The following is a 114,205-nucleotide window of genomic DNA, read 5'->3' on the forward strand; positions in this document are numbered from 1 at the left end:
CTGACAGAATTTTTGCCAGTATCTTCAACGGGGCACCTGATCATTACGGGCTACCTGCTCGAATATACCGGCCCCAAGGCGGAATCGTTTCAGGTCGCCATACAGCTTGGAGCCATTCTGGCCGTCGTGTTTCTTTATAAGGAACGCTTTGCCGCCCTGTTTCGCTTCGGTACCGGTCACGGGCGGTTTTCCGGATTGCGGGGGTGGTACCTGCTTGCTCTTACCTCTGCCCCGGCCAGCGTGCTGGGCCTTTTGACACACAGCTTTATCAAGGAGCATCTTTTCGGGCCGGTCACTGTGGCATGGGCGCTGGCTGCAGGGGCGCTGTACATTCTGGCTGTTGAGCACAAAGGTGAAGGAACCCGTTACGAAACGCTGGATGATGTTTCTCCCGCGCTGGCTCTGGGAATAGGCATGTTCCAGTGCCTTGCTTTGTGGCCGGGGTTCTCACGGTCGGCGGCAACCATCATGGGGGCTCTGCTGCTGGGCAGCCGGCGCCGGCTTGCTGCGGAGTATTCGTTTGTCGCCGCTGTACCCATCATGTTTGCCGCCACAGGGTACGATATGTACAAATCTTATTCTCTCTTCTCTCCTGCGGACGTTCCTTTCTGGGCTGTGGGGATGCTGGTGTCTTTTGCTTCGGCATGGGCGGCGGTCAAAGGCTTTATCCATCTTGTGGGGCGGGTCACATTCCGTCCTTTTGCCTGGTACCGGCTTGCGCTTGCCCCCGTCGTGCTTCTTTTTTGGAGCTGACGTCGAAAAACTGCTTGCAAAGCTTGGTGTTCTTGTATAAACACTGCCTCCGTCGCAGCAATACATACGTGGCGAGGTAGCTCAGTTGGTTAGAGCATGCGGCTCATATCCGCAGTGTCGGGGGTTCAATTCCCTCCCTCGCTACCACGTATCACCCGGTAGAGTCCGTAATACAGCGGGTTAGCGGCGATCAGGCTTTAAAGGGCGAATTTGTCTGCAACAGGCATTGACATTCGACATAAAAAAGGCCACAAACCAACTCCCGCAGGAACAGTCCTGCACACATGGCGAGGTAGCTCAGTTGGTTAGAGCATGCGGCTCATATCCGCAGTGTCGGGGGTTCAATTCCCTCCCTCGCTACCATGTTTATCAAAGCCCCTTTCACGGGGCTTTTTTCTTTTTGTCCGTTCTCAGCTGCCGTCCGCTTCCGCGCCGTCTTGTCCTTACGTTATTTACCCTCAGTTGTTTTATGCCGGAATATCATTTCCGCCCTGCTGTCAGCTATCTATATTGATGGCATGATTGCTCCTGATTTCAAGCCGTTTTTTTTAAAGAAAAGCAGAAATTCCTCAGGCGTGTTCACAGCCTTTCTCACGCTGTTCATTCCTGCGGTGTTTCTGTCTGCTCTGGCCATCGCGCTTTTTCTCTATGCGGATATGCAGCACCGGATCGATCTGGAAAAAAGGCAGGAATCCGCCAGCGTGAGCAGCGCATATGACGGTATTTCCATGGAACTGAATATCGTTTTTCAGAGTATACTGAATGCGCTTAACAGAGGGTCTTTGAAGGAATACGCCGCGGTTCCCTCCTCTGAAAATTTTGCACGTCTGGTCTCTGACATGTACTCCTTTGCACTGGATAACAATCAGTTTGACCAGATTCGTATGCTTGATCCCGCAGGCATGGAACTGCTGCGCATCAACCGGAGTGACAGCGGGCCTGTTCTGGTCCCCGAAGAGAATCTGGCTGATAAATCAAGGCGCTATTATTATAAAGATATTATGGAGCTGGCTCCTGACAATATCTACATATCACGTCTGGACCTTAATATTGAAAACGGTGTGGTTGAAGTCCCCTACAAGCCTATCATCCGTATCGGGACAAAGCTGCTGGACAGAAGCGGCAAACTTCTGGGTATCATGGTTTTTAATTACCTTGCGGATAATATGCTGAACGGCGCCTGGATGCTGCGCAGCTCCGATCAGGGTGTGCTGATGCTGCTGGATCATGAGGGATACTGGTTGCAGTCGGATACCCCTTCGCAGCACTGGGGGTTCATGTTCGGTGATACGCTGGGTATTAATTTTGCCCAGCGGCATCCGGGGGTCTGGCAGCAGATGCTGCAGACGGGCTCCGGGCAGATCGCCACCTCTGACGGGGTGTTTACGTATGCAGCCGTCGCGGCCTCTCCGGCTGGCCACACCATCTATTCCTACAAGCAGATACATGTGCCGGATAAGTATCTGCGCGACTGGTTCATTGTTTCCTACATGCCTTTTCCGTCCATGACGGAGTTTTTGTGGGCGGAAGGACTGCCCTACTCCATGGCATTTTTTCTTGTATGTCTGCTGAGCATGGTCGGGACATTCATGCGGGCTGGTTTTCTGCAGGAGCGCAAAGAGGCGGTGCTTGCTTTGCGGAAAAGCGAAGAACGTTTCAGAGGGATTGTCGAAACTTCGCACGACTGGATATGGGAGATGGATCTGAGCGGGTGGATTACCTATTCAAGCCCGCGCATACGGGAAATACTGGGATACAGTGTGGAAGAGGCATACGGGAAGCGTATTTTTGACCTTATGTCCTACAATGATGCCCGCACCGCATGGGGGCATTTTATGAAAGCAGTGGAAAACGCCGCCGCCGTTGAACACCACGAAAACGCTTTTCAGCATAAGGCCGGCCTGCGGGTGGTGCTGGAATCGAACATGGTGCCCATGGAAGGTGACTCCGGAGAACTGCTGGGCTTCAGGGGCATTGCTCGGGACGTTACGGAAAAGAAGATTGTTCTTTCCCAGCTGGAAACGGCGCGTAAAGAGGCTGAAAATGCCAGCCGGGCCAAAGGAGAGTTTCTGGCCCGTATGAGTCATGAAATCCGCACCCCCATGAATGCCGTCATCGGCATGTGCCATCTGGCGCTGAAAACAGCACTTACGCCTAAGCAATTTGATTATCTTACAAAAATACAGTCTTCCGCCAATTCGTTGCTCGGGGTCATTAATGATGTTCTTGATTTTTCAAAAATCGAGGCCGGCAAACTGGATATGGAGCGCGTGCGGTTTAACCTGGAAACCACTTTGACAAATGTGGCCAGTGTCAATTCCATTGCGGCATCAGATAAAGGTCTGGAGTTTCTGCTTGATATGGGCAAAGACGTCCCCCTTGATCTTGTGGGAGACCCGCTGAGGCTGGGGCAGGTACTGACTAATCTGGTAAGCAATGCCATCAAATTTACATCCAGTGGAGAGGTCATTGTTTCTGTCAAGCTTGTTAAAGGCTCTGGTGAAAAGTCCCGCATCCGTTTTGCCGTCAAAGACAGCGGCATAGGCATCAGCAGCTCTGATCTGGCAAAGCTGTTCAACCCGTTTTCTCAGGCCGATGGCTCGATTACCCGAAAGTACGGCGGAACGGGGCTCGGGCTGAGTATCAGTAACAAGCTTGTCCAGCTGATGGGCGGCGAGATGCATGTTGAAAGTGAACCCGGCCGCGGCAGCATTTTTTCTTTTGAGCTGGAGTTTGAGCGGCACAGAACAGATTCCGCCGCAGAGCACCTTTCATTTACCGGTCTTGAAGGCACTCGGGTGCTTGTGGCCGACGACAACTTTACATCGCGCGCCATTCTTAAAGAGGTTCTGGAGTCCCTCCGCTTTGATGTGACTCTTGCAGAATCAGGTGAAGAGGCGGTCGATCTTGTTCAGAAAACAGCCGAACCCTTCAAGGTAGTGCTGCTTGACTGGCGGATGCCCGGTCTGGACGGTCTGGCGTGTGCACGGCATATCAGGCAGCTTGATCTGCCGGTGCGCCCCACCATTCTTATTATTACCGCTTACGGACGTGAAGAGGTTCTGGGTGAAATTCCGTCAGAGATTATTGACGGGGTGTTGCTCAAGCCTGTTGCCAGATCTCTGCTGTTGAATACCATCCTTGATGCCCTTCCGGAATACAGCAGCCGCCCCGAGCAGGAAAGCCGCATTATCCAGATAGATACGGCTCAGTTACGGCAGGAGCTGGCAGATACCAGCGTGCTGGTTGTTGAGGACAATAAAATCAACAGACAGATCGCCAAGGAACTGCTGGAAGGTGTCGGTGTGCGCGTCACACTGGCGGGTGATGGGCTTGAGGCTTTGGCTCTTGTGGAAAACTATGACTTTGATCTGATTTTTATGGATATCCAGATGCCCAGAATGGACGGGCTTGAAGCCTGCCGGCGTATCAGGCAGTTGCAGCACAAAAAGCAGCCACCGGTCGTAGCCATGACGGCGCATGCTCTGGCCGGCGACAGAGAGACCAGCCTGCGTGCAGGTATGAATGATCATATAACCAAGCCGATAGACCCTGATGAGCTGTATGCTGCGCTGGCAAACTGGATAAAACGGAACCATGCCCCAGAAGGGGCGGACGGCATTGCGTCTTCTGCCGAGATGGAACTGCCGCAGCCTGATGACGCTGGTGATGATGCGGATCAGCCGTATTCTTCAAGATATGCAGATGCTCCCCTGCTCGATTTTGAATCGGGGCTGAAACGGATCAAAGGGAACAGAAAGCTGTACAACGGGCTGTTGCGAGAGTTTGCGGATGAGTTTGCAACATATCCGCAAACCATAAGGCAGTATATCGGGCAGGATATGCCAGATGAGGCAAGACGGGTTAATCATGCCCTGCGCGGTGTTGCCGGTAATATCGGCGCCAAGCGCCTGTACAATATCTCAATTGAAATCAGTGACTGCCTTAAGGAACAGCTGCTTGAGTGCGCGCCTCTGGTGACGGAACTGGGCAGCAGCATGCTTATGACGCTCCGCGAGATAGAGCATTATCTGGAAACACTTGAAGCGGAATATGCCCCTGAATCCGGTCATGTATCTTCAGAGGGGCTTGCGGAACAGGTTGAAAAGCTGCGTGCACTTCTTAAAGTGCATGATACGCGTGCACTTGAATCTGTTGAAGGCTTGAAAAGCGTTCTGCAGGGCAGTCAGCCGGATATATACGATGATCTTGTCCGCGCGCTGAATAAGTTCGACTTTAAGGCTGCGCTGAAGCTTCTTGACCGTATACATCTGCAAACCGAAGAGAACGGGATGGTGCAATGATGAAAAGAACCAACCGGATTCTCATAGTTGATGACAACCATGTGAATATTCTTATCCTTAAGCAGATTCTGGAACAGGAGCATCAGGTGTTTGCTGCTGTAAACGGATACGAGGCTCTTGAACTGGCCTCGGGGCCGATGAAGCCCGACATTATTCTGCTGGATGTGCTGATGCCTGAAATGGACGGGTACGAAGTGTGCCGCAGATTAAAGGAAAATGACGAGACGCGCGATATTCCTGTTCTTTTTGTAACTACACAGGGAGAAGAAGAGGATGAGGCTGCCGGTCTTGCTCTGGGGGCTGTGGATTACATAGTCAAGCCGGTACGCCCTTCCATAGTGCTTGCGCGGGTACGGAATCATCTGCAACTGAAGACGCATCAGGATCAGCTGGAAGATCTGGTGCGGGACAGAACCCGTGAGCTGCAGCTGACTCAGGATGTGACTATTTTTTCATTGGCCTGCCTTGCCGAAATGCGTGACAACGAACTTGGTGGGCATTTTAAGCGGACGCAGAACTATGTCCGCCTGCTTGCTTCCGCCGCCAAGGCCAAAGGTGCCTATAAGGAATATTGGCGTCAGATTTCTGTAAGTATGCTGCACAAGTCTGCCCCCCTGCATGACGTGGGCAAGGTTGGCGTACCCGACAATATTCTGCTGAAGCCGGGCAAGCTTACAGAAGAAGAATTTGCCATCATGAAGCTGCATACGGTGTATGGCAGGGACTCTCTGGAGCGAGCGGAGTCGTTGCTGCAGTACAAGTCTTTTCTGAGCGTTGCCAAAGAAATAGCTTATTCGCATCACGAGCGGTGGGACGGCCGTGGCTACCCTGAAGGACTTGCCGGCGATGCTATTCCCGTTTCGGGCAGGATTATGGCTGTTGCCGATGTGTATGACGCACTTATCAGCAAAAGAGTGTATAAAGATCCCCTTCCCCATTCCACTGCCGTGCAGATAGTGCTGGAGGGCAGCGGCAATCATTTTGATCCTGTGTTGTGTGAACTGTTTGAACGACATCAGGAAGAAATCCGCGCCATAGCCATCGCAGACGCAGATCTGGAAGAAGAGCGTGAGGCATTGAGGAGATGACCGTTCAGGGCGGTGCCATATGATACATACCGCAGAACGCTTTTCCGTGCTTTGTGTGGATGATATGCCGGCCAATCTTGCCGTTCTTGATGGTATCCTGCGCGACGAATACATTGTGCTTACGGCTACCAACGGGCACGATGCACTGGAAATCGCAACGGGAGACTCTCCGCCGGATCTTATCCTGCTGGATGTGGTGATGCCTGGTATGGACGGGTATCAGGTTTGCCGGACGTTAAAAAAAATACCGGCTACTGCGGCCATTCCGGTTATATTCGTGACATCACTGGATGATGAGGGCAATGAGGAAAAAGGGTTCAGCCTGGGGGCTGTGGATTACGTCCAGAAGCCTTTTTCTCAGCTTGTCATCCGTGCACGGGTAAGAGCGCATCTGGTGATATACCGCACTCAGCGCATTCTTGAAAAGACAGTCAGAGAGCGGACAAGAGCTCTGGAACGTGCAAAAGAAAAAGCTGAAGAAGCCAACAGAGCCAAAACCGTTTTTCTGGCTAACGTCAGCCATGAACTGCGCACTCCGCTTAACGGAGTGCTGGGGATGGCACAACTGCTCTCCTCCACTTCCATGAGCGGTGAACAGCGGTACCTTCTTGCCAGCCTGAAGCAGTCGGCGGGCAGGCTGGGGTCGCTGGTTTCCGACATCCTTGAACACTCGAGCCTTGAAGCAGGAATGCTTCGTCCTTCCCAAGATAATTTTGTTCTGAAGGAAGCTCTGGCTCCGCTGATAAGGCACTTTGGTGCTGTGGCGGATAAAAAAAATATTCTGTTCACGCACACAGTGCAGGATGGTGTTCCCCGCACGCTTGCCGGAGACCGCGGGGCTTTGATCCAGATTCTGCACAATCTGCTTGATAACGCATGCAACTACACCTCTGTCGGGACTGTGGATCTGCATGTTGCTCTCTGGACGTGCGAAAATATCTGCACAGCCGACAACCGGAGAGCTGTCTGGTTGCGTTTTGATGTGCGTGATACAGGCAGTGGTATTCCGGAAGCCAAGGGGGGGGATATCTTTGCTCCTTTTTCCATCGCGGAGCATTTTCTTACAAAGCGTTTGGGCGGGGCCGGTCTGGGGCTGGCTGTGGCCAGACAGCTGGCAGAGCGTGATGGCGGGGAAATCAGCTTTGTCAGCAAAGAAGGTGTGGGCAGCACCTTCAGCGTGGTTCTTCCCTTTTTGCTTCCCTGCTGAATGCCTGTTCTGGCATCCATTTTGCTACTTCCCTGCGGAATGCCCTGAGGGGGAAATACATGCAGTGTCGGTCAGGAGGTAGCTTCCGTGCCTATAGATGGCGCTTTTAACCCGTTAGCCAGAATGATGCACATTTCGCACAGCGAAAGGGCGCATTCTGCCGGTGCAGACGATAATGCGCCTCCTGCCCGTCCGGCCGAAAGTCTGGCCCGTCTGACGGACAGAATCAGTCTTTCGGCTGTGGACCCCGCAGTGCGCCGGCAACTGGAGGCCATAGCAGAACAGGGGGGGAGTCTTGCTCCGGTGCTGGAAAACAACATATCTCAGCTGCAGGATGCCTTTATTGATGGGTTGCGCAGTGCTTTGACCAGCGCAGGTCTGAGCGTTGATGAAAAGGTAACTTTGCAGCTGCAGGACGGAGAGCTTGCCGTGCTGGGCGGCCATCCGGACAAGCACAAGCTGGACATGGCTGTTGCCGCCGTTCCGGAACTTAAAGAGTCTTTTACTGAAATCAAGGCGCAGGCCGAACTGGTGCGGGATTTGAACAGCATACAGGCTGCTGTCAACGCCAGCGGCAGACACGAGAGGTATCTTGCTCAGTCATCTCTGGGCGGAAGAGACTTCCGGGTGAGCCTCAGGGGATCCATGTCTCACTTCTATTTTGCCGGTTAACGTTTTCCCCCTTGCCAGCCGCTCTGTTAATGGCTACATGGTGTGTGCAGCCGGACAGAATCCCTTCTGTGGCCGGTAATATTTTGTTTATGAAGGGGGCGCACTGGTTTCGACGGGGATAAAGAAGCCGGAGTGGCAGGTCGAGGCGCCGCTGGCCTCGTTAAAAGCGGCACAAATGTAATTGCCAACAACGATTACGATTACGCAATGGCAGCCTAATTAGGCTTGCCGCACTGATTGGCTGACGTCAGATACGCCGACCAGTGACAAACTTATCCGACTGGCACCCAAAGCCGTCTGTCGCAGCGGGTGTAAGATTTTTTAAGACAGACTTGCCGCCGGTAGCCCGATCAGGGGCATCATCGGATGGCGAGCTTGAATACCTGATCTAAACCTGTAGAAGCTTCGAGTGGACTGTTCTCGGACGCGGGTTCGATTCCCGCCGCCTCCACCATTTCAAAAAGACAGACCCGTCCACTAACCGCGTCCGGTTATGGGGCGGGTTTTGTTTTTCTGCGTATTGTCAGCGACTTACGTCGCTTTCAGGGTGTCGGTACTGCCGCCCTGATCACTCCCTTTTCGGGAAACTTGTCATATCCCGCTTCTCTTTCGCCTCGAAATTCTCCGCATTCTTACCCCCAATCTCCGGACCTCGTCCGGTGTCCTGCATTTTTTCCTGCAACCGCTGTTCGGCGATCTCGTCGGCAAACTGGTTGATACTCTTCATGATTCCGTCAAACAGGTCGTTGATGTCCATGGTCGGTGCTCCTCGTTGTGGTTTATGCCCTTACTTACCGGAGAGACGGAGAAAGTGTCGGGCGTCGGTTGAATTTTTTGGTGATGGCCTTCTCTGGGGACTTACTTACCGGGCGGAGGCGGGATGTGTCGGAAAAGTCCTGCAATTGGCCATATTTCCTGTTTTCTTCTTGTCTTTATGGGTGTCCAGGGTTATCTTTCTTTATCAATTTTTCACTACGAATCTCTTCCGAACGGTGAGGTTATGGATAAAATCGACAAATGGCTGACCATTGATGAACTGGCGGGCTACATCAAGATGAGCCGGACCAAGCTCTACGGCATGGCCCAGCGCGGCGAGGTTCCCGCCTCCAAGATCGGCAACCAGTGGCGTTTCGACCGGGAGGAGATCGATCAGTGGATGAAGGCGCACGCGACCGGCAAAGGGGGTTCGAAGGCATGAGCGCACTGGAAATCAAACGTGACGAAAAGAAGGGCAAAATCTGGAGCCATGTGCGCAGCAAATGGCTGGTAGAAACACCCGAAGAGACGGTGCGCCAGGAATATTTGCTGGTGCTGGTCAACGAGTACGGGTTTTCCCTCGATCAGATCGCCGAGGAGATGGACCTGACTGGCCGGGGTTCCGCTTCCGCCCGCGCCGACTTTGTCCTCTGGCGCACCGCCCAAGACAAGGCCGACGACAACGCCCCTTTCATCATCGTCGAATGTAAATCCGATAACATCACCATCAAACCGCAGGATTACGGCCAGGGTGAAAACTACGCTCGCATCTGCGGCGCACCGTTCTTCGTCACCCACAACTCGCGGGAAACCAAATACTGGCGGGTCAAGAAAGACAAGGTGCCCGGCTACACGGAGGAAATCGAGAACATTCCCCATGGCGATGCCTCGGACAAGGACATCGAGGAACTGCTCTCCAAGCTCCGCGCCTTCAAGGAAAAAGAGTTCGCCGACCTGCTGCACAAGTGCCACAACATCATCCGCAACCGAGAGAAGAAAGACCCGGCAGCCGCCTTCGATGAAATCGCCAAGGTGCTGTTCATTAAGGTCTATGTGGAACGCTCCCTGCTCACCCGGCGCAATAAGACCAACCTCTTTACCGTCGATGTGTTGAAAGGCCAGATCGCTGAAAACCCGCTGGACAACCTGTTTCAGGAGACCAAGCGAGCCTACGCCGCCGACAAGATTTTCGAGGACGACGAGCGCATCAACCTCAAGCCCGCCACCGGCGAGGCCATCGTCAAGGAGCTGGAGAAATACAACCTCTCCGATACCAGCGAGGATGTGAAGGGCGTCGCCTTCGAGCGCTTCCTCGGCCGCACCTTCCGGGGAGAGATCGGCCAGTTTTTCACCCCGCGCACCATCGTCGAATTCATGGTGCACATGGTCGATCCCCAGGAAGGTGAGATTGTCTGTGACCCGGCCAGCGGCTCAGGCGGCTTTCTGATCCGCGTATTCGAGATCGTGCGCGAAAAGATCCTCGCTGACGCCGACCACGAGTATAACGCCTTTAAGGCCAAGGTCGAAAAGGACAAATCGCTTACCGAGGAGCAGCGGGCCAAGAAGCTCCAGGACAAATTCACCGAAGTGCAGACGCTTATAGACCAGAAGCGCGAGGGCTCCCGCCTGTGGCAGCTCTCCAATCGCTGCATCTACGGCACCGACGCCAACGACCGCATGGCCCGTACCAGCAAGATGAACATGATCATGCACGGCGACGGTCACGGCGGCGTCCACCACCACGACGGCTTTCTGAACGTCAACGGTATCTTCGAGGGGCGTTTCGACATCATTCTCACCAATCCGCCCTTCGGAGCCAATGTCGAGCCCACCGACAAAGTGCTGGAGGTGGATATCAAGGTCAATCCGGCCGCCGAAGAGCGCTATCTGAAGGAATACGGCGACCTCTATCGCGAAGCCCAGAACCGAGTGAAGGCGGCGCTCAACAAGCCCATCGCCAGCCTGTTCGACTTGCCCAAAAGCGACAAGGCCAAGATCAAGACCGAAGTGCTCTTTATCGAGCGCTGCCTCGACCTGCTCAAGCCGGGCGGTCGTCTCGGCATCGTGCTGCCGGAAGGCATCTTCAACAATCCATCACTCGCCTACGTGCGCGAGTTCACCGAAAACCGCGCCTTCCTCCGCGCCGTGGTCAGCTTGCCGCAGGAGACCTTCGTCAGCTCCGGGGCCAGCGTGAAATGCTCGTTGCTCTTTTTGCAGAAGTTCACCGAGGAAGAGCAACTGCGGTTTGACGAGACCTATGCCACCGCCAAGGCGGAGATTGAGGCCAAGTATGCGGACGAGATCAAAGCGGAAAGGGAACGGCTGGAAAGCGCAATCGAGGCGGCCAAGCAGGCCAAGGACGCAGAAAAACGCAAGGCCCTGCAAAAGGAACTCAAGGACTACCTGAAGGCGATGAAAGTCCGGCAGATCAGCGAGGCGCGGCAACGGCTCAAGGAGCGTTTCGACTACCCCATCTTCATGTACGAGGCGGAAAAGGTCGGCATCTCCGCCACGGGTGAGGAAGATCAGAACGAGCTCTACCCCAACCCCAACCAGCCCGCCGATTGCGACAAGACCTGCCTGGAGTGGTACCGGGAGTTCCTCGCCGATCCGAGCGCCTTTGCCGTGGCGGGAGTGGCTGAGTGATGACTGAAGTGGCTCAAGCCAGACCGCGAGTCTTTGGCGTCAGCTACCGGGAGCTACAGACGTGGAGCGTTGCCGCCCAATTCGCTGTTAACTGGAACTGGCCGGATGAGGTAATAAAGCCTTTGTCCAGCATCCTCCACCGACGAACGGAAGCTGCACTTGAAACACTAACGCCAGAGTCCTTCGCAACACTATTGACGATTCGTTTTGACGGTTCCATTGAGCCGAGAGAGCCGGTTCAAATCAAGGATGTTAAAGGGAAGTTATTCCGAGTCTTCCCCGGGGATGTCATCTTCTCCAAGATTGATGTGCGAAACGGAGCAATTGGTCTTGCCCCTGATGACATCGATGCCATGTGCGCAACTTCGGAATTTCCCATCTATTCAGTAAATATTGAAAAGGCACATCCTGAATATGTGAAGCTGTTGTTTCGCACAGCAGCATTTAAGAAGCTGCTCAACTCGATGATCAGTGGCGCATCAGGACGGAAGCGCATTCAACCATCGCAGCTAGAGGGTGTAAAAGTCCCCATCCCGCCGCTGCCAATTCAGCAGAAGATTGTGGCTCATTGGGAGGCGGCGCAACTGGAGCAAAGTCAGCTTCTTATGAAAGAGCAGGGCCTTATAAAGGAGAGCCAATCGACTACCCTTGCCCTTCTTGGAATTAAAAAAATCGAGGGCAAACCTGTTGAAAAAATGTTTTGCCTCCCGTGGAAAGATTCTGAGCGATGGAGCTATGAATATAATAAGCGTGTTCTTGCTGGATTATCATCTGTAGTTACAGGAGTTTATCCGGCAATCCCTTTGAACAGTATTTGTACAGGAGTGAGCGGATCCACTCCATCTAAGAAGCGTTCCGAGTATTGGGCAGACGGCACACTGCCTTGGGTTTCCCCAAAAGACATGAAAACTAGGCTAATTACCGATTCTATAGATCACATCTCAGACAATGCAGTTAAAGAACGCCAAGCCCCGGTAGTCCCACCCGGCAGTATTCTTTTTGTCGTACGAAGTGGGATTCTCCAACACACTGTTCCTGTCGCCATGACAGATATTAGTGTTTCAATAAATCAGGATATAAGGGCCTTCACTCCTAATACGGAAAATATTTTAGCGGAGTACCTACTCGCATATTTTGAAGCCAAACAAGACGAATTGTTGCGCTTGGTTAAATGGAGTACGACCGTTCAGAGTATCAACAAGGAAGAGCTTGAATCTTTCCCTATACCCTTTCCACCTGTGGGTAAACAAAAGGAAATCATCTCGACGGTACGTAGCTACCACGTCGAGATAGATTCATTGAGACAAAATCGAAACGCTCGGATTCTAAGCGCTGAAAGGGAAATCGAAAAAATGATCCTCGGCATCTGCCCTGTGGAGGCGCACTGATATGTCCAGAGGTCGCCAATATATCGAGTTCGAGGGGCTATTTTCGGAAAGCGTGCTGGGCATCTTCCGCATCATCCGGGGCTTTGCCGATCTGCGCGACCTGGCGGCCGTCTCCGTGCCTTACAAGATGGAGGATGGCGAGCAGGGGTTTCGGGTGGTCGGCCATCAGCGGGTGGAATCGGCCAAACACGCCGAGGAGATCAAAAACTACCTGGAGCAGAGTGAGAACCGCTTTCTCCCGGAGGTGATCCTTTCCGTTCGTGCGCCGGTCCGTCTGGTGGTCAACCGAGGCGAGATCGACCCGGATGAGCTGGGGTTGGGCGAGACGGTTTTTGGAGTGAAAAGCGACAACGGTGGTCTGGTGGATATCTCCCGCCGCTATTCAAGCCCGACCATGCGCATGCAACGGCTGCGTGTGCGGCGCGGCGATCTGGAGCAGCTCCAGCGGGATAAAATCATCCGCCGCATCGACGGCAATCACCGCCTGCATCTGGCCGAACAGCTCACCGAAGACCCCAACACCCCGACCAAGTATCTCGCCCCTTTCTGCATGGTGCTGCTCGGCCCGACGGATAACGACGCCGACGACTTCGCCGAATCGTTGATCTTCCACACCATCAACAGCACCGCTCTGCCGCTGGAGTCGGAACACGGCCTGCGATTGCTGCTGGGGCAGGATCCGGCGCACGCCATGACTCCGGATACCGAATTCGCCTACAACCCGGCGCTGCACCTCACAAGGCTTTTGGCCGACCGGCTACAAGGACTGCCGCAACCGGCCCGGCAACGCTTCGGCGAACGACCGTTGACGGCGCTGTGGGAGTCGGCCCGCAACCTGATCGCCATGGACGAAACCATCGCTCAGGATCGGCAAACATTGACCACCTTTGCCGACGATCTGTTTGCTGCGCTGGCGGACATCGCCACCCGGCTGACCGTCAATCATCCATCGCTATGCAGAACCTACGGTTTCTTCGAGCTGGCGGCGCGGGTCTGGCGAGAGGCGGTGGGGAACGACCACGAGCAAAAAGTCCGCTGGACGGTGGACTATCTCGACCGCATTGGTCATTGGCTCGGCGGCCAGGGCATCACCAACCTGCTCGATCCGCTCTCTCCGGCGGAGCAACTGCTCAAGACCTTCAAGGCGGCTCAGTCCCGTATACCCACGGGTTTTCCTTGCCCGTTGGTACCCGCCACAGGATGCCCCGAATGACGCACACAACAGAGCCAACTTGCGTCTGCAACAGCTTCGGCAAACTCTGACCAACCTCCAACAGCAACACGGCGTCGGGCTGGAGCTGATCGACATGGGCACGGAAGAAGGCGGCACCTTCCCGATTCATAGCCGGATGTACGAGGCCATCGCCTCCTCGGACATCATAATCTGCGATTTGACCGGCCATCGTCCGAATGTCTACGTTGAGGCGGGCTACGCCCTGAAACACCACGAGAGCAATCGACTTATCTTCTTGTTCGAGCCGAGCGGTGCCGGTGACCAGGTGCCGTTCGACCTGAACACCTTCAAATATGTACCCATCACCCAGGCGGCGGAGATTCCCAACCGCTTGACGCCGGAACTTGAATCGATCTTGCAAAGCGCTGGCGCACTACTCGGGGGAGGAGCGGCATGACGAAATCCACCTACCAGCCGCCCTACACCATCACTCCTGAGATACTGAACCGGGTCGCCGCCATCAGCGAGGCCATCGGTCGGTTGACCGTGCTCACTGATCAGGCGAGAGCTTTGCGGCTGCGGCACATCAACCGTATTCGCACCATTCACGGCTCGCTGGCCATCGAGGGCAATACCCTGAGCGAAGCGCAGATCATCGCGATTCTGGAGGGCAAGCGGGTCATCGCCCCGCCCCGCGAGGTGCAGGAGGTGAAAAACGCCCTGGCCGCCTATGACCGTTTCAACAGCTGGAAACCCTCATTGGAAAAAGATTTGCTGGAGGCGCATCGGATGCTGATGTCCGGCCTGATCGACGAGGCGGGACTGTATCGGCATGGAGGTGTGGGAGTCATGGCGGGAAGCCAAGTGATCCACATGGCCCCGCCCGCCGACCGGGTGCCGCATCTGATGAGTGACCTGTTCACTTGGCTGGCCGCCACCGACGCCCATCCGCTCATCGCCAGTTCGGTTTTTCACTACGAGTTCGAATTCATCCACCCCTTCGCCGACGGCAACGGCCGCATGGGGCGGCTGTGGCAGAGCCTGATCTTGGTTCGCTGGAATCCCCTGTTCGCCGATATCCCGGTGGAAAGCCTGACCTTTGAGCACCAGGCCGAGTATTACCAGGCCCTGCAGGAAAGCACCCAAAGGACCGACTCCGCCCCGTTCATTGCCTTCATACTGCGGATGATCCTGGATACGGTGACCTCCTCCGCCCCCCAAGTCAGCCCTCAAGTTACCCCCCAAGTCGGCGATCTGCTGGCGGCGATCCGGGGCGAGATAGGCCGCGAGGCACTGCAATCCGCCATGGGGCTTTCGGACCGCAAATCCTTCCGCGAGCGCTACCTCAAACCGGCCCTGGCTGAGGGCCTGATTGAGATGACCATTCCCGACAAGCCCAACAGCCGCTTGCAGAAATACCGCTTGACCGACAAGGGCCGCCAGTGGCTGGCGCAGCATGGCGATGGATAAAACCGGGGAGAAGATATGGCACTGGACTACGCCACTTTAGAGCTGCTCCGCCAGAACCACCCTGCGTGGCGTTTGCTGTGCGCAGATCACGCGCCGCTGGTGGCCGGTTTTCTGCACCGGGTGTTCATCGTGCCCAATGTTCGCAATCTGTCTCAGGCTGATCTGGTCGAGGCGTTGGAAGATGAGCTTTTCGCCCTGCGTGAGCAGCTGGGGGTCGAGGCCTTTCCCAGAACCGCGCAAGACTATCTCAACGACTGGGCCGAAAACGACAAGGGGTGGCTGCGCAAATTCTATCCTTCCGGGACGGACGAACCGCACTTTGATCTGACTCCGGCGACGGAGAAGGCCCTGGCCTGGCTGGAGGGGCTAACCGAACGCGCCTTTGTCGGCACGGAATCCCGTCTGCTGACCCTGTTTGAGCTACTACGACAGATGAGCGAAGGGAGCCAGACCGATCCGCAAGTGCGAATCGCAGAACTGCAAAAGCGCCGCAGCGATATCGACGCGGAGATCGCCCGCATTCTGGCGGGTGATATTCCGCTTCTGGACGACACCGGTCAGAAGGATCGCTTTCAACAGTTTTTGCAGCTGGCTCGGGAGCTGCTGACCGACTTTCGCGAGGTGGAGCACAATTTTCGTACGCTTGACCGCCGGGTGCGCGAACGCATTGCCCTTTGGGAGGGAGCAAAAGGGGCGCTGCTCGAAGAGATCATGGGCGAGCGCGATGCCATCGCCGATTCCGATCAAGGGAAGAGCTTTCGCGCCTTCTGGGATTTCCTGATGTCCCAGTCCCGTCAGGAAGAATTGACCCGGCTGTTGGAACAGGTTTTGTCCCTTCCGCCGATCCTCGCCATGCGTCATGAAACTCGTCTGCAACGCGTACATTACGACTGGCTGGAGGCAGGTGAACACACCCAGCGGACGGTGGCGAAGCTTTCCGAGCAGCTGCGGCGGTTTCTCGATGATCAGGCCTGGCTGGAGAATCGCCGCATCATGGACATCCTGCACAGCGTCGAAAACCATGCGCTGGCGTTGCGCGAGGAGTTTCCATCGGGGGATTTCATGCCTTTGGCCGAGACCTCCGCAACGGTTGAACTCCCCCTGGAGCGACCTCTCTATCGGCCGCCGCTCAAGCCCCTCATTGCCGAGATGGCGTTGGACGAAGGGGATGCGGATGTGGATACGGCGGCCCTCTACGCACAGGTGGTGGTTGACCGGGCCGAGTTGACCCGGAATATTCGGCAGGAACTCCAGGGGCGCAGCCAGATCACCCTTGCCGAGGTGGTGACTCGCCATCCGTTGCGTCACGGTTTGGCCGAACTTGTTGCCTATCTGCAGCTGGCCGGAGAATGGCCCAAAACGGCCGTGGACGATGAGGTGCAGGAACAGGTGAGCTGGCAGCTGGAGACTGGCATCATGCGCCAGGCGACCTTGCCGCGCATTATTTTGCTGAGGAACTGATGATGAATGTCGCCGATACCAACCCCAGCCATTCTGCCCGGCCGCCCCACGAACTCTCGTCGGTGGTGGTGCCTCTGCTCAAGGGCGTGCTCTATCAGGAGGACAACCCCGGATTGTGGGGCTCGCTGCTGCATCTGCAAGCGAGCGTTCGGGATTACGTCGCGGTTCTTGGTCTGGACCTGATGCTCGACGAGGCGGAAGGCTACGCTTTTTTGCGTTCCCGGCAGGATGAGGATGAGGACGGTCAGGCGGTCATGCCGCGCCTGGTTGCCCGGCGGCAGCTCTCCTATCCGGTCAGTTTGTTACTCGCTCTCTTGCGGAAAAAACTGGCCGAGTTCGACGCTGGTGGCGGCGATACGCGTCTGATCCTTTCCCGGGATGAAGTGGTGGAATTGATCCGGATTTTTCTACCTGCGGGCAGCAACGAGGTGAAACTCATCGATCAGGTCGATGCCACCTTAAACAAGATTGCCGAGCTCGGCTTTATCCGCCGCTTGCGCGGGCAGGGGCAGATGATTGAGGTGCGGCGCATTATCAAGGCGTTTGTCGATGCGCAGTGGCTCGCCGATTTTGACGAACGATTGGCGGAATATCGACAGCAGCTTGCGCAACCGCTGGAGGGGATGGATGGCTGAAGCGCTTGAATTGGAATTCATGGCAGATGACCGGCTGGCAGGTTTTCGCCTGCAACGACTCGAGGTTTTTAACTGGGGAACCTTTGACGGGAGGGTCTGGACTCTGCGACTGGGCGGAAAAAACGGTCTTCTCACCGGGGATATCGGTTCCGGAAAATCGACCCTGGTCGACGCCGTCACCACCCTGCTGGTGCCGAGTCATCGCGTTGCCTACAACAAGGCGGCCGGGGCCGACAGCCGCGAACGTTCGCTCAAGTCCTATGTGCTCGGGTTTTACAAGTCGGAGCGGCAGGAAACCCTGGGCAGCGCCAAGCCGGTCGCACTGCGCGACTTCAACAGTTATTCGGTGATCCTCGGCGTTTTTCACAACGCAGGCTACAACAAGACCGTCACCCTGGCGCAGGTCTTCTGGATGAAAGAGGCCAATACGCAACCGGCTCGTCTGTATGCGGCCTGTGAACGCGATCTGTCCATTGCGGCAGATTTTTCCGGATTCGGCAGCGAGATGGTCAGCCTTCGCAAACAGCTGCGGTCAAGCGGCGTCGAGTTGTTCGACAGCTTTACGTCCTACGGTTCCTGGTTCCGCCGTCGTTTCGGCATTGATAACGAACAGGCTTTGGATCTATTCCATCAGACCGTGTCGCTCAAGTCGGTCGGGAACCTGACCGACTTCGTGCGCAGCCACATGCTTGAGCCCTTTGATGTCGCACCGCGTATCTCCGCCCTGATCGGCCATTTCGAGGATCTCAACCGTGCTCACGAGGCGGTTCTCAAGGCCAAACGCCAGGTAGAGATGCTTACGCCTCTGGTGGCCGATTGCGAGCGGCATCGGGAGTTGGCGCAGACGGCGGATAATCTGCGAGCTTGCCGCGATGCCCTGCGGCCATGGTTCGCCATCCTGAAACTCGATCTCCTGGAGAAACGACTGGCCTCGCTGAATGAAGAGTTGACCCGACACCAAGTCGCCATCGAGCGGCTGGAGGAGCAGCGTCGTACCCAGCAGGGGCAGGAGCGTGAACTGCGTCGCACCATCGCGGAAAATGGTGGTGACCGTATTGAAAGCATCGGTCAGGAAATCCTCCAAAAACAGGATGAACTGGAACGTAGGAAACTGAAAGCATCCCGCTATGAGGAGCTAGTACGCGCCTTAGGGCAATCCCCCGCCGCGACCGGAGAAGAATTTCTGCGTCAACGGTCTGAAACCGCCAAGTGGCTCGAAACGACAGAAGAAGCCGAAGTCCGTACACAGAACGATCTCAATGAGGCAGGCGTCTTCTTCGCCCAGGGACGGGCTGAATATGATCAGTTGAAAACTGAAATCACGGGATTGAAAGCCCGAGTCAGCAATATCGACGAAAAACAAATTGCCATGCGACGTACCCTCTGTCAGGCGCTGAATCTGGCTGAAGAGGAGATGCCTTTTGCCGGTGAATTGCTGCAGGTGCGCGAGGACGAGCGTGACTGGGAAGGTGCCATCGAAAGGCTGCTTCACGGCTTCGGCTTGTCTCTGCTGGTTCCGGATCGGTATTACGCCAAGGTGGCGCAGTGGGTTGACCAAACTCACCTGCGGGGTCGGCTGGTTTATTTCCGGGTGCGGGAAGGCGTACGCGGCGAATTGCCTTCGCTTAATCCCGACTCCCTGGTGCGTAAGCTGCAAGTCAAGCCCGATTCGCCCTTTTATGACTGGATCGAAAGGGAGGTGGCCCACCGTTTTGATCTGGCCTGCTGTGAGAACCAGGATCAGTTCCGCCGCGAGACCCGTGCCATTACCAAGGCCGGACAGATCAAAGCTCCCGGGGAGCGGCATGAAAAGGATGACCGGCATCGGATAGATGATCGACGGCGTTATGTCCTTGGTTGGAGCAACGTCGAAAAAATCGCGGCGTTGGAAAAAGACGCCAAGCGGCAGGAAACGCACCTTGCCGACCTTGCCGGTCGCATCAGCACGCTGCAGAAGGAACAGTCCGCCCTCAAAGAACGTCTCTCGGTCCTCTCGAAGCTGGGGGAATACTCCGACTTTCGTGATCTCGACTGGAAACCCGTGGCGGTTGTCATCGCCAGGTTGGAAGCCGAGAAACGTGAATTAGAAGCGGCCTCCGATCTGCTCAAGACTCTGACGTCACAATTGACCGCGCTCGAAGGGGAGTTGAAAGAAACGGAGATTCAGCTTGATGAACGGAAGGATAAGCGCTCGAAAACCGAGCAAAAAATCAGCGCCGCGCAAGAGCTGCAGCAACAAGCGCAAGCTCTTTTAGCGGAAATAACAGAAGATATTGTTCAGAGATTTGACCTCCTGGAAGCGATGCGTGAGGAGGCGCTTGGCGGTCAGATGCTGACAGTCGAATCTTGCGACAATCGCGAGCGCGATATGCGTGACTGGCTGCAGGCCAGGATCGACGCCGAAGATTCGAAGATCAAGCGCCTGTCTGAAAAGATCGTCAAGGCCATGACCGAATACAAAGGGAAGTGGGAACTTGAGACCAAAGACGTGGATTCCAACCTGGCTGCCGCCCCTGAATACAGGGCAATGCTGGATCAACTGCAGGCCGATGACTTGCCCCGGTTTGAAGGACGTTTCAAGGATCTCCTGAACGAGAACACCATCCGGGAGGTGGCGAATTTTCAATCCCAGCTGGCACGCGAACGGGAAACCATCAAGGAGCGCATCGCCCAGATCAACGAATCGCTCACCCAGATTGATTACAACCCGGGACGTTATATCAGTCTCGAAGCACAGATGAATCTCGACGCCGACATCCGTGATTTCCAGACCGAATTGCGTACCTGTACCGAAGGTGCGCTCACCGGCTCGGAAGATGCACAGTATTCGGAGGCAAAATTCCTCCAGGTGAAGCGAATCATCGAGCGGTTCCGAGGCCGGGATGAACACTCGGATATGGATCGACGCTGGACGGCCAAGGTGACCGATGTGCGCAACTGGTTCGTATTCGCCGCCAGCGAGCGCTGGCGTGAAGACAACACCGAGCATGAACACTATGCGGATTCCGGCGGAAAGTCAGGCGGCCAGAAGGAAAAGCTCGCCTACACCGTCCTTGCCGCCAGCCTGGCGTATCAATTTGGCCTGGAATGGGGTGCGGTGCGCTCCCGTTCCTTCCGTTTTGTGGTCATCGATGAGGCGTTTGGGCGCGGTTCCGATGAATCGGCCCAGTATGGCTTGCAGTTGTTCGCGCAGCTCAATCTTCAACTGCTGATCGTCACGCCGTTGCAGAAAATCCATATCATCGAGCCTTTTGTCGCTGGTGTCGGGTTTGTGCACAATGAGGATGGCCGCAACTCGGTCCTGCGCAACCTGAGCATCGAGGAATATCGAGCCGAGAAACAAAGGATGCAAGGATGACGTGGACGACCCCGGCTGATCTCAAAAATCAGGTGCAAAAGCTTTGGGATCGCGGTTTGCTGCTCGCCTCAATGACTGGCGGAGAGTCGCTCTTCCCTCGGCGTCTGACCCTCAAAGGCCCTGACTCTCGGGAATTGAGCGAACGGTTCCCCGAGGTACGGGATTGGATCGGCCAATTGTCCGCTGCCGCAGGTCCCTATCGAATTGAATGGCGCAGTGTCAACCACCGTGTTCTTGGAAACAATGAAATCCCGGCGGCAATCTGGATCGACCAGCTTTCGGATGCTCTTGGATTGATTGGCAAGCGCCGGGCAGCGGATCAGTTCGCGGCGCTGGTTGAACTGACCAGAGACAAACAGCCTGAATTACTTCCCTGGCTGACAAAACGGTCGATGCGTGCCTTGGAGTTGGCCGAAGACTGGCCACGACTGCTGGAGATTGTCGGCTGGTTGCTGAAACATCCCCGCCCTGCGATTTATCTGCGTCAGATCGACCTACCGGGTGTCCATACCAAATTGATCGAAGGACATCGTGGCGTGCTGGCGGAACTGCTCGATCTCGTGCTGCCGGAGGATTCTATTGATGGAACTCACACGGGCATCGGCGGGTTCTGTCGTCGATATGGTTTTCTTGACAAACCGTCACGGGTGCGATTTCGGATGCTGGACTCGAATGTCCGTCTGCTACCAGTGGAAGCCGATCAGGATATCATCCTGACACAGTCAGCCTTCGCCTCACTTGATTTGCCGGTATCGAAAGTGTTCATCACTGAAAATGAGATCAACTTTTTGGCTTTTCCGGATGTTTCTGATGCGGTGGTGGTATTCGGAGCGGGATACGGATTTGACAATCTCGCGGCCGCAACCTGGCTGCACGAAAAAGAAATCTACTATTGGGGGGACATCGATACTCACGGCTTTGCTATTCTCAATCAATTGCGCGGGTTCTTGCCTCATGTCGTTTCTTTTCTGATGGATCAACGGACACTCCTTGCCCACAGGGCACTATGGGGAGTTGAAATGCAGCCTGAAACAGGGACTCTTACGCGGTTGAACTCCGAGGAAAGCGCACTTTACGATAAATTGCGCCAAAACCATTGGGGGGAACGTGTTCGTCTGGAGCAGGAAAGGATTGGATTCGACTTTCTGCGAGATGTTCTCCGAGAGCTATGAATCGCAACTGAACTGTCAAAGAATCCTTGACAGTTCAACGGCGTCGTTTCTTGTCTCTATTGCTGCCTTTGGTCTGACTGAAAGGGGCGATTATTTTACGAAGCGGCACGAACCTAAAATAAGGCGAGCCGCTATTTTAGGTTCGCGGCTCCATCTCCAGCAGAAACTGCCAGATCGGCACCACCCGGATGGTGCCGAAGCCCACATGGATGGTTTCATTGGTGCGCCAGGTGACGATGGTCCCCTTCGCCACCGCCAGCTCGACCATGGCTTCGGAGAGGGAGCGGACCTCGCTCTGCTTGACGCGGGGATCGGCCAGCGAGGCGCAAACCTGGACCAGCATGACGGCTCGTTCTTGTCCCGGGCTTGTTGGCAGCAGCGCGACAAGGTCCACCTCCCGGCCCATCTTTGTCTTGTGGTAGAAGATTTCCGGCGTCATCCGGCGCAGCGCGGTGAAGACCAGATTCTCCAGCAGGCTGTCGCGGTTGGTGAGGATGTCGGAGCTGATCGAGGTTACCAGCGCATGTTCGATGCAGTAGGCCTTGCGGGGATTGACGCTGATTCGGGTCGGCGAGCTGGAAAGGATATTCACGCTGAACAGCAGCCCGGCATCCTCGAACGCGACGAGCCAATCGACCACCGAGCTTTTGCGCACCCGGTGGCCGAGGGATTTCAGGTAATCGGTCAGGTGGCTGACGGCGTAAAAGGAGCCGGTATTGTCCACCAGCCAGTGGGCCAGATCGATCACCGCCCGAGGGTGGGAGATGTTGTGGTGGCCGATGATGCTGGCGAGGATGGTGTTCCAGTTGGCCTGATGAGCCTCTATGCTTTGCTGCTGGTCGAGTCGGATCACGCCGGGGAAGCCGCCGACCTGCCAATATTCCTCGAACGCCTTCTGGAGGGTCAGCCGCTGCTTGGTGGATAGGGGGCCGTCGCTCTCGATGCCTTTGCCGTCAAGGAACTCTCGGAACGAAAGCGGGAAAATCTCCCAGGAGACGATCCGGCCGGTCAATGGGCTGGCGGTTTCCTCCTCCGGGGATGGCAGCAAGGAACCGGTCACAGTGACCTCACATTTTTCGTTTCGTATCAAACGGTCGATGAAGAGCTGCCAGTGCGGGAGCGTCTCCGAGGCTTTTGAGGAAGGTGATCCGTGGCAGACCCTTTTCCATATTGCGGCCCAGCGAAAGTCCAATGGGCACTCCGATCTCATCCCATATTGGATCTTCGAGGATGGTTCCGCCCGGGTGGAGCGCCGCGTCCCTCTACTCCCGTACAGCAAGGAGGTTGGGAAGCTCAAACGACTGAAGCAAGGCTTGGCCCTTTATCGGGTGGTTTTTGGTCAACCCCGCCAGGAGGACCTGCTGTTCAGCCTTAGCCAGAACGGTAACCATGAGTCAGCGGATTTAGCCGACTGGCTGATTTCGCTTCAACCCCCGGAAACTGTTTTGAAGGATGAATCGGCCGAGGAAAACACCCTGATCCTGCCTCCGGCAAAGTCCGCTCAGGGCATTAGCAATTGATACGAGGGAGCGCATGAGTTTTTCAAAGGAAATCGTCGAAGATGCATTAGTCGCCTGCGGGCGATCATGCTGCATTTGCCACAAATTCTGTGGGGTCCGAATTGAGACGCACCACCTCAAACCAAAGCACCTTGGCGGTGACGACAGCTTTGAAAACTGCATTCCCCTCTGTTTTGATTGCCATGCGGAAGTCGAACACTACAACAATAACCATCCGCGAGGACGCAAATTTTCGGAGGGAGAACTCAGGAAACATCGGGACAACTGGTACAGCATGGTCCGCGAGCTGAATACACCGCTTCCGCGTCATGAGAATTCCGTCCACGTTATTCAGGCGGTGAATGGCAAAGGAAATATGGTAGCCGGTCGAGACCTGAATATTGTTACCGAGAGAGTGGTCAAAAAGACTGTCGTACAGACTGATCCGGGCGGTAAGCACATTAGCAATACCACAGCGAGAAAAATCCTGGAATTGGTCAATGAATATATCGATATTTACACGGCGGCCGAGAAAGATTCCCAGCGTGCTGCAAAACGGATCTGGAGCTCGCTAAAAAAGGAATTCGATGTTACCACCTACAAGGAAATATCATCTGACGATTCCGATAGAGCCATCCAGTGGTTGCACGCTCAAATTGCCATGGCTCGTCCGAAGATCAGGCGTAAGGCTCCGGAGCGGTGGAAGCAAAGTTTCTATAAGCCGATCTATGCCCGAGCTAATGAGCTTGGGATGTCAAAAGAAGAGCTCTATGCGATTGCGCAAACACGACTTGAATTGAAGAAACCGGTCGGGTCTCTAAAAGACCTGACCCAGAAGAACCTTGAAAAATTACACCATATTATGATTGGCGAGGTTAACAAATCGAAGCGCGGGGATTGATCAGTGGAAACGGCAGATACGCCTTTGGGGCCGAATAAATTGGGTCGGAAACACATCAAGAGCTTTGCCAGCGGCATCGCTCACATGTTTTCCTGTTCGGCCCAGCATTATGCTTGGCTGGCGTATCAGCACCGGTTGCCAACGGTGACAATTGACCTCCTGGATCTGCGAATAGAGCCCTCGGAATTCGACATTGAAAGGAACCGGATTCTTGCCGGGATGTGTCAGAGAACGCTCTTCAGAAACTCCGAGCAATTGGCACCACCTGGAGCTGTAGTCTCGGCCGTTCTCTCTGTCCACTTCGGGATCGATGACTATTCGGAGGACGGCCGTTCTGCCTCGATTGGCAGGTCAGTTTTCACCGCAATCATGACCGATGACCGAGGCAAGGAGTGGCGCGTGGACCATGCTGAGGAGCGGATGTTGATCCAAGCGTAGCCGAAAACGGTTCGATCAACTCATATAAATGGAAACCATGAAATAGGAGGCAACCATGCCAAAGAAACCAGGATCACATCATGTCGTGCCCAACGCTGACGGCGGCTGGGACGTCAAGAAAGACGGCGCGACCCGTAGCAGCGGCCATTTCGACAAGAAGCAGGATGCCGTCGATGCCGGGCGCAAGATCAGCCAGAACCAAGGCACCGAGTTCTACATCCACGGCAAGGACGGGAAGATCCAAAACAAGGACAGCCACGGGAACGACCCATATCCGCCGAAGGGCTGATCCGGCGTATTGAATGAGGACGAAATATGGATGATTTGCAAATGCAGCTTTTGCTTGATCTGCATAGATCAAATGTCAGGCAAGGGCCTGGCGGGGACGCTGAAACAAAACGGGCGATGGAGTTGGCTGGTCTCGCCCGGTCGCGTCCGTTGAAGATCGCGGATGTAGGCTGCGGTACTGGCGCATCCACCATCCTCCTGGCCAAGGAGCTGGATGCCCATATCACCGCTGTGGACTTCCTCCCGGAATTTCTCGACGAGCTTCACACCAGAGCTATCGACCACGGCGTGGCGGACAGGATCACCACGCTGAACTGCTCCATGGATGCCCTGCCTTTTACGGAGGGAGAATTCGACGTGATCTGGTCCGAAGGGGCCGTCTACAACATGGGCTTCGAAGCCGGGGTGTCAGCCTGGAGGCGATTCCTGAAGACCGGTGGAAAGCTCATCGTTTCTGAGATCACCTGGCTCAGTGCCACACGACCGCCGGAGCTCCAGTCCCATTGGGAGACCGAGTACCCCGAGATCGATGTCGCATCAGCAAAGATCGGGCTCCTTGAACGGCATGGCTATAGCCCGGAAGGCTACTTTGTCCTACCGGTGCATTGCTGGCTTGAAAATTACTATCGCCCCATGCAGAGCCGTTTTGATGCGTTTCTGGAGCGGCATGGCCACAGCGACCAGGCCAAGGCTATCGTCGATGCGGAACGGCACGAGATTGCCCTTTATGAAAAATTCCGGGACTACTACAGCTACGGCGTTTACGTGGCGAAAAAGGTGTGAGCCATGACGCCACCTGAGGCAGGATTGTTTGCCCGAGATGCCCAATTCGATTCCCGTTATGGGAACCGAACCGGCGTCCGAAATCCGGATTCGAAGTTGTTGCTGAGAAGCGCCAGGTATCTGGTTTTACTGCAAACCCGTCACCCTCGTCCGGTGCCGGGAAATCAGGGGAGAAAATCGCTTCTCTGGTCGGGTTGTCGGGAAATGGTTGTGCAAGATGACTTCAGCGTTTATTATCAAGGAGTTACGAGGAGCGCGGGCTTTGAGACTGTTTTGCGGTAGGTCGTCGTTCCCTCCACCAGACCCCTATTTCGCTGGGTTTCATGAAGTCTCAAAACTCCATGAAACCCTTTTCTTTTTGATTTCTAGCCCGCATTGCTGCGCGGAATTCTCGTGCTTTTTAAGCAAAAGTGTGTGTTATCATAATGTTGACATGGATTGTGCGTTTCACCATGATGCTGACTATTGCATTTTGATGCAGATTGACAACGCAATGGGTTGAGGTTGTCGGTGATGACAAATAACGGAACGGCCTTAGAGCAGAGTAATCTGGGTCGAAAATATATCAAGAGCTTTGCAAGCGGCATTGCCCATATGTTCGCCTATTCGGCGGAACATTATGCATGGCTGGCCTATAGATATCAGGCTCCGTCTGTGACGATCGATATATGGTCACAGCGTATTGAGCCCGGCTTGTTTGACATAGAGAGAAACCGGATTTTAGCTGGCATGTGCCAGCAGGCGCTTCAGCGTAACGTTACAAGACTGGCGCCGCCTGCTGAGGTGGTTTCGGCAACTGTTTCCGCCCGCTTCGGCATTGAGAACTATCTTAAAGATGGTAACAGCGCCTCAATTGGCCGGTCAGTATTCACTGCTGTGCTGGTTGATGAGTGTGGCAAGCAATGGCAAGCAGGACATGTTGAAGAGCGGATGCTGATAGAAGGTTGAAAAGCGAAGCTCAATGAGCAGAAAGTAAAAACTCAGGGTTTCATGGTGTGTTTGCAGCCATGAAACCCTTTGTTTTTTCTTTCTGGAAGCAACATGGTGATACTTCAGGTAAAAGTCGTGTTCGCGGGAGGTGACAATGAGCTTTTGCAACAGACGTTGTACTGCAACGGCCGGTTAATCAGCGATAATAGTATTGAGGTGCAAAATCCTGCTGGAGCGCTGTGTATCCCGTTGAGAGTGGCTCGCCGAAGCTTACTCCCACTTCGTTTCCCTGTTGCCAGACAACGTGGTACTGAATGTTTTTCATGTATTCCGGAGAGTTTTCGATCAGGCGCATGATGCTTCCGCTGCTGTATTCATAGGAAGGCAACTGGCCGTACTCCATGCCGAATCTTGCACCGCCCTGGCTTATGTCCAGCAGTTTGACTGAATATTGTGCATCTCCGTACTGGATATAACATGGATATTCATAGTCGTACTCATCAAGATACACCCGTTGATATTGCCTTCTTTCTTCCATGATACACCTCCTGCGCAAAATTTGCGTTGAGTGACTTCCGCATACTGCAGAAAGTCGGGTATTAATAGTAAGTACATTACGCATGCAGGTGTTCTTTATCAATCGTCGGACAAAAAAAATAATGTTCAGAAAAAATTAAAGCCTGTCTGAACAGTATGCCTTTATGTAACGTTGTTGAACGACGTTATTGCTGAGATAAAAAAACGCCTCCGAAGAGGCGTTTGTCTTAATGCTTTTCTGAATCCGGATAGACATCTATCGGATCGGATGTTTCTCCCTGCTCCCCTTTTGTACCGGCAGCGCCTTGGGGCAGACTTTTGCGGGAGGCCCCCAGAGCCGTGACTGGGGTTATTTCCGTTGCCTGGCTGCCGCTTTCCAAAGCCTTGATCAGTTTGCCGTCCGCTGTCAGGGCTGTCTTGCCGTCAATGATGGCAATGCCTGTGCGTTCCAGCACTTCACGTCTGAATGCGTATTCTTCCTGCAGCTTTCGTGTCTTATACATAAGAAACAGTTTGGCAAAGTAGCTTGCCAGCCACGCGACAAATACAGCAACTCCCACCCAGACGGCAATCTTCATGGCTGCTGCGCCAAAACTGACTAAGGCCGCCATAATTACGTCCAGTTTGTATATCAGCCCCCCCAGCAGAATAAGGCCGCCCAGCAGGATAAGGCTGGGAAGGCCCTGCGCCATGCTCAGCCAGCGCCTGAGACGTTCGGGGAGATGTTCCTTGACTGCGTCGGAAGAAGATTCACCGCCGATAAGCCGGGAAAAACAGACTCCCACCATCTGGGTAACAAACATGACGGCCACGGGAGCAATGAACAAACCGATTATATAGGCTTTCCAAGGGAATTCATACGTGACGGTTCCGTCAGGCAATTTCTGGATATTGGTGATTCCATGAAGTATGGCTACTACCGTCACCACAAATTCCACCAGAATGATTCCTATGGCAATGTAGGCAAGCAGCGATTTTTTTTCCCTGTCGCTTAACAGGGCGCCGACCATGGAACGCTTTTTTTCAGCTCCCTTATCGGCTGCGTTCTCTTGCATTCATTCCTCCTTGGCGCGGGCCGGAGCCCGGTATGGAATTATTGCCGCGTAACCAACCTGTTGACGGGTCGGCTTCTGCGAGGCGCTGTGGAGACTCTCTACTCTTCTACGATTGAAAACTCAAATCATAAAGCAAGATCAAACAGGATATAATACCCCATGTGAGTGTGACCAGCGTGAAAAAAAGACAGTATGTGCTTTATATCCGGAAAGACAAATAAAAAAGAGCGCCGGAAGCGCTCTTTTTTATTTTGGGGGTGGTTGTGGCTTAGCGCGGCTTGCCGCCGTTGAAAAACTTTTTCGTTTCAGAAGCGATAACCGGCGAAAGCATGATCAGACCGATGAGGTTGGGGAACGCCATCAGCCCGTTAAAGATGTCCGATACGGTCCATACCACATCAAGCTTGAGCACGGCACCCAATCCCACGGATGCCACAAAAAGCCAGCGGTAGGGCTTTACGGCCCAGGTGCCCAGCAGGTACCCGATGGATTTTTCGCCGTAATAGCTCCAGCCCAGAATGGTGGAGTATGCGAAAAGAATAATACCCACAGTAACGATGAGGCCGCCCATGCTTCCGGGCAACCCCAGCGAATAGGCATAGGAAGTCAGTGAGGCGCCGTTTTCACCCGAAGTCCATGCACCGGTGACCAGTATGACAAGGCCGGTCATTGAGCAGACGATGATGGTATCGATAAAAGTCTGCGTCATGGATACAAGGGCCTGCATGACAGGCGAATTGGTCTGCGCTGCGGCTGCTGCGATGGGGGCCGATCCCAGACCTGACTCGTTGGAGAACAGCCCGCGCGCCACACCCATGCGGATGGCAAGCATGACCGCGGCACCGGCAAAGCCGCCGCTGGCTGCAACAGGCGAGAATGCGTATTCAAATACCAGTGACAGAGCACCGGGAATTTTGTCTGCATGAATGACCAGAATGACCAGCGACCCGGCCATGTACAGTACAATCATGAAAGGCACGAGGATGGAAGTGACGCGCCCGATGCTTTTAATGCCGCCGATGATAACGAAGGCGGTGAAAACCATGAGCGTGATCCCCGTGATTTCAGGGGCGATGTTGAAGCTGTGGTTGATGGCGTCGGCTACGGAGTTGGACTGTACCATGCTGCCGATACCGAAAGCCGCGACGGCGGCAAAAAAAGCGAAGAGCGAGCCCAGCCATTTCCAGCCCAGCCCGTTGGAAATATAATACATGGGGCCGCCGCTCATGGTGCCGTCTTCATCCTGAATGCGGTATTTTACAGCCAGCACGGCTTCGCCGTACTTTGTGGCCATGCCCACAAGACCTGTCATCCACATCCAGAAAAGAGCTCCGGGGCCACCGATGAAAATAGCCGTGGCACCCCCTGCAATGTTGCCCGTACCCACCGTGGCTGAGAGAGCCGTCATCAGAGCCTGAAAGTGGGATATGTCCCCTTCTGCGCCGTGTTCTTTACGTTTGATGAAGGCCAGATGGAGCGCGTAGGCCAGTTTGGAAAACTGCACTCCTTTCAGCAGTATGGTCAGCCACACCCCTGTGCCGACCAGAAGCAGCATCAGGGGCCAGCCCCATACATACCCGCTGAGCAAATTGAGAAAATCTTGCATACCGGTGTTCTCCTCCATTTCATAGTACACAGGCCCGCAGTGCACCCCCCGACAGGGCGCAGTGCAGTAACCGGCAGTAAGCGATAACTAAAATGCCGTGTTACTTTATGGGTCATGCACCAATGATGACGTTTTTGCAAGCTATGATTGAGGTATCGTTATGAAAAACAGAAAAAAACACCATTTGCAGCTGCAGATTTGTCAATTATGCAAAATGGCGTTTTTATGAAAAATGCGGGAATGGAGGCATGATAGGAAGCGTGTGGCAAAGAGGCCGGAGCCTGCGTCGTGATACCAGCCGTACGACAGGCGGTTGTCATGCCGCCTGTCGTATGGCTGCTCTTGAAAGCGGGAACACGGTCAGTCGGTCAGCAGAACAAGCAGTTCCTTGGGACCGTGGACACCGAACTGAAGGATCAGCTCTATGTCAGCTGTTTTGGAAGGGCCGGAGACCAGCAGCGCGTTGGTAGGCATCTGCCCTGCCCAGTTTTGTGCGGCCATGGCCTCGGAAAAGGATGAAAAAAGCTGATTTTTATCGACAATCACAATATGCAGCGGCGGCACAAGCGAAAGCAGACGAGGCTCATGCTTGTCCGGCCAGAGTATGATGGCTCCGGTATCCGCAATGCCGCCCAGAGAAGATGTGATGCCCGCCTCTATAGAGAACAGTTCATCCCTGAAGGCCTCGGCACTGCCGGAAACCGCTACGAGTCCGGTGGTGCTTTTGCTCTGCTTCCATGATGCTTCCAGCTGTTTTGCCAGCTTTGAGCCGGCACCGTATGCCAGTCTGGTGATGTTTTTTTCGGCCAGCAGGCGCCGCAGTGTCGTGAAGAGTTCTTTCTTTTTGACGGAAACAACCTCGGCCTTCATGGTTTCAAGCAATCTGACGAAGCGTTCTTCCTTCTCTTTTTCAGTGAATACAGGCGGCTCCCAGTCTGTTGACGGAGCGGGCGCCGCAACGCTGCCGGCAGATTTGTACAGCCGTTCCAGAATGTGCTCACGAGCCTGACTACTCATCGCGTATGCCCTCCTCTTTTGCAAGGTCATGCAGACTTTTGGGTGCGAATTTCGGGGTGGTGCGTACGCTTGTCCACGCCTTCAGGGGGCCGACTTTGGGCAGCCTGTGGCCGAAGCGCCCCAGCATGCGGGTTGTCAGACGATTGAGGTACGGCAACCGGTAGACGGCGGCCCATCCTTTCCAGACAATGGACTCAATGATGTTTTTCTTGAATCCATGTCCCTTGATTATTGTTTCGGCGTGGCTGTCGGCACAATTCCCGTAACTTTCGTCGCGCATGCGCCGGATGATAGCGGGAATGGGTATCATGACGGGGCAGACTTCCTGACATGCATTGCACAGGCTAGAGGCTGTTGCCAGACTGCCTTTCAGGTCCAGCCCGTCAATTTGCGGAGTCAGAATTTTACCTATGGGGCCGGGATAAACAGAACCGTACGCGTGTCCGCCGATGCGGGTGTACACGGGGCAGTGGTTCAGGCATGTGCCGCAGCGAATGCATTGCAGCGTCTGTCTCAGTTGTCTGTCTGCAAGCATTTTTGAACGTCCGTTATCCAGAATGACAAGATGGACTTCCGTGGGACCGTCTTTTTCTCCTTTTTTGCGCGGCGAGGTGATCATATTGACATACGTGGTGATTATCTGCCCTGTTGCAGAGCCGGTCAGCAGGCGCAGCAGCGGCGGCACGTCATCAAGTTTTTCCACCACCTTTTCCAGCCCCATGAGGGCGATATGCACAGGCGGCACCGTTGTGCACATGCGGCCGTTGCCTTCGTTTTCAACCAGCACCAGTGTGCCGGTTTCCGCTACGGCAAAGTTGACACCGGAAAGTCCCACCTGTCCCATCCGGAACTTTTCCCGCAGCGTCTTGCGGGCAATGGCATTCAGCTTTTCCACTTCTTCGACATAGGGCGTGTCTTTCAGCTTTTCGTGGAAAATCTGGGCAACCTGTTTTCTGTTTTTGTGGATGGCGGGCACAATGATGTGCGAAGGCGGCTCATTGTTGAGCTGGATGATGAATTCACCCAGATCTGTTTCCAGCGCTTCGATGTTTCTTTCTTCCAGAAAGCGATTGAGGTGCATCTCTTCGGAAACCATGGACTTGCCTTTGACAAGGCGGGTCGCGTCATGCCGTTTCATGATGTCCAGCACAATATTATTGGCTTCCGCGGTTGTTTCGGCCCAATGCACCACTATGCCGTTTTCAGTACACTTTTTTTCCAGCTTTTCCAGCAGCGCAGGCAGCCGTGAAAGACAGCGCCGCTTGATTGCATTGCCTGTCCTGCGCAGTGCGGCGGTTTCTTCCGGATCCGCAAACACGGCCTTGCGTTTCTGTATCATGGTGCCCATGGCAAACTTAAAGTTGCTTCTGAGCTGACTGTCGTTGAGCGCTTCCTGAATATGCGCGGCAAAATCAAACTTTTTTTTGCTAGCCATGGATACGCTCCCATATGAATTCTGCAAGGTGCTGTGCTCTGACGCCGATCCCCTGTTTTTCCATGGCACCGGCAATGTTCATCATACAGCCGCAGTCGCCGGTTATAACCCGTGATGCTCCTGTTGCCACGATATCGTTGATTTTATCCTGCACCATGGCACCGGACAGTTCGGGTTGCTTTATGGAAAAGGTTCCGCCGAATCCGCAGCACTCATGCTCATGTTCAAGTTCCACCAGCTCCACATTGTCCAGCTGGCGCAACAGCGCTTTTGCATGCTCTGTAACGCGCATTTCCGTTCTGGCGTGGCATGATGAATGCCACGTAACTTTTACAGGCTCCCCTTTGTCTTTGTAGCGGGCCCCCAATGCGTTGAGCAGAAAGTCTCCCAGCTCATAAATTCTGTCAGAAAACGCCTTGATATCATAGTAATCAGGATGGCTGGCAAAAAGTTCGGGATAGTGGGTTTTCATCATGCCGGCGCAGGAACCGGAAGGAACCACGACTGGACAGTCCCGGGCAGAAAAAGCCTGCACCTGCTTGAGGGCCACCGCCATGGCTTCTCTGGGAAAACCGGAATTGTAGGCTGGCTGTCCGCAACAGGACTGCTCCTGCGGAAAGATAACCTGCACCCCCTGCTGCTGAAGCAGCTTTATGCCCGCCATGCCTGCATCGGGATAGGCCATGTCCACAAGGCAGGTGCCGAAATAATACACAGTATCAAGCTTGTCGGGGTATAAACTCATAGCGCTCTCTTTACGTTGTATTACTATAGATTGCCCCCGGGACATGGCAAACATGTCACAGAGGAGTAACAGAATGTTCAGTGTAGCACAGCCCCGGCAGCGTGTCGACTTGATGAAAATTTATCCTTCTTTTCCGGAGGGGTTGCCCCGTATACTAACCCATAGTAAGAAAATCCGCTTGAGGATAGCTCAGTTAAACGACAAGTGCGCACTTACGGAGGCCGCATGAGGAAGATAGCGTTTATTACCGGAGCGACGTCAGGATTCGGCACGGCCTGCGCCAGAAAGTTTCATGGTGCAGGTTGGAATGTGGTTTTGACCGGCCGCAGAGAGGACAGGCTTTCAGCGCTGGCTGAAGAACTGGGAAGCCGCAGGGTGCATACCGCATGCTTTGATGTGCGGGACCGTGAGGCTGTTTTTTCGGCAGTGGAACAGCTGCCCGATGATTTCCGCGAAGTCGATGTGCTGGTAAACAATGCCGGTCTGGCTCTGGGGCTTGAGCCTGCACACAGGTGCGATGATGCAGACTGGGACACCATGGTAGACACCAATATCAAAGGTATTCTGCACTGCACCAGAGCCGTTCTGCCCGGTATGGTCGCCCGTAAAAGCGGCCATGTTATCAATCTGGGGTCCATTGCCGGCAACTGGCCTTACCCCGGCGGCAATGTGTACGGGGCTACCAAAGCATTTGTACAGCAGTTTTCCAGAAACCTGCGCTGCGACCTGCACGGTACCGGAGTCCGCGTCACCAACATTGAGCCGGGGCTGGCAGAAAGCGAATTTTCCGTGGTCCGTTTCGGCGGAGATGCGCAGAAGGCAGCCAAGGTTTATGAAGGAACAACCCCTCTGACGCCTCATGACATTGCCGAAAGCATATGGTGGGTTGCTTCGTTGCCTGCACATGTTAATATCAATGCGCTGGAAATTATGCCGACCTGTCAGTCATGGTCTGCTCTTTCCGTTCACAAAGAGTAACCTTTCAAAGCTTAACTAGGCACAAAAGCTGCGGGTTACCGCAGCTTTTTGCGTTATGGAGTCTTTATGCCGGATGCCGTGAACCTGTTTGTGTCCACTGCCATCAAGTTTTTCTTTCTGCTCACTCCTTTTTTCGGGCTGACCATGTTTCTGGCCATGACGGAACACATGGACAGGAAACAGCAACGGAAAATTGCCGTGCGGTGCATTGTTTCCGTAGTAATCATTTCAATGGTTCTTTTTCATTTCGGTGATATCATTTTTTCTCTGTTCGGCATCACGCTTGATGCTTTCAGAATCGGCGCCGGAGCCCTGCTTTTTCTTTCCGCGGTCAATCTTATCCGTGGTCCCAGCGGGACTGTGGGAGCCAGTGCAGAAGGTGATATCAGCGTTGTGCCCCTTGCCATGCCCATAGTGGTCGGTCCGGCGACCATAGGTACCCTGTTGGTGATGGGAGCAACCATGCACGGCACCACAACGCGTCTTATAGGCAGTTTTGCGCTGGTTACGGCCATTCTGGCACTGGGCATTCTTTTTTTTATGGCTCCGGCTCTTGAACGCATTCTCGGGCGCACCGGACTTTCCATCATGACCAAAATAACCGGACTGATCCTCTCTGCTCTTTCCGCCCAGATAATTTTTACCGGGGTACGGAATTTTCTTATGTAGAGCTTCGGTGTCAACCGGCATAGTCTGCAAACAGAAAGGCCCGCCGGATTGCCGGCGGGCCTTGTTGTCTGTCCGATGATAAGAGGGCTACTGGTCTGAGGGAAGCTTGTCTGCCGTACCTCGTCCGCACAGCATATCAATATCGCCCAGCAGGCCGCGTTCTACGGTTGTTTTCGCTGCTGTCTTGCAGTCGGGCCACGTGGCAGACCGGCCCAGAAGGTAGTCAAGACGTTCAAAGAACAGCGTGTACAGCGCCTGACTGAGAACCATGTCTTCCTGCAGAATGCTGTTGTCGGCCACGGGTTCTGCTCCTGTCTGCGGGCCGAGGACATACGCTTCTTTACCGGTGGCAATGACCTGAACGCGGGTGCCGTTTTCTGCGGGCACGGCATTGACAGTCCAGTAATCAGTACCGGCTGCGGCGGTAACTACAAGATACCGGAAAAACTCACGTGTTCCTGCAATGCCATGCTTTTTGCGGGTAATGCTCATGTCCTGCGGGTCGGCAAGCGTAAGCACAGTTTCGGCTGCCTGCAGCGCCTGATCCGGTGTAACGTTTTCGTACACACGGACAGAGGCTGCCAGTGCTTTTTCACGGTACAGTTCAGCTTCTTCTGCGGGGACAGAGCCTCCCGCAGCACATCCGGAAAGCAAAAGTATGAGCATAAGCAGGGCGGTTCTTCTCATGGGCGACTCCAGTAATTCGTATGAAATGCTTGTGGATCAGAATATCAGCAACAATAGCCCGACGTGACAGCCTTGGCAAAGCTTTCCCGGCGTAAGGAGATCATCCTTCAGGCTGTGTGTGTTGTTCCAGCCCCGCAAGGGGCGACTTGCCAATCTGGTGCTTGATGTACTGTTTTACCAGAACCCCTGCGCGTTGTTCTGCCGTCAGCGATGCACCGTATCCGCCGTTTCTGAGTACCTGCTGAAAGTCATCACGTTTCAGAATGCTGTCTTTGGCGGAAATTTCTTCAAGTCTGGCGCTGTACCGGGCAAGGCTTGCAATCTGTTCTTCTTCCGGTTGCTTTTTCAGCTTTTCGGCATAGGTTGCGATCTCGCCGGCAGGCGGAAGACGCGGTGATTCTATTACCGCCTTGAAGCCTTTCAGAAAACGTTCCGTACCCGACTGGATATGGCTTTTTTTGACAACGTTGAGCCCTGCCCAGCCGGCCTTCAGCCATTTGAACATGGCGTAGCGGGTGCGCGAAGCTGTCTCGTCATCAAAGAAAAAAGTCACGCTGGCGGAGTCGTACATGTAGGTATCCATCCAGCCTATGGCGCGAGCTGTACCGCCTTCGACACCTGTGTAAACATACTCCCAGTCACTGTCGTCGCCCACAATGGCTCCTTTCAGCCCTACGCCGGAAGGTCCGGCCTGACGCGACACACTGATAAACACGCGTTTTCCGTTCCACGGCATGAGTATAAGCAGCCTGTGCAGGTCGTATCCGTAGTAGCACCCGCTGAAGTGGTCGGGGGTGATTTCTTCGTACTCCGTGCCGCGCAGTATATGCATGTCGTTCAGATTTTCCGCCTGCTTCCACAGCGGGGCAGCGGCAAAGATATCACTGCCGGGCTTCCAGTGGCCCAGACGGACGCTGGCAGGAAACAGGGCTGCCGGTGAAATGGCAGGGTCGTAGCAGTATTCCAAAAAGGTCGTCAGCGGGACATTGATGGTATCTCTCAGAAAAATACCGCTCCCCGCCTCATTCTTGGAAGGCTGGGGCAGCGAGTCCGGCGTTGCGTTTTTTCCGACAACAAGTTCAAGCAGCGGTTCAAGGTTTTCCGCTGTCAGAGGGATCGTTTTGTCAGTGACTGCCGCAAGCAGCGTATCAAGGGCGCTGTTGACCTCCTGACTGGTGCGTGGTGTCTGGTCATCAGTTTTTGCTGCCGCATGCTGCACTGTAACAATGCAGCATGAAAGCAGTAATACAAAAAATGCGCTGCACAAAAAGCGGCAACGCCTGAGATTCTGTCCGGTGTTCATGTAAGGTTCCTGCTAAAGCTTGAAAGTATGTGCCTGCTCACCCGAAGGTGTGCTTGTTGTCCGGACGATAATGGGCTATCGTCTGCCGGTCAAGTCGTGCGTTGCGCCTTGTGCATGTAAAAACAGCATATTAGCATTAAAAATAAATAGCCTCCTGTAAAACAATGAGCCTCACTCAGACACAGATATGGCAATCCATACTGGATCTTTCCGGTATTTCGGCTTCTGTTTCCAGTTCCATCCAGCGTACGCTGGGTAAAAAACATCTGGAGATGGATGCTCTGGGGTTGGGTACATCACCTGCGCCAGAGCGTCCTGTCGCGCAGAGGGTGCCGGAATCAGTGGCCGGCAGGCTGCTTTCCACCTCATCATAGCTTCATGTTTTCTCTGTTGCTACTGTTACTCGGCCTGCTGGCCGGACTGGCTCTGCTGGTAGGCATGGCCTCGTATCTGTTGTATTCTTACGAGGTGGCCAGCACCTCGCGCGGGGCTTCCGCGCGCCGCCCCCCCATTCCCCGGGCCATAGTCCGCGGCATTGCCATGAGCATGACCGGACAGATTCTGGTGACACTTACCTATCCGCTCGGATTGTGGGAACGGTTGTGGTTTTCTCCTGCCGGCGGACATTCCGTGACAGATGACAATCCTCCCATGCTGCTTGTGCATGGTCTGTACCACAATGCTTCAGCCTGGATGGCCTACCGCAAATGGTTGCGCGAGGCAGGGTTCACCAACGTTTATGCTTTTTCCTACTCAAGCTGGCGTACTGACTTTGATACGCTTGTGCTCGAACTTGATGACCGCATTGCAAAGCTTGAAAAGGCTTTTCCCGGCACGGCACCGGTGCTTGTGGGACATTCGCTGGGCGGGCTGATCATCAGAGGGTGGATTAAGCGGTTCGGCGGGTGCCGCAGGGTGCGGGCTGTGCTGACATTGGGCACTCCCCATCAGGGCAGCAAACTCGCCCGTCTGGGGTTCGGGCGTCTGTGCCGCAGTCTGGCGTTCAGAGGCCCCCTTGTACGCGCTCTGGAAAAGGACGAACCTGCTGTAAGAGTTCCGGCTGTGGCACTGTATTCCGGAATCGACAACATGGTGCTGCCCGTAGAGGGGCTGAAACCGCGCGCGACGGGATGGCGCCTGCATGAGGTGCATCCGGTGAGCCACATTTTCATGCTCTACAGTAAAAAAACGTTCGATGAATTTCACTGCAGGCTGAAAGAGACTCTTGCGGGAGGCTGTCCGGTTACTCCGCAGACTGGCCGTGCCGGTGATACAGTCTGACATAGTCCTGTGCCATACGCCGCGCAGTAAAGCGGTTCAGCCAGCAGGTTCTTGCAGCCTCTCCCATTTTTTTCAGTCCGGTCCGGTCTGCCGTCAGGTGCATAATCTGTTCTGTCATGGCGGGCCAGTTTCCGGGTTGAACAAGCCTGCCTGTCTTGCGGTCGATCTGTTCCGGTACGCCCCCCTCGGCAAAGGCCACAACAGGGGTACCTGCTGAAAAAGCTTCAAGAACCACCAGAGGATGATTGTCCGCCAGTGTTGGGTACACCAGCAGGTCGGCGGCCGTGAGCACCAGCGACAGGTGCCGGCGGTCAAGATACGGCAGTACCAGCAGACGTTCTTCTGTCCGGCAGCTGTCACCGCCCGCCATTATGCATATGATGTCGCGCCTGCTGCGCACGCTCCGCCATAATCCTTCCCATTGTTCACCCGCCTTGTATGCCGCCTGCTGCCCTCCGTGGGCAAGCATGAGTATGACTCTGGCTGCTGCAGCAATGCCCAGACGTTTCCGGGCTGCATTCTTTCCTTCCGTAAAAAATGTATCTTCAACACCGTTGGGTATCACATGGCAGGGTATGCCCGAAACTGCCTGTCCGGCCATTTTTTTCAGCCACAGGCTGGGAGATACCATCTGAACGGCTGACACGGCACAGAGCTTTTCCAGCGCCTCCCTGAGAGCGGCCTGCCGTGCTGCGGCATACGGGTAGCCGCGCGGGCAAGGGTCAGAACACCCGTCCTTCCAGCCACTGCACGCCAGCGGAAAAGGACAGCCGCCGGTGAGAAGCGATGCGTCGTGCAGCGTGATGACCACCTGCGGGAAGCGCTGGGCATCGCTCAGCAGACGCTGCCAGTCGCAGGTGCTGTGCAGGTGCAGAACGTCACAGGGCTCAGAGAATAAGCTCCGGGCAGGTGCTGTTGTTATGCACTGACATTGCCCCTCTTCAGGCAGGAGCGGGTCACTGTCGTCGTATTCTGTGCTGCGGACAACGCGGTATGGCATTTCCGGTGCACAAAGTTCGTTGTGCAGCAGGGTGGCCACTCGTGCCGCACCGCCGCGCCTGCACAGCATGCTGTGCATCAGAATGCCGGACGAGGCTGTCATACCCGCTCCAGCAAATCCTGTTTCAGGGCCCAGAGAAGCAGGAAACAGGCATCTTCGGCAGTCATGCCGCAATGCTGCACCAGCACGGCTTCAATATTGGCCGCACAGACAGGACTGCGGGCGGCAAAAAGCATCCGGTGCAGAGCATTGCGCGGGATTCTGTCGTCCACCCCGGCATATATGACGGGATGGTCCGCACCTCTGTATACGGCCTGCCCCGCCCTGCTCCACTGCAGCATCAACCCGCCGTGCAGGCGGTCTGTGGGGTGACCCGCAAAAATGGCGGCGTAATCCATCTGTTGCGGATGACGGATTGCGCGGAGCGCCTGTTCATCAACCGCGGTGGCGGCCAGCGAATCCCACAGGGCTATGTGACGCCGTACCACGCTGTGCCATGTGAACTGTTCAAGCACACGCTTACGTCCTGCAGCGCCCATGGTTTTTGCTTTTTCCGGAAACGTGAGCAGCAGGTCGAGAGCCGCGGTCAGCGCAGGAACATCCACCGCTGTCTGCTGAGCCAGCTGCAGGTGGTAGTGATTGTCGTACACCACACGGGCTGCGGTATCAGCGGCACGGGTGTCTGCCGGTCCAAGGGTGGGAACAAGCAGCCCTGTCTTTTCGTGTTCCACCAGGTCGCGGTAGCCGTTCCAGTCCGAAGCGATAACGGGCAGTCCGGCTGCAGCGGCTTCCAGTACCGTCAGTCCGAACGACTCCTGCACATTGTCTGATGGAGACAGAAAAATGTCAGCCGCGCGATACAGCGCATCGCGCACCTGATCATCCGGGCGGTGGAAAAAGCGGAGCTGCAGCCTCATGGCACTTGCCAGTCCGGACAGTACATCCGGTGTGGTGTCGCCCTGCTCTGTCCAGCCTGCAACGATAAGCGTGATCGAGCCGGGGGCGTGCCCCGCGGCAAACAGCCTCTGAAAAGCGCGCAATACCGGCAGCAGGTCCATTTTTGAATAGTGTGACACCCTGCCTGTGATCAGAACTACCCGCGATTCACCATGAAGCCCCAGCTCTTTTCTTGCTGTGTCACGTGTCCCGCAGCTGTCTTTTTTTTCCGGCAGATGTGCGCCAAGCGGAATGAGTGCCACCGCAGGCGCCCTGTAGCGTTCATCAAGACCGTATGCCTGCCGCAGCGAGGCATATATATTTTCCACCGCGCATTTAGCCGCGCGTGATGTGGCAATAACCGCATCACGCGCACAGGTGCCCTGCCACATGTGACCGAGAAATGCCGAAGGATACCATGCATAGCTCAGTGAATGGGTGGGGCCGGTTATGGGGAAAATATTGCAGCCGTGCAGGTTGCGGACTCTGGCAAGACTTGCCGTGTCTTCTATGCAGTCTGAAAGATGAAAACAGTGATAAACCGTTGTTTTTAACGCGTCCGGCAGCTGAGGTCTGGTGGTGACGCGCACGCGGTCCTCCGCGGAAAAATCGGGCAGCGCAAGCTGTATCCACCGGACAAGCTGACGGCACTGGGATTCGTTCTGCAGAAAGAAATGATACTCATCATACGGATTCTGCTGAAAAAGTTCTTTGAGAAACTGCGTGTTGGCCACACTGCGTCCCATGATATCGCCATGCTCGACGAAGGGGTGCAGGCTGCCCCATATGCGCTTGCGGCAAGGTGTACTGTGCATGCTTTTGAAAAGACACAGAACAGGCCGGTTGTCAAACAGAGACAGTATTTTGACGGTACCCTTGTGGGAAAATGAGTTCGTTACTCAACATACTGATTTGCGATATTTTTATTTTCACGGCGCAAAGGTTGCATGCAAGATGGCAAGAAGAATCACCCGATGATATCGGGGGGGAGGATATATACGTGAAGCGTAAGAATCCGCTTGTCATGTGGGGCATAGCTCTTGAAACAGAAGCGGCAGCCTTTCTGGAACAGGCAGCCTGTAGCGGATGCGTGCTGCATAACTGGGATGGGCGTATGCCTGATAACAGTGCGCTGGAATCCGATGAACCGGTTCTGGTCTGGGTTTCACAGCGGGGATGGGATGCTGTGTCTGCTCTGCCGGACGAAGAAATGCAGTTTCTGCATCTTGTTCCCAGAGTTCTGTTGTTGCAGCAGGATGTTTCGCCGGAGTATGTGGAACGGGCGCTTGATGCCGGTTTCACCGACATTCTGAAGGCTCCTTTTTCTGAACCCAGAGTACGCGAAGTTTTTCTGCGTGCGGCGGAAATGCAGAACCTGTACGACGATATCATCCGTATGACCCGCGAGATATGCCTTGAACGTGAGGTGCTCGCACGAAAGAATGATATTCTGGAGTTTATCGTCACCTTTTTGTCCCGTGCCACAGAAAGTCTTGATCCTGTGGAAATTCTGAGCAACGCCCGGGAAGATTTGAGCATGCTGCTGCCGCTGCGCGCGCTGCATGCCGCTTTGTGGCATCCGCAGCAGAAAGACTCCCTTGAAGCGGAAGTGTTTCTGGGGGTGGGCGAGCACACGCAGGCCGGTCTTGAGTGGAGTCAGATGCTGCTTAAGGCGGCGGCAAAGCTGAGCGGCGTGCCTGTTTCGGGCTACACGGTGGAGCAGCTTGGACAGGGAGGGGCGGAAGATGCTCCCGCACCGGGAAAAGTCATTCTGCTGCCTTTGAAAATGAGGGATGAGACGCTGGGCTGTCTTGCTCTGCTTACAGAGGATGACTGCCAGCTTGGCAAAGATCAGGTTCAGGTGCTGCATTCTGCCATGCGCCATCTGGCACTGGCGGTAAAAAACGCCCTGCTTTTCCGTGAAATGCGTTTGCAGGCTGACCACGACGGGCTGACCCAGCTGCACAACAGACGTCATTTCGATACACGGCTGCGTGAGGAACTGGACAGGCACGGTCGCTACAGCATGCCGCTTACCCTGATGATGCTGGATATCGACTATTTTAAGCAGATCAATGACCGTTTTGGCCATCAGGCTGGCGATGCCGTTTTGCGGGAACTTGCCAGTGTGCTGCGTGAAACCATCAGAACCACGGATTACTGCGCACGGTATGGCGGTGAAGAGTTTGTGGCCATATTGCCTCATACCGATGAACAGCAGGCACGCGTGCTGGCGGAACGGTTGAGAAAAAATATAGAAAGCAGAGTGTTCCGTCACCATGGAAAAACAATACAGGCGACAGTGAGCATAGGGCTGACAGGCTTCAAGCCGGGTGCGCTTACTCCGCGTGACGAACTGGTGCGCGAAGCCGACGCGGCGTTGTATCTGGCCAAGGCCAACGGCAGAAATGTTGTGTGCACTTTTGCAGGCAGCTGCAATGAAAAGGTAAAAAAGGCCCAGTAAGCCGCACTTGACCGTCTGCCGGGAATCCGGCATTTCTCCGGATCATATCAGACAGAGCTTTTGCGCTCTGTCTTTTCATTTGCCGGAGGTCATGTTTTGAACGAATTACTTTGGATCGGGTTTGCTTTTCTTGATCTTACGCTGACGCTGCTGCTCTACCGTTTTTTCGGCAGAGCCGGCATCTACGGCGTCATTGTTTTTAACCTGCTGCTCTGCAATATTCAGGTGCTGAAGACCGTTACGCTTTTCGGGCTGACAACCACGCTGGGCAACATTCTGTATGCCGGTGTTTTTCTGGCAACAGACATGCTGAGCGAGTTTTACGGCCGCAAGGAAGCACAGCGGGGGGTTCTGCTGGGATTCACTGTTGTTGTGCTGGCCACGCTGTATATGCAGATAGCGTTACTTTTCTCGCCCGCCGAGGGCGATTTTGCCCAGCCCCATCTTTCAGCCATTTTCGGGCTTCTTCCGCGGCTGGCCATAGCCAGCATCTGCGCGTATCTGATTTCACAGATGCACGATGTGTGGGCCTTTGAATTCTGGAAAAAGAAAACTCAGGGCCGTTTTCTGTGGCTGAGAAACAATGCAAGTACTCTTGTAAGTCAGCTTCTTGATTCCGCCGTTTTCTGCCTTATTGCTTTCTGGGGCGTGTTTCCTGTTCCGGTACTGCTTGAGATCATGTTTACCACATACCTTTTCAAGGGTGTTGTGGCGTTGCTGGACACGCCTTTCATGTATATTGCCCGCAAAGTGCATGCGGGGAACCCCGACTCACGCTGGTAACGGCGCAGCCGGTTTTCCGCATAATAAAAGGCCGGTGTCCGCACCGGCCTTTTTGTTTGTTTTTAAAGCAGCAGAGTTGTGGCCATACCCAGAAAGATAAAGAAACCTGCACCGTCGGTAATGGCTGTCAGAAAAATACTGGATGCCTGCGCGGGGTCTCTGCCCAGTTCCTTGAGAATAAGCGGGATGGATGCCCCTGCCAGTGCCCCGAGAAGCATGTCGAGCAGCAGTGCCACGGCCATGACCTGCGCCAGCAGCAGATTGTGCGTAAGCAGAAAGACCGCCACCAGCACGAGAAATGCCACAATAAGTCCGCTCAGCAGGCCGATTTTTGCTTCGCGCCACACGGCGATCCACGACTTTTTCCGGTCAAAGCGTTCGGTGGCCAGCTGGCGGATCATGACTGCCAGTGCCTGCTGGCCTGTGTTTCCGGCCTGATTGGCCACAATGGGCATAAGCACCGCCAGAATGGCCATGGTGGCGATGGAACCTTCGAACAGGCTGACAACCCATGCGCTGAACGCAGAGTTGACCATGTTGATGATGAGCCACGGCAACCTTTTTTTAACCGACTCCATCCAGGGGGTGTCGACGGTTTCGTCCTGCCCTGCACCCACCATGCCCAGCATGTCTTCGCTGGCCTCATCGTGAATGATGTCGATGATGTCGTCATAGGTTACCACGCCAAGCAGGCGGCCTTCATAGTCCACAACGGGCATGGCCATGAAGTTGTAGTGCGCAAGCTGGTGCGCTACCTCCTCTTTGTCCGCATCAAAGACAACCGAAATGAGGCTCTGGGAGCTCACCTCGTCCTTGAGAAGCGTCCGGGGGCGGCAGAGCAGCAGGTTACGCAGCGAAAGCACGCCCACAAGGCGCTCCTGCTCATCAACGATATATGCGTAGTACGGGATTTCCTTGTCTTCGATCTCCCGCCTGATCTGCATGATGGCCTGATCGGCGGTTACATTGTGATCAATGATGATGATTTCGGTGTTCATGACCCCGCCGGCGGTGTCGGGGTCAAACGCCATGAGCGTTCTCAGTTCTTCTGCGTCATCCGCTTCAAAATAGCGCAGCAGCGCGTCGCGGTGATCTTCGTCCAGTTCGTCCAGCACGTCTGCGGCGTCGTCCGGTGACATTTCCGCCAGAATGCTGGCTGCTTCGTCCCAGTCCAGATTCCGCAGAATGTCCGCACGTGCGTATTCATCCATTTCCGCCAGAGCTTCCGCCGCGTCTTCAGGGGACAGGTGCTGCATAAGGCAGACCTGCTTTTCCAGCGACAGATTTTCCATATGCTCTGCCACGTCCGCAGGGTGTGCGAATTCGGCTTCGGCTTTTTCTTCGCGGCAGAAATGCAGGGCTATTTCACGCCGTTCCATGCTGTCCTGCACGGAATCTGTTTTTGTGCGCTGCTCGTGCACTTGTTCTCTTTTTTCATCAGTCATATGAATTTATCCTATGAAAGCTGTATATTGGCAGCGCTATGTTCCGCTTGAATGTCGGAGATCCGCTTGACGAAAAAATCTCAGAGTCGTAACACCCCAAAGATCAGTCTCCGAAGGCATTGTGCCTCTATCATGTAGCATGTACCTTAACAATCCCATGACAACGAGCACTACCCACTTTTTTTTCGCAGGCGAGGCACTGCGGCACACTGTTGCCGCCATTGATCTGGCGATCACCGAAGATGGTCCCGACCTGACCAGCAACGCGGTTTTCGCCCCTTCTCACCAGCTTGCCGCGCAGATAATCGCAAAGGAAGACTCCCTTGTGTGCGGGCTGGCATACATACCATACATCATGGACCGCGTCATTGCCTGCGACCCGCAGCCGCAGGGATGGGACGACTACACCGTCGACACTCCGTATGCTGACGGTGCGCATGTCACTGCGGGAACCACCGTCGTCCGGCTTCGGGCTTCCGCCCGCCGCCTGCTCAAGGCGGAAAGAATTATTCTGAATTTCATGACCCATCTTTCCGGAATAGCCAATCTGACTGCCCGTTATGTTGACGCACTTTCCGGTACGGGCACCCGCCTTCTTGATACCCGCAAGACATTGCCCGGATTGAGATATCCGGAAAAGTACGCGGTTGTTATCGGCGGCGGGCTCAACCACCGGCGGAACCTGCAAGAAATGCTGATGCTCAAAGACAACCATATTGATCTTGCCGGCAGCATCACCGCCGCAGTGCAGAGACTCAGGGACACGTATTCCCCCTGCCCCCCCGTGGAGGTGGAATGCCGCACGCCGGATGACGTGCGTGAAGCCGTGGCCTGTAACGTGGACAGAATTATGCTGGACAACATGGATGCAGACGGGCTTGCAGCCGCTTTGCCGCTTATTCCGGATCATATTGAGACTGAAGCAAGCGGCGGAGTGACTCTGGAAACCATCCGCGTTCTGGCGCAGGCCTCCTCTCGACGGCTTGATTTTATTTCCGTGGGCAGGCTGACTCATTCCGCCCCTTCCGCAGATTTCAGCATGCGTATAAGCGAGTAGCAAATGAATACACAAAACAGCTATGACACCATTCAGGAGATCAGGTCCCGTATGGGCAGCCGCCTGACCATTATGGGACACCACTACCAGCACGAAACCGTAATCCGGCACACTGAGCTGCGGGGCGACTCGCTGGAACTGGCCCGCAAGACATCTCAGGTTGATGCGGAACATATTGTTTTCTGCGGGGTGTATTTCATGGGAGAATCGTCTGCCCTGCTGGCCCGCCACGGTCAGAAAATTTATCTGCCCGAGCCGGATGCGAACTGTGTCATGTCGCAGATGGCTCCCGCAGAAAGGGTCGACCGGGTACTCACCGCGCTTTCCGGTCGTGGCAGACGCATTGTACCTCTTACTTATGTCAATTCATCGGTGGCTGTGAAAGCCGTGGTGGGCAGACATGGCGGTTCGGTGTGCACGTCGGCCAATGCCCGTACAATGCTTGAATGGGCGTTTGCACAGGGCGATGCGGTGCTTTTTATTCCTGACAAGAATCTGGCGGCAAACACAGCGGATGCTCTGCAGATTCCTTTTGAAAAACGCCATATTCTTAATATCCGCCAAAACGGGGCTGCCATCGACTTTGACGCGGCGGACAGGGCTGACCTGTTGATGTGGCCGGGCTGCTGTGCCATTCATGCCCGCTTTAATCTGCGGCAGATCGCCACAATGCGCGAAGCCCATCCCGGATGCCGCATCGTGGTGCACCCCGAATGCAGCCCCGATGTGGTCAGACAGGCCGATGCCGCAGGGTCAACGTCTTTCATAATCAGATACACCGAAGAGGCGCCCGAAGGTTCCACTGTAGTTGTGGGTACTGAAATCAATCTGGTGGAAAGGCTGGCAGCGCAATATGCCGGCCGCAAGACCGTGCTGCCGCTGCTTGAAAGTGCGTGTTCACACATGAACAGCGTCACTGAAGAAAAGCTGGCGGCAACGCTGACCGCAGTTGAAAACGGCACATGTGCGCCGGTTATGGTTCCCCTAGAAATGCAGGACAACGCCCGTGTTGCCCTGGAGCGCATGCTGCAGGCCTGCGCATAAAAAGAGGCACTTTTATGTCCACTTTCCGTCCCGTCACTCCTGTTCTGGTCATCGGATCCGGTATTGCCGGATGCACTGCGGCTCTTACTCTGGCCGACATGGGTATAGAGGTCACCCTGATAACCAGCGGTGATACGCTTGATAAAGGCAACACTGCGCTGGCACAGGGAGGCATTGTTTTCCGTGCGCACGACGGTGACCCCAAGCAGCTGGAAAAAGATATTCTGGTGGCCGGTCACAGGTACAATTCGACAAAAGCCGTACGCCATGTGAGCGTTGAAGGACCTAAGGCCGTTCAGGACGTTCTTGTGGACAGGCTGTCCATTCCTTTTGCCCGTCAGCAGGACGACAGCAAGACCGGCGCCGACTGCGAGTGGGACATGACCATGGAGGGCGGTCACGCTGCTCAGCGTATTCTGCATTGTGCTGATTACACCGGCCGGGCCATTATGGACGGGCTGATGCGCGAGGTGCAGGCATCACCCAATATACGGGTGCTCACCAACCGCACGGCCATCGACCTGTTGACCAGTCATCACCACGGTACCAGTCTGGAGTTCAAATACCAGCTGGTGAACCAGTGCGCCGGAGCATATGTTTTTAACGAACAGTTACGTTGTGTGGAGACCATTCTGGCAGATTTTACCGTGCTGGCCACGGGAGGAATAGGACAGATTTACCTGCACACAACCAACTCTCCTGTGTGTGTCGGTTCCGGTCTGGCCATGGCATACAGGGCTGGTGCGCGAATTGAAAATGCAGAATTTGTTCAGTTTCATCCCACAGCGCTGTATCACCGCACTGAACGCCGTTTTTTGATTACCGAGGCCATGCGCGGTGAGGGAGCCCGGCTTGTCAATGCGTCCGGCGAACCTTTCATGCACCGCTATGATCCCCGGGCCGATCTTGCGCCGCGTGACATTGTGGCCCGCGCCATTGTGGAAGAAATGCTCTCCACAGGCAGCGACTGTGTTTTTCTGGATGCGGCCAACTATGTCGAGCACAATCTTGAAACGCGGTTTCCTACCATTTTCCAGCGATGCCTGAATCTTGGTATTGATATCCGCAGACAGCCCATTCCCGTTGTGCCCGCAGCACATTATTTCTGCGGAGGGGTGCTGGCCGACCTGAACGGCAGGACTACGCTGGAACGCCTTTACAGTGTGGGCGAATGCAACTGCACCGGGGTACACGGCGCCAACAGACTTGCCAGCACTTCCCTGCTTGAAGCCCTGCTGTGGGGCCGCAACGCGGCATTGAATATTCATGGCAGACTGGGACGCCGGGCAGCGCTGAATAAGAGGCTGCGTGATTCCATTCCTGACTGGAATCCGCTGGGCGATGAAAAAAATGATGACCCGGCCCTGATTGCTCAGGACTGGACAACCCTGCGCAATACCATGTGGAATTACGTGGGCATTACCAGAACATCCAGCCGGCTGCAGCGTGCTCATGACGAGATGCGCGACCTGTGGCGTCATGTGAGTGACTTTTACAAGCGCACTCCCCTCTCCAAGCCGCTTGTGGATCTTTTCCACGGCTGTCAGGCGGGTTACGTGGTTACCATGGCGGCACGCCGCAACAAACAGAGCGTTGGCTGCCATTACCGGATAGACTGATACGCAAATAAAAACGGGACCTTCGGGTCCCGTTTTTATTTGCGTATATGCTTTGTGCTGCTGTTACAGCAGATAATCGCGGATGATGAGAACGCCCGTGTACAACTGAAACAGTATGAGCAGCATGAGCACCAGATTGTTGATGCCGTGGGCCAGCGGGAGCACGGCCCGCTTTTTTTTGTATTTGTCGAGCACATACCCTGTGGCGAACCCCGCGGCGGCAAGAGGAATTATGATGAACCCCGCAATGTAGTGCCAACCGGTTATCAGCATGACTCCCCATCCCATCCACGCAAAAAAGAGCCCGAGCCCCATTCCTGCAATCCACAGGGCGATTGCAATTTTCCCCCATAAAACGTGCCCTTTCCAGTTGAAGGGTACTTTTTTCTTCATGTGCAGCATCATGAATCGTCTGATGCCGAGATAAAAAACATATCCGCCGGCAATGGTGGCGAACAGCTGGAGTGCCGGATGAATCCACATGCTCGGCATGTAATCCTCCTTTCAGGTAATAATACCGGAAGTGACAAGCCGGTCTGCGACCAGCAGAAGCATGACAAAAAGCATGCTGACATTGACGGCATGAAATCCCCTTACAGGCGACGCCAGCAGATAGCCCGAGGCTGCCAGACCGGTGATACCGGCAAGGCACACGGCAATGCGCACCGCTGTTTCGGCTATGAAGGGGAATACGGGCAACAGAAGCAGCGCCACCATGTATGACGCATACCACAGCCGCAGCAGTGCATGATACCTGTGCGACAGCTCGACAGAAGGTAAGGGAAGACCGGCCGCAAGGTACGACTGGCGGTCGCGTTCTGCCCGCAGCCAGAAGTGCGGGACCTGCCACAGATAATACACGATGAAAAGCAACGCTATCTCGGGTGAATAAAGATTACCACCTGCCGCCAGCCAGCCGAACACAGGAGGCAGAGCACCCGGTACTGCCCCGGCAAGCAGCGAAAAAGCCGTATATTTTTTCATCGGGGTGTATACGCCGTTGTATAATGCCAGCACGGTCGCGGACAGCAACACCAGACGGACGCCGCCCGCCGCATGCAGCAGTATCAGTGCGGGTAGCAGTGCCGCCATGCCCACAGCCCGTGCCGCAGTTGTTGGCAGCCTGCCGGAGGCAACAGGCCGGTTGCGGGTGCGGGGCATACGGGCATCCAGATCTTTTTCCTGAATCTGGTTGAACACCGAGCAGGCACATGTCAGCAGAAAGGTGCCGGCTGCGGACGTGACCATGTCCGGCCCCGCTGCGCCTGCTGCCAGCAGATAGCCGAAGACACAGGACAGTGCCACCATGCCCGCCACGCGGAACCTGAACAGGCTGGATGCTGCCCGCAGCACTATTGCGCCTTCCCGTTTTTGTCGGACAGGCTCTTCATATATTCCACAAGAGCGTTCAGCCTCTCTTCGTCCATCTCGTACGGCGGCATAACGGGATCATATCCCTTGGTCAGCTTTTCAGAAGGATTGAGTATGCTTTCAATAAGATAGCTCTCGTCTGCCGTGACAGTCCTTTCTGTACCATCTTCTATGACCAGACGCTGATAGCCGTACAGGTTTTTAACACTGGGGCCCATAATTTCGGAACCGTCCGTAGAGTGACAGGAAATGCAGCCTTCTTCCTGCATCAGCTTGCGGCCTGCACTTATCGCAGACTGGTTGCGGTTAAGCATCCAGCCCACCATCAAGTCTATTTCGCCGGGGGGAACACTGTCCTGATACGAGGGCATCATGGGGTCATAGCCTTCCACCACCTCGGCGTTGGGCTGCAGCAGTGCGCGGCGCAGGTACTGTTCGTCGGCCACCATGGTTGTCTTTGTACCGTCGGGCATAATAATCGGGCGCTCGGCACCGTAGATATCTTTAAGCGTCGGTCCCAGACCGGGGCTGCCGTCCAGCGAGTGGCATGAAATGCAGCCGTGAGTTTCCAGCAGTGCCAGCGCCTTGGCCTCGTCATCGGTCTGTTCGGTGGCATTCAGCCAGTCTTCGAAGTCTTTTTCCGGCATTACGGCCACCGTAGAAAGCATGTTGGCGTGCTTTAACCCGCAGTATTCCGCACACAGGATGTCATATTCTCCTGTCCGTTCCGCCTTGAACCAAGCGTAGGTGTCCATACCCGGAACTGTGTCCATCTTGATGCGGAAGGCAGGTACATAAAAGCTGTGCAAAACATCTGCTGAGGTCATATCAAGCCGTATTGCCTTGTTGACCGGCACATAGAGGGTGTTTGCCCGTTTGCCGTTGGGGTATTCAAAAACCCATGACCACATGCGTGCAGTCACTTTGACTTCCATGGCATTGGCAGGAACAGAGCGAAGTGCCTTGAAGCCTATCCAGCCGTAATAGAACATGCCCATCACAAGCAGGGATGGAATAACGGTCCACAGCACTTCTGCTGTCACGTTGCCGTCGAAGCGCGCCGGTTTGGGGTTGCGCGTGTGGTGATAGCGCCATGCGAACCACAGCATACAGGCGGTTATGCATACCAGAATTGCTATTGAAATGCCGAAGATGACATAGAAAGCCAGATCAACCTGTTGCACAGGGCTGAGTGATTGCGGAAACATAGGCACCTCACCTGTAGGCTACGTCAAAAAATGTGAATCCTATGGCGATGGCAAGAATTGCAAAGGCAATGAAAACCATCAGGCGAATAAGATTGCCCTCATACCGCAGGTGCATGAAATAAAGCGTCACCAGACCGGCTTTGCAGGTGGCTATGCCAAGGGCAACGACGATGTTCAGGAATCCGAAATCAAAGCGGGACGCGGCAACCGTGATGGCAGTGAAAACGAGCAGGACAAGCCAGATGATGGTGTTTTGCCTGAAACTGACAATATGGTGGTGTTCGGCGCTCATGATCTCTCCTACACAATGAGGTAAAAAAGCGGAAAAAGGTAAATCCATACCAGATCAACAAGATGCCAGTACAGGCCGCTGTTTTCGAGAAAGATGAAATTGTCAGCGGTTACCCTGCCCGCGTTGATCAACCGTAATGCATAAAGCAGTACGGCTCCGCCGATGATGACGTGTATGCCATGCAGCCCCGTCATCACATAGTAAAGGCCGAAATAGACAATCTCGCCGGCGGGACGCAGCAAAAGCTGGTCTGAATCGGGGTATATCCCGTGATGAATTTTGGCACTCCACTCAAAGTACTTGATAACCAGAAAGATAAGCGCACACCCTACGGTGGCGGTGAGCAGACGTTTACAAAGCACAACTTTGCCCTGCTGCAATGCGCTGATGGAAAGAGCCACAAAAAAGCTGCTAGTGATAAGCACCACGGTGTTTACCGTGCCCAGCAATACGTCCAGTTCCTTGCTGGCCTTATGGAACTCTGCAGGGTGCTGATGCAGGTAGATGGCATACAGCAGGAACAATCCGCCGAAGAGAAGGACTTCTGTAAACAGGAACAGCCACATGCCTATTTTGGCGCCCAGATAGTCGTTATGGACGTTACTCATCGGAAGTCACCTCCCTGAAGTCGTACGGCCCGTGTGTGACCACAGGTTCTTCAACAAAGTTGTGATGCGGGGGAGGAGAAGGAACCTGCCATTCCAATGTCACGGCGTTCCAAGGATTGTCACCGGCCCGGGGGCCGCTGCGTGCTCCCTTGAACAGATTCCACAGCATGAGCAGAAGCCCTGCGGCCAGAATCCAGGATCCTACTGTGGAAATGAAATGCCCCGTGGTGTACTGCGGCAGATAGTCGTAATATCTGCGCGGCATGCCCTGCAGGCCGATGACGAAAAGCGGAAAGTACAGAACGTTGAAACCGATGAAAGTAACCAGACAGGAGATGTTGGCCACTCTTTTGTTATACATCTTTCCGTATATTTTGGGGAACCAGTAATGCATGGCTCCGAACAGACCAAACCCGAGCCCGCCGAAAATGACATAATGGAAGTGCGCGACAACAAAATATGTATCATGCACATGGATATCAGTTCCGGCCCCGCCCAGCACCAGTCCGGTAAGCCCACCTATGGAAAAGAGAAAGATGAACGCCATGGCGTAGTACATGGGCGGTTCAAGATAGATGGACCCCTTGAACATGGTGGAAACCCAGTTGAACACCTTGATGGCAGAAGGAATGGCGACGACAAATGTGAGAAACGAAAAAACCAGCACTGCGGTATCGCTCATGCCACTGGTGAACATATGATGCGCCCATACCAGTGAACCCGCAAAGGCTATGGCAAGGCTGGAAAAAGCGATCATCTTGTAGCCGAAGATTTTCTTGCGGGAAAATACCGGAATTATTTCGGAAATTACACCCATGGCGGGCAGAATCATTATGTACACGGCCGGGTGTGAATATATCCAGAAAAGGTGCTGATACAGCAGCGGGTCGCCGCCTTTGGTGGCGTCAAACAGCCCCACCCCCATTACCCTTTCAACCACAACCAGCAGCACGGTAATACCAAGCACCGGAGTGGCGAGTACCTGAATCCAGCCGGTGGCATACAGCGACCAGACAAAAAGAGGCAACCGGGTCCATGTCATGCCCTCGGCCCGTAATCTGTGGATGGTGGTGATGAAATTGAGGCCGGTGAGTATGGAAGAAAAACCCAGAACAAATACGGCTGCAAGAGCCACGTTGACGTTTGTGGTGGTCACGTTGCTGAAGGGGACGTAAAACGTCCAGCCCGTGTCCGGCGGACCGTCACCCGTAAAGAGAGAGCTGAGCGCGAGCACGGCACCGGTGACATAAAGCCACCATGAAAAATTGTTCAGGCGGGGAAAGGAGACATCCTCGGCCCCTATCTGAATGGGAAGAAAGATATTGCCGAATGCGGCCGGAATGCTGGGGATGACCACCAGAAAAATCATGACCACGCCATGCAGCGTGAATATGGCATTGTATGTCTGCGCGTCCATGATGGTTTTTCCGGGGGCGATAAGCTCAAGGCGTACAAGAAAGCCAAGAAGCAGCCCCACGAGGAAAAATCCGATTATACCATAGAAATACAGTATGCCGATACGTTTGTGGTCTGTTGAAAAAATCCATGAACCGATGCTGTTTTTTGTGCCCTGCAACGGTCCCCAGAAGCCCCGGGAAGTCTGAACCGCGTCAGCCGTAGCCATAACCACCTCTCACTTGGGACGTTTAGCTTATTGTTGTGCCGCTAAGTCAGTTTCTTTTTTTTCCGCCGCGCAAAAGAAGAAAGAGGAACAAAGCTATGCCGGAAAGAACCACAATTCCTGCAATACGCATAAAGTCGAATACATAGCGTTTTCCTTCCGGGTCGTATGTAAAACAATATGCCAGCACTCGTTTTACAGACAGTCCCACTTTTCCTTCTGCCGCTTCCGTTGCAGCCATGGTGATGTCAAAAGGCAGGAAACCGCTGCCATACAGGTAGCGGACTATTTTCCCCTCAGGCGACACCGCCACAAGAACTACAGGGTGGATGAAGTCTCTGCCCTGTCTTTGAAAGCGGAAACCGATGCTGTCCATAAATGCATCGATGTTATGTTTGTCACCGGTGAGAAACAGCCATGCTTCGGGTGGAAAAGCGTTATCAAGGGCCTGCATGTAATTGGCTTTTTTGCGGGCTGCCAGCTCGGGGGTATCCAGTTCGTCAAAACTGACGCTGAGCACCTTATAATCTTTGCCGGGGGTAAGGGTGACACCGGGCAGTACGCTGGCTATGGAACTCATCAGAATATTGCATACCGTGGGGCAGGAATAATAAACAGGGGCGACAATGGTCGGTTTGTCCATAACGGATCGAATATCGACCACGCGCCCCTGTGAGTCTGTGAAGCTAAGTCCTTCGGGCACATACTGCCCGAGCTTTTCATCCACTTCTGCCGCCTGGGGGGCGGCAGAAGCGGATGGATGAACATGGGCGTCCTCTTTCTGAGGCATCCCCTCCGCTGCCGTATGGGCTTCGTGGCCGGTATCTTCGTGCCCGTGCCCTGTCTCGGCATGTGGCACTGCTGCCGGCCGGGCTTCCGGATTCTGCATGGTATGAGCTGTATGCTCTTCGGCTGCAGCGGGTATGCCGGTAATGGCAAGCAGGCAGAAGACCACAACAGCTGCTATTGACAGCAAGGCAGGCATCTTCATGGGGACCCTCCGAAAGATGACGGATGCTTAGAACTTTGCGATGTGGTCGGCCAGAGTCTTGATCTGCTCGTCGTTGAGGCGCTTCATGATATTGATCATGACACTTTTTTTAGATCCGCCGAAAGAACCGTCGAGGTAGCCTTTCATGTTTTTATACAGCTGTTCGGCGCTCTGCCCCTTGATTGGTTCGCCGACCCCCATGGCCAGTTTGCTGCCGTCGGCGCCGTGGCACCCTGCACACATTCTGTACAGTGAGGCTCCGTCTTCAGCTGCCGTGGCAATGGCTGCTCCGGTTCCGAGAACAAGGCACAGGCTCATGATTGCGATCAGTTTTTTCATTACATCCTCCGTATTTATGGGTATTGGAACATGGGACATGCAGTCCATATTGCAAACAATACTAACAGTGCATGTATAATAAACGCAACGTCTTCATGCATTTATTTTGTTATGCCCAAAAAAAAGAGCGCCCGCAGGCGCTCTCTTGTTTGTCAATGAATGACCGGAAAGGCTCAGGGGGTATCCTGAGCAGGTTCTTCTGCAGGCACATCCACCCCGAGCATGAGCAGGATGGGGCTTGCGACGAAGATGGACGAATAGGTACCTACGCCCACACCTATCAGCATGGCCAGCGCGAAGTCGTGGATAACGCCGCCTCCGAGGAAGTACAGCGTGATGATGACAAGCAGCGTGGTGCCGGATGTCAGGATGGTCCGGCTCAACGTCTGGTTGATGGCCAGGTTGATTACCGAACCGAGCGATTCGTTCTGGTGCGACAGCCGGTATTCGCGGATACGGTCGTAGACAATGATGGTGTCGTTCAGCGAGTACCCGATAATGGTCAGCAGCGCTGCCACGATGGTCAGGTCAAACTCCTTGTCCAGCAAGGAAAAAAGCCCCACCGTAATGGTTACGTCGTGTATGAGCGCCACAAGCGCCCCCAGTGCGAAGTTGAGCTTCAGCTTCCAGCAGAGCGCAAGCGTAAGCAGCAAGGCGGCAAACACCAGACCTGCTTTGCTTATACCCAGCTGGCCCAGCAGATACATGCCGGTGGCAAGGGCCGCGGCCATGATACCCGCGGTGAACCAGCGTTGTTCAAAACGGCCTGAGATGTAAATGGCAATGAGCAGCACGGCGAAGTAAAGAGCTTCAACCGCTTTCGAGCGCAGATCGGCCCCTACTTTCGGGCCTACCATTTCCAGCCGTTTGATTTCATAGCTGGCCCCCGGAAGTTTTCCGGTAAAAGCCTGTGCAATGTCACTGCGCAGATCTTCGGGATTTTCTCCCGCCTGCGAAACGCGCACGAGGTATTCATTGTCTGCGCTGTCTCCGAAACGCTGCACGCTCAGTCCAGGAAGGTTAAGGTCTTCCAGACTGCTCTTGATGGCGGCCGGCTCGACGGAGCGGTCAAACTGCACCTGCACCACCACCCCGCCGGCAAAGTCAATTCCGTAGCTCGGGCCGCCTTTGATGAAAAGCGAAAGCAGCCCGACAAGGAGAACCACTCCGGAAAGGCACAGAGATATTTTGCGCAGACCGACAAAATCAATATTGATATCGGGCTTTATTATGGACAATCCCATGAATTCCTCTCCTTAGATGCTGAGCTTTCGGCCCTGGCGTTTCAGGCTCCAGATATCCATAAGCACGCGCGATACAAAGATAGCGGTGAACATGGAGGCCAGAATGCCGAGACTCAGCGTGACGGCAAAACCGCGTATCGGGCCGGTTCCGAACTGATACAGAATGACAGCCGCTATGATGGTGGTGATGTTGGCATCCACAATGGTCAGAGTGGCCCTGCTGTACCCTTCCTGAATGGCTGCCCGGGGGGTTAGCCCCTTACGCAGTTCTTCCCGGATTCGTTCGAAGATCAGTACGTTGGCGTCTACGGCCATCCCCAGTGTCAGGATGATGCCGGCAATGCCCGGCAGCGTCAGGGTTGCCCCGAATCCGGCAAGGCCAGCAAGGATGAGCACCAGAGTGAAACTGAGTGCCACGTTGGCAACCAGACCGGCGAAACCGTAGTAGACAACCATGAATATGACCACCAGCACACCGCCGGCCAGAGCCGCGGTGACACCCTGGTCAATGGACTGCTGGCCCAGCGAAGGGCCGACAGACCGTTCTTCAAGAATATGTACCGGTGCGGGCAATGCGCCGGCACGCAGCACAAGCGCAAGGTCGTGTGCTTCGGCATCGCTGAAGCGGCCTGTGATGCTGGCCCGCCCGCCTCTGATTTTTTCCTGAATAACAGGCGCGGAGTACACTTTGCCGTCCAGCACAATGGCCATCCGCTTACCTTTGTTTTCACCGGTCACCAGTTCAAACATCCGTGCCCCGCGGTCGTTGAAGGTCATGATGACGTAGGGCTGGTTGAACTGGTCGAAGCTGGCGCGGGCGTCCACAATATTTTCGCCGGTCATTACCGCTTCGCGGTTGACTACAACGGGTATCGAGGCACCCGAGGCGCCCCGTTCCTGCATCTCGCGGATTTCAGTTCCGGGCGGAACAATGCCTCTGGCCACATTGGCGGGATCCACATCGTCGCGCACCATCTTGAACTCAAGGTGGGCGGTTTTGCCGATGATCTGGATGGCCCTTTCCGGATCGTTAAGGCCGGGCAGCTGCACCTGAATGCGGTTGTCCTGCTGCTTGCGTATGTCGGGTTCGGCCACGCCGAACTGGTCAATACGGTTGCGGATGGTTTTAACGGCCTGATCAAGTGCCAGATTAGAAAGATACTTTTTGTACTCAGAGCTGAAGGCCAGAGAATATTTCACCCTGCCGTCGTTCAGCACCTGAGGGGGCGAAACAGTAAGTCTTTCGAACTGTTTTTTCAGCAGGCTATCCAGTTCACCCCGCTGCTCTTTTTTCAGCAGAATGAATTCCAGCCGGTCTCCTGCGACCACGCGGGGCCGCATAAGAAAAATTCCTTCGTCACGCGCGATCTCACGCAGATCATTTCCCGTCTGGGACAATGCGTTTTCCAGCGCTTTGTCCACATCTACACCCAGTGTCAGATGAATACCGCCCATAAGGTCAAGGCCGAGGCTGACTTTGTTGTCGGGCAGGATTTTCTGCAACGGGGAGGATTTGAAGGCGGGAATGCTAGGCAGTGTATAGGCCAGCCCCATCACTGCCACAACGAGTGTGAGCGCGATTCTCCATCGCAGGCCCTCTTTCATTGCAACTCCTCTATTCAGTGGGCTGAAAAACACGCCGTTGTGTACCTGCTGCTGCAGGCAGGCGTGCCTTGTCGCCCGATGCGGGGCATCAGGCTTCTTTACAACAAAAAAGCAAGCATTCAGGCAGAAAAGACCGCGGGAGGCGGTCTTTTCTGTATGCTTGCATAAAAAGACGCCGGAGCGTCGTTATTTCTTGCTGTCCTTGGCGGGTTCTTCTTTTTTGCCGTTTTTGGGATCGGCAAGACCGGAAATGAAACCGCGGCCGACTTTGACGACAGTCTGCCCGAGGTCAACGGACAGCCATTCATCACTCACTTCGACGATACGTCCATACAGGCCGCCGCCGGTGATCACACGGTCACCTTTTTTCAGGTTACCAAGCATTTCGCGATGCTCTTTTGCCTTTTTCTGCTGAGGCCGGATGAGCATGAAGTAGAAAATCGCGAACATCAGAATCAGGGGCACAAAGCTCATGATCGGGTTGCCACCCTGTGCTCCGGCTTCCGCGCCGGCACCCATGGCATAGGCCACACTAGTCGAGAACATATATCCTCCTTGCCAGTCAGGTTTCTTGCGTTGCAGCCCGCAGATGCGGGAAAACGCAATCTACCTACCTGCTTGAACAGAAACTTTCAACGCTTTTCTGGACTAGTTGGTACCCACGTACATGTTACCGTAAGGCCTGTGCGAAAAAGGCTTCACCTTGGCAAAGTCAGCGTCCAGCACCATGGCCGCGTCCATTCCGAATTCGGTGCAGAAGTCGCGGACATGCTTTGTTATGAATGCCGTGTCTTCGGGCGTGAGCGGTTCAAAATGCAGCCCCGGCCCCAACTGGTATCGGGGTACGGTGCCGCGGATGTATATTACGCCGCCGTGCATGCCCGTTCCCAGACTTCTGCCGGTAATGGGGGCTTCGGGCTTGGAAGTATCCATGCCCAGCAGGATGATGGCTCCGCCGGCCATGTATTCTCCCAGAAAGTCTCCTGCCTTACCGCCGGCAACAATCACAGGGGATTTGTCCATATAGGCTTTCATATGAATTCCCACGCGGTATCCCACGTCTGACCGGACAAGTATTCTGCCGCCGCGCATGGCATAGCCCAGAACGTCTCCTGCCATGCCGTTGATAACAATGGTGCCGTCATCCATGGTGTTGCCCACGCCGTCCTGCGCGTTGCCTTCCACCCGTATGGCCGGCCCGCGCATAAAAGCGCCCAGATCCTGTCCCGGCACGCCGTGCAGAATAAAGCGGACATCTCCTTCGACGGCGTTACCGATATACCGCTGTCCACGGATATTGAATATTTCCACCGTGTCGGCACCGTTTTCCAGCGCGGTGTGAATCTGCTCATTAAGTTGCCGGTAGTATACTCCGGCGGCATCTATTTCCACTTTTTTGCCCATGTCACGCCTCCACTTCAACAATGACAGGTTCACCGGCTTTGGGCGCCCATACTCTGTCAAGTTCGGGACACACTTCACGGATGGAGCTTTCTTCGCTGGACATGAACACCATGTCATCTTTTTCCGCCACAATAAGAGGACGGAGCTTTACACGGTCATTCAGGCCCATCATGCTTTTGCCGTCGGTGACCAGAATGGCAAACGGACCGTTGAGCATGGCCGAACCGTACACCATGCGCAAAGCCTCGCACGCCCTGCGCTCGTCTTCGGGCATTCTGTCTATCTCATCCCAGAAAGGCGGGGCGAAAACTCTGCTTGCCATGCGTTTGCTCAGGCCGTGCTTGCGGATAAGAAGATCAAGCAGATACGCAACAACTTCAGTATCTGTCATCAATGTGCACTCATAATCATGCTGACACAGATACCGCTTGTTGATGCCGTATGAAGATATTTCGCCGTTGTGCACAATGGCCCAGTCCAGAATGGTGAACGGGTGCGCGCCGCCCCACCATCCGGGCGTATTGGTCGGAAAACGGTTGTGTCCCGTCCATATATACGCGTTGTATTCGTCCAGCCTGAAAAAATCGGCTATGTCTTCCGGAAAACCAACCCCTTTGAATGCCCCCATATTTTTTCCTGACGAAAAAACAAACGCTCCGGCCACTGTTTTATTGATATGCATGACCACGCTGACCACATAGTCGGCCTCGTCCAGATGTTCCCATCGGGGGCGCACCTGTCTGGGCGTGACAAAAAAACGCCATACAATGGGCGGATTTTTGATGGCCGGAGTTTTTCTGGTGGGAATGGGCTGAGACTCCGCAATGTCGAAGAATTCTTTGATAACCTTTTCCGCCTTGTCCAGAGATGTCTGGTCGTCACACATCAGGTGGAAGGCATACTTGTCGGCGTGGTGAGGATAAATGCCGTAAGCGGCAAAACCACCGCCCAGTCCGTTGCCCCTGTCATGCATGGTGCACATGGCGCTTATGGGCATGGAACCGGAAATGAGATTTTTCTTCCTGTCAATGACACCGAAGACACCACATCCGGAAATGTCTTTATCAAACTGCCAGAATGTATCCGGAGCTTTCATGTCGTTCTCCTGTCGCCGGATTAGTCCGGCCTGACGGCAAAAAGAGCCGCCCGAGCATTTTCGGGCTATCTGCCCGCGTGTTTAACGCCCAGTATGTCCAGTTCCACCTGATTAAGGCCGATGCCGCGCAGCTTGTCGCGGTTGCCCCGCAGGCTTTCAATGGAGTTCAGGCCCATGCCGCCTAGCATTTCCTGTATTTCGTGCCCCCATGCGCGGATAAGATTGGCAAGGCGTCTGGCTGCCACATCGGGATTCTGGCGTTTTTTCAGGCGTGCTTCATTGGTGGCGATACCCCACGGACATTTGCCGGTATAACAGCGGCCGCACAGGGTGCATCCTACAGCCACAAGTGCCGCAGTTCCTATGTAAACAGCGTCCGCACCCAGCGCTATGGCCTTCACAACGTCCGCGCTGCAGCGCATTCCTCCCGAAACCACAAGCGAGGCATGGTTGCGGATACCCTCATCGCGCAGGCGGTTGTCTACCGCGGCAAGGGCCAGTTCGATGGGTATGCCCACGTTGTCGCGGATCATGGTTGGCGCAGCACCTGTGCCACCTCTGAATCCGTCAATCACCACAATGTCGGCACCGGCCCGGACTATGCCCGAGGCAATGGCCGGAGCATTGTGAACGGCTGCAATCTTGACGGAAACGGGAACACGGTATCGGGTGGCTTCCTTGATGGCATAGATAAGCTGCAGCAGATCTTCAATGGAGTAGATGTCGTGGTGCGGAGCCGGAGATATGGCGTCCGAACCGAGAGGTACCATGCGGGTGCGTGACACTTCTTCGTCAATTTTTTCACCCGGCAGGTGTCCGCCGATACCCGGCTTTGCCCCCTGACCAACCTTTATTTCCACTGCCGCACCTGCGTTCAGGTAGTCTTTATGCACCCCGAAACGGCCGGAGGCTACCTGTACAATGGTATTGGCCCCGTAGCCGTACAGTGAAGGATGGAGCCCGCCCTCTCCCGTATTGTAGACTATGCCCAGTTCCGTGGCGGCCTGAGCCATGGCTTTGTGCAGGTTGAAATTGATGGATCCGAACGACATGGCTGCAAACATCAGCGGATACTCCAGCCGGATCTGCGGAGGCATTTCTCCCTTCAGCCTGAATGTGCCGGCTGTTTCTTCAAAAGCCGCGATATCCGGTTTGGCTCCCAGATAGGTGCGCAGCTCCATCGGTTCACGCAGCGGATCAATCGACGGATTGGTGACCTGGCTTGCGTCAAGCTGCAGGTTGTCCCAGTAGACGGGCTTGTCCGCCGGACTGCCTGATCCAGAAAGCAGGATGCCGCCTGTATCGCTCTGCTTGTATATGTGTTTGATGAACGCAGGTGTCCAGAAAGCGTTTTCACGGAATTCCGAAGGATTTCTGCGTATGGTCAGGCAGCTTGTGGGGCACTGCGCCGCGCATCTGTGGCAGCCGGTGCATTTTGAACTGTCGAAGCTGACACGCTGTCTGGTGTCGTCCCAGTAATGTGCCTCATAGGAGCACTGTCGCACACAGACCTCGCAGTTGATACAGCGCGAATCATCGCGGACAATGACAAAGTCTGTGAATTTTTGACTTATCGGCTTGAAAGGCAAAGCGTGCCTCCTTTGCTGGATGGCGCATCTGTGACAAAAATGTTTATTTTGCGCATTGCGCAAATAAGCAGCAGGAAGATGCGCTCTTGATGTTAGGAATTAACGTAAAAGTATAAAAAATGTCAATTCACAGGACGGCGCTATCAGGCAGTTTGATTATTTATTCTTTATTTCTAGTATATTAGTCCATTTTTTATATTTTTGAGAAGAAACCATCCATATGATTTTCTGCAGGATAATTACAATTTTGCAATATTGTCTTTGATGAATCCAGTGACAAGCTGCCCTACTTTGCCGGAGGTTTCTCTGTGTGTGGTAAGCAGATGATGGGCGGTTATCTTCTCAGTAACCGGCAGCAGGTGCATCTGCCTTACCGCAGAGCTGATGGAAGTGATGATCCGCCATGCGTTGCTGGGAGGGGATGTTCTGTCTGTGGGAGCATGGAGGACCATCGCCGGACAGGTGACGTTTCCGAGTATGCGCCCGACACTTCGGCAACCTTCTATAAGGCTCCAAAGCTGCGGCAGCAGATTTACACCGTCATAACCGCGCCACGGCGCAATCTCCTGTGAGGCGGACGAACGCGGTGCTGAAGGCCACACGGGGCGGACAAACCGCAGAAAGCGCACAAGAGGCAGGCGCCAGTCTTTCATTTCCCACGGGATGATCCGGTAAACATGGATGGGAGCGGCAATGCTGACAACAGCCGCAGGTGAATGCCGCGCCGCGATATATAATGATAGAGTGCCGCCCATGGACAACCCAGCCACTGCCGCGTGGTCAACCTCGCGAGAAAAAGTCACAAACTGCTCCTCGGCATAAGATGCCCAGTCGTTGAAAAAAGTTTCGCGGAAGCGGGTCACGCTTGAGTCATGTCCCGGAAGGGTTATGCATTTTGCCGTTCCGCCGGCTCTCTTCACAGCTTCAGCCAGCGGTTGCATCTCGAAAGATGCTCCGCCGAAGCCGTGAATCAGAAGACATCCCCATTTCATTTTTCACTCCTGAGTTGTTAGTTATTGCCTGACAGACGATGTCTTTATACCATATGTGATTACGCCTGTCGCAAAGGAGACCTGAATGAAGCAACATTGTGACCGGATTATCAGAGCCGGTGTTCTTGTCACTCAGGACGAGCAGCGCCGTGTGCTTGGTGATGCGGCTGTGGCCGTGACCGGAGACACCATAGCCGCCGTCGACCATGCTGATGTGATAGTCGCGGAATGGAGCACCGACGCTGTAAGCGACCTTTCGGGCATGCTCGTCATGCCGGGGCTGGTCAATGCCCACACCCATGTGGCGATGACTTTTCTGCGCGGGCTTGCCGACGATTTGCCGCTAATGCAGTGGCTCACCGAGCATGTTTTTCCGGTTGAAAAGCATCTGAGTGCCGAGATAGTCGAAGTCAGCGCTCTGCTGGGCTGCGCCGAAATGGCTGCCACGGGCACTACCACCCTGTGCGACATGTACCTTATCGAAGATGCCACATTCAAGGCCGTTGACCGTGCGGGGCTGCGCATGCAGGGCGGAGAAGGCCTTTTCGCCTTTCCTTCGCCGGCATATGCCTGCATTGAAGATGCCTTTGAACTAGTACGCCGGCAGCATGACAGGTATTCCTCTCACAGCCGCATACGTCATGCGGTCATGCCTCACGCCGTATACACCAGCAACCCTGAAATGCTGGCCCGCTGCGCCGCGCTGGCCGGAGAACTCGGTTGCGGGCTGCATATCCATCTGGCCGAAACCGCAGCCGAAACCGCGCAGTGCCTTGCGAGCTTCGGCAAACGTCCTATCCCTTACTGTCGTGATCTGGGCGTACTTTCGCCGCGTACCACTGTGGCGCATGCGGTGGATGTAACCGATGACGAGCTGGAGATACTGCGCGAATCCGGGATTTGCGTGGCACACAACCCGGTAAGCAATATGAAGCTTGCATCAGGTTCCGCACGTGTTCCGGAAATGCTTGCCGCAGGTATCTGCGTAGGCATTGGTACTGACGGTGCGGCCAGTAACAACGGGCTTAATATGTTTACGGAAATGAAAACATGCGCCCTGCTGCACAAGTTGCGCTATGCCGACCCGACCTGCGTGCCTGCGGCAACGGTGCTGGACATGGCAACCACGGGGGGTGCGAAGTGCGCCGGCTGGCCGGAAACCGGTGCGCTGGTGCCGGGAGCCAAGGCAGATCTCATTGCACTGGATTTGTCAGCCCCGAATCTGCAGCCTCTGTATTCTGCGGTTTCTCATATTGTTTATGCCGCCACAGGGCACGAAGTTACCCACACCATGGTCGGCGGCGAATTTGTATATGAAAACGGACGGCACACCAGATTTGATTATCCGGCCTTGCTGCGGGAAGTGGCCTCTATCCGCAGGTGGGTGCAGAAAAAAATCACGGGATGATCCGGCTTTCTGGCCTGTTGAAACGCTTTTATGTTGACATTTGCCGCAATCCGTATCATGGATTCCTGCTTTCAAGACAACAATACCGCGCAGCCTGCGCGACTGGGAGGTTTATATCATGAGTGATGAAAGAATGCTCGAAGGCGCGGTGAAGACTGCCGAAGGCGTTGAGCTTAACGGCATGGTGATGGCGCCTGTTGTTGAGCAGTGTGACGGTTGCGACCGTGTGCGCTCTTTTGAAGGTGAAAAGTTCTGCAGCAGCTACCCCTTCCCCGCCAAAAAGTGGGCACAGGGCAACTGCAACTTTGCTACCCACGTAGCCAGAGTGACCGCCAGCGGCAAAAAGGTTAACCCCCTTAAAGCATCCAAGCGTGCTGCCCGCGGGTAACTGCTCTCTTGTCGCGAGCTTTCGAAAGGGCTGCCCTCGGCAGCCCTTTCGTTTTTTTTGCACAGGCGTTTTTACTTTACTTTCACCGTGTCAGGCTGCATTCTGCCCCGGCATTACCGCATAACTGTGCCATGCATGTCAGGAGCAAACAATGTTACAGACTCTTTTTGCCTATCTCGACACCCAGCGCGACACCGTGGTGGAACTGCAGCGCGAGCTGACCGCCATTCCTGCGCTGGATCCTCAAAGTGAAGGAATCGGCGAAGAAGCCAAGGCTGAATATATCATCGCCAGACTGCGGGAATTCGGGGTGACGGATATTGAAACCGTCAATGCTCCGGATATCCGTGTTCCGTGCGGATATCGTCCCAACGTCATCGCCCGCATCGCCGGACGCGATACCTCCAGAACTTTCTGGATCATTTCGCACATGGATGTGGTCCCTCCCGGAGATCTGGATCTGTGGGATGCCGACCCCTATACCTTGCGTACCGAGGGTGATGTCCTTATAGGGCGGGGTGTGGAAGATAACCAGCAGGCCATTGTTTCCAGCCTGCTGATGGCCCGGGCATTGTGTCGTCATGATATCACGCCGGAAATAAACATTGGCCTTCTGTTTGTGGCGGACGAGGAAACAGGGAACACGTTCGGGCTTGACCATGTGCTGGCCGTCCGTCCGGAACTTTTCCGCAGTGCAGACCTGATTCTTGTTCCTGACTGCGGCAATGCGGACGGCACCATGCTTGAAGTGGCCGAGAAGAGTGTCCTGTGGGTAAAAGTAACCGTTACCGGCAGGCAGTGCCACGGCTCGCGGCCGGAAGAGGGGATCAATTCGCTGGTGGGTGCGGCTGCCATGATACTGAAAGTTCAGGACCTGCACACCAGTTTTGATCTGCGTAATGATCTTTTTGTTCCGCCGGTTTCCACGTTTGTGCCCACCAAAAAAGAGGCCAACGTGCCCAACGTGAACACTGTACCCGGTAATGACGTATTTTATATCGACTGCCGTGTACTGCCTGAATACGCCCTTGATGATGTCATGCAGCAACTGCAGGCCATGGCCGCAGAGGTGGAGACGCAATACGGAGTGACCATTGCGCTGGAGCCGGTGCAGCGCGAGCAGGCCACAGCGCCTACGGATACGGGTGCCCCTGTGGTTCTTGCTTTGCAGCATGCCGTAAAGTCCGTATACGGAGCAGATGCCCGTCCCATGGGTATAGGTGGCGGCACCGTGGCTGCAGCCTTGCGCCGCAAAGGGCTGCCCGCAGTTGTCTGGAGCAAGATTATCTCCAATGCGCACACGCCCAATGAGCGCTCGCTCATTTCGGCCAATATAGGCGACGCAAAAGTGATGCTTCATGTCGCCCTTGCTCCGGCCCGATAAAAGTCAGCCCGGCGCGTCGAAATGACGCGCCTTTTTTAGCTATGTCAGTAAAAAAAGCTTCTTTTCCCGAACTGTTCGATCTTGTGGTGGTGGGTGCCGGCCATGCCGGATGTGAAGCCGCCATGGCTTCTGCCCGTCTGGGGCTTAAAACGCTGCTGCTGACCATCAACGCGGACAGAATCGGCCATTTGTCATGCAACCCTGCCATAGGCGGGCTGGCAAAAGGGCATATGGTCAAGGAAATTGACGCCCTGGGCGGCATGATGGGACTGTGGGCCGACGAAGCCGGCATTCAGTTTCGTCTGCTGAATACAAGCAAGGGGCCTGCCGTCCATTCCACACGGGCCCAGATAGACCGCGATGCTTACATGAAAGCCGTGCAGCGGGATGTTTTCCGGCAGGATAATTTGTGGGTGTGGCAGGATACCGCGGAAAACGTGCTGGTGGAAAACGGCCGCGCCGCCGGGGTGTCCACTCTGCTCGGTCAGGAGTTCAGGTCGCGGGCGGTCTGCGTCACCGCCGGAACATTCATGAGCGGGCTTATCCACGTGGGGTTGACCCACTTTTCCGGTGGCCGGCTGGGTGACCCTGCCGCACAGGGACTTTCCGCAAGCCTGCGTGCCGTCGGACTGGAACTGGGCCGTCTGAAAACCGGCACCACCCCCCGCCTGCTACGTGACAGCATCAATTTTGATGTCATGGTGGAGCAGCCCGGCGATAATCCGCCGCGCCCTTTCAGCTTCCGGTCTCGGCATGCACGCATGCCGCAGGTGCCGTGCTATCTTACGTGGACCAACGAGGCGACGCATGAGGCTATACGGGCAGGTTTTGACCGCTCCCCTATGTTCACCGGCATCATTTCCGGTACCGGAGCGCGCTACTGCCCTTCCATAGAAGACAAAATCGCGCGTTTTCCCGACAAGGACAGGCATCAGATTTTCATCGAGCCGGAAGGCCTGCACAGTCCGGAAGTTTACCCCGGTGGAATTCCTACCAGCCTGCCGCTGGACGTGCAGAAAGCCATGATAGCCACCATTCCCGGTCTGGAAAAGGCCCAGATTGTGCGGCCCGGCTATGCCATAGAATATGATTATGCCAATCCCACGCAGCTTAAGCCCACACTTGAAACAAAAGTTCTGCCGGGATTGTGGATGGCCGGACAGGTCAACGGCACCTCCGGCTATGAGGAAGCCGCCGCTCAGGGGCTGTGGGCCGCTCTGAACATTTTCTGCGGTCTGCGCGGTCTGCCTGCTTTTATTCCGGGCCGTGATGAGGCGTATATGGCAGTGCTGGTGGATGACCTTGTGACCAAGGGAACGCTGGAGCCGTACCGCATGTTTACGTCGCGCGCAGAGCACAGGCTTCTGCTGCGGGAAAATAATGCCGACAGCAGACTGACACCCGCGGGTCGCAGTCTGGGGTTGGTTGATGACGCCCAATGGCAGCTGTACACCGCCAAAAAAACGGCGCTGGAGCAACTGCTTGCGGAGCTTGACGCAAGACAGGTCAGGCCCGATGCCGCAACCCGGGATATTTTTGTGCATATGAATGAGGCGGTGCCCACCAGATCGGTGAGTCTGGCAGACCTTTTGCGCAGACCGGCACTGGGCATCACGGACCTGCAGGCGTTCGGCCTTGAAACGGACGGTTTTGCCGCGGATGTTCTTGAAGAGGCCCAGACCATTGTAAAATATTCCGGGTATCTGAAGCGGCAGGAAGAGTTGGTGCTGCGTACTGCGCGACATGAAGCTGTGGTCATTCCCGAAGCGGCGGATTATGCCGCTGTTCACGGATTGACTCGGGAAGCTGTTGAAAAACTGAGTAAAGTCCGTCCACGGACCCTTGGTCAGGCTGCGCGTATTTCCGGAATCACACCCGCTGCATTATCGTGCATAGAGGTCTATCTGAAAAAAAACGGCTGGCTGTAACATTATTATGGTGTTTTTTTTGCATTGTTCAGCGGATACTGCCGTTGGTACAATGCCCTTGAAATACACAAGGCTGTTTTCAGCCTTTGGAGCAGCTTTTCAGAATGGATCAGATTGCAATGAACATCCAGACGTCTTCCGCAGCTGTCCGGTTTTCTTCACTGGACCGTACGACCAACTACTTTACGGAAATCGGTAACAGCTTCGGTGCCACATCATTTTCATCCACTGCGTCGCTGACGGTCATAGCCGTACTGTGCGGTGTCATTGTCGTGCTGCTGGGTGTCATTGTCGTTCTGTCATATCTCAAGCGCAAGCACGGCAGTTATGTGCCCGCGGGCTGGATTCTGCGTCCCGCAGAAATTGCACAGCAGCTGCAGACAGCCATTGACCAGCGGGGAAAAGTCGAGCTGCAGTTTCACACACCGGGCGCACGCCGCCACGCCACAACCTGCCTGCCTGTGGCGCTGGAACATGACACTCTACTGCTTGAATGCTCCGGTCTGGAAAAGCTTTCGCCGGGCTGGATAGGCAGAAGTGTGGAATGCTTTTTTTGTCTGAAGTCAGGAACACATCCTGTCTATTACACATTTGTGACCACAATTGCCGGCATACGCATGGAGGGGGAAGGCATCTGCATGATGAACGTGCGCCTGCCCGAAGTGCTGGAACAGCGGCAGAAAAGAGCTTTTCTGCGGGTGGAACCTCCGGAGCAGTATGTTCTGGGTATGGCTCTTTGGGCTGAACCGCTGGATACCACCGGCAGCATGAAAATGAATATCAAGGACTGGGGAAAGCCTGCTTTGGTATTTATTCCTAATAAAACCTCTGATATTGAGCTGGTTAATATCTCTGCAGGCGGCGCCAGACTGAAGGTCCGCCGCGAGCGGGCTAAAAAATGCGGACTTACGTTCACCATTGCCGAACGTTTCATGCTGCTGCTTGATCTCTGGGAACCTGAACTGGGCAAACGGGACAGATATTGGCTGCTCTGCCGCACTCAGACGCCTTTTATCGATTTTGAAACACGTGATGTGGATCTGGGCGTACAGTTTATCGGGTATGCCCGTAACAGGGAAAACAGCACTCACGAGCTGGTCTGGCAGCCCATGAAAGCCGGAGAAGGCATAGAGGTTATCGGCAACTGGGCCATGAAGCGCCATCTGGAGCTTTACCGCGAAAGGGGCCCGGAAGAGTAAGAGTCATTTTTTAGCCGGTAAACCGCTTGCCTTGAAAAGCGGTTATGCTTATTCGAAAAGGAACAGGTATCCGGACCCGCTGCCCAGCAGAATCGGAAGACATTTTAACAGGAGTGAAAACATTGGACGGAGGCTCGGACAGTAGGCTCTGGTCGCTTTTTTCAAGATTCTTTTCCGCAAAGAACGGCGACAGTGTTGAACAGGCCATCATTGAAGCTCAGGATGACGGTGAACTGGATTCTGAAGAAAGCACCATGCTTCTCAGCATCCTGCGGCTGGATGAAATGCAGGTCTATGAGATCATGACTCCCAGAACCGACATTGACTGTGCGGACGACCAAAGCTCTCTCGGGGACATCATCGATCTGATTGTTTCTTCGGGACATTCACGCATTCCCGTTTATCGTGACAACCGCGACAACATCATCGGCGTTGTTTATGCCAAAGACCTGCTCAGTGTCCTTACCGACACCGGTCAGCGCAGTGCGCCGGTGACTGAAACCATGCGTCAGCCCATCTTTGTTCCGGAAACGAAAAAGGTGAGCGAGCTTCTGCAGGAATTCCGGACCCGCAAGAATCATCTTGCCATTGCGCTTGATGAATACGGCGGCACCTCCGGTCTTGTGACCATTGAGGATGTGCTGGAAGTAATTGTGGGCGACATAGAAGACGAGCATGATGCGCCCCGTCAGGAGGATATACGTGCTCTTGACGACGGAACACTTGAAGTTTCAGGCAGGGCTTTCCTTGAAGATTTGTCAGAACGGCTCGGAGTTTTGCTCGAGTCCGATCAGGTGGAAACAATCGGCGGTTATCTTTCTGAAATAGCAGGGCATGTCCCGCAGGCAGGAGAATCTTTTACTGTCGGCGCTCACAGCTATACGGTAATGGAAGCTGACGCCAAGCAGATAAAGACAATCCGTGTTACTCCCTCTGAATAATTCAAGGCGGCTCCGGCCGCCTTTTTCATGATGACACACCGTTATGACCATGCGTGCGAGCTTTGCAGTGAATAACAGGTCAATCGTTCTTATTGTTCTGGTTTCGGCAGGCATGTTTGCCGGGCTGCCAAACCCTTTCTGGCAGAATTCTTTCCTTGTTCTGCTTGTTCCCGCTGCCCTGTACGCAATCGCCTGGCACGTCCGGTCCGCATCCGCTGCCTTTCGTCTCGGCTGGCTGGCTTCCGGCGCAGGTGCTGCTGCCGCTGTGTACTGGGTTGCCTATCCTGTGCATGTCTACGGCATGCTGCCGTGGCCTCTGGCTGTGCCCTGTGCCCTGCTGCTCGGCGCGTGGATAGGTTTGTTCGGTGCAGTATTTTCCTGCATCATGCACTTGCTGGTCAGACCGTACTCGCGCGGTACCCTGCCGCTTTTTTGGCAGAACGCCCTGCTCCTTTGCACGGCGGCAGGCAGCTTGTGGGGTATTCTCGAATGGTTCCGCGGTATTTTTCTGACAGGTTTCCCGTGGGCCACCCTGGCATCAGCTTTTGTGGCCGTCCCGCAGATGCTGCAGGCTGCTTCCGTGGTGGGGGGGACTGCGCTGGGAGCTTTTTTTGCCTGCGCAGCATGTTGCAGTGTTCATCTGTGCGCCGGAACCCTGCGTTGCAGGAGACTTTCCGTAATTTCTGTTGCTATCCTCGGGATAATTGCACTGTTCGGTTTTTACAGAACAGGCTCTTTTTCTCCTCAGGGCGAGGAGTATGACGTCGCCTTGATTCAGGGCAACATTGATCAGGGGCAGAAGTGGCTGCCCGAGTACCAGCAAGGCACCGCTGACCGCTATATTTCCATGTCGCAGGGGGCAGCGGACAAACTGAAGCCCGACCTGATTATCTGGCCGGAAACTTCCATGCCTTTTTATTTTCAGGAACATGCCCTTGGCGAGGACATACGCCGTGCGGTGGCCGGGCTGGGGGTTCCGCTGCTGCTGGGCACGCCCGGTTATACACTGGGGCCGCAGGCCGGCAGTTACACCACGTACAACCGCGCATACGTTCTGGACAAACAGGGGCGCGACATCGGCTTTTATGACAAAGAGCATCTTGTGCCCTTCGGCGAATACATTCCTTCTTTTCTGAATCTTGAATTTCTGCAGACCATGATGCAGGGTGTCGGCGATTTTACTCCCGGCAAACAGACTACCCCTGTCAGAACAGGAAATCTTGCGTTGGGAATACTGGTTTGCTATGAGTCCATCTTTCCCGAACTGGCGCAACAGCGTGTGGCCGATGGTGCCACCCTGCTGGTCAATATCAGCAATGATGCATGGTTCGGCAATACTTCTGCTCCGCGCCAGCACCTTCACCTGACTGCAGTCCGGGCTGTGGAACAGGGCCGGTACATAGCGCGCTGCACCAATACCGGAATCAGTGCTATCATTGACCCCTTCGGACGTATGCAGGAAACTGGACCTCTGTTCAGGCCTGCGGTTGTCGGCGGAGCGGTTAAAAGCATTACGAAAAAAACAGTATACCATTTAATTTACCAGTGGATTATGCCCGCCATGCTGGTTGTCTTCTGTACGACGGCATTCTGTCTGCTGCAGACAGGACGGCGGCAAACGCCACAATAACAGGATATTTTATGCTTCAACTTTCCGAACTCCGTTCCAGAGGCAATGCCCTTCTCCAGCAGTTTGAAACGCTCTGGGGGCGCCTTTGACCACGCGCAGAGTAAATACAGGCTGGAAGAGATAGAAAAACAGCTGTCCAGTCCAGACGCGTGGAATGCGCCGGAAAAGCTTACACCTGTGCTGCGGGAAAAAAGTCAGCTTGAAAACAGTGTTGCGCGGCTGGACGCACTGCGGCAGGCCAAGGACGACATGCTGGGCTGGCTTGAGCTGGCTGAAGAAGAAAATACGCAGGAAGTTCTTGAACAACTGGAAGAACAGGCCGGAATTCTGGAAGCTCTGCTGGAAGAGACCGAAGTCGGCCTGCTGCTTTCAGCAGAAGAAGACAAGCACGCTGCCATTCTTGAAATTCATCCCGGTGCCGGAGGCACGGAAGCACAGGACTGGGCGGAAATGTTGCTGCGCATGTATGTGCGCTGGGCGGAAAGCCATGAATTTAAAGCCGAATACCTTGACTATCTTGACGGAGACGAAGCCGGCATCAAAAGCGTGACGCTGAAGATTGACGGCACCAATGCCTACGGGCTGCTTAAAGGTGAAAAAGGTATCCACAGACTTATCCGTATATCGCCTTATGATGCCTCCGGCAGACGTCATACGTCCTTTGCATCGGTAGATGTAATTCCGGATGCAGGCGAAGAGATCACCATCGATATCAAGGATTCTGACCTGCGCATTGATATTTTCCGCTCCAGCGGACCGGGAGGACAGAGCGTAAACACTACCAGCTCCGCCGTGCGTGTGACACATATCCCCACCGGTATCACTGCCCAGTGCCAGAACGAAAAATCGCAGCATCACAATAAAGAGACTGCCATGCAGATATTGCGGGCGCGGTTGTATGAGGCTGAAATACGCCGGCGCGACGCTGAAAAGCAGGCGGACTACGCCAGCAAGGAAGCCATCGGCTGGGGCAGCCAGATACGCACCTATACGCTGCAGCCGTACAGGCTGGTGAAGGATCACCGTTCCAACTTTGAAGTGGGCGATGTGGAAGCGGTGCTTGACGGCGAGCTTGATGCGCTGATGCGCAACCACCTGCTCTACCAGCATGAGCGACGATAGTATGCAGAATGAAGAGCATGATGCCGGCTCGCGGAGAGCTGAACAGCATAAGCATGAAGAGCTTGTCGAAGCCGCCACCGAGGAAATTCAGACCCTGCGGCGGGCACTGCAGGAAGGCCTGTGCCGGTCAGATGCCTGCAACGCGGGGCGGATGCTTGCCGTAACGCGACTGCTGCCGGGATGTGATGAAGAACAATGGGCGGCGGCAGCCGAGCGGCTGGGGCTGACAAACTGGATAGCCTATCCCCTTGGCAGCGATGCGGGAATCAATCTGCTGAAAGTGCAGGACGCATTGGATGATCTGAGCTGGAAGTCGGAACACGATCCGCTTACCGGGCTTCCCAACCGCAGAGCCTTTGAACGCATGCTCAAGCTTGAACTGCAGCGTGCGGAACGCGGGAATTCGCAGGTAAGCGTGGCCGCTTTGGATCTGGATGACTTCAAGGCTGTGAATGATGTCTACGGTCATCCCTGCGGTGATGAGGTGCTTGTCCATGTGGCGCACCATCTTGCTTCGGGCAAACGGGTGTATGATGTGGCTGCCAGAACCGGCGGAGAGGAATTTGCTCTCATTCTACCCGGGGCATCGGCAGTTACCGCGCGGCTGATGGTTGAACGCCTGCTTGCCGCACTGCGGGCAGCGCCTGTGCGTTGTGCCGGCACCGGCCCTCTGCATATCACGTTCTCTGCGGGGGTGGCGGTATGCAAAGGCAGCATTCCCTGCAGCGCGGAAAAGCTGATGACTTTTGCCGATGAAGCGCTGTATGAGGCCAAACGTGCCGGCAAAAATCGTGTGATGATTTCCCGTAAGTCTCCCGGTGCTCCCTACGACCGCTCCACCATGGTGCAGTCTCAGGAAAAGCAGATACTTTTTTCAGGAAAAGAATAGCAGAGCCAGATGGTTATGAGAAAAACACTAAGCGTTTCGATTTTGAGCGGCAAAGGCGGCGTAGGAAAAACCAATCTGGCTTTGAATCTCGCCTTCTGTCTGCATAAGGGCGGTCATCCGCTGCTGCTTATGGACTGCGACATGGGGCTGGCCAATCTGGACGTTCTGTTGGGGCTTGCTCCGGAACACACCATGTACGACCTTCTGGAAAGCGACATCGAACCGCAGTCCATCGTTGTTCCCATTGAGCAGGGAGGCTTTGACTTTCTGCCTGCGGCTTCGGGGCTGACAGATCTTATCGAGATGGATAACGATACCCGTGAACTGCTGTTTCACCGTCTGCTGCCTGTTTTCGACGGATATGACTATCTTTTTATGGATCTGGGTGCCGGTATATCACCCACTGTGCTTTCACTGGGAGCCATGTCCGATATGCGGGTTGTCATCATCACCCCCGAGCCCACATCGCTGACGGACAGTTACGCATTGATCAAGATGATGCACGCCCAGCACGGGGTTGACGATTTTCACGTCATAGTCAATCAGGCGGAAAACCCCGGTGAAGTGAAGCAGGCTTTTCAGCGCCTTGCGGCTGTTTGTGACCGGTTTCTGGGTATCAGCCCTGTTCTGCTGGGTGGTGTAAGTTATGACAAAGCCCTGCCCGAGGCCGTTCGCAGGCAGACTCCGTTGATGCGTATGAACCACAAATCACCGGCAGCAAAGGATATTTTTTCGATAGCTGTCAAGATGCAGCGCCACCGTGCCGCCATTGTGCACACGCTGGGGCAAAGCCCTTTATTCGGCGAATTGACGGGAAAAGAATATTAAGGCTTGAACTCGTAGGCTTTTTGCATAATATTCACGTTGTACACACTCTGTTATTTTGTAACTCACCTCTTTTTCGGGAGGCTCCATAGATGAACAAGAGCGAATTGATCAAAGTCCTTTCTGAAGAAAACAACATCTCCATCGAAGAGGCCACCCTTGTGGTGACCACCTTTGTGGATTCGATGAAAGACGCCCTTGCCGAAGGTGATCGTGTTGAAATACGGGGCTTCGGAAGCTTCAAGGTAAAACAGTACGAAGGGTATTCCGGACGAAACCCTAAAACGGGCGAAATCGTCAATGTTCAGCCTAAACAGCTGCCCTTTTTCCGGGCGGGTAAAGAGCTGAAAGAATTTCTAAACGATTAGCAAACGTTCTGAATCCGAAGTTCGCCCGAACCGGCAATGCCGTTTCGGGCGTCTTTTTTTCTGCCGGTTCCTTTCGGGGCAGGCAGTTGACTGGATACGGGATGTAACGCATTGTGGTGCGTGAAGTCTGCCGCCGGAGAGGTACCGCGACAGACCGAATGCTCTGGTGATTGCGGGCACATAACGGCAACCTCAGGAGAATGATCTCATGACGCGGACACCGCGTGCATCCGTGCCTTTTTACAAGATGCAGGGATGTGGAAACGATTTCGTATTCATTGACAACAGAGAGCTGAAGCTGCCTGTTGCCCTTATGGAAGACTGGGCGCGCAAAATCTGCAGGCGTTCTTTTTCCGTCGGTGCGGACGGCCTTGTTTTTCTGGAAGAAGCTCCGGACATTCCCGGTGTTGACTACCGGTGGCATTTTTATAATGCCGATGGATCCCGTGCTGAAATGTGCGGCAACGCTTCACGTTGTGCCGCGCTTCTTGCTTTCCGTACCGGCTTTGCCGGTGCCGAACATGTGCTGGGAACCGATGCGGGACCGGTACGTGCCAGAGTGGATGTTGCCGCAGGCATGGTTAAAGTGGAACTGACTCCGCCAAAAGAGCTTAGTCTTAACAATGTGCTGCGTTTTGGCGATGAGACACACGAAATTCATTTCGTCAATACAGGGGTGCCGCATGCCGTCTGGCTGGACGCAGATGTAGCGGCACTGGACGTACGGGCGCTGGGAGCCTCTTTGCGCTATCATGAGCGTTTTGCACCTGCCGGCACCAATGCTAACTTTGTCACCGTGATTGATCAGCACAACATTTTGCTGCGCACCTATGAGCGCGGCGTGGAAGACGAAACCTATGCATGCGGTACCGGCGCGGCCGCAGGGGCTGTTATCACCCATGCGTTGGGGCTTACCGGCCCGCAGGTGACAGTGCGCAGTTCCGGCGGCGAACTGCTGGGCATATCGCTGGAAGACGGCTCGGTGTTTCTTGAAGGAAAGGCCCTGCTCGTCTACACAGGCGAAATGCAGCCCGAGTCACTGGGTATTTCACTAGATTAGTTTCAACGGCCGGTTTTTCCGGCCATTTGCTTTTGCAAACACAGGAGAAGCGTATGCAGTTTTCCGGAGCACTGACCGCCATCGTCACCCCCCTCAAAAACGGCCATATTGACGAGGAGGCTTACCGCAACCTCATTGAATGGCAGATAGAACAGGGCATCAACGGTCTTGTCCCCTGCGGCACAACCGGTGAGTCGGCGACGTTGTCTCATGAAGAACACCGTGATGTCATCCGTATCTGCATTGATCAGGTCAAGGGCCGTGTTCCCGTGCTGGCCGGTGCCGGCTCCAACAGCACCAAAGAAGCCTGCGGGCTGGCCCAGTTTGCCAAAGACGCAGGGGCCGACGGTGCCCTGCTTATCACGCCGTATTACAACAAACCCACTCAGGAAGGGCTTTACCAGCACTTCAAGGCTATCGCCGCCGAAGTTTCCATGCCGTATATCATGTATAATGTTCCCGGCAGGACAGGCGTGAACATGACGTCGGAAACAGTGGCACGCGTTAAACGCGATGTGCCGGAAGTTGTCGGCATCAAAGAGGCTTCAGCCAACCTGAAGCAGGTTTCCGAGATTATCGAGTTCTGCGGCCCTGATTTTCAGGTGTTGTCCGGCGACGACTTTACAGTGCTGCCTCTGCTTTCCGTGGGGGGATGCGGTGTTATCTCCGTTGTATCGAATATTGTGCCTGCTAAAATGTCAGGCCTCTGCAAAGCGTTTGCCGGGGGCGACCTTGCCAGAGCTAAAACACTGCATCATGAGCTTTCACCGCTTTCCCGGGCCATGTTCTGTGAAACAAACCCCATTCCGGTAAAAACGGCACTGTCCATGATGGGCAGGCTTTCCCTTGAACTGCGCCTGCCGCTGGTGCCCATGCAGCCGCAGAACGAAAAGTACCTGCGCGGCATTCTGTCACTGGCAGGGCTGGTCTGATAATGTCCGGCGGGCGTGCACCGGCACGTCCGCCGTCCCGCGCGGAAGGTTCCTTTTCCGCTTGAAGCTGCGGCATGGCTGCGCTAAGCTTGTCAGCCGTATCCGGACTCCGGAATATCGCTTGCGACACTATCTCATAAACATTCTGTACTGAGTGCAATACTCTTTCTTTTCTGACGGAGGAAACAGGTAATGGAAGCCCCTCAAAAAAACCTTGCTCTTGACCTCGTACGCGTAACGGAAGCCGCTGCGCTTGCTTCTGCGCGCTGGCTCGGCAAAGGAAATCAGGATGCAGGTGATCAGGCTGCTGTGGACGCCATGCGGCTCTGCTTCAACTCGCTGAATATTTCCGGCGTGGTTGTCATCGGCGAAGGTGAAAAGGATAATGCTCCGATGCTGTTCAACGGAGAAAAAGTCGGTGCCGGCAACGGTCCTGCTCTGGACGTGGCGGTTGATCCGGTTGAGGGGACCAAGCTGCTGGCATATGGCCGTCCTAATGCAATTTCCGTCATCGGGGTGGCTCCTGCAGGCACCATGTATAATCCGGGTCCCAGCTTTTACATGCAGAAGCTGGTGGTGCCCGGTGCCGCGAAAAATGTTGTCGATCTTGATGCGCCTGTGGCTGAAAACCTGCACAAGATTGCCAAGGCCCTTGATAAGGACGTTGATGACCTTGTGGTCTTTGTGCTGGACAAACCCCGCCATGCCAGCCTGATTGAGCAGGTGCGCGCAGCCGGGGCACGTATACAGCTGCATACCGACGGCGACGTGTCGGGTGCCCTTATGGCTGTGGACCCCCGTTCTGAAGTTGACGTCATGATGGGTACCGGCGGCACTCCCGAAGGAGTTCTTGCAGCCTGTGCCATCAAAGGTATCGGCGGTGAAATGTTTGCCCGCCTTGATCCTCAGTCATATGTGGAAAAAGAGGCTATCCTTGAAGCCGGCATTGACCTGCGTGAAATCCACACTGTGGATACTCTTGTGCGCAGTGACGAAGTCTTTTTCTCCGCCACCGGTATATCCGGCGGTACCTTCCTTAAAGGGGTGCAGTACACAGGTACCGGTGCCGTGACCCATTCCATGGTCATACGCGGACGTACAGGTACCCTGCGCTACATCGAGTCCATCAATAACTGGGACAAGCTGATGAAAATCAGCTCGGTGAAATACGATTAAGCAGTCTGTGGCCGGCCTTCGGGCCGGCCTTTTTTTCATTAATTCCCTTCAAGGAGCCGCCATGCCGCGCGTCGCCGCCATATTTTCCGCCCTGCTGCTCATATTCATGTGCAGTCAGGCATCGGCTGCTGAGCAGAATTTCCATGATCAACCGGAATTCACACAGCAGGAACTGCAGCAGTTTTTAAAGGATTTTCCGGCATTCAGAGAATGGGCCGTTAACAGCAAGGACACCTCCTCTCCGGTGGTGACTGACGCCGGTGAGCCTTCTTTTGTATGGAGCCCGCAGGCAGAAGCTTATCTGCGCGAGAACACGGAGTGGGCTCCTGAACGCTTCTTTTATGTCATGACCCATGTCTTTGCAGGGCGTACGGTTCTCAGGCACGGCAGTCAGGTAACCGGCGACAACCGTCCGCCGGATATGCCTGTTGTGTCCGATGCAGAGCTGGATCTCATCAGAACACTTATGCCGAACTGAAAAAGGGCACCGCGAGGTGCCCTTTTTCAGTTCATGTGTCCGGAAATCAAAACGTTATCACCTGAAATCCTTCGTCAATCCAGTCAGACATGGCCGGATGCCCTCCCATTTCGCCCACCAGAGTGATGCCTGCCGCGGTAACGGCATCGGCTACTCCCAGTTTGGCAGAACAGGCCTTGCAGGCTCCATACAGGATTCCGCTTTCCGCAACGCGGGCAAACAGCTGATGCATGGGGTGCTCCGGATTGGCCAGCCGCGGAAGCAGCGCCACCGCCGCCCCCTCTACAACCAGCCGCACGTCATACCCTTTGCGTTTCATGTCTCCGGCATTCAGCAAAACGTGAATGAAACACATTTCTTCTCCGTTAAACGGAAACAGAACGACTTTTTTCATGACCGCTCCTTACAGGTATCCGTCCATGATGGTGTCCAGTGTTCCGTGGTCGACCGGCTGCTTGCACAGGGGGCCTTTCTGCAGAAAGTCGTACCGGCTATCAAGGGTGGGACGCGGATTTTTGTACAGCACGCCAATGGGGATGCGTTCGCCGAACTCCTGCGCCTTTTCCATTGCCCCATGCCAGTCGGTGGGGTCGTAGTCTGCCGGCAGTTCATAACAGCGTTGTTTATACCATCCGAATGTATTTACTTTATTAAAGGAAATGCAGGGCGAAAAAATATCGACCAGCGCAAACCCTTTATGTCTGATGGCCTGCTTCATGACGGAGACAAGGTGAGGTACGTTGCCTGAAAAAGCACGCGCCACAAAGCTGCATTTCATACCGATGGCCACGGCCACCGGATTGAAGGGGGAGTTGTAAACCCCTCCGGGCTGTGATTTCGTGACGTGTCCTTCCATGGTGGTGGGGCTGGCCTGCCCTTTGGTCAGACCGTAAATCTGGTTGTCATGTGCCAGAAGAGTCAGGTCCACATTTCTTCTGATCGCAGCAAGAAAATGGTTCCCGCCCTCACCGTAGTTGCAGCCGTCGCCGCTTTCGGCAATGACAGTCAGGGCCGGGTTGGCCAGCTTTACGGCCTGTGCCGAGGGCAGCCCTCTCCCGTGCAGTCCGTTGAACCCGTTCAGGCTGATATAATGCGGAGCTTTGGCAGCCTGACCGATACCCGAAACATGAGCAACATCTCGCGGAGCAAGATTAAGTTCCGAAAGAGTCTGCTTAAGCGCTTTCAATACGTCATGGTTTCCGCATCCGGGGCACCACGAGGTGGTATATTCGCCGTATTCCTTTATATCAATCATGAATCAGCCCTCCTCTTCTCCGAGGTTCTGCAGGATATACCGGGGGGTGAACGGTCTGCCGTCATAGCGCAGCACAGTGCGGTGCACTTTAAAACCGGTTTCCTGCCGGATCAGTTTCATGAACTGTGCCGTGGCGTTCCCTTCTATTCCGATAACTTCTTCAGCATTTTCAAGAAGCGGCATAAAGCTCTCCGGGGCAAGGGGCCATACCTGTGTAAAGCTGAGCACGCCGACCCTGGCTCCCTTACGGCGCATCCGCGCAGCAGCTTCGCGGGCGGGGCCTTCGGTACTGCCCCAGCATACGAGTATGCGGGAGGCTCCCTCATCGCCGAAATAACGCGGAGCGAGCGTTTCAGCCCGCATTCCCTGCTCCTTGCGCATTCTTTTGTCATTCATGGCCACGCGGACATCCATGGACTCTGTTATGTGACCGTCCTCGGTATGCTCGTGACAGTCGGCAAGCACAAGCGCTTCGCTGAACCCGGGCAGTTTGCGGGGCGAAACTCCGTCTTCGGTGAACGCATACCGTTTGTAGCTGCGGTCTCCTTCGTTGCCGGTATCGGGTTCGGCCACAGGAGCAAGCGCCGCAAGGTCAAACTTGTGCACGGCTCTGTAAGAATCCGCAAGATATTGATCCGTAAGAACAAATACAGGAGTTTGGAAACGTTCTGTCACATCGAAAGAACGGTAGGTCAGTTCAAAGCAGTCTTCCACCGTTGCAGGAGCGTAAATCGCGCGAGGAAATTCGCCATGCCCTGCATAGAGTGCCAGATTGAGGTCGGCCTGTTCTGTTCTGGTGGGAAGCCCAGTGGCAGGACCGGGGCGCTGTGCCAGCACGATGACGATGGGCGATTCCATCACGCCGGCCAGACTGACGGCTTCGGTCATAAGAGCAAAACCGCCGCCCGATGTGGGCACAAGGGTTTTCGCTCCGGCGTAGACTGACCCCAGCCCCATGTTCAGTGCAGCTACTTCGTCCTCGGCCTGCTCTACGATCAGCTGCATGCGTTCAGCATATGTAATGAGGTTCTGCGCTACAGAGGTGGCCGGTGTCATGGGATAAAAGAAGCAGCATTTGACACCAGCGGCCAATGCCCCGAGCGCAATGGCTTCGTTGCCGTGAATTACCATCCTTCCGGAATCGCCTTCGGCAGGCGGCAGAGGTGTGCAGCTTGATTTATGCGCTTCTGTCCAGCGGCATGCTTCGTCCAGTACAGTGAGGTTTTGCGTCACCACCTCATCACCTTTACGCCGGAACGTGTTGCGGATCAGCTTCTGCAGCACTTCCTGCCCGATGCCCAGCAGCTCTGCCACCACTGCCAGTCCGGCAATGTTCTGATAAATGGGTCGGGGAGCAAGCTCTTTGAAGGGGACCCTGACAGCCTTGAGTCCTTCAGGGTCAAGCGTTTCATCCAGAATGACAATGCCGGACTCTGTCATGTTGGCTTTGTGGCGGGAAACGGTTTCCTGATCAAGCGCCACAAGAATGTCAATGCCGTCCACAGGTGAAACAATCTCACCGTTGCCGGTTCTGATTCGATATGTATTGTGTCCCCCGCGCACGCGGGACATGTAATGCTGGGCTACAAGCACTTCATAGCCGCTGCGGGCCAGAGCCTTGGTCAGCATCTGTCCTATGGTGACAAGGCCCTGACCGGCCTCGCCGCCTATGACGATATGCTTGTCTTTCGTTTCCACGTGAAGCTCCTTGTGTTGGTGGACAGGGGCGTTTTTCCAGACGCCCGGGCAACGCCGCTAAGCCTGCGCAGGCGGGGTGAAGACTCGGGCCGAAAGCTCTTTATCAAGCATCAGCAGGCCCTGACCTTCACCGCCTATAAGCCGCAGCTTATGTACCAGATCTGCCACTGTGGCTTCTTCTTCCACTTGCTCCGAAATAAACCACTGCAGGAAAATCGAACCGGCATGGTCGCGTTCGTCCAGAGCAAGATCGGCAAGCGTATGGATAAGGCCGGTGACATGCTTTTCATGCTCCAGCACCTTTTCAAATACGTCGAGAGGCCCGCCCCACTCGCTGGGCGGTGCGTCAATGGGCTGCATGATGGCTCTTCCGCCCCGTTCCATGATGTAATCATAAAACTTCATGGCATGGAATAACTCTTCCTGAGCCTGCATCCGCATCCAGTTTGCAAAACCCGCCAGTCCGAGGTTGTTGCAGTATGACGACATGGACAGGTACAGATAGCTTGAATACAGCTCCCACTTGACCTGATCATTAAAGGCTTTTTCCATTGTCTGACTAAGCATGTTTTCTCCCGATGTTATACCGGCTTTGATGTTCATAAAAGTAATCGGCATGTTGCACTATCTTCCATCATACATGACAGAAGGAAATCTGCAAGGACTATCCTTGATTTCATAGTTGCCAGCGATGGTTCCTTACGCTATGAGAGCGTTGCTATACAGCTAACTCAATCAAGGGGGCCGGGTCATGTGGGGAACATCCTACAGCCGTGCGCGGCAGGCACAGACAACCATTGTCTGCCGTGAATGCGGCGGCACGTTGCGTGCTGAGCGCACCTGCCATGATGTCTATCTGCGGTGTACTGCCTGCAACAAGGTCACACAGGTGCAGGAACACATTGACGAAATGGATGAAGCGCTTGAAAGCTTTATGGAAAATGTCTTCTGTGACAGAGTGTGACAGGAAAAACAGCCGGGCCGTGAAACATCACGGCCCGGCTGTTTTATGTGGTGCGGACTGCATGATTGCGTTAAAAGTAGCCGAGACTGCGTAACGTCTGCATATTCTGCTCTTTAACAGCGTTTCTGCCCTGCCGCTCATGCCCGGATGTATTCGTGGGCGGGCTTGTGCAGGGTTTGCAGCCAAGTGAGCGGTAGCCCTCATCATACAAGGGGCAGTAAGGCAGCTGACGCTCGAAAGTATATGCCCACACATCCATCTCGTTGAAATCAAAAATGGGATGCAGGCGCTGATGAGGTGGTGAAATAACCTTTTCCGCATGCCCCGATGAAGCTCTTGCGGGGTGTTCGTCTCGGCGTATGCCTGTCAGCAGAATGCTTACGTTCAGGCTTTTAACGGCATGCTGCAAGGGGAGGACTTTCAGGCGGCGGCAGCAGTCCACCACGTTTGCGGCCACAGGATAGCCGGTGTTGTCAGCTGGCGGGGTGACTATGTGCATATCCAGCTGCCAGCTGGCTGCCAGTTTGTCCCGAAAGGTTGTCACCTCGGGAAATTTGCAGCCTGTGTCAAGGCTGAGCACCCGCGGCGGAGCACTTATGCCCGCATCGCGCAGCACATTGCGCCACAGGTCAAGAACCACGGTTGAATCTTTTCCGCCTGTCCATGCCACCACGACAGATGACGGCGGAGTGCCGTTGCTGATGATTGTTTCGAGCAGTGATCGCGCGTAGGCTGTTTTTTGTGAAAGCTGTATCATCCGTCTGTCCGAAAAAGTTGAGGCATTATGCTGAATACAATGCTGTCGATGCTGGGAAGTCACGGGCTGTGCGTACTGGCCACAGCCGCTGCCACGGCAGGGGCTGTGGTGCCCCATTGCTCACTGATGTCGTATGTTGTTACCGGTGAGGGTGTATCGCTATATGTTGCCACAGGCAAGAACAGTCGCAAGTATGAAAACATGCGGGCCAACCCGGTGGTCAGTATTCTTGTGGATAACAGAGACACAGCCGGAAACGGCCCGTATGCACTTACTCTGGCTGCACAGGCTGTTATTGACCTGCCCTGCGCAGAACGGCGCAAAGCTGCCGGCCTGCTTGCCGCAAGCCATGCTCCCTTGCGTCAATTGCTGGAAACGCCGTCATGTGCTGTCGTCCGGCTTGATGTGTCTGAAATGACGCTGCTGACGGATGTCCGGACTGCCTTTACAGAAAAAATCGAACTATCCCAAAAAACCGCTTGACGTCTTCGGGCGTCACACATATAAGGCACTTCCACGTTGCGGGAATTTCTGTTCAGCACAATGAACAGTGCCTGAAACGTATTGCGCGTCCGTAGCTCAGTTGGATAGAGCACATGGCTACGAACCATGCGGTCGGAGGTTCGAATCCTTTCGGGCGCGCCACTTCAGAACATAATTTTTAGCTGTGCTGCGCCCGTAGCTCAGTTGGATAGAGCACATGGCTACGAACCATGCGGTCGGAGGTTCGAATCCTTTCGGGCGCGCCAGCTTACAAAACCCCGGTTTCCGGGGTTTTTTTTATGTCCTTGATTCACTTTTCACAAAAATCAGCGGCCCTGCCCTGCCCATCCCGAAAAAAAGCAGATGCCGCCGGCAATTCATTGCAGAATATTCTGATCATCCGCGTAAAAAAAGACCGCCGGTATTCCGGCGGTCTTTTCAGATCTTCGTGTTTACAGCGTGTTATTTGGTATCCGGTGCCGGTGCGTCGCCGGTGGAGTTGGTTTCCTCAAAAGTGACACTGAGCTTATTCATTTCACTGATGATGTCCGAAGTCACGTCTACGCTATCGTCGTAGGAAATGACTCCTTCCTTATGCATGAGTACGGCGTAGCCTTTTTCGGCTCTGTACTTCTGCATCACGCTTTTAAGATTTTCATCCAGCGCAACCATGACGCGCTGCTGGGCGGCATTGACTCTGTTGCGCAGGTCGGTGATGGAGGCATGCATTTTCTGCGTGGCTTCTTCATTTCCCTGAGCATTCTGCATTTCTGCCTGCATGCCTTCAAATTCTTTTCTGGCGTCGGCCGCCAGATTTTCAAGATATTCCTGTCCGGCCTTTGCGGCTGTGGATTCTTCGTAGACACGGGTCATGTCCACAACACCCACAACGGGGGTATTTTTAGCAGGCTGGTTACAGCCGGCCAGAACCAGCATGCTCATAACCGTCAAAAATAAAACAGCACGTTTTTTCATCAAAAACTCCAGTTAACGTTGATAATTATGATGCCTGCGGCAATCGCGCACAGGCCGGTATACAAAAACAGACATTGGCGACACTACATTTTCCGTTCCGGTGCGGCAATGGCTTTGTCTGTCAGAGTGCAACAAACTCTTTGCGCGCTTGCCCCACTTTCCACAGATATCTGCGGGTTTCCATGGACGGAAGCCGCTTTTGCAGCCTGTCATACACTTCGTCGGGCGAAAGTGAGTTGATGATTTCTGCGGCAGTCCGCCTGTTCTGATGGAAGCTGCGCAACACGGCTCCTGCGCCGCCGTTGTAAGCGGCAATCATGCAGTATTCGCGGGATACCGGATGGCGGATGTCGGAAAGGTACCTGTTATTGAGAATGAAAAGATACGCTGTGCCGTAGCGGATATTGATCTCGGGATCAAAAAGCTGCTCCGGCGTCGGGGAACCTTTTCTGCCGTTAAGCATTGTATACACGTCGCTTCCCGCGGTGGAAGGCACAACCTGCATAAGTCCGTAAGCGGGAGCATGGCTGACCGCAAAGGGGTTGAAGTCACTTTCCGTTTTCATGACGGCGTATACCAGATTGGGGCTTATTCCGTACTCACGGGCAAACCGCCGGACAGGCTCACGAAACTTGCGCGCCCGGATATGCAGATGGTCTTTGACCATGGCAAACGAGACACTGTGTACAGTAACCCGTTTTCCGTCCACTGTGACCTGCCGCATGGTCCTTGCCCGCCGGATGAGATCGCTGGCGTAGCGCTCGGCACGCCATGCCCAACGTATGGGCTTGCCGTGGTAGTCTACCACCTCATTGTATAGAAAAGGTTCCTCGCCCAGACGAACCTCACCGGCGGAATACATATCCACAGCGCGCGGATCGGCGGGGGTCAGCAGCGTGGTTACAATGGCACTGTGCAGGCTCTTTTCTGGTGATTTGTCGTCAACAGTCTCCACAGTCACAACGCCTTTGTCAAAATCAACGCTGGCACGCGACAGATAATTCTGTGTGTATTTGACATATTCTTTGGGACCGGCCTCTCTGGTTTCATCCTTGCCCCATTTGCCTGCCACGGCGTCTCTGAATTCCTGCAGGCGGCGGGCAAGCTGTTTGAGGTCAGCCTCCAGCTGTGCCGGATTCATGGCATAGCGGATACCCTTGTCACGGGCCAGTGCCGCGGCTCCGGCCATGTCTCCTGATGCGGCCACGCGGGCCATGCGTACCGCCTCGCCGGGGGTGCATGCGCAAAGCAGCGTTGCGCAAAGCAGCGGCAATGCCATTTTTTTCATTATTTTCACCTGTCGTGCCGAAGCTGCGTCATCAGTACAAAGCTCTCACGGTGGTATGCGGATAGTATTGCCTGAGAATTGCTTCATAAGCGGCCCCTTTCCGGGCCATGCCTTCCGCACCCCACTGGCTCATCCCCACTCCGTGTCCGTACCCTCTTCCCCTGAAAAGAATTGTCTTACCGCTTATGCCGATACTGCATAGTGTGCTTTTCATCTTTGTGGCACCCACCAGCAATCTGAACGGATTGGAATTCATCTCAATATTGCCACCGTCTGTGGCCATACGCACCCTGAGCACCCTGCCGGAAGCAGAACGCTGCGATACAGCCACACCGCTGACCTGCCTTACGGGGTACCCTCTGCTGCGCAGCAGCATTGCCAATTCACTCAGAGGGATGCTGCAGCTCCACTGCATATCTTTTATGCTGTTGCTTACAGGGTCTGCCTGCACTCTATAGTACGGCATGTCAACATCCCAGACGGCAGAATCATCTTCCAGCACACCGCCGCTGTGAGAATGATAAAAGGCCAGCGCGATTGCCCCGTTATATACAAGGATGCGTCCTCTTGTGGCTTTGACAGCTTCCGCAGCCTGCCGCCCGCCGGAAATGACGCCTCCGTACACCTGTGATGCAGTTGTTGACCATACGTCATATGGGCGTTCGCTGCTGCGCAAGAGCATGTACAGGGCATGCGTTCGCGCTGCCACAGCCTGAGCACGGAGTGCCTGCGGCCTGAAAGAGTCAGGCATTTCGCACGGAACAACGCCTTCCAGATACCGCTCCAGCGGCAATGTGTTCACTGCCAGCACCTTTCCTTCGCGCACATGAAAGCTCATGCTGCCGGCATAACGGGCATCGCCCATGGCAAAGGTGCCGCCGCGTGCCAGCAGGCTGACGGAAGCCCCCATGGGACGGCCGTTGAGGCATATATCGTCTCCCTGTACTGTTATGCGCAGCTTTCCGGCCATGACTCTGGCTCTTCTGCCTTCATAACCGGCCACCGTGCCGGAAGGAGGAGTGACTATGATTTCAGAGGCATGCTTCAGGGCAACCCTGATATTGGGCTCTCTGCGCGGTATGGGGCGGGGGGTGATTTCCGCAGGAGGAACATCGGCTTTACCGGCAAAGGAATGCTTTTGCAGGCGGGTGAGCATGTGGCGGCTTCCTCCGGCCTTGGGACCGTTGGGAAAACGCTTCAGATAGCCTTCAAAGGCCAGACGGGCAGCGGTGTGCTCTCCCCTGTCGTACCGGAGCATGGCCAGATTGTACCAAGCCCTTGCAATGACATGAGGCAGACCGCCAAGGGCGATGCCTTTTTCGTAAAGATCGATGGCTCTGTCTTTGCGGTCCAGAAACATGGCGTTGATATCGCCCAGCATGACAAGCGCTTCCGACCTGACGGCCGCTGAGTCATCCAGACGGTAGATGGCGTGCCATAGCTCAAGACTTTCAAGAATTTTGCCCTGCTGATACAGATTGACGGCCTGTGCGCGCAGTGGAGCAGGATCAAAACTTCCCTGAGCGGTTGCTGCCGAAGCTTTGAGCGGCAAAAGGGAGCAGGCAAAAAGCAGAATAACTCCGGACAGCAGAAAACGCAGACAGATGCCCATCAGCCGGTGCTGCCTGCCACAGAGTGTACCAGCCGTTCCATGGCCGCCATATCCGTACCGTCCAGCCAGTGCAGATTCGGTTCTCTGCGGAACCAGGTAAGCTGGCGCTTGGCATATTGCCGTGTGTTGTGCAGCCACAGGCGCTTGCATTCATCAAGGCTGACCGCTCCCTTGATATAAGAATACAATTCGGCACAACCGATTCCCGACCAACCGGGAGCGCGGGGATTGTCACATATACCCATGGCGTTCCGGGCTTCATCAAGTGCCCCGGCTGCAAGCATCATTTCGATGCGCTTTGCAAGACGCGGTGTCAGTCCGTCCAGCGTTGCGCTGACCCCTATTTTTACAGCACGATACGGCGACGGAGGAACAGGCTGGGCATGCCACCATGAAAGTGGTCTGCCTGTGGCCTCCTGTACTTCCAGCGCACGCACTATCCTCTGGCTGTCATTGGGGTGAAGCCGCTCTGCTGTCTGCGGATCCTGCGTTTCAAGCAGCCAGTGCAGTGCCGGCGCCCCGCGGGCTGCACATCTCTCCTGCCATTTCTGCGATACCGTTTCGGGAATGTCGGGTATGGCGGCTATGCCGTCGAGCAGCGCACGCAGATACAGGCCTGTTCCTCCCACAAGCAGAGGAAGCCTGCCGTGTGCGTGCTCTTCTTTGATGATCCGGCGGGCCATATCAAGAAAAACACCGGCACTCATCTTTTCCTGTATGCCCATGAATCCGTACAGATGGTGCGGACAGGATGCCTGCTCCTCAAGCGTAGGCTGGGCAGTGATGACAGGAAAATCTTTGTACACCTGCCGTGAGTCGCAGTTAATTACCGCGCCGTCGAACACGGCGGCAAGATGCAGTGACGCGGCAGTCTTACCCGCGCCGGTAGGGCCGACAATACATACTACAGGAATCACGGAAGCCTCTGACATGCGCACTACCCGTTAAGCGGATAAGGGTAGCCGTATTTTTCACGCAGTCTGCGGTAGACATTGTCCGGAACAAGTCCTTTGATATCTCCGCCCAGACTGGCCGCAGCCTTGATAATGGTGGAACTGATGTAAAGCCACTTATAGTCGGTCATCAGAAAGACTGTCTGGATATGCCGTTTCATTTTGCGGTTCATTAAAGCCAGCTGAAACTCATATTCAAAGTCGGAGACAGCCCTGAGACCGCGCAATATGACCCCCGCACCTCTTCTTTCCGCATAGTCAACCAGCAGGCCGGAAAAAGGCTCCACTGTAATGCTGCCCACGCCTTCCAGCGCTTCCTGAGCCATCTGGACACGCTCATCAATGGTGAAAAGCGGAGTTTTGGGTGTATCATTGGCCACTGCGACCACAATATGATCGAAAATCTGGCAGCCACGTTGTATCAGGCTGGCATGTCCATTAGTCAGCGGATCAAACGTTCCGGGATATATGGCTATTTTTCCGTCAGTTGACCCCATATGAGAATCCTTGTCTGTCCGTAAGTTCTGTTGACCAGAAGTTCAAGACGGCTGTCGACTTCCGGCAGTTCTGATACTGCGGCCTCAGCTTCCGCCACGATCATGGCTTCAGGAGCAAGCCAGCGGTTGCGCAGCAGAGCGGTGGCCGCCGGAGAAACAAAGTTTTTGCCATAAGGCGGGTCGATGAAGACAACATCAAAGGCGCGCGCAGGGGCAACCCTCAGGAACTTGCTCACATCTTCATGAAATACCTGCCAGCGGGCGGCTTCCACTTTCAGCAGCTCCGCATTGCTGCGGATAACCTTGACCGCCGCAGGATTGCTTTCCACAAACCACCCTTCAGCCGCCCCGCGACTTAAGGCTTCAAATCCGCAGCTGCCGCTTCCGGCAAAAAGATCCAGCACCCGGCATTCTGACCAGTGCACTCCCCGTGCCTCCAGCATGGAGAAAAGGGCCTTGCGTACTTTTGCCATGGCTGGCCGGTAGCCGGGGCCGACTGTTGTTTTCAGAGTACGTCCGCCGTACTCTCCGCTTATTATTTTCATAGTATTTGTCTGGTTACAGCTCGGAAAGAATACCAAGCATTTCGTTGTTTAATTCAAGCAGACGGTCACGTATTTCAACCTGCTGCGCCCAGTCGGCATGTTCGATGTCGCCTTTGCGGGCGCGCAGCTGCATCATGCGTGCCTCTGTTTCCGAAAGCAGAAAATCCCAGTTAAGCTGCGGCTGATAGCGCTGCGGGTCGCCGGTGGTGACAACAGCCTCCCCCGGTTCCAGCTCTATTTCTTCCAGATATCCCGGACTGTGAACAGACAACTCATATTTCTCTTCCAGTATGGCCTTAAGTGCTTGCTGGGCTTTCTCTTCACCATGCACAAGAAACACTTTCATCTCTTTGGTGGCAAATTTTCCCACCCAGTCCAGTATCTGGCTTTGCCCCGCATGCCCCGAAAAACCGCCTATGGTAAAGACTTTTGCCTGTATGGCAATCTCTTCGCCGAAGAGACGGATACTGCGGGCACCGTCCACTATTCTGCGGCCGGGGGTTCCCACTGCCTGATACCCCACAAAGACAATGCTGGCACCGGGACGCCAGATGTTGTGCCTGAGGTGGTGCTTGATGCGACCGGCGTTGCACATGCCGCTGGCTGAAATGATAACGGCCGGTCCCGTGTAATTGTTGATGGCCTGAGATTCCTGTGTTTTTGTTGTCAGCCGCAGGCTGGGCATGGCAAACGGGTCTTCTCCGGAAAGCAGCAACTTCTGCATTTCTTCATCAAAGAAGCGCGGATGCTTGCGGAATATCTCAGTGGCACGGATGGCAAGAGGGCTATCAAGGAAAATGGGCATATCCACCGGCATACGCCCCTCTTTCTGCAGCAGGAACAGGGTGTACAGGACTTCCTGTGTTCTCTCAACCGCAAAGGCGGGTATGATGACCTTTTCACCCTGCCGGTAGCTGTATGCTATGGCTTCTGCCAGCTCCTGCCTGCTGTTGCTCTCATCTTTATGGTTTCTGTCACCATATGTTGACTCCACAAACAGATAATCCGCTGCGGCAGCAGCTTCAGGGTCGCGCACTATGAGCGAGTTGGGTTTGCCAAGGTCGCCGGAAAAAATCAACCGCGAGCAGCGCCCGTGTTCACAAACTTCAATTTCAAGAAACGCGGAACCCAGAATATGGCCTGCGTCTTTATATGTCACCGTAACCCCTTCCACAGGAGAAAAAGGCCGGTTATACTCTACATTCTCGAAAAATCGTGAAACCCGCGCTGCATCTGCAAAGGTGTACAGCGGGTCTACCGGTTTGCGCCCTTTACGTTTTTGCTTGCGGGTCTGCCATTCCGCTTCCATTTCCTGTATATTGGCGCTGTCCTGCAGCATGATCTCAAGAAGGTCTCTGGTAGGTTCGGTACAATATACCGGCCCCGTAAAACCGTCGCGCACCATGCGCGGCAACAGGCCGGTGTGGTCTATATGAGCGTGAGTTATCAGAAAAAAATCTATCGTTTCAGGAGAGTATACATCTGTCTCGTAGTTTCTTTTTTCTATTTCGTGGTTTCCCTGATGCATGCCGCAATCAACTGCAAAGCGGACACCACCGGATTCGACCACATAACATGAACCAGTGACAGTACGGGCTGCGCCGAGAAATTGAACTTTCATACGAGAACCTCTGGGTTAAAATGGCGTACTGACATATTGAACACAGAGCGGAACGAGCGCAAGTAATTTCAGCCGATTGCGCGGGCTGCAATAACAGACTATAGTCGGCACAACATAAGGAGATAATAATGAGTCAGTCCAAACAATATGTTATAGACACTCTTTCTACCAAGGAATCATGGCGGTTGTTCAAGATAATGGCCGAACTGGTGGACGGGTTTGAGACCCTGAACGACCTTGATAACTGCGTCTCTATTTTCGGTTCTGCGCGGGTTGATCCCTCCAGCCCGCTCTATCAGGAAACGGAAAAACTGGCACGTCTGCTTGTTGAAGAAGGATACGGCGTTATCACCGGCGGCGGGCCCGGTCTGATGGAAGCGGGCAACAAAGGCGCCACCGAAGCGGGCGGCAAGTCTGTGGGGCTGCACATTCATCTGCCGTTTGAACAAAATTCAAATCAGTACATAAAGACACGCTGCGATTTCAAATACTTTTTTGTACGCAAGCTCATGTTCATCAAGTACGCCATGGCCTATGTGGTCATGCCCGGAGGCATAGGTACGCTTGACGAACTGACAGAGGCTTTTGTGCTTACCCAGACCAAGCGGATCAAGGCCTTTCCGATCATTCTGTACAACAGCAGTTACTGGAACGGCCTGCTGGACTGGATTCGGGACAAAATGGTGTCTGAAGGATTTATAAGAGAAGAAGAGCTTGATCTTATTACGGTCAAGGATACGCCGGAAGAGGTGCTCGCCTACATCAAGCGACATGTCATTATCTGACAACGGCATGAAGCAGAAGATGCAGATCATTCCTCCTGTGCCTTCCGGCTGGAAAAGCTGGGAGGCACTGATGGAGCTGGCTCTGGAACAGGCTGTGCTGGCGCAGCTGCACGGGGAAGTGCCCGTGGGTGCCGTGGTGGTCGCACCGGACGGAGCAGTGCTCGGCTCCGGACGCAACAGGCCCATTGCCACCTGTGACCCCACGGCGCACGCGGAAATCCTTGCCATACGTCAGGCGTGCATCCATACGGGCAACTACCGGCTGGACGATGCCGTACTGGTCGTGACGCTTGAGCCTTGCCACATGTGCACAGGTGCCATCATTCACGCCCGACTTGCAGGAGTGGTTTACGGGGCATCGGACAAGCGTGCCGGAGCGGTGGATTCCTGCCTGGACGGGTTGGAGCTGCCTTTTCACAACCACAGGCCGTGGTATATGAGCGGTGTGTGCGAAGCTGAATGCTCGCGGCTTCTTGCAGAGTTTTTTAAAGAAAAAAGACAGTGACAGGCCGTCTGCCGGTTTTATGCCGCCGGTTTGCTGTTCTGAACAGCGGGTGCAGCGCAGGCGCTTTTGCCGGTGATGTCTGCCTGTGCGCGGCACGGGCTTCGCGGTTTTTGCCATTCGCACGCATAAAAACGTGCAGCAAATGCCTCCGCGCTTTTGTTTCCGATAAGAGCCTCAGGTACAGGTGTACTTGATAATTAAAAAGCCCGCCGTAAGGCGGGCTTTTACAGTCAGGCTCGGAAGCTTATTTGAAGGCCTTTTCAAAGTTGGGCACAACCTGCTTCTTACGGCTCATAACGCCGTCCAGCCATACGGAGCGGCCTTCGGGCTTAACGCCGAAAGCTTTTTCAACCACAACGGTATCATCGGAAACGATCAGCATTTCGCTGCCTTCCTTCATGATGTCCGTGAGCAGCAGGAATACAGAGTGACGGCCGTCGGCCTTCACTTTCTGAATTTCTTCGTACAGGCCGTCCTTGACCGGATCAAGGATGCTCAGGTCGACAACTTCCAGCTGGCCGATGCCAACTTTGCTGCCGTTCATGTCGAAATCTTTGTAGTCACGGAAAACCAGTTCGCTCATGGTGGCGCCTTCAACAGCGGACTTCACCTTGAACATTTCCATGCCCAGAGCCATGACATCGTTCACACCGGCGATCTTGGCAAGTTCTTCCACAGCTTTCTTGTCCTGATCGGTGCAGGTGACCGACTTGAACATGACGGTGTCGCTGAGGATTGCACACAGCATGCCGCCTGCAATACCCTTGGGCACTTCGATGCCGTAAAAATCGTACATGGCCTTGATCACGGTGCAGGAACAACCCACAGGCCATACCCACATTTCCAGCGGGTTGGAGGTAGTCACGTTGCCAAGCTTGTGGTGGTCGACCACGCCTTTGATTTCTGCATCGGCGATGTCGGCGGGCAGCTGGGCGCCGTCGGTGGTGTCCACCAGAATCAGGTCTTTACCGGCAACGGAAGTTACGACTTCAGGAGCGGCAAGGCCGAATTTTTCCAGAACAAAAGTGCTCTCAGGGGTGCATTCGCCCTGAGCTACAGCGGTGGCTTCCACGCCGCGCTTGGACATAAGGTCGGCGACGGCAAGTGCGGAAACGATGGAGTCGGTATCCGGGTTCATGTGGCCCATTACGAGTACAGCCATGGTGAAATCCTCCATAAATCTTGTTAGGAAAGCGAAGGTTCGCTTAGCGCCAAGTGAGTTTGTGCCAAATAGCACAATCTGGCGCAACTGCCAAGTGGGGCAAGGCGTGCAAACAGAAAAAAAAGCGCAAAAAAAAGCCCCCGGGCTATAACCCGAGGGCATAAAACATGAATAAACAGATTGTTGCAACAAAGAGTGCATACGCGCGCGGTATCCGGACAGCCAGCACGCCTCCCACTGCGCTTACAAACCATAATGCCGGCCATTCTGCTCCCTGTATGTAGGGAAGATGGCCCAGAAGCGAACTCAGGCCGGAGATAGTGCCGATAAGCACAAGCAGCGCCGCAAGAAAAAAGCCTGCCTGCAATAACAGAAGCTGCAAAGATGCATTCCAGACCAGCATACCGAACGGAGGCACTTCCTCAATGCCCGAAGCCACACGTCTGGCACCTCCTCTGCCCCACCCCAATGCTCTGTTATAGGCTTTGTCCTGCATCGTCCGGTGCATATATTCCAGCCTGGCGCTTATGAACGCAGCAGGCAGCGAAAGCAGCGCCGGAACGGCCACCTCTTCGGGCGTACGCAATCCGAAGTAGTCTGTTGCCGCGATGGTCAGCAGCAGGCAGCCGACTGCATTGGGGGGAATATATGTGCCGGCAGGAAAAAGGTCGAGCCAGAGGAGTTCGAAGAAGATAGCAAGGCTGAGGCTGAGTTCCCATTCGCCGGTGATTACGGCCCACAGAAAGCCGACACACAGCGGACGCTCAAGAAATCCGATATTTATGCTGAAGCGCGGGAGCGAAAAGAGGGCAAAAAAAAAGCGATGGGGAGACCCCACATGAGGGAGTGAAAAGAAAAAATCATGACCACCCCTTAACCTGAACAGGCGCGTTTGGAACACACCGGAAATCCAGCGCGACGGCTTTGCGCTTGAAAAAGCGCAGACATGCTTCGTCGTCATCGGAAACAGCCACGTGCGGACACAACTGGCGCTTGCCCGGACTGTAATGCAGGTTGCCTATATTCAGTGTGTCAAATTCAAAACCATTTTCAGAACTGCGACGCGCGTCGCCACAGTTGGCAAAAAGTACCAGCGTGTCCGGCAGTGCTATTCCGCGCCGCATAATGATGTCCTGCAACTCATCAATTCTCACAAACGTGATGGACACACGCCCGGGTACTGCCAGAGAGACAATCTGCTGCTGCAGATCATCCGCCGCCAGTTCGTCGTTGACAACCAGCAGATGCCTTGCTCCGGTATAGGGCAGCCACGTTTCTATTATCTGACCATGAACCAGACGATTATCAACCCGCACCCACATATACTCTATTTGCCTCGCGCTTTACGGCGCAGAACCTCGCCGGCCACAACGATGCCGTTGCCGCCGGACTCTTTGGCTTCCAGTGCCAGATTCTGCAACTCCATGGTACGGCTGGAAAAAACTTTAAGCAGCATAGGCAGGTTGATTCCGGTGACAACCTCTATGTCCGCACTGCTGAGCAAAGAAAGGCTGAGGTTTGTGGGCGTGCCGCCGAACATATCGGTGAGCACGATAACCCCTTTGCCTTTATCCAGCTTGCGGACTGCTTCTTTCAGCCGGTCGATTGTTTCTCCCACCTGCAGTGTGCCGTCAACACTCACCGACGTGCAGTCGGTCAGCGGGCCGAGAATAAATTCGGCAGCGCGCAGCAACGCAGCACCGTAGTCCGCGTGCGTGACAAGTACAATGCCCACTACGGGCTCTTCCACGGTTGGTTCAGAAGACATATTTTCTGCTTTGCACATTTGGTTATGGTGGAAAAAAAATCAGCCCAGATCGATATGCCGGTGTTCCAAGGATACTGCATAATCGGACTTTTTCAAAGCGTCCCGCAACGCTTCGGCTGTGGAAACAGACCGGTGTCTGCCGCCGGTACAGCCGATGGCCAGCGTTATCCGGTAGCGGCCTTCCGCCTCATACTGAGGAAGCAGGAAGAGAAGAAAGTCTAAAAAACGTTTAAAGAAAGTCTTGCCTTGCTCGCAACCCAGAACAAACTGCTGTATTTCAGGGTCTTTACCTGAAAGCGCCTTTAATTTTGCGTCGAAGTACGGATTGGGCAGAAAGCGCAGGTCGAAAACCATGTCGGCGTCGGAAGGGACACCGTATTTGAACCCGAAGGTAATCAGGTTGACGCGCAGACTTCTCAAGCTGCCTCCAAGCGAACTCCATTTTTTTTGCACAATGCGCCGCAGGTCGTGAATGGAGAATTCTGAGGTATCGAGAATAAGGTCTGCACGTTCACGCACCGGAGCCAGCAGATTCCGTTCATGTTCAACGGCGGCCTCCAGCCCCAGGTCGCCGCCTTCCAGAGGATGAGGTCTGCGTGTGGTGGCAAAACGCCGTACCAGAGTATCACTGTCGGCTTCCAGATAGATGATGCGGGGAGAAACCCCCATCTTTTCCAGCCGCATAAGCGCGCCTTCGAATTCATCCAGAAAATCGAACTGGCGCAGGTCCATGCCCAGCACCACGCCGCGGTAGCGCCCCATGGCATCACGTGCAAGATGTTCCAACAGGTCGGCCACTACCCCCACCGGCAGCCCGTCTATGGTAAAAAAGCGCAAGTCCTCGAATACATTGAGCACCGTGCTTTTGCCCGCGCCGGAAAGTCCTGTGACTATAAGAACCGGCAGACTTTCACTCTTTTTCACGGCGCAACCCCTTTTCCTACCTTTTAGACAGAGCGGCACCACCGGCGTCCGCCCCTTTCCGTTACGCCTTCTGCAAAAGCTCCCACAAGGTATCTTCCGAATCTGCCTGAGCAAATTCAGCTCTGAATTCTTTGTCTTTCAGCAGACGCGAAATCTGTGCGAGAATGCGCAGATGCATGCCGGCCACCTGTTCTGGAGCAAGAACAAGAAAGAATACGTTACACAGCTTGTAATCAAGCGCTTCAAAATCAAGCCCTTCAGAACTGCGACCGACCACCAGCACGATGTGGTCAAGCCCCTCCACCTTGCCGTGCGGTATGGCTATGCCGTCACCGATGCCGGTTGTTCCCAGATTTTCACGGTCCTGCAGAATGCGGACCACGGTATTCTGATCCAGTTCCGGATATTTTTGGATGACCGGTTTCACAAGTTCCGCCAGCACCTCAGTTTTGGTGCTGGCGGAAAGCTCATGAATTATGAGGTCTTTATCCAGGTATTCACCCAGTTTCATTTTTTAGAATCCCGGATCGATCAGCCCGAAGTCTCCGTCCTTGCGACGGTAGATGACATTCACGCGGTTGTTCTGCGCGTTTTTGAAAACGAGAAACTCGTAATCCAGCGCCTCAAGCTGCATGGCTGCTTCATCAATATGCATGGGTTTGGGATCAATCTCATCAGTTTCAATGATGGTGCGCTCGCGCACGCCGTCATTGTCTTTGTAATTGAACACATCCATACGCACGCTGTCATCACTGCTGGAACGGCGCCGATCCTTAGTCTTTTCTGCGTGTTTCTTGACCTGTGCTTCCAGCTTATCCAGCACAAGATCAATAGTGGCATACATATCCTCGCTCTGCTCCACTGCAGAGAGATTCAACCCCTCGCCCGTGCATTGTACTTCCGCCTTGTGCCGGAATTTATCAACGCTCAACAGAACCTGTAACTCAAGGTTTTCTGACTTATTCAAAAAGCGTCCGAGCTTTTCAAAACGGCGGTTGGCATACTTTTTCAAGTGATCGGAAGGCTCGAAGTTCTTGAAAGTGAAAGCGATGTTCATAAAAACCTCCAGAGATTCAGTTCAGGCATTTCTGCCGGAAATCCTTTGGCCTAAAATACAGCTTTTCGTTTCGAAGAAGAAGGGATTCCCATAGCTGTACGATACTTCGCCACGGTTCTTCGAGCAATATTGACTTGCAACTTTTCTTTAAGAATTTCTCCGATCTTTTCGTCACTGAGCGGTTCTTTAGGATTTTCTTCAGAAATCAGGTTCTTTATCAGCGCTTTCACACTTTCAGAACCTACCTCTGTTCCGTCATTTAACGCCAGTGCACTGTTAAAGAAATACTTAAGCTCCACAATACCATGGGGGGTAGCCACATACTTATTTGTTGTAATACGGCTGACGGTTGATTCGTGCATTCCTATATCGTCCGCTATATCCTTGAGAATAAGCGGGCGAAGCCGGGATACGCCTTCCTCGAAAAAACCCCTCTGATATTTAATAATGCTCTCAACTACTTTGTACAGGGTTCGCTGCCGTTGATAAAGGCTTTTTATAAGCCACGAGGCGGAGCGCATTTTTTCCTGCACGTAGTCCTTTTCTTTATCAGTGGAGCCCTTGACGCCTTCTTTATAAAATTCACTCAGCTGGAGATGTGGCAGGCCGTCTTCGTTCAGCAGGATGATAAAATCATCCTCGCTTTTATACACGTAGACATCGGGGCTGACATACGCGGGCTGTTCGTTACCGAAACGGGAGCCCGGCATGGGGTCAAGAGTCTGGATAAGGTCAAGATATTCTTTAAGGTCGTCCATTCCCAGACGATATTTTCTGAGAAGAGGCTTGTACCGTCGTTTTTCCAGGTCTTCCAGATGATCGCGGATCAGCTCGACAAGCACAGGGTCGCGGTCGTATCCAAGCACTTCGACCTGAACCAGAAGGCATTCCTGCGGAGTACGCGCCGCTATGCCCACGGGATCAAGCCGCTGCAGCAGGTGCAGCGTTTCTTCCACCTCTGCCGTACCGGCACCGGCCATTTCCGCCACGTTTTCCACCGTCGCCTGCAGATAGCCCGCAGGCGAAAGGTTGCCGATTATGACCTCTGCTATGTCCAGCTGTTTTTCCGTGGCGGAAGACAAGCGCAGCTGCCAGCTGAGATGCCCTTCCAGCGTGGGGCTGGATGAAAAACGAGCCTCAAAGGCGGTCATCTCTTCCGGCACTTCCGCGTCGCGTCCGCCTGCCTGTTTGCCGGTACTGGCAAAATCGCCAAGATAGTTTTCCCAGTCGGCATTCTTTACCAATTCCTGACGGAAAGGGTCGGCTTCTTCTGCTCTCGGGGCTCTCTCTTCAGCCTGAGAGACTGGGCGCTCTTCCTGTGTTTCTTCAAGAAACGGGTTTTCCAGCAGTTCCTGCTGAACGGTTTCAACGAGCTCGACGCGTGAAAGCTGCAACAGTTTGATCGCCTGCTGAAGCTGGGGCGTCATCACAAGCTGCTGAGCGAGTTTAAGCTGCTGTCGTAACTCTAAAGCCATTGTTCAACCGAATCCTTAAGATTATAAAAGCTGAATATATTTTGTTTTTATTGCTCAGGGAATATCAAATCCCTGATGCCGGAGACAGCGGAAACGTATATTCCGTGCTGTTATCCAAAAATCATTCCAAAATGCATTCCATGACTCTTTTCTGCCACATATATCTGTGTGATGCAACCGGAGCCGGGGGACTTACAGGCAGAAGCCCTCTCCCAGATAGACACTGCGGGCCTTGGGATCGGCCACAATGGCTTCCGGAGTGCCTTCCAGAATGACCCTTCCTTCGTAAACGAGATAAGCCCTGTCGCAGATATTCAATGTTTCACGTACATTATGATCAGAGATCAACACCCCGATACCTTTGTCGCGCAGTTTTTTGATGATTTCCTGAATATCATCCACGGCCAGAGGATCAATGCCGGCAAACGGTTCATCAAGCAGGATGAACTTCGGGGCGCGGATGAGGGCCCGGGCGATTTCCAGCCGCCGCCGTTCACCGCCGGACAGGTGCATGGCGTATGAATCGGCGATGTGGGTGATGCCGAACTCTTCAAGCAGTTCCTGCGCTCTTGCCTGCTGAGCTTTTTTGCTCAACCCCACATGTTCCAGAATCATCTGCAGATTCTGAGTGACAGTGAGTTTTTTAAAAACAGAACTTTCCTGAGGCAGATAGCTCAAACCGATACGGGCGCGTTCATGCAGCGGCCAGTCGGATATGCTCAGGTCATCCAGCTGCACCTCGCCGGCATTGGGCTTTACAATGCCTATGAGCATATAAAAGGTCGTGGTCTTGCCCGCGCCGTTGGGGCCCAGCAGGCCGACAATTTCCCCCTGTTTCACATTCAGGGAAACGCCGCAGACCACTTCGCGCGAACCGTATTGCTTGCGCAACCCTGTAGCCTGAATGACCGCCATTTACTTCTTCATCCTTTTGGGGGCGGAAAAAACCGCATTGACGGGCTTACCAGGCGCGCCCAACACTTCACTTCTGTTCTCGTTCACATAAAACCTGATTTCCTGCCCGCCGATACTGTTGCCCTCGTCGCGAAGTACGGGGTCTCCTTCCATCACAAGCAGTCCTTCCGAAACCTTGTAGGTGGCCTTGCGGCATTCTCCCGATTTCGTCAGCTGCTTCATGCGTACGTTACCTTCGGCCACCAGCCTGTTGATCTGGCCGGCGTCAATGGCAGGGCCTTCGGCGTCGTTTTGCTTCGCGGCGGCACTGGCGTTCTTGTCCAGATAGACGGAGATGGAGTCCGCCCACAGTTCAAATTCACCGCGCTGCACGTATACATCCTGTTCAAAAATGATCAGCTGGGCGTTGGCGTCATAAGTCATGGTCTTAGATGTGATGGAGGTGGGAATATCCTCTGCCGCGGTGGCGGGGGCGGCCTGCAAAACCAGACAGGCAAGCAGCACCATAATCATGTGGCCTGTTATGCTAATTCTGTTCATGACGTTTTTCTCCTCGGGCTAAGCCGCTGAAGCCGTCTTCAAGGTACAGAACCATGTCAACGCTTCCGCGGGCTTTAATGACGTTAGTGTCCAGCAGCCACAGCACGTCATGCATGGTACCGTTCATGGCGCCGGTTTCAAACCATACCTTTTCGGGCATGGTCAGTTCACGGGAGCTGCCAAGGTAGGTCAGCAGAGATGTTTTAAGCATTTTGTCTGTCTGCACCAGAACCACATCGTCCCACAGACGCATGGACTGGCTGCTCTGCTTTATTTCGCCCCAGCGCGCTTTAACACTCAGGTTGTCGTTTTGTTTTTCAAGAAAATAGACAATGTCGGGCTGCTTGATGCGTACAGTGTCGCCCTGCTGGTCATAAAACGCTTTTTCAGCTTCCAGCGTCCACAGTTCGCGTCCTTTTTCGCCCTGCTTCAGGCGCACACCCGACAGCGCCAGATCGACATTACCTTCCACGGCAGGCTGGGCATCGGTCAGAGAGCGTCGCACTTCACTGACCTGACGTGCCCCCATGGCCGCATACAACAGCAGGCCGGTGAGCAGAATCAGCATACCGGCGACCCAGTACATTCTGCGGCGGGACATCTAGGAAGACCACTCCCTGAGCATGGGAGCCAGTTTGTTCTGGGCATCAAGGATAAAACGTACAGCTTCGCGCACGGCGCCATGGCCTCCCGTGGCGGTGGTGACATATTTGGCCACGGCCTTTACCTCCGGCTGGGCGTTGGCCACTGCCATGGGCAGCCCCACAAGATTGAGCGGGGCCAGATCCACCCAGTCATCGCCCAGAAAAGCGGCCTGCTCCGGTTTGAGAGCATATTTTTCAAGCAATCCCTGCATGACGTCCAGCTTGTGCGTGAAGCCCGCATGGTAGTCCTCTATGCCCAGCCCGCGCACACGCTCGGCCACGGCTTCAGAGTCAAGACCGGTAATCACGGCCACGACAAGCCCTGCGGACTGAGCCATCTTGATTCCCAGCCCGTCCTGCACATTGAAGCGCTTGGCCACCCTGCCGTCACCAAAATAGTACAGACCGCCGTCTGTCAGCACCCCGTCCACATCCAGAACAAGCAGGCGGATGTTGGCGGCCAGCTCTTTAACACGCATAGTCAATACTCCAGATGCTCTTCAGATCTCCTACAAGATCGCTCAGGCGCCCCGCGGGCCAGCTGTTGGGGCCGTCGCACAGCGCCTTGTCGGGGTCGGGATGACATTCCAGAAAAACCCCGTTTGCACCTGCTGCCACAGCTGCGCGGGCCAGTGCAGGAACATGCCTTCTGTCCCCTCCGGAGCAGGAACCCTGCCCGCCCGGAAGCTGTACGGAATGGGTGGCATCGAAAATTACAGGAACATTCAGGCTGCGCATGATGGAAAAAGAGCGGAAATCGACCACAAGATTGTTATAGCCGAAACTTGCCCCTCTTTCGGTAAGCATCACGTGACGGTTTCCTGCCGCATGCAGTTTTTCCACCACTGGCCCCATATCCCAAGGCGCCACAAACTGGCCTTTCTTTACATTGACCACACTGCCGGTGGCGGCAGCCGCCTGCAGCAGGGCTGTCTGCCTGCACAGAAATGCCGGTATTTGCAAAATGTCAGCCACAGCTGCCACAGGTGCGGCCTGAGCAGGTTCATGAATATCGGTAATGACAGGCAGGCCCGTTTCTTCGCGGATGCGGGCCAGCCACTCCAGCCCCGTAGTCATTCCGGGGCCGCGGAAGCTGGAGGCCGATGTACGGTTGGCCTTGTCAAAAGAGCTTTTAAAAATTGCTGTGACAGCATGTCTGTCCGCAGCCTCACGCACAATGCGGGCAGTTTCAAGCGCCAGCTCGTAGCTTTCGAGCACGCAGGGGCCTGCAATGATAAACGGGCCGTCGCACAGGGTTTTATAGAGTTCTGTCGTAGAAAACGTCATGCATCTCCGCCATGGTAAAATCTTGGTGAGGTGGCCGCGGCGCACGGCTTGGGCGCGGCTGTCCGGCAGCATGCCGGAACCGGAAAACCACAGGAAACCTATCCGATTCAAAGCCGGATTGAAAGTCTAAAAAAACGGGGCGCACTGGTGTGCGCCCCGTTTATGGCAGGAGTTCAAGCGTTACCGCTTGCTTTTTACAGCCTGTTTTCCGGCGGCTTTTATAAACTCGCGGAAAAGCGGATGCGGTGTCATGGGGTAGGACTTGAATTCAGGGTGGAACTGACAGCCGAGGAACCAGGGATGATCCTTGATTTCAACCATTTCGACAAGTTCACCATCGGGTGACAGACCACTGAATACCAGCCCGGCCTCTTTGAGCTTGTCAAGATAGGCGTTGTTGAATTCAAAACGGTGACGGTGGCGTTCGTCCACTTTTTCAGCCTGATAGGCAGTGAAGGCATTGGTACCCTTGACCACGGCGCAGGGGTACGATCCCAGACGCATGGTGCCGCCTTTTTCGCTGCCTGAATCACGCCGCTCCACCTGCTTGCTGCGGAAATCAAACCATTCCGTCATCAGGTAGATCACCTTGTCGGGAGTCTGTTCGTCAAACTCTTCGGAGTTGGCGGCGGGCAGTCCGGCTACATTGCGGGCAAATTCGATGACCGCACATTGCATACCCAGACATATGCCGAAGAAAGGCACCTTGTTCTCACGGGCATAACGGATGGCCCGGATTTTTCCTTCCACGCCTCGGCTGCCGAAGCCGCCGGGAACCAGAATGCCGTCGAGACCGGCCAGAGATTCCGCCACATTTTCATCGGTGATGAGCTCGGAATTGACGTACTTGAGCTCCACAGCCAGCTTGTTGGCCACACCGCCGTGAATAAGCGCTTCGTGCAGGCTTTTGTATGCTTCCTTAAGATCGACATACTTGCCCACGATACCGATGGTCACCTTGCCCTGCGGGTTGGCGCATGTGTCCACCAGCTCCTGCCATTTGCTCAGGTCAGGATTTTTGGCCGGCAGCTGCAGCATGATGGCGATCTTCTGATCAAAGCCTTCCTCATAGAAGCTGAGCGGCACTTCATAGATGTTTTTCACGTCAACAGCAGAAAAAACAGCATCTTTTTCCACGTTGCAGAACAGAGCAATCTTGTGCTTGAGGTCATCGGTGACGGCTTTTTCGCAACGGCACAGAATAATGTCGGGCTGAATGCCTATGCTGCGAAGCTCTTTGACGCTGTGCTGGGTAGGCTTGGTTTTGTGTTCGCCGGCGGCGGCCAGATACGGTACCAGCGTCAGGTGGATGTACATGCAGCGGTCACGGCCCAGATCGGAACGAAGCTGCCGGATGGCTTCAAGGAACGGCTGTCCTTCGATGTCACCCACGGTTCCGCCTATTTCCACCAGCGCCACATCAAGGTCGTCGCTGGCCAGATTCATAATCACGCTTTTGATTTCGTCGGTGATATGCGGAATAACCTGAACGGTGCCCCCCAGATAGTCGCCGCGGCGTTCCTTTGTGATCACGCGGTGGTAGATGGAACCGGACGTGTAGTTGTTGCGCTGGTTCATGGGAATGCCGAGGTAGCGCTCGTAATGGCCAAGATCAAGGTCGGTTTCCGCGCCGTCGTCGGTCACATACACTTCACCGTGCTGAAACGGGTTCATGGTGCCGGGGTCGACGTTGATGTAGGGGTCGAGTTTCTGAATGGTGACCTTGAGTCCCCGGGCCTGCAGCAGTGCCCCCACAGATGCGGCAGCCAGCCCTTTGCCCAGCGACGAAAGCACCCCGCCGGTGATAAAGATAAACTTGGTTTTCATGTAACTCCTGCCTCAGCATGATTTGATTCGGAAACGGGAAAAAATCCTGTTTCACACGGTAACAGCTGATTGTATCAAAAACGACACCCCTCGTCAGCCATTGACGCCGACAGGGGCTGCCACTATTATCTGCGGTTCCGAGCAGCAACTGCCCGGATATCTCCGCACGCACAAACGTGTGTTGCTACGGAATGGACATTCCTCTGTCAAGCAAACATTTTCAGGAGCCATGATGACCAAGGTGAATACGCTGGTTATAACCGGCTACGGGACTAACTGCGAAGTTGAATGCGCGCACGCTGCGCGTATTGCAGGAGCCGATGCCGTTGAAATAGCCCATTTTTCCGATCTTGAAACCGGCAGAATCCGCCTTGAGGATTTTAATTTTCTTATTTTCCCCGGCGGCTTTCTTGATGGTGACGATCTGGGAGCGGCTCAGGCAGCAGCGCAACGCTGGAGACACGCCCAGACCAAGGACGGCACCCCACTGCTGGACCAGCTGAAAAATTTCTTTGACCGCGGCGGGCTGATCATGGGCATCTGCAACGGCTTCCAGTTGCTTGTCAAACTGGGACTGCTGCCCGCTCTCGATTCAATGTATTTCGAACGGCAGGTTTCGCTCAGTCACAACGATTCAGCGCGGTATGAAGACCGCTGGTGCCACCTGAAAGTGAATACGCACAGTCCCTGTGTATTCACGCACGGCCTTACTTCGCTGTATATTCCCGTGCGCCACGGCGAAGGCAAGTTGATTCCCGAAAATGAAGAAACGTTGAAACGACTGGTGGCGGAAAACCTTGTTGTCTTTCAGTACGCCCACCCCGAGACCATGGAAGTAACTCAGGAATACCCATGGAACCCCAACGGTTCCCCTCTCGGCATCGCGGGACTGACCGACCCCACCGGGCGTGTGCTGGGCCTGATGCCGCATCCGGAAGCATTCAACCATGTGACCAACCATCCCGGCTGGACCCGTGGCGAGAGTGACCCGCTGGGTACGGTTTTGTTCGAAAATGCCGTTGCCTACCTGAAAAAACAATAGCACTCAGAGCGGAGCATGAATTCATGCTCCGCTTTTCAGTAATTTTTACGGCCTGCCGCAGAGGTGATGATGGTACCTTGCCTTATTTGCGGAAAAGACGCTTCCACCGGCTGGCTGCTCGGCCTCTCTCCTTCGCCGGACAGCCTTAAAGTGGCATTATGTGCCGGGCATGACACGGCGGAAAACAGAACGCTGGCCGCTGCTGCCTGGGAAAAGCTGATGCACGGGGAAGTCGCCCGGCTGATACAACTGCATGCTGTTCCTTTCCGGTCGCGGACTCCCTATGTTTTGACGGTGCGCTATGTTGATGGCGGCAGTGAATCCACGCCCTGCGTCGCACATGCCGTTTTTGAAAATATGGCGCTGCAGGTCACTCCGCCGGAAGGTGCGGTCCGGTATTACCTGCTGCGCTATATCAAAAGTTTTGAGACATCAGCCTTTGCCCGCTGACACCGCAGGGACAAGGCTGTTTTTAGTCTGTTACAGAAAAAAGGGCCGGAACGCAGTGCGTTCCGGCCCTTTTATGGTCTGATTCTGTTCAAATTATTTATGTCTGTTATTGCGGATGGCTGTGACAAAGCACCAGCAAGCCCCGCCCCAGGTCAGCCCCAGGCCGACAATCATCATGATTATTGCTTCAATGCTCATTAGTTTCCTCCTGCCGGCTTATTGATAAAGCGTTCCGTTGCGGGCTGGTTTTTCAGCCAGAAGGCGATAACCAGAGAAACAGGCAGCAGCGACCAGCCAAGCAGCATCAGGTCTCTGACAGGATACCCGCCGTAGCCGTTCACCAGGTCTCCGTGCAGGTTGGAAAGGATGGAGTATCCGAGCACGGCAACGGTCACATACTTGAGGCACTTTTTCCAGAGGTTGTTCACCGAAAAATCGGAGAGCGAGTTCACATGGGTGCGTATGTCTTCAAGATTCAGCACCCAGCTAAGCAGAATAATTTCGATGATGGCACCAAACAGCAGAGCCTGACTGTTCACAAAATGGTCGACGATATCAAGGATGAACAGACCTGCGCCGGTGGTGAACACCACGGTGACCGCAAACCCGCCCAGACAGAAGAACGATACCGTGTCGCGGCGCCGCCAGCCGAATTTGTCAATCAGCGAAGAAACACAGGCTTCCACGATGGAAATGTGCGAACTCACCCCGGCCATGGCCAGACACAGGAAGAACAGCGTGCCTATGAGTTCCGGCGCAGGCAGCGAATTGATGGCCTTGGGAATGGTAACAAAAGCCAGCCCGACGCCCGCTCCGGCAACGTCTTTGATCGAAGCGCCGGTTTCAAGAGCCATATTGCCCAGCACACTGAAAATAAGAACGCCTGAAAGCAGCGAAAAACCGCAGTTGATGAACACGGTCATGGCTGCGTTGTTGTTTACGTCTTCATCGGGCGGCAGGTAGCTGGAATAGGCCACCATGATTGAAAAGCCCACACTGAGGGAGTAGAAAATCTGCCCGTAGGCGGCGGCCCATACTTTGTAATCAAGCACCTTTGAAAAGTCGGGCTTGAAAAGATAGTTCAGGCCGTCAAGAGCCCCGTCCAGCGTTACAACGCGGACAATAAGCAGGAGGACCAGCAGGAAAAGCGCGGGAATAAGCACCTTGTTTGCCCGCTCAATGCCTTTTTTAATGCCGGAAACACAGGCAAGCCATGTGATGCCCCAAGCGGCAAGGCAGGAAACAAAGATGGGCCAGCGTATGCCGCCGAATTCAAGGGGAGAACTGGTGAGGCCGAGGAATTCACCGAAAAAGAACCCCTTGGGATCGTCGCCCCACGAAAGGTCGAGCGAAAAGGTGACATAATTCAGCGTCCAGCCGATGACGGCAATGTAATAGGTTGCAATGATGGCCGCCACCATCACCTGCAGCCAGCCGACCCATTCCCATTTGGGATTCAGGCGGGCAAAAAGCCGCGGGGCTGAGCTGCGGTACTTCTGCCCTACGCCGAACTCCAGAATCATAAACGGAATACCGGCGGTAAGCAGGGCAAAAATATAAGGAATAAGAAACGCCCCACCGCCGTTATCATATGCTACATACGGAAAACGCCAAATGTTACCCAGTCCGATGGCGGACCCCACAGCGGCCAGAATAAAACCGGCCCGCGAGCCCCATTGTTCACGCTTGCTCATTGCTCTTCCTAAAGCGTTTGCAGAATACGGCATGTCGATCCGCTATTCTGATTGATGTGAAACCTCTGACTTCACTGTTTTGTATAAAACCTGTGAAACTGGCCCTGAACAGGCAATTCTCCCCCGTCAGGAGAATTATGATGCCGCATGACAACACGTTATCTGCGGCAGAAGACGCGTGTACGTCTCCATCTTTTCAGAGCGGAGAAGCACTTTTACGTTCCGTGTGCAAAAATGTCTATCCCAAACCCGCCTCTCCTGCGGGAGAAAGACTTTTTTGCACTTTTGCAAACTTTTCCTTCTGATTCGGGCAAGGCACTGTTCCTGCCGTGCCTCACTGTCCGGTTCAGGCATCCGACATTGACAAACCACAGCCACAGTGCGAGAGAACTCACCAGAAAAGAACGATTTTCATTACTTCAATAAAGGAGCTGAACGTGCATCCCGAATCAGTCAAAGAGCTGGAAACCCTGCTTACGGCATGGGAAGACAGCAACGGAACCCGTAAAGCTTTCGAACTGTTCAAGCATCATCTGGAATCCTTTGAAGGGGTCACCTTCGACTTTAAAGCGCGCCCCGGCATCAGCTACTCACTGCGGGCTGCGCACCCCAGCCAGAAAAACCGTAAACTGTTCACGCTGGTTGACGTCATTGACGACGATCCGGCAGCCCGCTGGCTCTCCGTATGTTTTTACGAAGACATGATCACCGATCCGGACGAGCGCGGCGACTTTGTGCCCGGCGGCCTGCTGGGCGAAGACGCACACTGCCTTGATCTGGACGAATGGGATGACGAACACGTCGATTACATCAAAAAACGGCTTACAGAGGCTGCCACATCAGCTTCAGCCTGACCGGAAAAGACACCGATACAAAAAAAGCCCCGCACGCGGGGCTTTTTTTGATTGAACAGCCGCCGCAGGCAAAGGCATCCTGTCTCACCTGCGGCTGAAAAAATCAGTTTTACATAAAATCAGGATCGATGGACGCTTTTCCGTTATCTAGAATAACTTTTAGAAAGCTTAGCGTCCGTGCATCCACAGGAACAACGGGGAACGTGTTGAGACAGCTGTCACATTTAGCCACGGTCGGTTTCACCGGATTAAGCATGGGAATTTTATGCTCGCAGAACGGGCACGGATAAAAAAGCAGCAGCTCAAGCGCCACAGGCTTTACTGGAGCCACTGGCTTACGTGTTCTGGTACTCATAAGGATTCCTTTACAAGCAGGCTCTGTCCGGTCATGGCTTCGGGCCGGTGCAGCCCCAGTATATCAATAATTGTCGGTGCGACATCCCCCAGTTTGCCTTCCGGCACAAGGCGCCATGCGGCCGGTGCACCCAGCAGAGCCACAGGCACGGGATTCATGCTGTGCGCAGTATGGGGGTTGCCCTGTGCATCCAGCAGCTGCTCAGCGTTGCCGTGGTCGGCGGTAACCATAACCACGCCGCCCCTCTCTACAAACGCGTCTATAATTCTGCCGGTGCAGGCGTCAACGGCCTCGCAGGCTTTTACAGCGGCGGAAAACACTCCGGTGTGTCCTACCATGTCAAGATTGGCAAGGTTGCACACAATGAGACCGTACCCCTTGTCCAGAGCGGCAAGCAGCGAATCCGTCACCTCATAGACGCTCATTTCGGGTTTGAGATCGTATGTGGCAACATCGCGGGGCGAGGGAACAAGCAGACGGTCTTCACCCGTAAAAGGCTCTTCGCGTCCGCAGTTGAAAAAATACGTCACATGGGCATATTTTTCTGTTTCGGCAATTCTGAACTGGCTGATACCGGCCAGAGAGACAACTTCACCCAGAGTGCCCTCAAGGGGGTCTTTGTCAAAAGCCACCGGCACATCAAATGACGCGTCGTAGGATGTCATGGTGGCGAAGCGGGCAAGAACAGGTACCCGCCCTCTGTCAAAAGCATCAAACGAGGGGTCAATAAAGCAGCGGGTGAGCTGTCTGGCCCGGTCTGCCCGGAAATTGTAAAAAAATATACCGTCACCATCGGCAATACCGGCGGCAGAGCCGACAATCACGGGTTTTATGAATTCATCGGTCTGGCCTGCGGCATACGCGTTTTCAACAGCTTGGGCTGCACTGTCCGCAGATTCGCCCTGCCCGTGGACAAGAGCATTCCATGCGGTTTCATTACGTTCCCAATGACGGTCTCTGTCCATGGCATAGTACCGGCCGGTGACACTGGCAATACGGCCGTGCCCCAGTCTGACGAGTACCTCTTCAAGGTCATTGATGAACTGCAGGCCGCTTTTAGGAGCGGTATCCCTTCCATCCATAAATGCGTGGATGCACACAGGCACACAGGCATCGCGGGCGGCTTCCACAAGCGCATAAAGATGACGGACGTGACTGTGCACCCCGCCGTCGGATACAAGCCCGAGCAGGTGCAGTGTTCCGCCGGAGCTTTTCAACGCGTCGAACATGTCTGCAATTGCCGGACGGGCCGACAGCTGCCGCTCCTCCACCGCGATATCAATGCGGGTCATGTCCTGATAAACAATTCTTCCGGCACCAAGATTCATATGCCCCACTTCGGAATTGCCCATAAATCCGTCGGGCAAACCTACAGATCTGCCGGAACATTGCAGGCGGCTGCGGCACGGTGCAGCCATAAGGCTGTCCAGCACGGGAGTACGGGCTGCCGACACTGCGTTTCCCTTGCCGGCGGGGGCAATTCCCCACCCGTCAAGAATGAGCAGCAGAACAGGATTCAGCGGGCCGGAAGATGACATTATTCTTCTCCTGTCCGGTTCCGGACGGCCTCCACCTGCGGAGCGTCTGCCCATAGCCCTTCAAGATTATACAGTTCGCGTGAATCGGGCTGAAAGATATTCACCACGACATCGTTCATATCGAGCAGAATCCATTTTCCGGCCTGATAGCCTTCCACGCGCAGGAACTCGAAATTATTCTGCTTGCAAAAATCAAGCATGTAGTCGGCCAAAGCCTGTCCCTGACGCACGGAGCCGGCAGTACCCACAATCATAAAATCGGTAAAGCCGCTGATTCCGCGCAGATCAAATACAAGCAGGTCACGCGCTTTTTTGTCATTGAGCAGCGCGGCAAGGCGCTGGGCTTTTTCATGCCCGTCAGCAAGGGAGAACTTCTTTTCTTTCTTGGTAACCATATATATCAGATGTTCCTCAGGTTGTTTGCAAATTGTCCTTCAGGCTCCGTGGTTCACAACTTGAACCGGCCGCCCTCCGGAGTGTTGCGTAATACTGCATTTGGCTGCAACGTGCAAATGATTATGGGACACCGTGCTCATGCGGGCGTGGCCATATCAGTGTGCGTTCAAGCGCCGGCAATATTCGGCATCGTTCCGGCCCCCTTTTCTGTTGTTTCTGCCTACCGTGTGCTCACGGCACGCACCCCAGCTTCAGACTTCGTTGTTCCTGCTCTGTTTACTTCCTCACATGTGATGTTTACAATACCGCCTTCCGCGGGTTGCCGCCTCCGGAATCGAGATAAAAAGCGGCCTGCTGCGGTCCCATTCTCTTTTCCGTTATTCATGTCACTTTTTGGGGGAATCAATGATCCGTCGTGTTACCATCAGTTCACGCATATGGTTTTTGTGTGCGCTGCTTTTTCTTGTCCCTTCTGTAATTCTTTTCATGTACTGGAACTCTGCAAGCAAACTTGCAGACATCAGCAAAACTGAATTCCGTAATGCTATCGAACAGGACGAACGCCATAAAATAGAGATCGCCACTTCTGTACTGGCTGAATCGCTTGCTGTAGCCCTGCAGGGCGTCACTGATCCTGCGCGGCAGGCAGTTGTGGTACAAAATGCCCTGGATAAAATACGGTTTGAGCAGGATAGCTCGGGTTATTTTTATGCATACAGAGGCACCGTCTGCGTGGCCCACGCCACATCCCCTGCCCTGATCAATAAAGACCTGAGCGGACTTAAAGCCGCTGACGGAACCTATATTATACGTTCACTTTTCAGACTGGCACAAAGCGGAGGTGGCGTAATGGCTTTTCCGTGGGAAAAGCCAGGCGAAGGAATGCAGGATAAAATAGGCACCGCACGCTTTATTCCCGGCACTGACATTTGGATAGGTACCGGTGTATATCTTTCCAACATCGCAAAAGCCGAGACCGCCTTGCAGCAGACCCTGACTCGCAGTATCCGGCCGCTGCTTGTTACCACCATCGGCGCGCTGGCTGCCGCAGGCCTGCTGGGTATTCTTCCGCTATGCTTCATTATCACCCGCAGCATACTTACCCCGCTCAGAGAGGCTGTGCAGGGTGCCGGCAGGATTGCCGGCGGCTCGCTTGATGTGCAGCTGAAAGATGACGGCAACGACGAGCTGGCTGCCCTTATGCGGGCACTGAACACCATGACCCGTAATCTGGCAGAAACCCATGTCCGGCTGGAAACAGCGCTGGAGGAAGCACGGGAAGAATCGCGCAAGGCCGGAACGGCTCGGAGTGAAGCCGAAGAAAGCAAAGCGCAGGTTGAGCGTTCCTATGGTGAGCTTCTGGCCACCGCCGGAGTGCTGGAAGAAACCGTAACGGCAGCAACCGACGCCATGAACGCCGTGCAGAACAACATGCAGAGCCTGAGGAAAAATTCCGCCGCACAGCAGGGTCAGATGGCCGAGATAGAACAGACTGCGGAAAGCCTTTCCAGAGCGTCCCGCCTTATAGGATCACTCAGCGAAGAGACCATGACACAGGGCAAAGCGGAAAAAGCGGCCGCGGCCAAGGGCGTGGACAGAGTGACCGCCTCGGTAGAATCCATACGCGCCATACAGACACAGGCCGGATTGCTGAGCGAGGAGATGGCCGCGCTTGAAGACCATGCAGGCTCCATCACCAAAGTTCTGCACGTTATTTCAGATATAGCCGACCAGACGAACCTGCTAGCGCTTAACGCGGCGATCGAGGCGGCCCGCGCCGGAGATGCAGGACGGGGCTTTGCCGTGGTGGCGGACGAAGTACGCAAACTGGCTGAAAAAACCATGACTGCCACCCAGGAGGTGGGCCAGATAATTTCTGGCATTCAGCAATCGGCCCGTACCAATGCCCAATCCATGCTGACCATGGCAGAGAGTGTTTCTTCCGCGGCCAGACAGGCGGAAGATTCCGGCCATGACCTGAAGCAGATAGCCGCAGGTGTGGAGACAGCCTTTGTCCGGTCGGAAAGTATTTTCCGTGCGGCTGAAAGCCAGAACAGAGAAGTGGAAAACGTCACACAGGCTCTTGCTGCCATGGACGGTGTCATCGGAGAATCCGATCTCAGTGTACAGAGCACAGACTCTGCTGTCGGTAATCTGCTGGCAGAGATGAATAAACTACAGACCGTAATTGCGGATTTGCACCGTCACACGCGGAAACGGTAACATTCCCGATGGCGCAGTGCAGATTGCTGCGCGCGGGCAAATATGACAGCCGCTCCGACTTCCGGAGCGGCTGTTTTTTATAGAAAAAAGGACGTTCTACGCCTGTTGAGGCGGGGCAAAAAACCGAAGTCCGTTGCAGGCCGGTCATGGTATATACCCCCGCAGGCAAGCGGACTCTACCGTGCTGCAAAGCAGGTAACACGCATGCGTGCGGCCGCCCTGCCGACGGCGTTTACTTTTTTTAATACCGCATGATAAGCTATCCATGTAGGCAACAGCCGCTGACGGAGCGGCACCGGCTCTTTTTATAAGCAAACAGGAGTTAACATGGATTTCTTGCGTATTCTGGTCGCCATCCTGCTTCCCCCGCTGGGCGTATTTCTGCAGGTGGGGCTGGGCGGGGCTTTCTGGCTGAATATCCTGCTGACCATCCTCGGTTACATTCCCGGCATTGTTCATGCCGTATGGGTTATTGCCAGACGATAATCAGGCGGCGGAACACTTGATGTTCCGCCGCCTGCCGTTATAACCCGCCGGATTCCGGCGGGGATGTCATTTAATAAATGTAACCCTTGCCGTTGTTCGCCCTTTACCGGCATGCTCCGAGCTGATACGCACTTTTTCCTTTTTAAACTCCGCAGCTGCCTTGATGATGCCCACAAAGTATTCTCCGTAATCCCTCTGCGACTTATATGTCATAACAAGCGTATCGCCCTGATCGTCATACTCAAATTTAGGCGGGCGTACGCCGGGATTGTCCTTTGTCAGGTGCCTGTGGATATCATTCATGGCCAGCAGAAACTCTTTAAGGGTTTCCCCTTTAAAGTACTGCCTGTACATTCTGTTAAAAGCCTGCAGGCTTGCACGCCCTGCTTTTTCAAAAAACAACTTGGGCTGTTCGCCCGTGCGCTGGCATACTATTTCAGCCATCTGACGCAACACCTGATCGGGGTAGGAATTTCCCGGCATGAAGACAGGCTCGCCCATGGTTTTAGAAACATGAGCAAACACGTCATCCCCATAGATATCTTTTATAAAATTCATAAATATTTTCGGCAAAATACCGCGCATCTTTCCGGAAGACTCATGCAGCAGCCCTTCATCCGTCTGCTCATTTTTAAACTTTGATGACAGGGTGTGCAGTTCCGTGGACAACCTGACAAGCGCCGTGGATTCCCTGTTGGCCTCATGAGAAAACTCGTATGCGTCCACTGCTATTTCATAAATTTTGTCAATACGGCCGCTTATCTCCTCCGTGGCGGCAGACTGTTCTTCAGCGGCGGTGGCAATCTGTGAAATGCGAGCAGTCATCTCTTCAATATTATTCATAATATCTTCAAGAGCCTTACCTGCATCTTCTGACAGCTGGGAAGATTTTTCCACATGCACTTTCGTTTCATCCATTGACCGCACTGCCGCTGTGGAACCTGTCTGTATCTGCACG

114 protein-coding genes, 4 tRNA genes and 1 other RNA gene (1 of these 119 cut by a window edge) are annotated in these 114,205 nt (G+C 54.5%); 59 read left to right on the forward strand and 60 right to left on the reverse strand.

The genetic code is table 11. The features are described 5' to 3' along the window. From H586_RS0109865 to ssrA, 8 genes are all read left to right on the forward strand, one after another. Positions 1-753 (forward strand): undecaprenyl-diphosphate phosphatase (locus tag H586_RS0109865; RefSeq protein ID WP_027181941.1); only part of this gene is annotated, 753 nt, incomplete at its 5' end. Between the two features lie 70 nt (positions 754-823). Then, positions 824-900: transfer RNA gene (locus H586_RS0109870), tRNA-Met, on the forward strand. A 139-nt stretch (positions 901-1,039) separates the two neighbouring features. Then, positions 1,040-1,116, forward strand: a tRNA-Met gene (locus tag H586_RS0109875). A gap of 212 nt (positions 1,117-1,328) precedes the next feature. Continuing rightward, positions 1,329-5,057 carry a response regulator gene (locus H586_RS20105; protein ID WP_162147967.1) on the forward strand — a complete coding sequence of 1,243 codons (3,729 nt, stop codon included), beginning with the start codon at positions 1,329-1,331 and terminating at the stop codon, positions 5,055-5,057. Then, positions 5,054-6,145, forward strand: coding sequence for a response regulator (locus H586_RS0109885; protein ID WP_011367860.1), 1,092 nt, complete (start codon positions 5,054-5,056; stop codon positions 6,143-6,145). Before H586_RS20105 ends, H586_RS0109885 begins: the two co-directional genes overlap by 4 nt. Positions 6,146-6,164: 19 nt before the next feature. Then, entirely contained in the window at positions 6,165-7,352 is a 1,188-nt protein-coding gene (locus tag H586_RS0109890; RefSeq protein WP_027181942.1) for an ATP-binding response regulator, read from the forward strand. Positions 7,353-7,439: 87 nt separating this feature from the next. After that, positions 7,440-8,024: a hypothetical protein gene (locus H586_RS0109895; RefSeq protein ID WP_027181943.1), complete on the forward strand. Its 585-nt coding sequence runs from the start codon at positions 7,440-7,442 to the stop codon at positions 8,022-8,024. A gap of 94 nt (positions 8,025-8,118) precedes the next feature. Beyond that, positions 8,119-8,478, forward strand: a transfer-messenger RNA (tmRNA) gene (gene ssrA, locus H586_RS20430). Between the two features lie 114 nt (positions 8,479-8,592). Here the strand turns inward: ssrA and H586_RS0109900 are convergent. Further along, positions 8,593-8,781: a hypothetical protein gene (locus tag H586_RS0109900; RefSeq protein ID WP_027181944.1), complete on the reverse strand. Its 189-nt coding sequence runs from the start codon at positions 8,779-8,781 to the stop codon at positions 8,593-8,595. 243 nt (positions 8,782-9,024) lie between these two features. On the opposite strand from H586_RS0109900, the gene H586_RS0109905 reads away from it, so the two are divergent. The 10 genes from H586_RS0109905 to H586_RS0109950 are packed head-to-tail and all read left to right on the forward strand — an operon-like array spanning position 9,025 to position 22,084. Continuing rightward, positions 9,025-9,222, forward strand: a complete 198-nt coding sequence (locus H586_RS0109905; RefSeq protein WP_027181945.1) for a helix-turn-helix domain-containing protein — start codon at positions 9,025-9,027, stop codon at positions 9,220-9,222. After that, the gene (locus H586_RS18865) at positions 9,177-11,426 is read left to right on the forward strand and encodes a type I restriction-modification system subunit M (RefSeq protein ID WP_211232562.1); all 2,250 of its coding nucleotides are present in this window, start codon (positions 9,177-9,179) and stop codon (positions 11,424-11,426) included. The genes H586_RS0109905 and H586_RS18865 overlap by 46 nt, the downstream gene beginning before the upstream one ends. Next, entirely contained in the window at positions 11,426-12,814 is a 1,389-nt protein-coding gene (locus H586_RS20110; protein WP_027181946.1) for a restriction endonuclease subunit S, read from the forward strand. The genes H586_RS18865 and H586_RS20110 overlap by 1 nt, the downstream gene beginning before the upstream one ends. A 1-nt stretch (position 12,815) precedes the next feature. After that, on the forward strand, positions 12,816-14,027 hold the full coding sequence (locus tag H586_RS0109920; protein WP_027181947.1) for a ParB N-terminal domain-containing protein: 1,212 nt from the start codon (positions 12,816-12,818) through the stop codon (positions 14,025-14,027). Between the two features lie 19 nt (positions 14,028-14,046). After that, entirely contained in the window at positions 14,047-14,445 is a 399-nt protein-coding gene (locus H586_RS0109925) for a hypothetical protein (protein WP_027181948.1), read from the forward strand. Next, a complete protein-coding gene (locus H586_RS0109930; RefSeq protein WP_027181949.1) occupies positions 14,442-15,458 on the forward strand; it encodes a Fic family protein in 1,017 nt (338 codons plus the stop codon). Before H586_RS0109925 ends, H586_RS0109930 begins: the two co-directional genes overlap by 4 nt. A gap of 15 nt (positions 15,459-15,473) precedes the next feature. Continuing rightward, complete coding sequence (locus H586_RS0109935; RefSeq protein WP_027181950.1) at positions 15,474-16,919, forward strand: DUF3375 domain-containing protein; 1,446 nt, start codon at positions 15,474-15,476, stop codon at positions 16,917-16,919. Next, complete coding sequence (locus tag H586_RS0109940; protein WP_027181951.1) at positions 16,919-17,554, forward strand: DUF4194 domain-containing protein; 636 nt, start codon at positions 16,919-16,921, stop codon at positions 17,552-17,554. Before H586_RS0109935 ends, H586_RS0109940 begins: the two co-directional genes overlap by 1 nt. Next, positions 17,547-20,912, forward strand: coding sequence for an ATP-binding protein (locus H586_RS0109945; RefSeq protein WP_027181952.1), 3,366 nt, complete (start codon positions 17,547-17,549; stop codon positions 20,910-20,912). Before H586_RS0109940 ends, H586_RS0109945 begins: the two co-directional genes overlap by 8 nt. Next, the gene (locus tag H586_RS0109950) at positions 20,909-22,084 is read left to right on the forward strand and encodes a DUF3322 domain-containing protein (protein WP_027181953.1); all 1,176 of its coding nucleotides are present in this window, start codon (positions 20,909-20,911) and stop codon (positions 22,082-22,084) included. Before H586_RS0109945 ends, H586_RS0109950 begins: the two co-directional genes overlap by 4 nt. A 136-nt stretch (positions 22,085-22,220) precedes the next feature. On the opposite strand, the gene H586_RS18875 is transcribed toward H586_RS0109950, so the two are convergent. Further along, positions 22,221-23,144 carry an ATP-binding protein gene (locus H586_RS18875; RefSeq protein ID WP_234702953.1) on the reverse strand — a complete coding sequence of 308 codons (924 nt, stop codon included), beginning with the start codon at positions 23,142-23,144 and terminating at the stop codon, positions 22,221-22,223. Between the two features lies 1 nt (position 23,145). Between H586_RS18875 and H586_RS20655 the strand changes: the two genes are divergently transcribed. From H586_RS20655 to H586_RS0109985, 6 genes are all read left to right on the forward strand, one after another. Then, positions 23,146-23,604: a hypothetical protein gene (locus H586_RS20655; RefSeq protein WP_211232564.1), complete on the forward strand. Its 459-nt coding sequence runs from the start codon at positions 23,146-23,148 to the stop codon at positions 23,602-23,604. Between the two features lie 13 nt (positions 23,605-23,617). Further along, positions 23,618-24,484, forward strand: coding sequence for an HNH endonuclease (locus H586_RS0109965; protein ID WP_027181955.1), 867 nt, complete (start codon positions 23,618-23,620; stop codon positions 24,482-24,484). Positions 24,485-24,487: 3 nt separating this feature from the next. Then, a complete protein-coding gene (locus H586_RS0109970) occupies positions 24,488-24,922 on the forward strand; it encodes a hypothetical protein (RefSeq protein ID WP_027181956.1) in 435 nt (144 codons plus the stop codon). Positions 24,923-24,977: 55 nt separating this feature from the next. Then, positions 24,978-25,211 carry a DUF2188 domain-containing protein gene (locus H586_RS0109975; protein WP_011369119.1) on the forward strand — a complete coding sequence of 78 codons (234 nt, stop codon included), beginning with the start codon at positions 24,978-24,980 and terminating at the stop codon, positions 25,209-25,211. A 26-nt stretch (positions 25,212-25,237) separates the two neighbouring features. Then, positions 25,238-25,993, forward strand: coding sequence for a class I SAM-dependent methyltransferase (locus H586_RS0109980; protein ID WP_027181957.1), 756 nt, complete (start codon positions 25,238-25,240; stop codon positions 25,991-25,993). A 513-nt stretch (positions 25,994-26,506) separates the two neighbouring features. Then, positions 26,507-26,941: a hypothetical protein gene (locus H586_RS0109985; protein ID WP_027181958.1), complete on the forward strand. Its 435-nt coding sequence runs from the start codon at positions 26,507-26,509 to the stop codon at positions 26,939-26,941. A 178-nt stretch (positions 26,942-27,119) separates the two neighbouring features. Here the strand turns inward: H586_RS0109985 and H586_RS18880 are convergent, their stop codons facing one another. The 6 genes from H586_RS18880 to H586_RS0110015 all read right to left on the reverse strand — a co-directional run bounded on the left by H586_RS18880 (position 27,120) and on the right by H586_RS0110015 (position 33,318). Next, positions 27,120-27,461 carry a PilZ domain-containing protein gene (locus H586_RS18880; RefSeq protein WP_011367771.1) on the reverse strand — a complete coding sequence of 114 codons (342 nt, stop codon included), beginning with the start codon at positions 27,459-27,461 and terminating at the stop codon, positions 27,120-27,122. A gap of 226 nt (positions 27,462-27,687) precedes the next feature. Further along, positions 27,688-28,515: a hypothetical protein gene (locus H586_RS0109995; protein WP_027181959.1), complete on the reverse strand. Its 828-nt coding sequence runs from the start codon at positions 28,513-28,515 to the stop codon at positions 27,688-27,690. 268 nt (positions 28,516-28,783) lie between these two features. After that, the gene (locus tag H586_RS0110000) at positions 28,784-30,121 is read right to left on the reverse strand and encodes an alanine/glycine:cation symporter family protein (protein ID WP_027181960.1); all 1,338 of its coding nucleotides are present in this window, start codon (positions 30,119-30,121) and stop codon (positions 28,784-28,786) included. Positions 30,122-30,481: 360 nt separating this feature from the next. Then, positions 30,482-31,138, reverse strand: coding sequence for a LutC/YkgG family protein (locus H586_RS0110005; protein ID WP_011367768.1), 657 nt, complete (start codon positions 31,136-31,138; stop codon positions 30,482-30,484). Beyond that, on the reverse strand, positions 31,131-32,573 hold the full coding sequence (locus H586_RS0110010; RefSeq protein ID WP_027181961.1) for a LutB/LldF family L-lactate oxidation iron-sulfur protein: 1,443 nt from the start codon (positions 32,571-32,573) through the stop codon (positions 31,131-31,133). Before H586_RS0110010 ends, H586_RS0110005 begins: the two co-directional genes overlap by 8 nt. After that, complete coding sequence (locus H586_RS0110015) at positions 32,566-33,318, reverse strand: (Fe-S)-binding protein (RefSeq protein ID WP_027181962.1); 753 nt, start codon at positions 33,316-33,318, stop codon at positions 32,566-32,568. Before H586_RS0110015 ends, H586_RS0110010 begins: the two co-directional genes overlap by 8 nt. A 225-nt stretch (positions 33,319-33,543) precedes the next feature. On the opposite strand from H586_RS0110015, the gene H586_RS0110025 reads away from it, so the two are divergent. Together H586_RS0110025 and H586_RS0110030 are read left to right on the forward strand one after the other, a co-directional pair. Next, complete coding sequence (locus tag H586_RS0110025) at positions 33,544-34,296, forward strand: SDR family oxidoreductase (RefSeq protein ID WP_011367765.1); 753 nt, start codon at positions 33,544-33,546, stop codon at positions 34,294-34,296. 66 nt (positions 34,297-34,362) lie between these two features. After that, positions 34,363-34,965: a MarC family protein gene (locus H586_RS0110030; protein ID WP_011367764.1), complete on the forward strand. Its 603-nt coding sequence runs from the start codon at positions 34,363-34,365 to the stop codon at positions 34,963-34,965. Positions 34,966-35,052: 87 nt separating this feature from the next. Here H586_RS0110030 and H586_RS0110035 read toward each other — a convergent pair whose 3' ends face one another. Next, positions 35,053-35,652 carry a hypothetical protein gene (locus tag H586_RS0110035; protein WP_027181963.1) on the reverse strand — a complete coding sequence of 200 codons (600 nt, stop codon included), beginning with the start codon at positions 35,650-35,652 and terminating at the stop codon, positions 35,053-35,055. A gap of 100 nt (positions 35,653-35,752) precedes the next feature. Beyond that, entirely contained in the window at positions 35,753-36,955 is a 1,203-nt protein-coding gene (locus H586_RS18885; protein WP_034619070.1) for a hypothetical protein, read from the reverse strand. A gap of 164 nt (positions 36,956-37,119) precedes the next feature. On the opposite strand from H586_RS18885, the gene H586_RS20815 reads away from it, so the two are divergent. Continuing rightward, positions 37,120-37,329 carry a hypothetical protein gene (locus tag H586_RS20815; protein ID WP_027181964.1) on the forward strand — a complete coding sequence of 70 codons (210 nt, stop codon included), beginning with the start codon at positions 37,120-37,122 and terminating at the stop codon, positions 37,327-37,329. 4 nt (positions 37,330-37,333) lie between these two features. Continuing rightward, positions 37,334-38,236, forward strand: coding sequence for an esterase/lipase family protein (locus H586_RS18890; protein ID WP_051363971.1), 903 nt, complete (start codon positions 37,334-37,336; stop codon positions 38,234-38,236). On the opposite strand, the gene H586_RS0110055 is transcribed toward H586_RS18890, so the two are convergent. Then, positions 38,199-39,338: a glycosyltransferase gene (locus tag H586_RS0110055; protein WP_027181965.1), complete on the reverse strand. Its 1,140-nt coding sequence runs from the start codon at positions 39,336-39,338 to the stop codon at positions 38,199-38,201. The genes H586_RS18890 and H586_RS0110055 overlap by 38 nt on opposite strands. Further along, the gene (locus H586_RS0110060) at positions 39,335-40,987 is read right to left on the reverse strand and encodes a glycosyltransferase family 4 protein (RefSeq protein WP_027181966.1); all 1,653 of its coding nucleotides are present in this window, start codon (positions 40,985-40,987) and stop codon (positions 39,335-39,337) included. Before H586_RS0110060 ends, H586_RS0110055 begins: the two co-directional genes overlap by 4 nt. A gap of 185 nt (positions 40,988-41,172) precedes the next feature. Between H586_RS0110060 and H586_RS0110070 the strand changes: the two genes are divergently transcribed. Further along, positions 41,173-42,636 carry a sensor domain-containing diguanylate cyclase gene (locus H586_RS0110070; RefSeq protein WP_011367758.1) on the forward strand — a complete coding sequence of 488 codons (1,464 nt, stop codon included), beginning with the start codon at positions 41,173-41,175 and terminating at the stop codon, positions 42,634-42,636. A gap of 96 nt (positions 42,637-42,732) precedes the next feature. Then, positions 42,733-43,419: a queuosine precursor transporter gene (locus H586_RS0110075; RefSeq protein ID WP_011367757.1), complete on the forward strand. Its 687-nt coding sequence runs from the start codon at positions 42,733-42,735 to the stop codon at positions 43,417-43,419. Positions 43,420-43,481: 62 nt separating this feature from the next. Here the strand turns inward: H586_RS0110075 and mgtE are convergent, their stop codons facing one another. Beyond that, on the reverse strand, positions 43,482-44,864 hold the full coding sequence (gene mgtE / locus H586_RS0110080; protein ID WP_011367756.1) for a magnesium transporter: 1,383 nt from the start codon (positions 44,862-44,864) through the stop codon (positions 43,482-43,484). A gap of 157 nt (positions 44,865-45,021) precedes the next feature. Here mgtE and nadC point away from each other — a divergent pair, with 157 nt between their 5' ends. The 3 genes from nadC to nadB are packed head-to-tail and all read left to right on the forward strand — an operon-like array spanning position 45,022 to position 48,584. Then, positions 45,022-45,921, forward strand: coding sequence for a carboxylating nicotinate-nucleotide diphosphorylase (gene nadC / locus H586_RS0110085; protein WP_027181967.1), 900 nt, complete (start codon positions 45,022-45,024; stop codon positions 45,919-45,921). A 3-nt stretch (positions 45,922-45,924) separates the two neighbouring features. Then, positions 45,925-46,965, forward strand: coding sequence for a quinolinate synthase NadA (gene nadA / locus H586_RS0110090; protein ID WP_011367754.1), 1,041 nt, complete (start codon positions 45,925-45,927; stop codon positions 46,963-46,965). Positions 46,966-46,979: 14 nt separating this feature from the next. Then, a complete protein-coding gene (nadB, locus tag H586_RS0110095) occupies positions 46,980-48,584 on the forward strand; it encodes an L-aspartate oxidase (RefSeq protein ID WP_027181968.1) in 1,605 nt (534 codons plus the stop codon). A gap of 63 nt (positions 48,585-48,647) precedes the next feature. Here nadB and H586_RS0110100 read toward each other — a convergent pair whose 3' ends face one another. The 15 genes from H586_RS0110100 to H586_RS0110175 all read right to left on the reverse strand — a co-directional run bounded on the left by H586_RS0110100 (position 48,648) and on the right by H586_RS0110175 (position 62,944). Continuing rightward, complete coding sequence (locus H586_RS0110100) at positions 48,648-49,076, reverse strand: DUF4079 family protein (RefSeq protein ID WP_011367752.1); 429 nt, start codon at positions 49,074-49,076, stop codon at positions 48,648-48,650. A gap of 12 nt (positions 49,077-49,088) precedes the next feature. Then, the gene (locus H586_RS0110105) at positions 49,089-49,937 is read right to left on the reverse strand and encodes a protoheme IX farnesyltransferase (protein WP_034619073.1); all 849 of its coding nucleotides are present in this window, start codon (positions 49,935-49,937) and stop codon (positions 49,089-49,091) included. Further along, a complete protein-coding gene (gene coxB, locus H586_RS0110110; protein ID WP_027181970.1) occupies positions 49,937-51,163 on the reverse strand; it encodes a cytochrome c oxidase subunit II in 1,227 nt (408 codons plus the stop codon). The genes H586_RS0110105 and coxB overlap by 1 nt, the downstream gene beginning before the upstream one ends. A gap of 7 nt (positions 51,164-51,170) precedes the next feature. Then, a complete protein-coding gene (locus H586_RS0110115) occupies positions 51,171-51,455 on the reverse strand; it encodes a cytochrome C oxidase subunit IV family protein (protein WP_011367749.1) in 285 nt (94 codons plus the stop codon). 8 nt (positions 51,456-51,463) lie between these two features. After that, positions 51,464-52,063 carry a cytochrome c oxidase subunit 3 family protein gene (locus H586_RS0110120; protein WP_011367748.1) on the reverse strand — a complete coding sequence of 200 codons (600 nt, stop codon included), beginning with the start codon at positions 52,061-52,063 and terminating at the stop codon, positions 51,464-51,466. Then, a complete protein-coding gene (ctaD, locus tag H586_RS0110125) occupies positions 52,056-53,687 on the reverse strand; it encodes a cytochrome c oxidase subunit I (protein WP_011367747.1) in 1,632 nt (543 codons plus the stop codon). The genes H586_RS0110120 and ctaD overlap by 8 nt, the downstream gene beginning before the upstream one ends. 46 nt (positions 53,688-53,733) lie before the next feature. After that, positions 53,734-54,675: an SCO family protein gene (locus H586_RS0110130; RefSeq protein WP_027181971.1), complete on the reverse strand. Its 942-nt coding sequence runs from the start codon at positions 54,673-54,675 to the stop codon at positions 53,734-53,736. A 27-nt stretch (positions 54,676-54,702) separates the two neighbouring features. Then, complete coding sequence (locus tag H586_RS0110135; protein WP_011367745.1) at positions 54,703-55,014, reverse strand: c-type cytochrome; 312 nt, start codon at positions 55,012-55,014, stop codon at positions 54,703-54,705. A gap of 173 nt (positions 55,015-55,187) precedes the next feature. Next, entirely contained in the window at positions 55,188-56,258 is a 1,071-nt protein-coding gene (secF, locus tag H586_RS0110140; RefSeq protein ID WP_011367744.1) for a protein translocase subunit SecF, read from the reverse strand. 12 nt (positions 56,259-56,270) lie between these two features. Beyond that, positions 56,271-57,863: a protein translocase subunit SecD gene (gene secD, locus H586_RS0110145; RefSeq protein ID WP_011367743.1), complete on the reverse strand. Its 1,593-nt coding sequence runs from the start codon at positions 57,861-57,863 to the stop codon at positions 56,271-56,273. A gap of 186 nt (positions 57,864-58,049) precedes the next feature. After that, a complete protein-coding gene (gene yajC, locus H586_RS0110155; RefSeq protein ID WP_027181972.1) occupies positions 58,050-58,409 on the reverse strand; it encodes a preprotein translocase subunit YajC in 360 nt (119 codons plus the stop codon). A gap of 102 nt (positions 58,410-58,511) precedes the next feature. After that, positions 58,512-59,267: a GltB/FmdC/FwdC-like GXGXG domain-containing protein gene (locus H586_RS0110160; protein ID WP_011367741.1), complete on the reverse strand. Its 756-nt coding sequence runs from the start codon at positions 59,265-59,267 to the stop codon at positions 58,512-58,514. A 1-nt stretch (position 59,268) separates the two neighbouring features. Beyond that, positions 59,269-60,363, reverse strand: coding sequence for a class II glutamine amidotransferase (locus tag H586_RS0110165; RefSeq protein WP_011367740.1), 1,095 nt, complete (start codon positions 60,361-60,363; stop codon positions 59,269-59,271). Positions 60,364-60,428: 65 nt separating this feature from the next. Then, positions 60,429-61,952 (reverse strand): glutamate synthase-related protein, encoded by a 1,524-nt coding sequence (locus H586_RS0110170; RefSeq protein ID WP_011367739.1) that lies wholly within the window; start codon positions 61,950-61,952, stop codon positions 60,429-60,431. 239 nt (positions 61,953-62,191) lie between these two features. Continuing rightward, the gene (locus tag H586_RS0110175) at positions 62,192-62,944 is read right to left on the reverse strand and encodes an alpha/beta hydrolase (protein WP_027181973.1); all 753 of its coding nucleotides are present in this window, start codon (positions 62,942-62,944) and stop codon (positions 62,192-62,194) included. Between the two features lie 85 nt (positions 62,945-63,029). Between H586_RS0110175 and H586_RS0110180 the strand changes: the two genes are divergently transcribed. From H586_RS0110180 to H586_RS18905, 15 genes are all read left to right on the forward strand, one after another. Then, a complete protein-coding gene (locus H586_RS0110180) occupies positions 63,030-64,352 on the forward strand; it encodes an amidohydrolase (protein ID WP_027181974.1) in 1,323 nt (440 codons plus the stop codon). Positions 64,353-64,470: 118 nt separating this feature from the next. Continuing rightward, the gene (locus H586_RS0110185; protein ID WP_011367736.1) at positions 64,471-64,740 is read left to right on the forward strand and encodes a PxxKW family cysteine-rich protein; all 270 of its coding nucleotides are present in this window, start codon (positions 64,471-64,473) and stop codon (positions 64,738-64,740) included. Between the two features lie 151 nt (positions 64,741-64,891). Continuing rightward, a complete protein-coding gene (locus H586_RS0110190; protein WP_011367735.1) occupies positions 64,892-66,124 on the forward strand; it encodes a M20 family metallo-hydrolase in 1,233 nt (410 codons plus the stop codon). A gap of 41 nt (positions 66,125-66,165) precedes the next feature. Then, complete coding sequence (gene mnmG, locus H586_RS0110195) at positions 66,166-68,052, forward strand: tRNA uridine-5-carboxymethylaminomethyl(34) synthesis enzyme MnmG (RefSeq protein ID WP_027181975.1); 1,887 nt, start codon at positions 66,166-66,168, stop codon at positions 68,050-68,052. A 104-nt stretch (positions 68,053-68,156) separates the two neighbouring features. Next, positions 68,157-69,251, forward strand: coding sequence for a PilZ domain-containing protein (locus tag H586_RS0110200; RefSeq protein ID WP_027181976.1), 1,095 nt, complete (start codon positions 68,157-68,159; stop codon positions 69,249-69,251). A gap of 122 nt (positions 69,252-69,373) precedes the next feature. Beyond that, positions 69,374-70,192, forward strand: coding sequence for a hemolysin family protein (locus H586_RS0110205; protein WP_011367732.1), 819 nt, complete (start codon positions 69,374-69,376; stop codon positions 70,190-70,192). 67 nt (positions 70,193-70,259) lie between these two features. Next, positions 70,260-71,822 (forward strand): apolipoprotein N-acyltransferase, encoded by a 1,563-nt coding sequence (lnt, locus tag H586_RS18895; RefSeq protein ID WP_162147968.1) that lies wholly within the window; start codon positions 70,260-70,262, stop codon positions 71,820-71,822. 11 nt (positions 71,823-71,833) lie between these two features. Continuing rightward, positions 71,834-72,944 (forward strand): peptide chain release factor 2 gene (gene prfB / locus H586_RS0110215; protein ID WP_211232563.1). Its coding sequence is split into 2 segments (ribosomal slippage): positions 71,834-71,908 and positions 71,910-72,944, totalling 1,110 coding nucleotides; the frame shifts between segments, so codons are not numbered across the junction. Beyond that, complete coding sequence (locus H586_RS18900; protein ID WP_081701820.1) at positions 72,931-73,833, forward strand: GGDEF domain-containing protein; 903 nt, start codon at positions 72,931-72,933, stop codon at positions 73,831-73,833. Before prfB ends, H586_RS18900 begins: the two co-directional genes overlap by 14 nt. Positions 73,834-73,842: 9 nt before the next feature. Next, positions 73,843-74,661, forward strand: coding sequence for a MinD/ParA family protein (locus H586_RS0110225; RefSeq protein ID WP_027181978.1), 819 nt, complete (start codon positions 73,843-73,845; stop codon positions 74,659-74,661). Positions 74,662-74,750: 89 nt separating this feature from the next. Then, the gene (locus H586_RS0110230; protein ID WP_011367726.1) at positions 74,751-75,026 is read left to right on the forward strand and encodes an HU family DNA-binding protein; all 276 of its coding nucleotides are present in this window, start codon (positions 74,751-74,753) and stop codon (positions 75,024-75,026) included. A gap of 208 nt (positions 75,027-75,234) precedes the next feature. Continuing rightward, positions 75,235-76,086, forward strand: coding sequence for a diaminopimelate epimerase (gene dapF / locus H586_RS0110235; protein WP_027181979.1), 852 nt, complete (start codon positions 75,235-75,237; stop codon positions 76,084-76,086). A 53-nt stretch (positions 76,087-76,139) separates the two neighbouring features. Next, positions 76,140-77,018 carry a 4-hydroxy-tetrahydrodipicolinate synthase gene (gene dapA, locus H586_RS0110240; RefSeq protein WP_011367724.1) on the forward strand — a complete coding sequence of 293 codons (879 nt, stop codon included), beginning with the start codon at positions 76,140-76,142 and terminating at the stop codon, positions 77,016-77,018. Between the two features lie 192 nt (positions 77,019-77,210). After that, complete coding sequence (gene glpX, locus H586_RS0110245) at positions 77,211-78,194, forward strand: class II fructose-bisphosphatase (protein ID WP_011367723.1); 984 nt, start codon at positions 77,211-77,213, stop codon at positions 78,192-78,194. A gap of 61 nt (positions 78,195-78,255) precedes the next feature. Continuing rightward, positions 78,256-78,672, forward strand: a complete 417-nt coding sequence (locus H586_RS18905; RefSeq protein WP_051363975.1) for a hypothetical protein — start codon at positions 78,256-78,258, stop codon at positions 78,670-78,672. Positions 78,673-78,718: 46 nt separating this feature from the next. On the opposite strand, the gene H586_RS0110255 is transcribed toward H586_RS18905, so the two are convergent. Genes H586_RS0110255 through H586_RS0110270 form a run of 4 tightly spaced genes read right to left on the reverse strand, consistent with a single transcriptional unit; the run spans position 78,719 to position 82,192 of the window. Continuing rightward, the gene (locus tag H586_RS0110255) at positions 78,719-79,066 is read right to left on the reverse strand and encodes a DsrE family protein (protein ID WP_027181980.1); all 348 of its coding nucleotides are present in this window, start codon (positions 79,064-79,066) and stop codon (positions 78,719-78,721) included. 9 nt (positions 79,067-79,075) lie between these two features. Next, on the reverse strand, positions 79,076-79,927 hold the full coding sequence (locus H586_RS0110260; protein WP_027181981.1) for a 2-oxoacid:ferredoxin oxidoreductase subunit beta: 852 nt from the start codon (positions 79,925-79,927) through the stop codon (positions 79,076-79,078). Positions 79,928-79,930: 3 nt separating this feature from the next. Further along, positions 79,931-81,625 (reverse strand): 2-oxoacid:acceptor oxidoreductase subunit alpha, encoded by a 1,695-nt coding sequence (locus H586_RS0110265; RefSeq protein ID WP_027181982.1) that lies wholly within the window; start codon positions 81,623-81,625, stop codon positions 79,931-79,933. 57 nt (positions 81,626-81,682) lie between these two features. Further along, positions 81,683-82,192, reverse strand: a complete 510-nt coding sequence (locus H586_RS0110270) for a ferritin (protein ID WP_011367718.1) — start codon at positions 82,190-82,192, stop codon at positions 81,683-81,685. Between the two features lie 184 nt (positions 82,193-82,376). Here H586_RS0110270 and H586_RS0110275 point away from each other — a divergent pair, with 184 nt between their 5' ends. After that, positions 82,377-82,589, forward strand: a complete 213-nt coding sequence (locus tag H586_RS0110275; RefSeq protein WP_011367717.1) for a dual CXXC motif small (seleno)protein — start codon at positions 82,377-82,379, stop codon at positions 82,587-82,589. A gap of 70 nt (positions 82,590-82,659) precedes the next feature. Here the strand turns inward: H586_RS0110275 and H586_RS0110280 are convergent, their stop codons facing one another. Beyond that, the gene (locus H586_RS0110280; protein WP_027181983.1) at positions 82,660-83,346 is read right to left on the reverse strand and encodes a phosphoadenosine phosphosulfate reductase family protein; all 687 of its coding nucleotides are present in this window, start codon (positions 83,344-83,346) and stop codon (positions 82,660-82,662) included. A gap of 27 nt (positions 83,347-83,373) precedes the next feature. On the opposite strand from H586_RS0110280, the gene H586_RS18910 reads away from it, so the two are divergent. The 3 genes from H586_RS18910 to H586_RS0110295 all read left to right on the forward strand — a co-directional run bounded on the left by H586_RS18910 (position 83,374) and on the right by H586_RS0110295 (position 84,095). After that, the gene (locus H586_RS18910) at positions 83,374-83,829 is read left to right on the forward strand and encodes a pyridoxamine 5'-phosphate oxidase family protein (protein ID WP_011367715.1); all 456 of its coding nucleotides are present in this window, start codon (positions 83,374-83,376) and stop codon (positions 83,827-83,829) included. A gap of 85 nt (positions 83,830-83,914) precedes the next feature. Further along, positions 83,915-83,991, forward strand: a tRNA-Arg gene (locus H586_RS0110290). 27 nt (positions 83,992-84,018) lie between these two features. Then, positions 84,019-84,095, forward strand: a tRNA-Arg gene (locus H586_RS0110295). A 196-nt stretch (positions 84,096-84,291) separates the two neighbouring features. On the opposite strand, the gene H586_RS18915 is transcribed toward H586_RS0110295, so the two are convergent. From H586_RS18915 to H586_RS0110330, 7 genes are all read right to left on the reverse strand, one after another. Beyond that, positions 84,292-84,804, reverse strand: a complete 513-nt coding sequence (locus tag H586_RS18915; RefSeq protein ID WP_051363976.1) for an OmpH family outer membrane protein — start codon at positions 84,802-84,804, stop codon at positions 84,292-84,294. 121 nt (positions 84,805-84,925) lie between these two features. Next, positions 84,926-86,092 (reverse strand): murein transglycosylase domain-containing protein, encoded by a 1,167-nt coding sequence (locus H586_RS0110305; protein WP_027181984.1) that lies wholly within the window; start codon positions 86,090-86,092, stop codon positions 84,926-84,928. Positions 86,093-86,123: 31 nt separating this feature from the next. Continuing rightward, a complete protein-coding gene (locus H586_RS20115; RefSeq protein ID WP_051363977.1) occupies positions 86,124-87,704 on the reverse strand; it encodes a SpoIID/LytB domain-containing protein in 1,581 nt (526 codons plus the stop codon). Next, positions 87,704-88,636 carry a tRNA (adenosine(37)-N6)-dimethylallyltransferase MiaA gene (gene miaA, locus H586_RS0110315; RefSeq protein ID WP_027181985.1) on the reverse strand — a complete coding sequence of 311 codons (933 nt, stop codon included), beginning with the start codon at positions 88,634-88,636 and terminating at the stop codon, positions 87,704-87,706. The genes H586_RS20115 and miaA overlap by 1 nt, the downstream gene beginning before the upstream one ends. A gap of 5 nt (positions 88,637-88,641) precedes the next feature. Next, entirely contained in the window at positions 88,642-89,154 is a 513-nt protein-coding gene (gene coaD / locus H586_RS0110320) for a pantetheine-phosphate adenylyltransferase (RefSeq protein WP_011367710.1), read from the reverse strand. Further along, positions 89,130-89,699, reverse strand: coding sequence for a 16S rRNA (guanine(966)-N(2))-methyltransferase RsmD (gene rsmD / locus H586_RS0110325; protein ID WP_011367709.1), 570 nt, complete (start codon positions 89,697-89,699; stop codon positions 89,130-89,132). Before rsmD ends, coaD begins: the two co-directional genes overlap by 25 nt. 13 nt (positions 89,700-89,712) lie before the next feature. Next, complete coding sequence (locus tag H586_RS0110330) at positions 89,713-91,320, reverse strand: MBL fold metallo-hydrolase RNA specificity domain-containing protein (protein WP_011367708.1); 1,608 nt, start codon at positions 91,318-91,320, stop codon at positions 89,713-89,715. A 128-nt stretch (positions 91,321-91,448) separates the two neighbouring features. On the opposite strand from H586_RS0110330, the gene H586_RS0110335 reads away from it, so the two are divergent. Continuing rightward, positions 91,449-92,105: an LOG family protein gene (locus tag H586_RS0110335; protein ID WP_011367707.1), complete on the forward strand. Its 657-nt coding sequence runs from the start codon at positions 91,449-91,451 to the stop codon at positions 92,103-92,105. 7 nt (positions 92,106-92,112) lie between these two features. Further along, entirely contained in the window at positions 92,113-92,610 is a 498-nt protein-coding gene (tadA, locus tag H586_RS0110340; protein WP_011367706.1) for a tRNA adenosine(34) deaminase TadA, read from the forward strand. Between the two features lie 244 nt (positions 92,611-92,854). Here tadA and H586_RS0110350 read toward each other — a convergent pair whose 3' ends face one another. The 14 genes from H586_RS0110350 to H586_RS0110415 form a co-directional block, all read right to left on the reverse strand. Continuing rightward, complete coding sequence (locus tag H586_RS0110350; RefSeq protein WP_027181987.1) at positions 92,855-93,772, reverse strand: manganese-dependent inorganic pyrophosphatase; 918 nt, start codon at positions 93,770-93,772, stop codon at positions 92,855-92,857. 145 nt (positions 93,773-93,917) lie between these two features. Further along, entirely contained in the window at positions 93,918-94,673 is a 756-nt protein-coding gene (locus H586_RS18925; RefSeq protein ID WP_234702954.1) for a hypothetical protein, read from the reverse strand. Beyond that, entirely contained in the window at positions 94,633-95,094 is a 462-nt protein-coding gene (locus H586_RS0110360) for a PTS sugar transporter subunit IIB (RefSeq protein WP_011367703.1), read from the reverse strand. The genes H586_RS18925 and H586_RS0110360 overlap by 41 nt, the downstream gene beginning before the upstream one ends. Positions 95,095-95,099: 5 nt before the next feature. Further along, complete coding sequence (locus H586_RS0110365) at positions 95,100-95,540, reverse strand: PTS sugar transporter subunit IIA (RefSeq protein ID WP_011367702.1); 441 nt, start codon at positions 95,538-95,540, stop codon at positions 95,100-95,102. 39 nt (positions 95,541-95,579) lie between these two features. Next, positions 95,580-96,464 carry an RNase adapter RapZ gene (rapZ, locus tag H586_RS0110370; RefSeq protein WP_011367701.1) on the reverse strand — a complete coding sequence of 295 codons (885 nt, stop codon included), beginning with the start codon at positions 96,462-96,464 and terminating at the stop codon, positions 95,580-95,582. Positions 96,465-96,525: 61 nt separating this feature from the next. Next, on the reverse strand, positions 96,526-96,975 hold the full coding sequence (locus H586_RS0110375; protein WP_011367700.1) for a PTS sugar transporter subunit IIA: 450 nt from the start codon (positions 96,973-96,975) through the stop codon (positions 96,526-96,528). A gap of 3 nt (positions 96,976-96,978) precedes the next feature. Beyond that, a complete protein-coding gene (gene hpf, locus H586_RS0110380; RefSeq protein WP_027181988.1) occupies positions 96,979-97,521 on the reverse strand; it encodes a ribosome hibernation-promoting factor, HPF/YfiA family in 543 nt (180 codons plus the stop codon). A gap of 50 nt (positions 97,522-97,571) precedes the next feature. After that, positions 97,572-98,996 carry an RNA polymerase factor sigma-54 gene (gene rpoN, locus H586_RS0110385; protein WP_027181989.1) on the reverse strand — a complete coding sequence of 475 codons (1,425 nt, stop codon included), beginning with the start codon at positions 98,994-98,996 and terminating at the stop codon, positions 97,572-97,574. 192 nt (positions 98,997-99,188) lie between these two features. After that, on the reverse strand, positions 99,189-99,911 hold the full coding sequence (gene lptB / locus H586_RS0110390) for an LPS export ABC transporter ATP-binding protein (protein WP_011367697.1): 723 nt from the start codon (positions 99,909-99,911) through the stop codon (positions 99,189-99,191). Beyond that, positions 99,912-100,451 (reverse strand): LptA/OstA family protein, encoded by a 540-nt coding sequence (locus H586_RS0110395; RefSeq protein WP_011367696.1) that lies wholly within the window; start codon positions 100,449-100,451, stop codon positions 99,912-99,914. Continuing rightward, on the reverse strand, positions 100,438-101,052 hold the full coding sequence (gene lptC / locus H586_RS20120) for an LPS export ABC transporter periplasmic protein LptC (RefSeq protein WP_011367695.1): 615 nt from the start codon (positions 101,050-101,052) through the stop codon (positions 100,438-100,440). Before lptC ends, H586_RS0110395 begins: the two co-directional genes overlap by 14 nt. Further along, a complete protein-coding gene (locus H586_RS0110405; RefSeq protein WP_011367694.1) occupies positions 101,053-101,574 on the reverse strand; it encodes a KdsC family phosphatase in 522 nt (173 codons plus the stop codon). Then, the gene (kdsA, locus tag H586_RS0110410; protein WP_011367693.1) at positions 101,564-102,382 is read right to left on the reverse strand and encodes a 3-deoxy-8-phosphooctulonate synthase; all 819 of its coding nucleotides are present in this window, start codon (positions 102,380-102,382) and stop codon (positions 101,564-101,566) included. Before kdsA ends, H586_RS0110405 begins: the two co-directional genes overlap by 11 nt. A 180-nt stretch (positions 102,383-102,562) precedes the next feature. Then, positions 102,563-104,209, reverse strand: a complete 1,647-nt coding sequence (locus H586_RS0110415) for a CTP synthase (protein ID WP_011367692.1) — start codon at positions 104,207-104,209, stop codon at positions 102,563-102,565. A 232-nt stretch (positions 104,210-104,441) separates the two neighbouring features. Between H586_RS0110415 and H586_RS0110420 the strand changes: the two genes are divergently transcribed. Then, entirely contained in the window at positions 104,442-105,251 is an 810-nt protein-coding gene (locus H586_RS0110420; RefSeq protein WP_011367691.1) for a phosphoribosylformylglycinamidine synthase subunit PurQ, read from the forward strand. 66 nt (positions 105,252-105,317) lie between these two features. Next, positions 105,318-105,701 (forward strand): hypothetical protein, encoded by a 384-nt coding sequence (locus tag H586_RS18935; RefSeq protein ID WP_049753807.1) that lies wholly within the window; start codon positions 105,318-105,320, stop codon positions 105,699-105,701. Between the two features lie 93 nt (positions 105,702-105,794). On the opposite strand, the gene H586_RS20660 is transcribed toward H586_RS18935, so the two are convergent. Both H586_RS20660 and H586_RS0110435 read right to left on the reverse strand, forming a co-directional pair. Further along, positions 105,795-105,899, reverse strand: coding sequence for a MetS family NSS transporter small subunit (locus H586_RS20660; RefSeq protein ID WP_011367689.1), 105 nt, complete (start codon positions 105,897-105,899; stop codon positions 105,795-105,797). Next, positions 105,899-107,395 (reverse strand): sodium-dependent transporter, encoded by a 1,497-nt coding sequence (locus H586_RS0110435; RefSeq protein ID WP_011367688.1) that lies wholly within the window; start codon positions 107,393-107,395, stop codon positions 105,899-105,901. The genes H586_RS20660 and H586_RS0110435 overlap by 1 nt, the downstream gene beginning before the upstream one ends. A gap of 437 nt (positions 107,396-107,832) precedes the next feature. On the opposite strand from H586_RS0110435, the gene H586_RS0110445 reads away from it, so the two are divergent. Next, positions 107,833-108,249 (forward strand): hypothetical protein, encoded by a 417-nt coding sequence (locus tag H586_RS0110445; RefSeq protein ID WP_027181991.1) that lies wholly within the window; start codon positions 107,833-107,835, stop codon positions 108,247-108,249. Between the two features lie 109 nt (positions 108,250-108,358). Here H586_RS0110445 and H586_RS0110450 read toward each other — a convergent pair whose 3' ends face one another. Genes H586_RS0110450 through rsfS form a run of 3 tightly spaced genes read right to left on the reverse strand, consistent with a single transcriptional unit; the run spans position 108,359 to position 110,537 of the window. Beyond that, a complete protein-coding gene (locus tag H586_RS0110450; RefSeq protein WP_011367686.1) occupies positions 108,359-108,604 on the reverse strand; it encodes a hypothetical protein in 246 nt (81 codons plus the stop codon). Beyond that, positions 108,601-110,142 carry a 2,3-bisphosphoglycerate-independent phosphoglycerate mutase gene (gene gpmI / locus H586_RS0110455; RefSeq protein WP_027181992.1) on the reverse strand — a complete coding sequence of 514 codons (1,542 nt, stop codon included), beginning with the start codon at positions 110,140-110,142 and terminating at the stop codon, positions 108,601-108,603. Before gpmI ends, H586_RS0110450 begins: the two co-directional genes overlap by 4 nt. After that, the gene (gene rsfS / locus H586_RS0110460) at positions 110,142-110,537 is read right to left on the reverse strand and encodes a ribosome silencing factor (RefSeq protein ID WP_011367684.1); all 396 of its coding nucleotides are present in this window, start codon (positions 110,535-110,537) and stop codon (positions 110,142-110,144) included. Before rsfS ends, gpmI begins: the two co-directional genes overlap by 1 nt. A gap of 406 nt (positions 110,538-110,943) precedes the next feature. Between rsfS and H586_RS0110465 the strand changes: the two genes are divergently transcribed. Both H586_RS0110465 and H586_RS20435 read left to right on the forward strand, forming a co-directional pair. Beyond that, the gene (locus H586_RS0110465) at positions 110,944-112,761 is read left to right on the forward strand and encodes a methyl-accepting chemotaxis protein (protein ID WP_027181993.1); all 1,818 of its coding nucleotides are present in this window, start codon (positions 110,944-110,946) and stop codon (positions 112,759-112,761) included. 327 nt (positions 112,762-113,088) lie between these two features. Beyond that, positions 113,089-113,247, forward strand: coding sequence for a YqaE/Pmp3 family membrane protein (locus H586_RS20435; RefSeq protein WP_011367682.1), 159 nt, complete (start codon positions 113,089-113,091; stop codon positions 113,245-113,247). A gap of 66 nt (positions 113,248-113,313) precedes the next feature. Here H586_RS20435 and H586_RS20125 read toward each other — a convergent pair whose 3' ends face one another. Then, on the reverse strand, positions 113,314-114,205 hold the 3' end of the coding sequence (locus tag H586_RS20125; protein ID WP_051363979.1) for a methyl-accepting chemotaxis protein. It continues 1,802 nt past the right edge of the window; the window shows 892 of its 2,694 coding nt (coding positions 1,803-2,694); the start codon falls outside the window, past its right edge; its stop codon occupies positions 113,314-113,316.

This window comes from Oleidesulfovibrio alaskensis DSM 16109 (assembly GCF_000482745.1).
Classification (GTDB): Bacteria; Desulfobacterota; Desulfovibrionia; order Desulfovibrionales; family Desulfovibrionaceae; genus Oleidesulfovibrio; species Oleidesulfovibrio alaskensis.

What these genes read in the sequence shown, in the direction of transcription:
- H586_RS0110450 (WP_011367686.1), bottom strand. Translation starts at nt 108,604, where the DNA reads ATGAGTACCAGAACACGTAAGCCAGTGGCTCCAGTAAAGCCTGTGGCG.
- H586_RS0110035 (WP_027181963.1), bottom strand. Translation starts at nt 35,652, where the DNA reads ATGAGAAGAACCGCCCTGCTTATGCTCATACTTTTGCTTTCCGGATGT.
- H586_RS0110175 (WP_027181973.1), bottom strand. Translation starts at nt 62,944, where the DNA reads ATGAAATGGGGATGTCTTCTGATTCACGGCTTCGGCGGAGCATCTTTC.
- H586_RS18915 (WP_051363976.1), bottom strand. Translation starts at nt 84,804, where the DNA reads ATGAAAAAACGTGCTGTTTTATTTTTGACGGTTATGAGCATGCTGGTT.
- gpmI (WP_027181992.1), bottom strand. Translation starts at nt 110,142, where the DNA reads ATGTCATCTTCCGGCCCGCTGAATCCTGTTCTGCTGCTCATTCTTGAC.
- H586_RS0110200 (WP_027181976.1), top strand. Translation starts at nt 68,157, where the DNA reads ATGGATCAGATTGCAATGAACATCCAGACGTCTTCCGCAGCTGTCCGG.
- H586_RS0110280 (WP_027181983.1), bottom strand. Translation starts at nt 83,346, where the DNA reads ATGATACAGCTTTCACAAAAAACAGCCTACGCGCGATCACTGCTCGAA.
- mgtE (WP_011367756.1), bottom strand. Translation starts at nt 44,864, where the DNA reads ATGACTGATGAAAAAAGAGAACAAGTGCACGAGCAGCGCACAAAAACA.
- H586_RS20435 (WP_011367682.1), top strand. Translation starts at nt 113,089, where the DNA reads ATGGATTTCTTGCGTATTCTGGTCGCCATCCTGCTTCCCCCGCTGGGC.
- secF (WP_011367744.1), bottom strand. Translation starts at nt 56,258, where the DNA reads ATGGGATTGTCCATAATAAAGCCCGATATCAATATTGATTTTGTCGGT.
- H586_RS0109950 (WP_027181953.1), top strand. Translation starts at nt 20,909, where the DNA reads ATGACGTGGACGACCCCGGCTGATCTCAAAAATCAGGTGCAAAAGCTT.
- H586_RS0110395 (WP_011367696.1), bottom strand. Translation starts at nt 100,451, where the DNA reads ATGAACAGAATTAGCATAACAGGCCACATGATTATGGTGCTGCTTGCC.
- tadA (WP_011367706.1), top strand. Translation starts at nt 92,113, where the DNA reads ATGAAGCAGAAGATGCAGATCATTCCTCCTGTGCCTTCCGGCTGGAAA.
- H586_RS0110225 (WP_027181978.1), top strand. Translation starts at nt 73,843, where the DNA reads ATGGTTATGAGAAAAACACTAAGCGTTTCGATTTTGAGCGGCAAAGGC.
- H586_RS0110465 (WP_027181993.1), top strand. Translation starts at nt 110,944, where the DNA reads ATGATCCGTCGTGTTACCATCAGTTCACGCATATGGTTTTTGTGTGCG.
- H586_RS0110005 (WP_011367768.1), bottom strand. Translation starts at nt 31,138, where the DNA reads ATGAGTAGTCAGGCTCGTGAGCACATTCTGGAACGGCTGTACAAATCT.
- H586_RS0110185 (WP_011367736.1), top strand. Translation starts at nt 64,471, where the DNA reads ATGAGTGATGAAAGAATGCTCGAAGGCGCGGTGAAGACTGCCGAAGGC.
- secD (WP_011367743.1), bottom strand. Translation starts at nt 57,863, where the DNA reads ATGAAAGAGGGCCTGCGATGGAGAATCGCGCTCACACTCGTTGTGGCA.
- dapF (WP_027181979.1), top strand. Translation starts at nt 75,235, where the DNA reads ATGACGCGGACACCGCGTGCATCCGTGCCTTTTTACAAGATGCAGGGA.
- H586_RS0110270 (WP_011367718.1), bottom strand. Translation starts at nt 82,192, where the DNA reads ATGCTTAGTCAGACAATGGAAAAAGCCTTTAATGATCAGGTCAAGTGG.
- rsfS (WP_011367684.1), bottom strand. Translation starts at nt 110,537, where the DNA reads ATGGTTACCAAGAAAGAAAAGAAGTTCTCCCTTGCTGACGGGCATGAA.
- rpoN (WP_027181989.1), bottom strand. Translation starts at nt 98,996, where the DNA reads ATGGCTTTAGAGTTACGACAGCAGCTTAAACTCGCTCAGCAGCTTGTG.
- nadC (WP_027181967.1), top strand. Translation starts at nt 45,022, where the DNA reads ATGACAACGAGCACTACCCACTTTTTTTTCGCAGGCGAGGCACTGCGG.
- H586_RS0110000 (WP_027181960.1), bottom strand. Translation starts at nt 30,121, where the DNA reads ATGCAAGATTTTCTCAATTTGCTCAGCGGGTATGTATGGGGCTGGCCC.
- H586_RS0110350 (WP_027181987.1), bottom strand. Translation starts at nt 93,772, where the DNA reads ATGGCTGTACTCGTAATGGGCCACATGAACCCGGATACCGACTCCATC.
- H586_RS0110015 (WP_027181962.1), bottom strand. Translation starts at nt 33,318, where the DNA reads ATGAGTTTATACCCCGACAAGCTTGATACTGTGTATTATTTCGGCACC.
- H586_RS20660 (WP_011367689.1), bottom strand. Translation starts at nt 105,899, where the DNA reads ATGAGCATTGAAGCAATAATCATGATGATTGTCGGCCTGGGGCTGACC.
- H586_RS0110130 (WP_027181971.1), bottom strand. Translation starts at nt 54,675, where the DNA reads ATGAAGATGCCTGCCTTGCTGTCAATAGCAGCTGTTGTGGTCTTCTGC.
- H586_RS0110120 (WP_011367748.1), bottom strand. Translation starts at nt 52,063, where the DNA reads ATGAGTAACGTCCATAACGACTATCTGGGCGCCAAAATAGGCATGTGG.
- nadA (WP_011367754.1), top strand. Translation starts at nt 45,925, where the DNA reads ATGAATACACAAAACAGCTATGACACCATTCAGGAGATCAGGTCCCGT.
- H586_RS0110190 (WP_011367735.1), top strand. Translation starts at nt 64,892, where the DNA reads ATGTTACAGACTCTTTTTGCCTATCTCGACACCCAGCGCGACACCGTG.
- lptB (WP_011367697.1), bottom strand. Translation starts at nt 99,911, where the DNA reads ATGGCGGTCATTCAGGCTACAGGGTTGCGCAAGCAATACGGTTCGCGC.
- H586_RS0110335 (WP_011367707.1), top strand. Translation starts at nt 91,449, where the DNA reads ATGAGTCAGTCCAAACAATATGTTATAGACACTCTTTCTACCAAGGAA.
- H586_RS0109920 (WP_027181947.1), top strand. Translation starts at nt 12,816, where the DNA reads ATGTCCAGAGGTCGCCAATATATCGAGTTCGAGGGGCTATTTTCGGAA.
- glpX (WP_011367723.1), top strand. Translation starts at nt 77,211, where the DNA reads ATGGAAGCCCCTCAAAAAAACCTTGCTCTTGACCTCGTACGCGTAACG.
- H586_RS0110115 (WP_011367749.1), bottom strand. Translation starts at nt 51,455, where the DNA reads ATGAGCGCCGAACACCACCATATTGTCAGTTTCAGGCAAAACACCATC.
- H586_RS0110060 (WP_027181966.1), bottom strand. Translation starts at nt 40,987, where the DNA reads ATGCACAGTACACCTTGCCGCAAGCGCATATGGGGCAGCCTGCACCCC.
- H586_RS0110100 (WP_011367752.1), bottom strand. Translation starts at nt 49,076, where the DNA reads ATGCCGAGCATGTGGATTCATCCGGCACTCCAGCTGTTCGCCACCATT.
- H586_RS0109985 (WP_027181958.1), top strand. Translation starts at nt 26,507, where the DNA reads ATGACAAATAACGGAACGGCCTTAGAGCAGAGTAATCTGGGTCGAAAA.
- H586_RS0109900 (WP_027181944.1), bottom strand. Translation starts at nt 8,781, where the DNA reads ATGGACATCAACGACCTGTTTGACGGAATCATGAAGAGTATCAACCAG.
- H586_RS20110 (WP_027181946.1), top strand. Translation starts at nt 11,426, where the DNA reads ATGACTGAAGTGGCTCAAGCCAGACCGCGAGTCTTTGGCGTCAGCTAC.
- H586_RS0110010 (WP_027181961.1), bottom strand. Translation starts at nt 32,573, where the DNA reads ATGGCTAGCAAAAAAAAGTTTGATTTTGCCGCGCATATTCAGGAAGCG.
- kdsA (WP_011367693.1), bottom strand. Translation starts at nt 102,382, where the DNA reads ATGACGTTTTCTACGACAGAACTCTATAAAACCCTGTGCGACGGCCCG.
- H586_RS0110025 (WP_011367765.1), top strand. Translation starts at nt 33,544, where the DNA reads ATGAGGAAGATAGCGTTTATTACCGGAGCGACGTCAGGATTCGGCACG.
- H586_RS20115 (WP_051363977.1), bottom strand. Translation starts at nt 87,704, where the DNA reads ATGGGCATCTGTCTGCGTTTTCTGCTGTCCGGAGTTATTCTGCTTTTT.
- H586_RS18900 (WP_081701820.1), top strand. Translation starts at nt 72,931, where the DNA reads ATGAGCGACGATAGTATGCAGAATGAAGAGCATGATGCCGGCTCGCGG.
- coaD (WP_011367710.1), bottom strand. Translation starts at nt 89,154, where the DNA reads ATGGGGTCAACTGACGGAAAAATAGCCATATATCCCGGAACGTTTGAT.
- H586_RS18885 (WP_034619070.1), bottom strand. Translation starts at nt 36,955, where the DNA reads ATGAACACCGGACAGAATCTCAGGCGTTGCCGCTTTTTGTGCAGCGCA.
- H586_RS0110055 (WP_027181965.1), bottom strand. Translation starts at nt 39,338, where the DNA reads ATGACAGCCTCGTCCGGCATTCTGATGCACAGCATGCTGTGCAGGCGC.
- H586_RS0109975 (WP_011369119.1), top strand. Translation starts at nt 24,978, where the DNA reads ATGCCAAAGAAACCAGGATCACATCATGTCGTGCCCAACGCTGACGGC.
- H586_RS18880 (WP_011367771.1), bottom strand. Translation starts at nt 27,461, where the DNA reads ATGGAAGAAAGAAGGCAATATCAACGGGTGTATCTTGATGAGTACGAC.
- H586_RS0110375 (WP_011367700.1), bottom strand. Translation starts at nt 96,975, where the DNA reads ATGAAACTGGGTGAATACCTGGATAAAGACCTCATAATTCATGAGCTT.
- H586_RS0110305 (WP_027181984.1), bottom strand. Translation starts at nt 86,092, where the DNA reads ATGAAAAAAATGGCATTGCCGCTGCTTTGCGCAACGCTGCTTTGCGCA.
- H586_RS0110330 (WP_011367708.1), bottom strand. Translation starts at nt 91,320, where the DNA reads ATGAAAGTTCAATTTCTCGGCGCAGCCCGTACTGTCACTGGTTCATGT.
- ctaD (WP_011367747.1), bottom strand. Translation starts at nt 53,687, where the DNA reads ATGGCTACGGCTGACGCGGTTCAGACTTCCCGGGGCTTCTGGGGACCG.
- H586_RS0110135 (WP_011367745.1), bottom strand. Translation starts at nt 55,014, where the DNA reads ATGAAAAAACTGATCGCAATCATGAGCCTGTGCCTTGTTCTCGGAACC.
- H586_RS0109945 (WP_027181952.1), top strand. Translation starts at nt 17,547, where the DNA reads ATGGCTGAAGCGCTTGAATTGGAATTCATGGCAGATGACCGGCTGGCA.
- yajC (WP_027181972.1), bottom strand. Translation starts at nt 58,409, where the DNA reads ATGTTCTCGACTAGTGTGGCCTATGCCATGGGTGCCGGCGCGGAAGCC.
- H586_RS0110435 (WP_011367688.1), bottom strand. Translation starts at nt 107,395, where the DNA reads ATGAGCAAGCGTGAACAATGGGGCTCGCGGGCCGGTTTTATTCTGGCC.
- H586_RS0110365 (WP_011367702.1), bottom strand. Translation starts at nt 95,540, where the DNA reads ATGTCTTCTGAACCAACCGTGGAAGAGCCCGTAGTGGGCATTGTACTT.
- H586_RS0109905 (WP_027181945.1), top strand. Translation starts at nt 9,025, where the DNA reads ATGGATAAAATCGACAAATGGCTGACCATTGATGAACTGGCGGGCTAC.
- H586_RS0110180 (WP_027181974.1), top strand. Translation starts at nt 63,030, where the DNA reads ATGAAGCAACATTGTGACCGGATTATCAGAGCCGGTGTTCTTGTCACT.
- lptC (WP_011367695.1), bottom strand. Translation starts at nt 101,052, where the DNA reads ATGTCCCGCCGCAGAATGTACTGGGTCGCCGGTATGCTGATTCTGCTC.
- H586_RS0109930 (WP_027181949.1), top strand. Translation starts at nt 14,442, where the DNA reads ATGACGAAATCCACCTACCAGCCGCCCTACACCATCACTCCTGAGATA.
- rsmD (WP_011367709.1), bottom strand. Translation starts at nt 89,699, where the DNA reads ATGAAAATAATAAGCGGAGAGTACGGCGGACGTACTCTGAAAACAACA.
- H586_RS20815 (WP_027181964.1), top strand. Translation starts at nt 37,120, where the DNA reads ATGAGCCTCACTCAGACACAGATATGGCAATCCATACTGGATCTTTCC.
- H586_RS0110260 (WP_027181981.1), bottom strand. Translation starts at nt 79,927, where the DNA reads ATGATTGATATAAAGGAATACGGCGAATATACCACCTCGTGGTGCCCC.
- H586_RS0109965 (WP_027181955.1), top strand. Translation starts at nt 23,618, where the DNA reads ATGAGTTTTTCAAAGGAAATCGTCGAAGATGCATTAGTCGCCTGCGGG.
- H586_RS18910 (WP_011367715.1), top strand. Translation starts at nt 83,374, where the DNA reads ATGCTGAATACAATGCTGTCGATGCTGGGAAGTCACGGGCTGTGCGTA.
- H586_RS0109940 (WP_027181951.1), top strand. Translation starts at nt 16,919, where the DNA reads ATGATGAATGTCGCCGATACCAACCCCAGCCATTCTGCCCGGCCGCCC.
- H586_RS0110275 (WP_011367717.1), top strand. Translation starts at nt 82,377, where the DNA reads ATGTGGGGAACATCCTACAGCCGTGCGCGGCAGGCACAGACAACCATT.
- dapA (WP_011367724.1), top strand. Translation starts at nt 76,140, where the DNA reads ATGCAGTTTTCCGGAGCACTGACCGCCATCGTCACCCCCCTCAAAAAC.
- H586_RS0109980 (WP_027181957.1), top strand. Translation starts at nt 25,238, where the DNA reads ATGGATGATTTGCAAATGCAGCTTTTGCTTGATCTGCATAGATCAAAT.
- H586_RS18935 (WP_049753807.1), top strand. Translation starts at nt 105,318, where the DNA reads ATGATGGTACCTTGCCTTATTTGCGGAAAAGACGCTTCCACCGGCTGG.
- H586_RS0110360 (WP_011367703.1), bottom strand. Translation starts at nt 95,094, where the DNA reads ATGTGGGTGCGGGTTGATAATCGTCTGGTTCATGGTCAGATAATAGAA.
- mnmG (WP_027181975.1), top strand. Translation starts at nt 66,166, where the DNA reads ATGTCAGTAAAAAAAGCTTCTTTTCCCGAACTGTTCGATCTTGTGGTG.
- H586_RS0110030 (WP_011367764.1), top strand. Translation starts at nt 34,363, where the DNA reads ATGCCGGATGCCGTGAACCTGTTTGTGTCCACTGCCATCAAGTTTTTC.
- H586_RS18890 (WP_051363971.1), top strand. Translation starts at nt 37,334, where the DNA reads ATGTTTTCTCTGTTGCTACTGTTACTCGGCCTGCTGGCCGGACTGGCT.
- miaA (WP_027181985.1), bottom strand. Translation starts at nt 88,636, where the DNA reads ATGTCAGAGGCTTCCGTGATTCCTGTAGTATGTATTGTCGGCCCTACC.
- H586_RS0109890 (WP_027181942.1), top strand. Translation starts at nt 6,165, where the DNA reads ATGATACATACCGCAGAACGCTTTTCCGTGCTTTGTGTGGATGATATG.
- H586_RS0110160 (WP_011367741.1), bottom strand. Translation starts at nt 59,267, where the DNA reads ATGGGCAAAAAAGTGGAAATAGATGCCGCCGGAGTATACTACCGGCAA.
- H586_RS0110415 (WP_011367692.1), bottom strand. Translation starts at nt 104,209, where the DNA reads ATGAAAACCAAGTTTATCTTTATCACCGGCGGGGTGCTTTCGTCGCTG.
- H586_RS0110230 (WP_011367726.1), top strand. Translation starts at nt 74,751, where the DNA reads ATGAACAAGAGCGAATTGATCAAAGTCCTTTCTGAAGAAAACAACATC.
- H586_RS0109935 (WP_027181950.1), top strand. Translation starts at nt 15,474, where the DNA reads ATGGCACTGGACTACGCCACTTTAGAGCTGCTCCGCCAGAACCACCCT.
- H586_RS0109885 (WP_011367860.1), top strand. Translation starts at nt 5,054, where the DNA reads ATGATGAAAAGAACCAACCGGATTCTCATAGTTGATGACAACCATGTG.
- H586_RS0110165 (WP_011367740.1), bottom strand. Translation starts at nt 60,363, where the DNA reads ATGAAAGCTCCGGATACATTCTGGCAGTTTGATAAAGACATTTCCGGA.
- H586_RS0110405 (WP_011367694.1), bottom strand. Translation starts at nt 101,574, where the DNA reads ATGCGTGTTAAAGAGCTGGCCGCCAACATCCGCCTGCTTGTTCTGGAT.
- nadB (WP_027181968.1), top strand. Translation starts at nt 46,980, where the DNA reads ATGTCCACTTTCCGTCCCGTCACTCCTGTTCTGGTCATCGGATCCGGT.
- hpf (WP_027181988.1), bottom strand. Translation starts at nt 97,521, where the DNA reads ATGAACATCGCTTTCACTTTCAAGAACTTCGAGCCTTCCGATCACTTG.
- H586_RS18905 (WP_051363975.1), top strand. Translation starts at nt 78,256, where the DNA reads ATGCCGCGCGTCGCCGCCATATTTTCCGCCCTGCTGCTCATATTCATG.
- coxB (WP_027181970.1), bottom strand. Translation starts at nt 51,163, where the DNA reads ATGTTTCCGCAATCACTCAGCCCTGTGCAACAGGTTGATCTGGCTTTC.
- H586_RS0109995 (WP_027181959.1), bottom strand. Translation starts at nt 28,515, where the DNA reads ATGCAAGAGAACGCAGCCGATAAGGGAGCTGAAAAAAAGCGTTCCATG.
- H586_RS0110255 (WP_027181980.1), bottom strand. Translation starts at nt 79,066, where the DNA reads ATGAAAAAAGTCGTTCTGTTTCCGTTTAACGGAGAAGAAATGTGTTTC.
- H586_RS0110420 (WP_011367691.1), top strand. Translation starts at nt 104,442, where the DNA reads ATGACCAAGGTGAATACGCTGGTTATAACCGGCTACGGGACTAACTGC.